Origin of the sequence: Amycolatopsis sp. NPDC058340 (assembly GCF_042723975.1) — a bacterium.
Classification (GTDB): domain Bacteria; phylum Actinomycetota; class Actinomycetes; order Mycobacteriales; family Pseudonocardiaceae; genus Amycolatopsis.
The window spans coordinates 176,374-289,092 of the sequence record NZ_JBHXIB010000005.1 but is presented as its reverse complement, the minus strand read 5'-3'; the positions used below and the strand labels follow the sequence as shown (position 1 = coordinate 289,092).

110 protein-coding genes, 2 tRNA genes and 1 riboswitch (2 of these 113 cut by a window edge) are annotated in these 112,719 nt (G+C 68.0%); of the genes, 46 read left to right on the top strand and 66 right to left on the bottom strand.

What is annotated here, in order from left to right:
• Positions 1-302 carry the beginning of a cystathionine beta-synthase gene (locus ACFWIW_RS09640; RefSeq protein ID WP_016337213.1) on the bottom strand. The gene continues 1,069 nt to the left of window position 1, outside the view, so only the first 302 of its 1,371 coding nucleotides appear in the window; its start codon is at positions 300-302; its stop codon lies off the left edge, out of view.
• A gap of 179 nt (positions 303-481) precedes the next feature.
• Here ACFWIW_RS09640 and ACFWIW_RS09635 point away from each other — a divergent pair, with 179 nt between their 5' ends.
• Positions 482-1,702, top strand: a complete 1,221-nt coding sequence (locus tag ACFWIW_RS09635; RefSeq protein ID WP_378368009.1) for an acetyl-CoA C-acetyltransferase — start codon at positions 482-484, stop codon at positions 1,700-1,702.
• 100 nt (positions 1,703-1,802) lie between these two features.
• Here the strand turns inward: ACFWIW_RS09635 and ACFWIW_RS09630 are convergent, their stop codons facing one another.
• The 5 genes from ACFWIW_RS09630 to ACFWIW_RS09610 form a co-directional block, all read right to left on the bottom strand.
• Positions 1,803-3,338, bottom strand: coding sequence for a DHA2 family efflux MFS transporter permease subunit (locus tag ACFWIW_RS09630; protein WP_378368008.1), 1,536 nt, complete (start codon positions 3,336-3,338; stop codon positions 1,803-1,805).
• A gap of 225 nt (positions 3,339-3,563) precedes the next feature.
• Complete coding sequence (locus ACFWIW_RS09625) at positions 3,564-4,832, bottom strand: YeeE/YedE family protein (protein WP_378368007.1); 1,269 nt, start codon at positions 4,830-4,832, stop codon at positions 3,564-3,566.
• A gap of 210 nt (positions 4,833-5,042) precedes the next feature.
• Positions 5,043-5,591 carry a hypothetical protein gene (locus tag ACFWIW_RS09620; protein WP_378368006.1) on the bottom strand — a complete coding sequence of 183 codons (549 nt, stop codon included), beginning with the start codon at positions 5,589-5,591 and terminating at the stop codon, positions 5,043-5,045.
• A 143-nt stretch (positions 5,592-5,734) separates the two neighbouring features.
• Positions 5,735-6,247: a hypothetical protein gene (locus tag ACFWIW_RS09615; protein ID WP_378368005.1), complete on the bottom strand. Its 513-nt coding sequence runs from the start codon at positions 6,245-6,247 to the stop codon at positions 5,735-5,737.
• A 73-nt stretch (positions 6,248-6,320) separates the two neighbouring features.
• Entirely contained in the window at positions 6,321-7,157 is an 837-nt protein-coding gene (locus ACFWIW_RS09610; protein WP_063277638.1) for a Bax inhibitor-1/YccA family protein, read from the bottom strand.
• Positions 7,158-7,472: 315 nt separating this feature from the next.
• On the opposite strand from ACFWIW_RS09610, the gene ACFWIW_RS09605 reads away from it, so the two are divergent.
• From ACFWIW_RS09605 to ACFWIW_RS09590, 4 genes are all read left to right on the top strand, one after another.
• Positions 7,473-8,942: a SpaA isopeptide-forming pilin-related protein gene (locus ACFWIW_RS09605; RefSeq protein WP_378368004.1), complete on the top strand. Its 1,470-nt coding sequence runs from the start codon at positions 7,473-7,475 to the stop codon at positions 8,940-8,942.
• A 12-nt stretch (positions 8,943-8,954) separates the two neighbouring features.
• Positions 8,955-9,638, top strand: coding sequence for a class F sortase (locus ACFWIW_RS09600; protein WP_378368003.1), 684 nt, complete (start codon positions 8,955-8,957; stop codon positions 9,636-9,638).
• Between the two features lie 100 nt (positions 9,639-9,738).
• Complete coding sequence (locus tag ACFWIW_RS09595) at positions 9,739-11,730, top strand: SDR family oxidoreductase (RefSeq protein ID WP_378368002.1); 1,992 nt, start codon at positions 9,739-9,741, stop codon at positions 11,728-11,730.
• 118 nt (positions 11,731-11,848) lie between these two features.
• Complete coding sequence (locus tag ACFWIW_RS09590) at positions 11,849-12,982, top strand: cell division protein DivIVA (RefSeq protein ID WP_378368001.1); 1,134 nt, start codon at positions 11,849-11,851, stop codon at positions 12,980-12,982.
• Between the two features lie 83 nt (positions 12,983-13,065).
• On the opposite strand, the gene ACFWIW_RS09585 is transcribed toward ACFWIW_RS09590, so the two are convergent.
• Both ACFWIW_RS09585 and ACFWIW_RS09580 read right to left on the bottom strand, forming a co-directional pair.
• Entirely contained in the window at positions 13,066-14,391 is a 1,326-nt protein-coding gene (locus ACFWIW_RS09585; RefSeq protein WP_378368000.1) for an amidase family protein, read from the bottom strand.
• 28 nt (positions 14,392-14,419) lie between these two features.
• Positions 14,420-15,514, bottom strand: coding sequence for an alkene reductase (locus ACFWIW_RS09580; protein ID WP_378367999.1), 1,095 nt, complete (start codon positions 15,512-15,514; stop codon positions 14,420-14,422).
• Positions 15,515-15,581: 67 nt separating this feature from the next.
• On the opposite strand from ACFWIW_RS09580, the gene ACFWIW_RS09575 reads away from it, so the two are divergent.
• Positions 15,582-15,995, top strand: a complete 414-nt coding sequence (locus ACFWIW_RS09575; RefSeq protein ID WP_378367998.1) for a MerR family transcriptional regulator — start codon at positions 15,582-15,584, stop codon at positions 15,993-15,995.
• A gap of 6 nt (positions 15,996-16,001) precedes the next feature.
• Here the strand turns inward: ACFWIW_RS09575 and ACFWIW_RS09570 are convergent, their stop codons facing one another.
• The 3 genes from ACFWIW_RS09570 to ACFWIW_RS09560 are packed head-to-tail and all read right to left on the bottom strand — an operon-like array spanning position 16,002 to position 17,448.
• On the bottom strand, positions 16,002-16,577 hold the full coding sequence (locus tag ACFWIW_RS09570) for a TIGR03086 family metal-binding protein (protein WP_378367997.1): 576 nt from the start codon (positions 16,575-16,577) through the stop codon (positions 16,002-16,004).
• Positions 16,574-17,068, bottom strand: coding sequence for an SRPBCC family protein (locus tag ACFWIW_RS09565; protein ID WP_378367996.1), 495 nt, complete (start codon positions 17,066-17,068; stop codon positions 16,574-16,576). Before ACFWIW_RS09565 ends, ACFWIW_RS09570 begins: the two co-directional genes overlap by 4 nt.
• A gap of 29 nt (positions 17,069-17,097) precedes the next feature.
• The gene (locus ACFWIW_RS09560; RefSeq protein ID WP_378367995.1) at positions 17,098-17,448 is read right to left on the bottom strand and encodes an ArsR/SmtB family transcription factor; all 351 of its coding nucleotides are present in this window, start codon (positions 17,446-17,448) and stop codon (positions 17,098-17,100) included.
• A gap of 271 nt (positions 17,449-17,719) precedes the next feature.
• Between ACFWIW_RS09560 and ACFWIW_RS09555 the strand changes: the two genes are divergently transcribed.
• The 4 genes from ACFWIW_RS09555 to ACFWIW_RS09540 all read left to right on the top strand — a co-directional run bounded on the left by ACFWIW_RS09555 (position 17,720) and on the right by ACFWIW_RS09540 (position 22,102).
• Positions 17,720-18,961 carry a glycoside hydrolase family 3 N-terminal domain-containing protein gene (locus ACFWIW_RS09555; RefSeq protein ID WP_378367994.1) on the top strand — a complete coding sequence of 414 codons (1,242 nt, stop codon included), beginning with the start codon at positions 17,720-17,722 and terminating at the stop codon, positions 18,959-18,961.
• Between the two features lie 147 nt (positions 18,962-19,108).
• Positions 19,109-20,047 (top strand): alpha/beta hydrolase family esterase, encoded by a 939-nt coding sequence (locus ACFWIW_RS09550; RefSeq protein WP_378367993.1) that lies wholly within the window; start codon positions 19,109-19,111, stop codon positions 20,045-20,047.
• Between the two features lie 107 nt (positions 20,048-20,154).
• Positions 20,155-20,859 carry a TetR/AcrR family transcriptional regulator gene (locus tag ACFWIW_RS09545; RefSeq protein WP_378367992.1) on the top strand — a complete coding sequence of 235 codons (705 nt, stop codon included), beginning with the start codon at positions 20,155-20,157 and terminating at the stop codon, positions 20,857-20,859.
• Between the two features lie 37 nt (positions 20,860-20,896).
• Entirely contained in the window at positions 20,897-22,102 is a 1,206-nt protein-coding gene (locus ACFWIW_RS09540; RefSeq protein WP_378367991.1) for a cytochrome P450, read from the top strand.
• On the opposite strand, the gene ACFWIW_RS09535 is transcribed toward ACFWIW_RS09540, so the two are convergent.
• Positions 22,099-22,740: a histidine phosphatase family protein gene (locus ACFWIW_RS09535; RefSeq protein WP_378367990.1), complete on the bottom strand. Its 642-nt coding sequence runs from the start codon at positions 22,738-22,740 to the stop codon at positions 22,099-22,101. The two genes, ACFWIW_RS09540 and ACFWIW_RS09535, sit on opposite strands and share 4 nt — an antisense overlap.
• Before the next feature lie 97 nt (positions 22,741-22,837).
• Positions 22,838-23,635: a TIGR03084 family metal-binding protein gene (locus tag ACFWIW_RS09530; protein ID WP_378367989.1), complete on the bottom strand. Its 798-nt coding sequence runs from the start codon at positions 23,633-23,635 to the stop codon at positions 22,838-22,840.
• A 130-nt stretch (positions 23,636-23,765) separates the two neighbouring features.
• Here ACFWIW_RS09530 and ACFWIW_RS09525 point away from each other — a divergent pair, with 130 nt between their 5' ends.
• Positions 23,766-24,212: a heavy metal-responsive transcriptional regulator gene (locus tag ACFWIW_RS09525; RefSeq protein WP_378367988.1), complete on the top strand. Its 447-nt coding sequence runs from the start codon at positions 23,766-23,768 to the stop codon at positions 24,210-24,212.
• A gap of 109 nt (positions 24,213-24,321) precedes the next feature.
• Here ACFWIW_RS09525 and ACFWIW_RS09520 read toward each other — a convergent pair whose 3' ends face one another.
• Complete coding sequence (locus ACFWIW_RS09520; protein ID WP_378367987.1) at positions 24,322-25,449, bottom strand: acyl-CoA dehydrogenase family protein; 1,128 nt, start codon at positions 25,447-25,449, stop codon at positions 24,322-24,324.
• Positions 25,450-25,526: 77 nt separating this feature from the next.
• On the bottom strand, positions 25,527-26,078 hold the full coding sequence (locus tag ACFWIW_RS09515) for a DUF4190 domain-containing protein (RefSeq protein WP_378368055.1): 552 nt from the start codon (positions 26,076-26,078) through the stop codon (positions 25,527-25,529).
• Between the two features lie 223 nt (positions 26,079-26,301).
• On the opposite strand from ACFWIW_RS09515, the gene ACFWIW_RS09510 reads away from it, so the two are divergent.
• Together ACFWIW_RS09510 and ACFWIW_RS09505 are read left to right on the top strand one after the other, a co-directional pair.
• On the top strand, positions 26,302-27,501 hold the full coding sequence (locus ACFWIW_RS09510; RefSeq protein WP_378367986.1) for a sensor histidine kinase: 1,200 nt from the start codon (positions 26,302-26,304) through the stop codon (positions 27,499-27,501).
• A gap of 30 nt (positions 27,502-27,531) precedes the next feature.
• Positions 27,532-28,179, top strand: coding sequence for a response regulator (locus ACFWIW_RS09505; protein WP_378368054.1), 648 nt, complete (start codon positions 27,532-27,534; stop codon positions 28,177-28,179).
• On the opposite strand, the gene ACFWIW_RS09500 is transcribed toward ACFWIW_RS09505, so the two are convergent.
• The 3 genes from ACFWIW_RS09500 to ACFWIW_RS09490 form a co-directional block, all read right to left on the bottom strand.
• Positions 28,152-29,024 (bottom strand): alpha/beta fold hydrolase, encoded by an 873-nt coding sequence (locus tag ACFWIW_RS09500; RefSeq protein ID WP_378367985.1) that lies wholly within the window; start codon positions 29,022-29,024, stop codon positions 28,152-28,154. The two genes, ACFWIW_RS09505 and ACFWIW_RS09500, sit on opposite strands and share 28 nt — an antisense overlap.
• 95 nt (positions 29,025-29,119) lie before the next feature.
• Complete coding sequence (locus tag ACFWIW_RS09495; RefSeq protein WP_378367984.1) at positions 29,120-31,312, bottom strand: hypothetical protein; 2,193 nt, start codon at positions 31,310-31,312, stop codon at positions 29,120-29,122.
• The gene (locus ACFWIW_RS09490) at positions 31,309-32,295 is read right to left on the bottom strand and encodes a purine phosphorylase (RefSeq protein ID WP_378367983.1); all 987 of its coding nucleotides are present in this window, start codon (positions 32,293-32,295) and stop codon (positions 31,309-31,311) included. Before ACFWIW_RS09490 ends, ACFWIW_RS09495 begins: the two co-directional genes overlap by 4 nt.
• Positions 32,296-32,492: 197 nt before the next feature.
• Between ACFWIW_RS09490 and ACFWIW_RS09485 the strand changes: the two genes are divergently transcribed.
• On the top strand, positions 32,493-33,194 hold the full coding sequence (locus ACFWIW_RS09485) for an NUDIX domain-containing protein (protein ID WP_378367982.1): 702 nt from the start codon (positions 32,493-32,495) through the stop codon (positions 33,192-33,194).
• Between the two features lie 228 nt (positions 33,195-33,422).
• On the opposite strand, the gene ACFWIW_RS09480 is transcribed toward ACFWIW_RS09485, so the two are convergent.
• The 7 genes from ACFWIW_RS09480 to nfi all read right to left on the bottom strand — a co-directional run bounded on the left by ACFWIW_RS09480 (position 33,423) and on the right by nfi (position 38,686).
• Positions 33,423-33,929 (bottom strand): winged helix-turn-helix domain-containing protein, encoded by a 507-nt coding sequence (locus ACFWIW_RS09480; protein WP_378367981.1) that lies wholly within the window; start codon positions 33,927-33,929, stop codon positions 33,423-33,425.
• A 1-nt stretch (position 33,930) separates the two neighbouring features.
• Positions 33,931-35,166, bottom strand: a complete 1,236-nt coding sequence (locus ACFWIW_RS09475; RefSeq protein ID WP_378367980.1) for a sulfite oxidase — start codon at positions 35,164-35,166, stop codon at positions 33,931-33,933.
• Between the two features lie 70 nt (positions 35,167-35,236).
• A tRNA-Leu gene (locus tag ACFWIW_RS09470) sits at positions 35,237-35,313 on the bottom strand.
• A 23-nt stretch (positions 35,314-35,336) separates the two neighbouring features.
• Positions 35,337-35,828, bottom strand: a complete 492-nt coding sequence (locus ACFWIW_RS09465; RefSeq protein WP_378367979.1) for an SLATT domain-containing protein — start codon at positions 35,826-35,828, stop codon at positions 35,337-35,339.
• Between the two features lie 75 nt (positions 35,829-35,903).
• Complete coding sequence (locus ACFWIW_RS09460) at positions 35,904-37,232, bottom strand: NAD(P)/FAD-dependent oxidoreductase (RefSeq protein ID WP_005155795.1); 1,329 nt, start codon at positions 37,230-37,232, stop codon at positions 35,904-35,906.
• Positions 37,233-37,316: 84 nt separating this feature from the next.
• Positions 37,317-38,009, bottom strand: coding sequence for a uracil-DNA glycosylase (locus ACFWIW_RS09455; RefSeq protein ID WP_378367978.1), 693 nt, complete (start codon positions 38,007-38,009; stop codon positions 37,317-37,319).
• Positions 38,006-38,686, bottom strand: a complete 681-nt coding sequence (gene nfi, locus ACFWIW_RS09450) for a deoxyribonuclease V (RefSeq protein WP_378367977.1) — start codon at positions 38,684-38,686, stop codon at positions 38,006-38,008. The genes ACFWIW_RS09455 and nfi overlap by 4 nt, the downstream gene beginning before the upstream one ends.
• A 28-nt stretch (positions 38,687-38,714) precedes the next feature.
• Between nfi and ACFWIW_RS09445 the strand changes: the two genes are divergently transcribed.
• Positions 38,715-40,211 (top strand): S10 family peptidase, encoded by a 1,497-nt coding sequence (locus tag ACFWIW_RS09445; protein ID WP_378367976.1) that lies wholly within the window; start codon positions 38,715-38,717, stop codon positions 40,209-40,211.
• Between the two features lie 62 nt (positions 40,212-40,273).
• Here the strand turns inward: ACFWIW_RS09445 and ACFWIW_RS09440 are convergent, their stop codons facing one another.
• From ACFWIW_RS09440 to ACFWIW_RS09385, 12 genes are all read right to left on the bottom strand, one after another.
• Positions 40,274-41,995 (bottom strand): S8 family serine peptidase, encoded by a 1,722-nt coding sequence (locus ACFWIW_RS09440; RefSeq protein WP_378367975.1) that lies wholly within the window; start codon positions 41,993-41,995, stop codon positions 40,274-40,276.
• A 76-nt stretch (positions 41,996-42,071) separates the two neighbouring features.
• Entirely contained in the window at positions 42,072-43,070 is a 999-nt protein-coding gene (locus ACFWIW_RS09435) for an ABC transporter ATP-binding protein (protein WP_037340729.1), read from the bottom strand.
• Positions 43,063-44,055, bottom strand: coding sequence for an ABC transporter ATP-binding protein (locus tag ACFWIW_RS09430; protein WP_378367974.1), 993 nt, complete (start codon positions 44,053-44,055; stop codon positions 43,063-43,065). Before ACFWIW_RS09430 ends, ACFWIW_RS09435 begins: the two co-directional genes overlap by 8 nt.
• 5 nt (positions 44,056-44,060) lie before the next feature.
• Complete coding sequence (locus ACFWIW_RS09425; RefSeq protein WP_240599704.1) at positions 44,061-45,014, bottom strand: ABC transporter permease; 954 nt, start codon at positions 45,012-45,014, stop codon at positions 44,061-44,063.
• On the bottom strand, positions 45,007-45,933 hold the full coding sequence (locus ACFWIW_RS09420) for an ABC transporter permease (protein WP_378367973.1): 927 nt from the start codon (positions 45,931-45,933) through the stop codon (positions 45,007-45,009). The genes ACFWIW_RS09425 and ACFWIW_RS09420 overlap by 8 nt, the downstream gene beginning before the upstream one ends.
• 87 nt (positions 45,934-46,020) lie before the next feature.
• Positions 46,021-47,637, bottom strand: a complete 1,617-nt coding sequence (locus ACFWIW_RS09415; RefSeq protein ID WP_378367972.1) for an ABC transporter substrate-binding protein — start codon at positions 47,635-47,637, stop codon at positions 46,021-46,023.
• 257 nt (positions 47,638-47,894) lie between these two features.
• Positions 47,895-48,848 (bottom strand): Ppx/GppA phosphatase family protein, encoded by a 954-nt coding sequence (locus ACFWIW_RS09410; protein WP_037342450.1) that lies wholly within the window; start codon positions 48,846-48,848, stop codon positions 47,895-47,897.
• 75 nt (positions 48,849-48,923) lie between these two features.
• Positions 48,924-50,090, bottom strand: a complete 1,167-nt coding sequence (locus tag ACFWIW_RS09405; protein ID WP_378367971.1) for a lytic transglycosylase domain-containing protein — start codon at positions 50,088-50,090, stop codon at positions 48,924-48,926.
• A gap of 176 nt (positions 50,091-50,266) precedes the next feature.
• The gene (locus ACFWIW_RS09400) at positions 50,267-50,782 is read right to left on the bottom strand and encodes a DUF501 domain-containing protein (protein WP_370641842.1); all 516 of its coding nucleotides are present in this window, start codon (positions 50,780-50,782) and stop codon (positions 50,267-50,269) included.
• Between the two features lie 88 nt (positions 50,783-50,870).
• On the bottom strand, positions 50,871-51,233 hold the full coding sequence (locus ACFWIW_RS09395; protein ID WP_123799156.1) for a septum formation initiator family protein: 363 nt from the start codon (positions 51,231-51,233) through the stop codon (positions 50,871-50,873).
• Positions 51,234-51,419: 186 nt separating this feature from the next.
• Positions 51,420-52,706, bottom strand: coding sequence for a phosphopyruvate hydratase (eno, locus tag ACFWIW_RS09390; protein WP_038508280.1), 1,287 nt, complete (start codon positions 52,704-52,706; stop codon positions 51,420-51,422).
• A 104-nt stretch (positions 52,707-52,810) separates the two neighbouring features.
• Complete coding sequence (locus tag ACFWIW_RS09385; RefSeq protein WP_378367970.1) at positions 52,811-53,299, bottom strand: VOC family protein; 489 nt, start codon at positions 53,297-53,299, stop codon at positions 52,811-52,813.
• Between the two features lie 71 nt (positions 53,300-53,370).
• On the opposite strand from ACFWIW_RS09385, the gene ACFWIW_RS09380 reads away from it, so the two are divergent.
• Entirely contained in the window at positions 53,371-53,784 is a 414-nt protein-coding gene (locus tag ACFWIW_RS09380; protein WP_378367969.1) for a tetratricopeptide repeat protein, read from the top strand.
• Between the two features lie 9 nt (positions 53,785-53,793).
• On the opposite strand, the gene ACFWIW_RS09375 is transcribed toward ACFWIW_RS09380, so the two are convergent.
• Entirely contained in the window at positions 53,794-54,363 is a 570-nt protein-coding gene (locus ACFWIW_RS09375) for a helix-turn-helix domain-containing protein (RefSeq protein WP_007028810.1), read from the bottom strand.
• A gap of 54 nt (positions 54,364-54,417) precedes the next feature.
• On the opposite strand from ACFWIW_RS09375, the gene ACFWIW_RS09370 reads away from it, so the two are divergent.
• Complete coding sequence (locus ACFWIW_RS09370) at positions 54,418-55,338, top strand: NAD(P)/FAD-dependent oxidoreductase (protein WP_378367968.1); 921 nt, start codon at positions 54,418-54,420, stop codon at positions 55,336-55,338.
• Here ACFWIW_RS09370 and ACFWIW_RS09365 read toward each other — a convergent pair.
• Entirely contained in the window at positions 55,311-56,015 is a 705-nt protein-coding gene (locus tag ACFWIW_RS09365) for a murein transglycosylase (protein ID WP_378367967.1), read from the bottom strand. The two genes, ACFWIW_RS09370 and ACFWIW_RS09365, sit on opposite strands and share 28 nt — an antisense overlap.
• Before the next feature lie 274 nt (positions 56,016-56,289).
• Here ACFWIW_RS09365 and efeU point away from each other — a divergent pair, with 274 nt between their 5' ends.
• The 4 genes from efeU to ACFWIW_RS09345 are packed head-to-tail and all read left to right on the top strand — an operon-like array spanning position 56,290 to position 59,968.
• Complete coding sequence (efeU, locus tag ACFWIW_RS09360; protein WP_378367966.1) at positions 56,290-57,129, top strand: iron uptake transporter permease EfeU; 840 nt, start codon at positions 56,290-56,292, stop codon at positions 57,127-57,129.
• A gap of 4 nt (positions 57,130-57,133) precedes the next feature.
• Positions 57,134-58,261, top strand: a complete 1,128-nt coding sequence (gene efeO / locus ACFWIW_RS09355; protein WP_378367965.1) for an iron uptake system protein EfeO — start codon at positions 57,134-57,136, stop codon at positions 58,259-58,261.
• Positions 58,258-59,523, top strand: coding sequence for an iron uptake transporter deferrochelatase/peroxidase subunit (gene efeB / locus ACFWIW_RS09350; protein ID WP_378367964.1), 1,266 nt, complete (start codon positions 58,258-58,260; stop codon positions 59,521-59,523). The genes efeO and efeB overlap by 4 nt, the downstream gene beginning before the upstream one ends.
• Positions 59,524-59,557: 34 nt before the next feature.
• Complete coding sequence (locus ACFWIW_RS09345; RefSeq protein WP_016337281.1) at positions 59,558-59,968, top strand: PPOX class F420-dependent oxidoreductase; 411 nt, start codon at positions 59,558-59,560, stop codon at positions 59,966-59,968.
• A gap of 50 nt (positions 59,969-60,018) precedes the next feature.
• On the opposite strand, the gene ACFWIW_RS09340 is transcribed toward ACFWIW_RS09345, so the two are convergent.
• The 9 genes from ACFWIW_RS09340 to ACFWIW_RS09300 all read right to left on the bottom strand — a co-directional run bounded on the left by ACFWIW_RS09340 (position 60,019) and on the right by ACFWIW_RS09300 (position 70,899).
• On the bottom strand, positions 60,019-60,579 hold the full coding sequence (locus ACFWIW_RS09340; RefSeq protein ID WP_378368053.1) for a hypothetical protein: 561 nt from the start codon (positions 60,577-60,579) through the stop codon (positions 60,019-60,021).
• Positions 60,580-60,587: 8 nt separating this feature from the next.
• Positions 60,588-61,961, bottom strand: coding sequence for a hypothetical protein (locus ACFWIW_RS09335; protein WP_378367963.1), 1,374 nt, complete (start codon positions 61,959-61,961; stop codon positions 60,588-60,590).
• Positions 61,958-62,761 carry an ABC transporter ATP-binding protein gene (locus tag ACFWIW_RS09330; protein ID WP_378367962.1) on the bottom strand — a complete coding sequence of 268 codons (804 nt, stop codon included), beginning with the start codon at positions 62,759-62,761 and terminating at the stop codon, positions 61,958-61,960. Before ACFWIW_RS09330 ends, ACFWIW_RS09335 begins: the two co-directional genes overlap by 4 nt.
• A 17-nt stretch (positions 62,762-62,778) precedes the next feature.
• Positions 62,779-63,594, bottom strand: a complete 816-nt coding sequence (locus tag ACFWIW_RS09325) for a zf-HC2 domain-containing protein (RefSeq protein WP_378367961.1) — start codon at positions 63,592-63,594, stop codon at positions 62,779-62,781.
• Positions 63,591-64,133: an RNA polymerase sigma factor gene (locus tag ACFWIW_RS09320; protein WP_016337286.1), complete on the bottom strand. Its 543-nt coding sequence runs from the start codon at positions 64,131-64,133 to the stop codon at positions 63,591-63,593. The genes ACFWIW_RS09325 and ACFWIW_RS09320 overlap by 4 nt, the downstream gene beginning before the upstream one ends.
• Positions 64,134-64,207: 74 nt before the next feature.
• On the bottom strand, positions 64,208-65,131 hold the full coding sequence (locus tag ACFWIW_RS09315; RefSeq protein WP_378367960.1) for a MazG family protein: 924 nt from the start codon (positions 65,129-65,131) through the stop codon (positions 64,208-64,210).
• Entirely contained in the window at positions 65,128-66,132 is a 1,005-nt protein-coding gene (locus tag ACFWIW_RS09310) for a hypothetical protein (RefSeq protein WP_378367959.1), read from the bottom strand. The genes ACFWIW_RS09315 and ACFWIW_RS09310 overlap by 4 nt, the downstream gene beginning before the upstream one ends.
• 241 nt (positions 66,133-66,373) lie before the next feature.
• Positions 66,374-69,928 (bottom strand): transcription-repair coupling factor, encoded by a 3,555-nt coding sequence (gene mfd / locus ACFWIW_RS09305; protein ID WP_378368052.1) that lies wholly within the window; start codon positions 69,926-69,928, stop codon positions 66,374-66,376.
• Positions 69,929-69,984: 56 nt separating this feature from the next.
• On the bottom strand, positions 69,985-70,899 hold the full coding sequence (locus ACFWIW_RS09300; protein WP_378367958.1) for an LLM class flavin-dependent oxidoreductase: 915 nt from the start codon (positions 70,897-70,899) through the stop codon (positions 69,985-69,987).
• A gap of 86 nt (positions 70,900-70,985) precedes the next feature.
• Between ACFWIW_RS09300 and ACFWIW_RS09295 the strand changes: the two genes are divergently transcribed.
• Positions 70,986-71,750: a helix-turn-helix domain-containing protein gene (locus ACFWIW_RS09295; protein WP_378367957.1), complete on the top strand. Its 765-nt coding sequence runs from the start codon at positions 70,986-70,988 to the stop codon at positions 71,748-71,750.
• Here the strand turns inward: ACFWIW_RS09295 and ACFWIW_RS09290 are convergent.
• On the bottom strand, positions 71,740-72,246 hold the full coding sequence (locus tag ACFWIW_RS09290; RefSeq protein ID WP_378367956.1) for a DedA family protein: 507 nt from the start codon (positions 72,244-72,246) through the stop codon (positions 71,740-71,742). The genes ACFWIW_RS09295 and ACFWIW_RS09290 overlap by 11 nt on opposite strands.
• Positions 72,218-72,820, bottom strand: coding sequence for a class I SAM-dependent methyltransferase (locus ACFWIW_RS09285; RefSeq protein WP_378367955.1), 603 nt, complete (start codon positions 72,818-72,820; stop codon positions 72,218-72,220). Before ACFWIW_RS09285 ends, ACFWIW_RS09290 begins: the two co-directional genes overlap by 29 nt.
• Before the next feature lie 131 nt (positions 72,821-72,951).
• Between ACFWIW_RS09285 and ACFWIW_RS09280 the strand changes: the two genes are divergently transcribed.
• From ACFWIW_RS09280 to ACFWIW_RS09270, 3 genes are read left to right on the top strand one after another with little or no spacing between them, the layout of a single operon-like run.
• The gene (locus ACFWIW_RS09280; protein WP_378367954.1) at positions 72,952-74,118 is read left to right on the top strand and encodes a sensor histidine kinase; all 1,167 of its coding nucleotides are present in this window, start codon (positions 72,952-72,954) and stop codon (positions 74,116-74,118) included.
• Entirely contained in the window at positions 74,115-74,780 is a 666-nt protein-coding gene (locus ACFWIW_RS09275; RefSeq protein WP_378367953.1) for a response regulator, read from the top strand. Before ACFWIW_RS09280 ends, ACFWIW_RS09275 begins: the two co-directional genes overlap by 4 nt.
• Before the next feature lie 21 nt (positions 74,781-74,801).
• The gene (locus ACFWIW_RS09270; protein WP_378367952.1) at positions 74,802-75,986 is read left to right on the top strand and encodes a PQQ-dependent sugar dehydrogenase; all 1,185 of its coding nucleotides are present in this window, start codon (positions 74,802-74,804) and stop codon (positions 75,984-75,986) included.
• On the opposite strand, the gene ACFWIW_RS09265 is transcribed toward ACFWIW_RS09270, so the two are convergent.
• Entirely contained in the window at positions 75,983-76,708 is a 726-nt protein-coding gene (locus tag ACFWIW_RS09265; protein ID WP_378367951.1) for an SDR family NAD(P)-dependent oxidoreductase, read from the bottom strand. The two genes, ACFWIW_RS09270 and ACFWIW_RS09265, sit on opposite strands and share 4 nt — an antisense overlap.
• A 31-nt stretch (positions 76,709-76,739) precedes the next feature.
• Between ACFWIW_RS09265 and ACFWIW_RS09260 the strand changes: the two genes are divergently transcribed.
• Both ACFWIW_RS09260 and ACFWIW_RS09255 read left to right on the top strand, forming a co-directional pair.
• Positions 76,740-77,261, top strand: a complete 522-nt coding sequence (locus tag ACFWIW_RS09260; protein ID WP_240599682.1) for an isochorismatase family protein — start codon at positions 76,740-76,742, stop codon at positions 77,259-77,261.
• Positions 77,262-77,264: 3 nt separating this feature from the next.
• On the top strand, positions 77,265-77,657 hold the full coding sequence (locus tag ACFWIW_RS09255) for an NUDIX domain-containing protein (RefSeq protein WP_378367950.1): 393 nt from the start codon (positions 77,265-77,267) through the stop codon (positions 77,655-77,657).
• Between the two features lie 3 nt (positions 77,658-77,660).
• Here ACFWIW_RS09255 and ACFWIW_RS09250 read toward each other — a convergent pair whose 3' ends face one another.
• The 3 genes from ACFWIW_RS09250 to ACFWIW_RS09240 form a co-directional block, all read right to left on the bottom strand.
• A complete protein-coding gene (locus ACFWIW_RS09250; protein WP_378367949.1) occupies positions 77,661-78,296 on the bottom strand; it encodes a hypothetical protein in 636 nt (211 codons plus the stop codon).
• A gap of 69 nt (positions 78,297-78,365) precedes the next feature.
• Positions 78,366-78,959, bottom strand: coding sequence for a TetR/AcrR family transcriptional regulator (locus tag ACFWIW_RS09245; RefSeq protein WP_026466989.1), 594 nt, complete (start codon positions 78,957-78,959; stop codon positions 78,366-78,368).
• A 98-nt stretch (positions 78,960-79,057) separates the two neighbouring features.
• Positions 79,058-80,008 carry an acyl-CoA desaturase gene (locus tag ACFWIW_RS09240; RefSeq protein WP_240599679.1) on the bottom strand — a complete coding sequence of 317 codons (951 nt, stop codon included), beginning with the start codon at positions 80,006-80,008 and terminating at the stop codon, positions 79,058-79,060.
• A gap of 173 nt (positions 80,009-80,181) precedes the next feature.
• Between ACFWIW_RS09240 and ACFWIW_RS09235 the strand changes: the two genes are divergently transcribed.
• The 5 genes from ACFWIW_RS09235 to ACFWIW_RS09215 all read left to right on the top strand — a co-directional run bounded on the left by ACFWIW_RS09235 (position 80,182) and on the right by ACFWIW_RS09215 (position 85,559).
• Positions 80,182-80,253 (top strand) — tRNA-Gln (locus ACFWIW_RS09235).
• A 43-nt stretch (positions 80,254-80,296) separates the two neighbouring features.
• Positions 80,297-82,045: a diguanylate cyclase domain-containing protein gene (locus ACFWIW_RS09230; protein ID WP_378367948.1), complete on the top strand. Its 1,749-nt coding sequence runs from the start codon at positions 80,297-80,299 to the stop codon at positions 82,043-82,045.
• 44 nt (positions 82,046-82,089) lie between these two features.
• Positions 82,090-83,577 (top strand): bifunctional UDP-N-acetylglucosamine diphosphorylase/glucosamine-1-phosphate N-acetyltransferase GlmU, encoded by a 1,488-nt coding sequence (gene glmU / locus ACFWIW_RS09225; RefSeq protein WP_378367947.1) that lies wholly within the window; start codon positions 82,090-82,092, stop codon positions 83,575-83,577.
• Positions 83,574-84,554: a ribose-phosphate diphosphokinase gene (locus tag ACFWIW_RS09220; RefSeq protein ID WP_005155717.1), complete on the top strand. Its 981-nt coding sequence runs from the start codon at positions 83,574-83,576 to the stop codon at positions 84,552-84,554. Before glmU ends, ACFWIW_RS09220 begins: the two co-directional genes overlap by 4 nt.
• 129 nt (positions 84,555-84,683) lie before the next feature.
• Positions 84,684-85,559 (top strand): TIGR03621 family F420-dependent LLM class oxidoreductase, encoded by an 876-nt coding sequence (locus tag ACFWIW_RS09215; protein ID WP_378367946.1) that lies wholly within the window; start codon positions 84,684-84,686, stop codon positions 85,557-85,559.
• Here the strand turns inward: ACFWIW_RS09215 and ACFWIW_RS09210 are convergent.
• Together ACFWIW_RS09210 and ACFWIW_RS09205 are read right to left on the bottom strand one after the other, a co-directional pair.
• A complete protein-coding gene (locus ACFWIW_RS09210) occupies positions 85,553-86,170 on the bottom strand; it encodes an NAD(P)-dependent oxidoreductase (protein WP_378367945.1) in 618 nt (205 codons plus the stop codon). The two genes, ACFWIW_RS09215 and ACFWIW_RS09210, sit on opposite strands and share 7 nt — an antisense overlap.
• A 95-nt stretch (positions 86,171-86,265) precedes the next feature.
• A complete protein-coding gene (locus ACFWIW_RS09205) occupies positions 86,266-87,387 on the bottom strand; it encodes a hypothetical protein (RefSeq protein WP_378367944.1) in 1,122 nt (373 codons plus the stop codon).
• Positions 87,388-87,725: 338 nt separating this feature from the next.
• On the opposite strand from ACFWIW_RS09205, the gene ACFWIW_RS09200 reads away from it, so the two are divergent.
• The 4 genes from ACFWIW_RS09200 to ACFWIW_RS09185 all read left to right on the top strand — a co-directional run bounded on the left by ACFWIW_RS09200 (position 87,726) and on the right by ACFWIW_RS09185 (position 89,786).
• Positions 87,726-88,331: a 50S ribosomal protein L25/general stress protein Ctc gene (locus ACFWIW_RS09200; RefSeq protein ID WP_378367943.1), complete on the top strand. Its 606-nt coding sequence runs from the start codon at positions 87,726-87,728 to the stop codon at positions 88,329-88,331.
• A 10-nt stretch (positions 88,332-88,341) separates the two neighbouring features.
• Entirely contained in the window at positions 88,342-88,938 is a 597-nt protein-coding gene (gene pth / locus ACFWIW_RS09195; RefSeq protein ID WP_378367942.1) for an aminoacyl-tRNA hydrolase, read from the top strand.
• Between the two features lie 159 nt (positions 88,939-89,097).
• Positions 89,098-89,457, top strand: coding sequence for a DivIVA domain-containing protein (locus ACFWIW_RS09190; protein WP_378367941.1), 360 nt, complete (start codon positions 89,098-89,100; stop codon positions 89,455-89,457).
• On the top strand, positions 89,457-89,786 hold the full coding sequence (locus ACFWIW_RS09185; protein ID WP_378367940.1) for a DivIVA domain-containing protein: 330 nt from the start codon (positions 89,457-89,459) through the stop codon (positions 89,784-89,786). The genes ACFWIW_RS09190 and ACFWIW_RS09185 overlap by 1 nt, the downstream gene beginning before the upstream one ends.
• 59 nt (positions 89,787-89,845) lie before the next feature.
• Here the strand turns inward: ACFWIW_RS09185 and ACFWIW_RS09180 are convergent, their stop codons facing one another.
• The 5 genes from ACFWIW_RS09180 to rsmA form a co-directional block, all read right to left on the bottom strand.
• Positions 89,846-91,537 (bottom strand): fatty acyl-AMP ligase, encoded by a 1,692-nt coding sequence (locus ACFWIW_RS09180; protein ID WP_378367939.1) that lies wholly within the window; start codon positions 91,535-91,537, stop codon positions 89,846-89,848.
• 51 nt (positions 91,538-91,588) lie between these two features.
• Positions 91,589-93,361 carry an ATP-binding cassette domain-containing protein gene (locus ACFWIW_RS09175; RefSeq protein ID WP_378367938.1) on the bottom strand — a complete coding sequence of 591 codons (1,773 nt, stop codon included), beginning with the start codon at positions 93,359-93,361 and terminating at the stop codon, positions 91,589-91,591.
• A gap of 67 nt (positions 93,362-93,428) precedes the next feature.
• Positions 93,429-94,394 (bottom strand): 4-(cytidine 5'-diphospho)-2-C-methyl-D-erythritol kinase, encoded by a 966-nt coding sequence (locus ACFWIW_RS09170; RefSeq protein WP_007028772.1) that lies wholly within the window; start codon positions 94,392-94,394, stop codon positions 93,429-93,431.
• Positions 94,395-94,516: 122 nt separating this feature from the next.
• Positions 94,517-95,527, bottom strand: a complete 1,011-nt coding sequence (locus tag ACFWIW_RS09165; RefSeq protein WP_378367937.1) for a methionine ABC transporter ATP-binding protein — start codon at positions 95,525-95,527, stop codon at positions 94,517-94,519.
• A gap of 213 nt (positions 95,528-95,740) precedes the next feature.
• Positions 95,741-95,831, bottom strand: a riboswitch (SAM riboswitch).
• Positions 95,832-96,078: 247 nt separating this feature from the next.
• Positions 96,079-96,915, bottom strand: a complete 837-nt coding sequence (gene rsmA / locus ACFWIW_RS09160; RefSeq protein WP_378367936.1) for a 16S rRNA (adenine(1518)-N(6)/adenine(1519)-N(6))-dimethyltransferase RsmA — start codon at positions 96,913-96,915, stop codon at positions 96,079-96,081.
• Positions 96,916-96,955: 40 nt separating this feature from the next.
• On the opposite strand from rsmA, the gene ACFWIW_RS09155 reads away from it, so the two are divergent.
• Positions 96,956-97,537 carry a GNAT family N-acetyltransferase gene (locus ACFWIW_RS09155; RefSeq protein WP_378367935.1) on the top strand — a complete coding sequence of 194 codons (582 nt, stop codon included), beginning with the start codon at positions 96,956-96,958 and terminating at the stop codon, positions 97,535-97,537.
• Between the two features lie 147 nt (positions 97,538-97,684).
• Positions 97,685-98,707 (top strand): DUF222 domain-containing protein, encoded by a 1,023-nt coding sequence (locus ACFWIW_RS09150; protein ID WP_378367934.1) that lies wholly within the window; start codon positions 97,685-97,687, stop codon positions 98,705-98,707.
• Between the two features lie 59 nt (positions 98,708-98,766).
• On the opposite strand, the gene ACFWIW_RS09145 is transcribed toward ACFWIW_RS09150, so the two are convergent.
• The 3 genes from ACFWIW_RS09145 to metG form a co-directional block, all read right to left on the bottom strand.
• The gene (locus tag ACFWIW_RS09145) at positions 98,767-100,146 is read right to left on the bottom strand and encodes a transglycosylase family protein (RefSeq protein WP_378368051.1); all 1,380 of its coding nucleotides are present in this window, start codon (positions 100,144-100,146) and stop codon (positions 98,767-98,769) included.
• Between the two features lie 413 nt (positions 100,147-100,559).
• On the bottom strand, positions 100,560-101,396 hold the full coding sequence (locus ACFWIW_RS09140) for a TatD family hydrolase (protein ID WP_378367933.1): 837 nt from the start codon (positions 101,394-101,396) through the stop codon (positions 100,560-100,562).
• 7 nt (positions 101,397-101,403) lie between these two features.
• Positions 101,404-103,197 (bottom strand): methionine--tRNA ligase, encoded by a 1,794-nt coding sequence (metG, locus tag ACFWIW_RS09135; RefSeq protein WP_378367932.1) that lies wholly within the window; start codon positions 103,195-103,197, stop codon positions 101,404-101,406.
• Between the two features lie 62 nt (positions 103,198-103,259).
• Between metG and ACFWIW_RS09130 the strand changes: the two genes are divergently transcribed.
• From ACFWIW_RS09130 to ACFWIW_RS09110, 5 genes are all read left to right on the top strand, one after another.
• Positions 103,260-103,856, top strand: coding sequence for a PadR family transcriptional regulator (locus tag ACFWIW_RS09130; protein WP_378367931.1), 597 nt, complete (start codon positions 103,260-103,262; stop codon positions 103,854-103,856).
• An 87-nt stretch (positions 103,857-103,943) separates the two neighbouring features.
• A complete protein-coding gene (locus tag ACFWIW_RS09125; protein ID WP_378367930.1) occupies positions 103,944-104,954 on the top strand; it encodes an ATP-binding cassette domain-containing protein in 1,011 nt (336 codons plus the stop codon).
• Positions 104,944-105,708: an ABC transporter permease gene (locus tag ACFWIW_RS09120; protein ID WP_378367929.1), complete on the top strand. Its 765-nt coding sequence runs from the start codon at positions 104,944-104,946 to the stop codon at positions 105,706-105,708. The genes ACFWIW_RS09125 and ACFWIW_RS09120 overlap by 11 nt, the downstream gene beginning before the upstream one ends.
• Positions 105,709-105,800: 92 nt before the next feature.
• The gene (locus tag ACFWIW_RS09115; RefSeq protein ID WP_378368050.1) at positions 105,801-106,415 is read left to right on the top strand and encodes a glycoside hydrolase family 25 protein; all 615 of its coding nucleotides are present in this window, start codon (positions 105,801-105,803) and stop codon (positions 106,413-106,415) included.
• A gap of 109 nt (positions 106,416-106,524) precedes the next feature.
• Complete coding sequence (locus tag ACFWIW_RS09110; protein ID WP_378367928.1) at positions 106,525-107,802, top strand: aminodeoxychorismate synthase component I; 1,278 nt, start codon at positions 106,525-106,527, stop codon at positions 107,800-107,802.
• On the opposite strand, the gene ACFWIW_RS09105 is transcribed toward ACFWIW_RS09110, so the two are convergent.
• Complete coding sequence (locus tag ACFWIW_RS09105; RefSeq protein ID WP_378367927.1) at positions 107,803-108,762, bottom strand: zinc-binding alcohol dehydrogenase family protein; 960 nt, start codon at positions 108,760-108,762, stop codon at positions 107,803-107,805.
• A gap of 177 nt (positions 108,763-108,939) precedes the next feature.
• Between ACFWIW_RS09105 and ACFWIW_RS09100 the strand changes: the two genes are divergently transcribed.
• Positions 108,940-109,416 (top strand): QsdR family transcriptional regulator, encoded by a 477-nt coding sequence (locus ACFWIW_RS09100; RefSeq protein ID WP_378368049.1) that lies wholly within the window; start codon positions 108,940-108,942, stop codon positions 109,414-109,416.
• Here the strand turns inward: ACFWIW_RS09100 and rsmI are convergent.
• Complete coding sequence (rsmI, locus tag ACFWIW_RS09095) at positions 109,413-110,249, bottom strand: 16S rRNA (cytidine(1402)-2'-O)-methyltransferase (protein ID WP_378367926.1); 837 nt, start codon at positions 110,247-110,249, stop codon at positions 109,413-109,415. The two genes, ACFWIW_RS09100 and rsmI, sit on opposite strands and share 4 nt — an antisense overlap.
• A gap of 68 nt (positions 110,250-110,317) precedes the next feature.
• Here rsmI and ACFWIW_RS09090 point away from each other — a divergent pair, with 68 nt between their 5' ends.
• Positions 110,318-111,889 carry a dolichyl-phosphate-mannose--protein mannosyltransferase gene (locus ACFWIW_RS09090; RefSeq protein ID WP_378367925.1) on the top strand — a complete coding sequence of 524 codons (1,572 nt, stop codon included), beginning with the start codon at positions 110,318-110,320 and terminating at the stop codon, positions 111,887-111,889.
• A gap of 84 nt (positions 111,890-111,973) precedes the next feature.
• Positions 111,974-112,719 carry the 5' portion of a hypothetical protein gene (locus tag ACFWIW_RS09085; RefSeq protein WP_378367924.1) on the top strand. 298 nt of this gene lie beyond the right edge of the window, so only the first 746 of its 1,044 coding nucleotides appear in the window; its start codon is at positions 111,974-111,976; its stop codon lies off the right edge, out of view.

The following is a 112,719-nucleotide window of genomic DNA, read 5'->3' as shown; positions in this document are numbered from 1 at the left end:
TCTTCGCTGACCTTGTCCGGGCAGACGAACACGCACTTGTATCCCTTGCGCTGCGCCACCATGGCCAGCCCGACCCCGGTGTTGCCGGACGTCGGCTCGACGATGGTGCCGCCGGGCTTCAGCTCGCCGGAACGCTCCGCGGCTTCGATCATCCGCAGCGCGATGCGGTCTTTGACGCTGCCGCCGGGGTTGACGTACTCGACCTTGGCCAGGATGAGCGGTTGCAGCCCCTCGGCCAGTGCGTTCAGCTTGACCAGAGGGGTGTTGCCCACGAGGTCCACGATGTGCTCGACGTATTCCACTCCCACAGCCTAAACGCCGCAGGTCGCGATGTGTCCACTCAACCGGGCGCACCGAGAACCGCAATCGGAAAGAGTGGCGTGGGTCGCGTTCGCCTTTGACCCGCACCTCCCTCCGGTGGAGGATGCGAGGTGAGCAACCGCTTAGCGCGTCTGGATCGAGAACAAGGGAGTGTCGTTCCATGCCCGAAGCCGTCATCGTCTCCACCGCCCGATCCCCGATCGGCCGCGCCGGCAAGGGATCGCTGGTGAGCATCCGCCCGGACGACCTCACCGTGCAGATGGTCCGCGCCGCGCTCGACAAGGTCCCCGAGCTCGACCCGACGCAGATCGAAGACCTCATGCTGGGCTGTGGTCTCCCCGGCGGCGAGCAGGGCTTCAACATGGGCCGCGCCGTCGCCGTCGAACTCGGTTACGACCACCTGCCCGGCTGCACGATCACGCGGTACTGCTCGTCGAGCCTCCAGACCACCCGCATGGCGCTGCACGCGATCAAGGCGGGCGAAGGCGACGTGTTCATCTCCGCCGGCGTCGAGACGGTTTCCCGCTTCGCCAACGGCAGCTCGGACTCCTGGCCGAACACGCACAACCCGCTGTTCGCCGACGCCGAGGCCCGCACCGCACAGGTGGCGGCCGAGGGCGCCGACAGGTGGACGGACCCGCGCGAGAACGGCGCCCTGCCGGACGTCTACATCGCGATGGGCCAGACCGCCGAAAACCTGGCGCGGCTGAAGAACGTTTCGCGCGAGGAGATGGACGAGTTCGGCGTCCGTTCGCAGAACCTCGCCGAGAAGGCCATCGCGGACGGCTTCTGGGCCAAGGACATCACGCCGGTCACCCTGCCGGACGGCACCGTGGTCTCGAAGGACGACGGCCCGCGCGCCGGCGTCACCCTCGAAGGCGTCTCCGGCCTCAAGCCGGTGTTCCGCCCCGACGGCCGGATCACCGCGGGCAACTGCTGCCCGCTCAACGACGGCGCGGCCGCGGTGATCATCATGTCCGACACCAAGGCGAAGGAACTCGGCCTCACCCCGCTCGCCCGCGTCGTCTCGACCGGCGTCTCCGGGCTGTCGCCGGAGATCATGGGCTACGGCCCGGTCGAGGCGTCGAAGCGGGCGCTCGCACGCGCCGGGATGTCGATCGGCGACATCGACCTCGTCGAGATCAACGAGGCGTTCGCCGCACAGGTCATCCCGTCGTACAAGGACCTCGGGATCGACCTCGACAAGCTGAACGTCAACGGCGGCGCGATCGCCGTCGGCCACCCGTTCGGCATGACCGGCGCGCGGATCACCTCGACGCTGATCAACTCGCTGCGGCACCACGACAAGCAGTTCGGCCTCGAGACGATGTGCGTCGGTGGCGGCCAGGGCATGGCGATGGTGCTGGAGCGCCTCTCCTGACCCACTGACCTGCGGAAAGAGAGCAAGGGACCTTTGCTACCACTCGCTTAGTGTGGCTAAGTAAGCGGTAGCGAAGGTCCCTTGCTCTCTTTTTGGCGCCCTAGTGGGTCATGATCGGCGGCGCCGCGGCGACCTCACCGCCGGCCGCGCCCTCCGGCACGGCGGGCTTGGTCTTCGGCAGGAACGCCGCCGGGATCAGGCACAGCGCGAGCAGGATCATCGACCACAGGAACGTCGTCGAGAACGCGTCCGCGGTCAGCCCCGAAGCCACGTCGTGCGTCGCCGGGTTCATCACCGCGGCGGTCGCGGCCAGCTGCCCCTGCGCGGTCGGCACGCCGAACTTCCCGGCCAGCAAGGCCGCCAGGATGATCGACAGCACCGCCGAACCGATCGCCCCCGCGGTCTGCTGCAGGATGTTCGTCGCCGTCGACGCCTTCGCCATGTCCTCCGACTTCAGCGTCTGCAACGCGGCCGAGGTGATCGGCATCATCGTCGCGCCCATGCCGAGCCCCATCACGAACAGCGCCGAAAGCAACAGCCAGTACGGCGTCGCCGCGGTGATCTGAGTGAAGGCGATCAACCCGGCGAGCATCAGCACGAGACCGGGCAGCACGATCTTCCGCGCGCCGATCTTGTCCGCGAAACGGCCCGCGATCGGCATGGTCAGCATCGCGCCGACTCCCTGCGGGGCGAGCAGCAGGCCGGCGTTCATCGCCGATTCACCGCGCGCCAGCACGAAATACGTCGGCAGGAGCAGCATCGCGCCGAAGAACGCGACGCAGAAGAAGGTCATCGTCACCATGGCGACGGAGAACGACCTGTTCTTGAACAGCTTCAGGTCGAGCAGCGGGTTCGTGACCCGGTTCGCCCGGAACACGAACGCCACCAGCAACACGATCCCGGCCAGCGCGGGCAGCCAGACGTCGACCGCGCCGACACCACCCGCCGACGGGATGTTCGAGACACCGAAGATCAGCGCCGCCAGCCCCGGCGACACCATCAGCATGCCGACGAAGTCGAACCGCTCGCTGGGCTCCGGCCGGTCCTTCGGCAGCACACGCCAGGCCAGCGCCATGGTGATCAGGCCGATCGGCACGTTGATGTAGAAGATCCAGCGCCAGCTCACCGCGTCGACCAGCCAGCCGCCGAGGATCGGGCCGCCGATCGGGCCGAGCAGCATCGGCACGCCGAGCACGCCCATCACCCGCCCGATCCGGTGCGGACCGGCGGCCCTGGTCAGGATCGTCATGCCGGCGGGCATCAGCATGCCGCCGCCGAAGCCCTGCAGAACCCGGAAGATGATCAGCGATTCGACGTCCCAGGCCATCCCGGCGAGCATCGATCCGATCAGGAACAGCCCGATCGCGGTCAGGTAGAGCCGCTTGGTGCCGAACCGGTCCGAAGCCCAGCCGGTGATCGGGATGACCGTCGCCAGGGCGAGCATGTAGCCGGTCGCGATCCACTGGATGGTGTCGAACGAGGTCTGGAACTCGATGGTCAGTTTCTGGAGCGCGACGTTGACGACCGTCGTGTCGAGGATCGCCATGATCGCGCCGAGGATGACGACGCCGGCGACCTTGAGCACGCCGGCGTCGAGTTTGTCGCCGCCCGGTGCGGCCGGGCTTTGCGTTGACATGAAAAGTCCGTCCCCTGTTACTGAGTGGACGCGACAACCCCCGTGGTCGCGACTACGAATTCGATGCCCGGCGCGGCGCCGGGCCTTCCCCAACCGAGCTTGTGCATTAGGGCGCAAGCTCAGGTACGTAGCCGAGGGTAGCCGAACACGGGTTTTACCTGCCAACTTTTTCCCCGTATACGGGCCGAAAGGGCAGACCCGCGTACGAGATGTCACGAAGAGTGATCAGCAGACGCTGTCGGTCGGAGCCGGATTGCCGAGACCGAACAGCGGCCGCAGCTTGAGCCCGATCCAGGTGCCACCGAGCGCGAAGACGCCCCACAGCCAGCCGTGGAGGCTGCCGACCGAGATACCGCCGAGGTAGGCGCCGATGTTGCAGCCGCCCGCCATCCGCGCGCCGACACCCATCAGGATCCCGCCGAGCACCGCGGCCACGGCGGTCCGCCACGGGATCGAGCTGTGGATCTTCCACGCGCCGGCCGCCGCGGCCGCGACCCCCGCGCCGATCATGATGCCGATGTCGGTGAGGCTGTTCTTGTCTGTCCAGATCGGCCCGGCCAGCGAAGCCGCGTTCGCCTTGATCCGCCAGAACTCCCAGGTTTCGGGGTGCAGGCCGAACACCTGCAGGATCTTGGCGCCCCACAGGCTGAACGCGCTCGTGACCCCCCAGATCCCGCCCGAGACCAGGAAGACCGCGCCCGCCAGCACGCCGAGGACGACGGCGCCGACGAGGATCGGCCAGGAGCCGCGGTAGATCCGGGCGAAACCGCGCGCGGTCGGGACGACGTCGACCGGCGGCGGGTTGCGGCGCTTCTGCACGAACCGGGTCCCCACCACGATCGCCGCGAGGACGGCGACGGTGATCACCCACGAACCGAACCAGCCGACGTGGTCGGCGAGCAGGACACCCTTGAACTCGGGCCAGCCCGACAGCAGCGGATACGCCCACGTGTAGAGGACCGAACCGGTGATGAACCCGCCGAGCGTGAGCACGATCGTCGATTGCCCGGAACCGACGGCGAACAACGTTCCCGACGCGCACGCGCCGCCCAGCTGCATGCCGATCGCGAAGATCGTCGCGCCGACGAACAGCGCCAGCCCCAGCCCGCCCGCGGTCGGCTTCGGCGTGCTGCCGAAGAGCCCGGAGCCGGTGCCCACGATCAGCGCGATCAACGTCGCGGCCGTGCCGAGCAGCAGCGTGTGCGCCCGCAGGCCTTGGCCGTTCCCGACCGCGATCAGCTGACGCCAGGCCGAGGTGAAGCCGAAGCGGGAGTGGAACAGCGCGAGGCCGAGCAGCAGGCCGAGGATGAGCAGGACACCGAACTTCGCCCCGTGCGCGGCCCAGACATACCAGGTCAGCCCGACCGCGAGAGCGCCCGCGACCGCCAGCGGCACGACCTTGACCGGCTCCTCCGGTTGCGGGACCGGGGCGGCGCAGGAGGTCGGGAAGTCGAGGAGTTTCTTCTCACCGGCTTGGGTTTCCGTCGTCGCCACCAGGACTCCAGATCGATCGGCGGGGTGGGGGACGAGCAACGTTAGGACCGCTGACCGTCCGATCGCAGCCCGTCCCACACTGTGCGACGAACGGCGGCTCCCACGCGGCCGGATGGCGGGTGGTAGCAAAGGTCCCTTGCTCCCCCGGCACGCGTGAAGGCCCCCTTCCCTCGACTGAGCCGTGGGAAGGGGGCCTTCACGTGCTTAGTGCTACTCCGCCGTCTTGATGCAGATCGTGGTCGGCGGCGTCGAATACGTCGCCACTCGCCTGGCTTCGGTGCCCTCGCAGGACGCCTCGTCCGAGACGTTGGCGATCTTCACCATTTCCGCGTCCTTGGCGGGGTCGGTGCAGGACACCTTCTGGTAGCCGGCGGTCTTCGAGGTGTAGCCCTTGAGGCAGTCGCCCTGTTTGACGTTGGGCATGAGGCACAGCGTGTACGAGATCCGGCCGGACATCGAGATGCTGTCGTAGCCGCCCTCCGGGCAGGACTCCCCGCCACCCACGCGGGCGGCGATCTTGACGTTCGCCTCCTGCGCGCCGCAGTCGGCCTTCTTCGGCTCGTCGGCCGTCCGGGAGAACTCGGTCACGCTCAGGCATTCACCGGCCTGGGCGCTGCCCGTCCCGGTGAAGTAGTTGAAGAGGAACAGGCCGCCGCCGATCACGACGACGAGCACCGGGATGGCGAATCTCAGCCAGCGGAGCTTGGACTTCTTGGGCGCTGACGGCTGACCGAAAGCGTCGGGCTGTCCCACCGGCATTTGGCCCCCAGGGGCCGGCTGGGAAGTGGTCACCGAGAACCTCACAGGTGTGAAGAGGAATAAGAACCTCGGTATCAAACACGTATCGTGATCAACCACACGCACCGGGCCCCCGAACGAGTGAAACGCCCTGGTCGAACCGGCTATTTGAGGCTCTTCACACAGACCGTCGAGGGCGGTGTCGAATAGCTCTTGAGGTGGGTCGCTTCCGTGTCGTCACAGGTCACGACACCGTCGGCCACTTTCAGGACCTCGGCGTCCTTCGCCGGGTCGGAGCAGGGCACCTTCTGATAGGCCACGCTGTCGGCGAGGAAGTTCTCGAGGCAGTCGCCCTGCTTCGCGTTGATCATCATGCAGAGCCGGTACGAGGCGAACGTCTTGTCGACGGTGAGCTGGTCGTACTCGCCCGCCGGGCACGCGCCACCGGCGTCGGTCTTCGCCCCGGCCTTCGCGTTGGCCTCGACGGAACCGCAGTCCGCCTTGGCCGGATCCTCGTCGACGTCGCCGAAGGTCGTGACCGCGTAGCAGTCGCCCACCCGGACGTCGTCCGTGTTGGAGAGATAACCGATGATCCACGAAGACGCGCTGAGCACCACGATCGCGACCGGCAGCAGGATGCCCAGCCAGAACCACTTGGAACGCCTGTGTTCGGTCATGCCAGCAGGGTATTCGCCACCACGGAAAAGGGCGCCCCGATCGCTCGGAGCGCCCTTTCGCGGAGAATCGGCGTCAGTCGTTTTGGAAGTACGACAGCAGCCGCAGGATCTCGAGGTACAGCCAGACCAGCGTGGTCATGAGACCGAAGGCGGCGAACCACGCCCACTTCGACGGCATGCCTTCGCGGATCATCCGGTCGGCCTGGTCGAAGTCGAGCAGGAAGCTGAACGCCGCGACACCGATCACCACGAGGCTGAAGATGATCGCGATCGGCCCGCCGTCACGAAGCGGGTTGAAGCCGAAGAAGCTGGTGATGAGGTTGACCAGCATCAGGATCGCGACACCGACGACGGCGCCGATGATCCACTTCGTCAGCTTCGGGGTGACCTTGACCGCACCGGTCTTGTAGACGACCAGCATCGCGACGAAGACACCCGCGGTACCGATGATCGCCTGCAGCGCGATACCGGGGTACAGCGCCTCGAAAAGGCCGCTGATCGCTCCGAGGAAGACGCCCTCGGCCGCCGAGTACGCCAGCGTGAGCGGGCCGCTCGGCTTCTGCTTGAAGATGATCACGAGCGAGATCACGAGGCCGACGATCATGCCGCCGACGAGGGCGCCGATCACGCCGCCGCTGATACCGGTGATCCGGCCCGCGGCGTCCACGGGCAGCTGGCTGATCGCCCAGATCGCGGTGAGCACACCGGTCACCAGCGCGGTGCCGAGGCTCAGCGCCGTCTTGATGACGACGTCGTCGACGGTCATCGGACGGTCGTCGGCGCCGGCGGAGGTCTGCGGAGGGCCGTAGCCGGGCACGCCGCCCTGGGGTTGGTTGAAGCCTACGTTGGGTCCGTACTGCGCCGCGCCACGCGGCAGGTTCCGGAACGCCGGGTTGCTACTGGATCGCACCTGATCCTCCTGGATCTACTGGCACCTGCATCGGGTTCAACGACCGCGTGGGCCGCCCGGTTCCCGTCGAAGTAAAGACGACTTTACTCACAATCGGCGCGACGCCCATCCCCCACACCGTATGCGGCGGAGATCACCGACCGTTCACCGATACCCCACCTGATGCCCTATTGCCAAAACCGCTGCTCACCCGCCACCCTCCACGTTGCGTGTTCGGATAATCACCGAAGGCGTGTCGGGGAACCTATCGATCGTGTGACCTGCGTCGACGTAAGGGCGTCGATGGCAGCGCACGGCCAAAGGAGTCAACACACCATGGGGTGGACCACACGCCCGAGCGTGCGTTCGCGCGCCTTGACCAGCCTGATCGCGACGTGCCTGCTCGGCGCCTTGTCCGCCACCGTCGCGGCGACACCGGCCTCGGCCGCCAAGGAGGAAGGCGTCGGCTACCAGGTCACGCCCGGCCAGACGGTCGGCAGCAAGCCCAGAGAACGCGACTGGCTGGGCTCCTACGTCGTCAACGGCAAGCACGTGTTCTGCGTCTCGTTCCAGCTGAAGGCGCCGGACACCAACGAGAAGTACCAGCCCGGCGACGAACTCCTCGACAAGTGGGGCGCGAAGCTCCCCGAGGACACCGCGGCCAACATCTCCTACCTTCTGCTTCGCTACGGCGGCACCAAGGACAACGCCGAGGCCGCGGCGCTCGCGCACCTGCTGCACTCGTGGACGTCGAAACCGCGCTCCGACGCCGATCTCGACCCGAAGCTCGGCCCGGACAAGATCGGTTACGACATCAAGGGACACCTTGAGAAGCTGAAGGCACAGAAGCCCGACGCCGCGACGGCCGTCGAGAAGCTGACCAAGGACGCCGAAGCCAACCGCGGCCCGTGGACCACCGCGATCGCGCCGCCGAAGGAAGACCAGCACATCGGCACCGCGGGCGAGTGGACGATCAGCGTCAAGAACGCCAAGGGCAAGGGCGTCTCCGGTGTTCCCGTGCAGCTCACGCCGTCGAACGCCACGATCGACAGCGGTGAGACCACCAAGCCCGCGTCGACCTCGAACGCCAAGGCCGAGAAGGCCACCACGGTGAAGACCGGCGAGGACGGCACCGTCACGGTCAAGGTGACGCCGACCGGCGACCAGCCGAAGCTGGCCAGCTCGCTCTCCGCCCCCGCGGACCGGCCGTACGTGCAGTTCCCGGTCGAGACCGGCGTGCAGAAGGTCGTGTCGACCGGCGGTGAGAAGGAACTGAAGGCCCAGGGTGTCGCGGTCGTTTCGAAGCCGGGCAAGGTCCAGGTGACCAAGGTCGACGCGAAGACCGGCAAGGGCATCGCGGGCGCCGCGCTGCGGATCACCGCCAAGGACAAGTCCACCGCCGCCGTCGGCCACGACGGCAAGCCGCTCAACGGCGCCGACGGCAAACCCGCCGTCGTCACCACCGAAGGCGAGAACGGCACGGTCACGGTGGAGAACCTGCGGACCCCGCAGGAGATCTGCGTGGTCGAGGTCAGCGCGCCGCCGGGCTACACCAACGCGTTCGACCCGAAGAATCCGCCGTCCGCCTGTGGCGAGCTCAAGCCGGGTGAGACGCTGGCCCTCAAGGTCGCCAACACGCCCAACGAGGTACCGCGCACCATCCCCGCCGGCGACCGGCCGGTGGCGATGATGCAGGGCACCGTCGAGAACTCGGCGTCGACCGCCGGCATCCTCGGCGTCGGCGCGCTTGCGCTGCTCGGTTCGGTGATGGTGGGCGTGGCCGCGCGGCGGTCTTCGCGACGCTAAGAGGATTCAGGAATGTCAGTACGACGCGGGTTCGCGCTGGGAGCGGTCACGGTCCTGTGCGCGGACCTCGTCGCGGCCCTGCTCATCTGGCCGCCGACGACCGTGGTGACGGGGACGGCCCAGCCCGTCTCCGTCTCCGTCGCGGGTGGCGCCCCCGCCGCGCCCGCGCAGCAAGAGGTCCCGCCTCAGCCGGACATCGTCCCCACGACTCCCACGTCCGCTCCGCCGCCTTCACAGCAGCCCGAAGCCCCGAAACCGCAGGGTCCGGGGACGATCCGGCTGCCCGCGGGCGGCGCGGCGAAACTCGTGCGCAAGGAACTCGGGCCGGGTGCGGAGCTTCCGGTGCCGGAGAACCTCGGCGAGGTGACCTGGTGGGGCGCCGAGCTGAGTTCGGCCACTGGGGCGAGCGTGTTCGCCGGGCACGTGAACTGGAAGGGCGCGACGGGCCCGTTCGCGGAACTGTGGACCGAGCGGATCGGCGGCGCCGTCACCGTGGTCGACAAGGCCGGGAAGTCCTGGCGGTACAAGGTCTCCCAGCTGATCACGCTGAAGAAGAACGAGCTGCCGCAGCGGGCGGACGAGCTGTTCGGCCAGTCCGGTCCACATCGGATAGTCCTCGTCACCTGCGGCGGCCGCTGGGTCGGCGGGGAGACCGGCTACGCCGAGAACCGGGTCGTCGTCGCCGACCCCGCCTAGTTACCCGTGAGTAACTTCACCGGTGTCCTGGTGGTCCTCGCCGTCCCGATGCAGCAGAATGCCGGGGGGACGCGGGCGAGCACGGTGAAGGGTGAGGCAGATGGCGACTTTTCTGGTGACCGGGGCGACCGGACTGATCGGGCGCCAGTTCACCCGGCTACTGCTCACCCGGGACGACGTCGACAAGGTGGCGCTCGTCGTCCGCGCGTCGTCACGGGACAAACTCGCGAAACTCGTGAACGCCTGGCCGCATCCCGAACGCGTCACCCTCGTCACCGGTGACCTCGGCGAGCCGTTGCTGGGCGTCGGCGAAGAGGATCGAGAGACGCTTCGCGGCGTCGATCACGTCGTCCACCTCGCCGCCCTGTACGACCTCACCGCCGACGACGAAGCCAGCATCAAGGCCAACGTCGAAGGCACCGCGCAGGTGATCGCGCTCGCCGCCGACCTCAACGCCGGCTGCCTGCACCACGTGTCCTCGGTCGCCGTCGCCGGTGACCACGAGGGCATGTTCACCGAGGAGATGTTCGACGTCGGGCAGCGGCTCATCACGCCGTACCACCGCACGAAGTTCGAGGCGGAGCGGCTCGTGCGTGAACAGCAGGACGTGCCGTGGCGGGTGTACCGGCCCTCGGTCGTCGTCGGGAACTCCGAGACCGGCGAGATGGACAAGATCGACGGCCCGTACTACCTGTTCCCCGCGATCAGCAGGCTGGCCGGGCTGCCCGACGTGCCGATCGTCGGCCCCGACCTCGGCGACACCAACGTCGTGCCGGTCGACTACGTCGCCGAGTCGTTGAACGCCCTGATCACCACGAAGGGCCTCGACGGCCGCGCGTTCCACCTCGTCAACCCGGAACCGCAGCCGGTCGTCTCGGTCTACAACGCCTTCGCCAAGGCCGCGGGCGCGCCGACCATCTCCGTACAGCTCAACGAACGCGTGTCCAAGGGCATCGTCAACCTGGTGAAGCTGAGCGAGCACATCCCCGGCTTCACGATCGCGCGCGACGCCGTGCTGGAGCGGCTCGGTATCCCGCCGGTGCTGCTGGAGACGATGGCCTTCCCGTCGGTGTTCTCGTCGGCGTCGACGCGCAAGGCACTCATCGGTTCGGGTGTCGAGGTGCCCCGGATCGAGGAGTACGCGCCCACCCTGTGGCGCTACTGGCGGGAGCACCTCGACCCGTTCCGCGCACGCAAGCACGGCCCGCGCGGCGAACTGGACGGCCGTCGCGTGATCATCACCGGCGCTTCTTCGGGTATCGGCCGCGCGACCGCGATCAAGGTCGCGGCCGCGGGCGGGGTGCCGCTGCTCGTCGCACGGCGCCGTCACGAACTCGAAGAAGTGCGGGACGAGATCATCGCCGCCGGCGGCACGGCGTCGGTGTACCCGGCCGACCTGACCGACGAGGAATCGGTGCACAAGGCCGTCGACGCGATGCTCGCCGAGCACGGCCGCATCGACATGCTCGTGAACAACGCCGGCCGCTCGATCCGGCGGTCGATCAAACTGTCGTACGACAGGTTCCACGACTACGAACGCGCGATGGCGATCAACTACTTCGGCGCGGTGCGGCTGATCCTCGCGGTGCTGCCGCATATGTCCGAGCGGAAATTCGGGCATATCGTCAACGTCTCGTCGATCGGTGTGCAGGGTATCGCGCCGCGCTTTTCGGCATACGCGGCGTCGAAGGCCGCTTTGGACTATTTCTCCCGGATCGCCGCGACCGAGACACACGGCGACGGAATCACCTTCACGACCATCCACATGCCACTCGTCCGCACGCCGATGATCCGGCCGACGAAGATCTATGACGCGTTCCCGACCAAATCCCCGGACCAGGCCGCGGACATGGTGATGAAGGCGCTGCGGGAACGTCCCAAGCACATCGGCACGCCCGCCGGGCAGGCGATCGGGCTCGCGTACACGCTCACGCCGGGGCTCACGGATGCCGTGGCCTACCAAGGATTCCGCGTGTTCCCGGATTCCGCGGCCGCGGGCGGCGAAGGCGGACTCAAGATCGGGAAGGGCGAGCAGCATCTGTCCCGCGCGGCGATGGCGCTCGCCCGGCTCAGCCGCGGCTTCCATTGGTGACACTGCGCACACGGGTGGCGGCCGTTCAGGTGAGGGATCGCAGCTGAGAGACGACACACGTCGGTGAATCACCAAGCCTGACAACGGCGACCCCGCGTACGCAGGTACCGTCGTGGCCATGGTTCCCGAGCGAGACAACGGCCTGTTGCCCCTGCGGCGCGAGTACACCCAGGCCTGGCACGGCTTCGACCGGAACGAAGTGCGCCAGTATCTGGATCATCTCGAAGCCCAGCTGCATCGCGTGATCACCGACCGCGACGCCGCGATCGCGCAGGCGACCTCGGCCACGCGCGAACTCGAAACCGTCCGCCACGAGGTGGCGAAGCTGAACGCCAGGATCGAGGAGCTGAAGAAACCGCCGGAGCGGCTCGAAGACCTCGACGAGCGGATGCAGCGCACCGTCACGCTCGCGCAGGCACGCGCGGACGAGATCACGAAGCGTGCCGAAGTCGCCGCCGAGAAGCACTGGGCTTCTTCGAGCGAAGCCTCGAAGAAGCTCCGCGAGCGCTACACGCGGCTCGTCGCCGAACTGGACAAGCAGGCGGACGCGCTGCACTCCGAGCACGAGTCCGCCCTCGCCGAGACGCGCGCCGAGGTCCAGCGGCTGACGGTGGAGGCCGCCCAGCGCCGGGAACTGCTGGACAACGAGGCCGAGCGCAAGCGCCGGAAGATCGAGCGCGAGTTCGATCAGACGATCGCGGCGCAGAAAGCGGCGCACGAGAAGCACATCGCCGACCAGCAGACGGCCAGCAAGAACCAGGCCGAACGCCGGATCGCGGAGGCCACCGCGGAGGCGAAGCGCCGCATCGACGAGGCGACGACCGAGGCGAAGCGCCGGCTCGACGAGGCCACGACGACAGCCGCCCAGCGCACGACGGCCGCCCAGCGGAAGGTCGAACGGCTGGCGGAGATCCGCGAGCAGGCCCGAAAGAGCCTCATGCAGGCCGACGAGGTCCTGAAGGGCAGCGAGGCGATGCTCGCGGCACTGCCCGAGGAGTCGGTGATCCCGCACGCTTCGAAGCTCGTCGGCGGCGACAGCAAGGCCGAGGAGACGAAGCCGGCGGGTAAGCCGGCCGAGCCGCCCGCGTCGAAGGCCACCGCTCCGGCCGCCGCCAAACCCGCACCCGCACCCGCTCCCGCCAAGCCCGCTTCTTCGGCGCCTGCCGCCGCTGCGCCGAAGAACGGACAGACCGAGCAGAACGGCCCGAAGGCGAACGGGCAGAAGCCGTCGCCGGCCAAAACCGGCTCCTGACCAGCGCGAAGTAGCAAGGGACCTTTGCTACCACTCCCTTTGAAGGGTGGTAGCAAAGGTCCCTTGCTCACTTTCGGACGCGGTCAGGAGGCGGTGGTGCGTGGCCAGGGATTGGCCGCTTCGAGCTGGGCGGCGAGGCCCAGCAGGAGCGCTTCCCCACCGGGCGCGGCGACGAGCTGGACACAGGCCGGGATGCCCGAAGGATGCACGCCGATCGGCACCGACATCGCCGGATAGCCCGCGAGATTCCACAGCCCGGCGAACCCCGCCACGCGCAGGGACGGCAGGACGTTGGCGATCCAGCGGCTGTCATGCCACGTGCGCGCCTTGAGCGGGAGGGTCGCGATCATGGGGGTGACCAGGACATCGTGGTCGGCGAAGAACTCTTCGGCACGTTCCAGCCAGCGCTCCCGGGTGGTCTCCCGGACGCGCTTGGCCATCAGCCGTCCGAGCCGGACATGGGTACGGGTGCGAGGCTGGAGTGCGCCGAGATCGAACTCGGCCGCTTGCTCGGCCGGACCCGCGACCCAGCGCGCGAGGAGGCCACCGATCGCACCGGCGTTGTACCGCGGTGTTCCGGGCGCGACGGTGTGCCCAGCCTCGCGGAACAGCTCTCCGGCCCGTGTGACGGCCCGGCTGAACGCGCGCGGCAGCGGCGCCCTCGTCAACGGGACCTGGGTCGACAGAGCGATGCGGGACCGCTTCGGGTCGGTGAGTTCGGCCAAGCCGGGCTGTTCGGCGAGCACCGACATCAGCACGGCGGCGTCCGCAACCGTGGTCGTCATCGGACCGTGCGTGGACAGGCCGAACCAGCCGTTCTCCCCCGGGACCCGGACCACGCCCTTACCCGGTTTGAGACCGACGATCCCGCACATCGCGGACGGCAGCCGGATCGAGCCCAACCCGTCGGTGCCGTGCGCGATGGGCACGAGCCCGGCCGCGACGGCCGCGGCGCTCCCGCCCGACGAACCGCCGGCGGCGTACGACGGGTTGCGCGGATTACGCGCCATCCCGTCCGGATCGTCGCTCGACGGCCAGACGCACAACTCCGGCACCCGGGTCAGGCCGACGATCACCGCACCGGCGGCGCGCAACCGCCGCGCTATCTCACCGTCCTCTGTGGACGGCGTCGACGAACCCGCGCGTGACCCCCACGAGGCGTATTCGCCCTCGATCGGCGCGACGTCCTTGACCGCGACCGGTACCCCGGCCAAGGGCAGGTCCGCCAGGTCCGTGCGTCCCGCGACGGCCGCGGCCTCAGCGAGCGCCTCCTCGGCCCTCACTCGGCGAAACGCGCCGACCACCCCGTCCGCCGCCTCGATCCGGGCCAACGCCTCACGCGTCACCTCGACCGGGTCGAGCTCCTTGGCGCGCACAGCCGCCGCGATTTCCACTGCCGTCTTGACCATCCCCGCACTGTAGAACGGGCGGCCAAGATCAGCTGCGCGCCGAACAGGCGAACTTCGCCGAGTCCGGTTCGAACGCCGGGAAATCGGTGTAGCCGTCGAGCCGGGCGCCGTAGTAGACGTCGTGATCCGCCTCGGCGAGCGGTGCGTGGAGAGCGAATCGGGCAGGCAGATCCGGATTCGCGATGAACAACCTGCCGAAGGCGACCACGTCCGCCAGGCCGGATCCGATCAAGGACTCGCCCTCGACGCGGCTGGTCGGCTTCTCCGACCGCAGATTCGCGACGAGCGTTCCTGGCCACAATGGCCGCAAGTGCGACAGCACCTCGACGTCAGGGGTATCGATGACGTGCAGGTATGCGAGCTCGTATCGACGGAGTTCCGCGAGCAGTCGTGAGTACACCTCCTTCCAATCGTCTTCCACGATGTCGTTCTCCGGGTTGCCCGGCGAAATTCGCAGAGCGACCCTGGCCGCACCGATCTGCTCGGTCACGGCCGCCACCACCTCGAGCGAGAAGGTGAGCCGGGCGGCGACCGAGCCGCCGTAACGGTCCTCCCGGCGGTTGGTGTTGCCGGCGAGGAACTCCTGGATGAGGTAGCCGTTGGCGCCATGGAGTTCCACGCCGTCGAATCCCGACTCGACGGCCCTGCGTGCCGCCTCGGCGAAGTCCTGGACGACCTCGCCGATCTCCTCCTCGCCGAGCGCCCGGGGTTCGGCGGTGTCCGTCCAGCCGCCGGCCGAGAAGATCCGCCCGGCCTGCCGGACCGCCGACGGCGCCACCGGTGTCCGGCCCGTCACGCCGGGGTGGCTGACCCGTCCCGCGTGCCAGAGCTGCGCGTAGATCCGGCCGCCTTCCTCGTGCACGGCCGCCGTCACCTCACGCCATGCCTCGGCCTGCCGCTCTGTCGCCAGGCCTGGGATTCCAGGGCCGCTCTTGCCGGTCTTGTCCACCCAGATGCCTTCACTCACGATCAAGCCTGCGCTCGCACGTTGCGCGTAATACTCGGCCGTCCGCGGATGTGGCACGCCGGTGAGATCGTCGGCGCGCCCCCTGGTCATCGGAGCCATCGCAATGCGGTTCGGCAGCTGGATCGCGGTACCGCGGAACGCTTCTAGCAACCTCATGAACGCGAAGCTAAACCCTGACACCGGCGTCACGGTCAACCTCGGTTTCCGCGGCTAATGTGGACTCATGCGGATCGGCGAACTGGCGAAGCGAACCGGGGTGAGCGTCCGCTCGTTGCGGTACTACGAAACGGAAGGCCTGTTGCGTCCCGACCGATGCGGCAACGGCTACCGGACGTTCACCGAAGACGACATCGCGAGGGTGCTGCAGATCCAGCTCTTCTATTCAGCCGGGTTGTGCAGCGGCAAGATCGCGGAACTCCTTCCCTGTGTTTCCGGGGACCACACGCATTTGGTGCCCTCGCCGGAGATGACCGGCGAACTGGAGATCGCCAAGACCCGCATCCAGAACCAGATTTCCTTGCTCACCTCCTCTCTGTCGGTTCTGGAACGTGTCCTGGCCGCGGCCAAAGGGACCGACACCGCCGCGGTACCGGTTCCCGCCCGGCCCGTCCGGCGACATCGCGGGATCCATGTCTGAGCCGTATCAGGCGTTCGGGTCTCGGCCCATCAGTCCGAGCAGCCTGTCCTGCAAGGGCGCGTCTTCGGGCACCTTCACTTCGGAACCGAAGACGACGATGCCGGGCCCGAAGGCTCCCGGGATCCTCATCTGGTCGGGGATCGCCTGCGCCGCCGGCCACATCCGCGCGACCTCCTCCGGATCGATCGTGTCGTCCTGACCGGTGGCCCTGGCCAGGTCCCAGCCGTGGATCACCATGTCGGCACTGACGACTTGATCGATGTGCTGTTCGGCGGTCATCTTCCCTGTCGGCGTCTCGTGCTCCGTTGCTGCGAGCACTGGGTCGCCGAGGACCGCCTCGACATCGGCGCGAGCCGACCGGAAGGCACCCAACGGGTCTTCCATGAGCGACGGCGCCGGCCCGAGGTCACGTCCGAACGGGCTCAGCATCGCGGCATGCATGTCGACGATGTGCCCGACGACATCCCTGGCGTTCCAGTCTTCACACGGAGACTTGCACTCCCACTGGCTTGCTTCGACAGCGGCGACCTTGCGCTCGAAAGCGTCGGCCCGGACGCGATATCGGTCGGCGATGGCACTCATCGGGTTCCCGCCCTCACCGGGACGGCCACGACCTCGGCCAGCTTGTCGAAGCCTTCACCGACGCCCCGTTCCATCCCGGACTCGAGCACGGCGTCCCGGATCCGCTTCGAGCCGTACCGCACCACCTGGGTCAGCATGGTGACCCCGTCGTGTTCGACCAGAGTCAGAGTCGCCAAGGCCTGACCTTCCGACGCCTCGCAGTCCTCGTTCGTCTCGAGGGAGACGAGCCGTCCCGGACGGTCGATCTCCTGGTACACGCCCTGCAGCAGCATCTCCCTTTCGCCGCCGTGGCGCAGCCGGTAGCGCCATCTGCCACCGACCCGCAGATCGATCTCGCATTCGACGACCTCACAGTCGTGCGGACCGAACCAGCGGCGTACCAGCTCCGGTTTGGTCCACGCGTCGAACACCAACGCCCTCGGTGCGTCGAAGGACCTTGTCATGACGATCTCGAGATCGCCGGATTTCGTCACGCTGAGAGTTCGTCCCATCGTGCTGTTCCTTTCCGCTCGTGCGGTGGTCAATCGGTCTCGTCCCGGCGTTCGGGGTGCTGGATCTCCCCTTCCAGGACGAGATCCAGCTTCGAGAAGGTCTCGTCCCAGTAGCGGCGGTAGCCACCGAGCCATTCGTTCGCGTTCTTCAGCGGCTGGGCCACCAGCCGGCAGGGGCGGCGCTGAGCGTCGCGCCCCCTCGCCACCAGCCCAGCCCGCTCCAGCACCTTCAGATGCTTGGAGATGGCGGGCTGGCTCATAGCGAACGGCTCGGCCAACTCCGTCACCGTGGCCTCACCACGCGCGAGCCGGGCCAGGATCGCCCGCCGGGTGGGGTCGGCGAGCGCCGCGAAGGTGACATCGAGCAGATCCTGTGCCACGGTCGCCCGCCTTTCCGTTTCATCTGTTCTCACGAGTTCGGCTTCTCACGATCGCTTCGGCGCCTGCGGCATCGTGGATAACCTTGCGGTTCCATAACCATGTGGTAATCTACGACGGAGCAGATCGATCTGTCAAGCCCGGACATCCGTTTGACGAGGGAGAACGCGGAAGAGGAAGGAGGTGGGGCCAGAGGTCCGGCAGGCGCGCTCATGCACCAAAGGGCACGCAAGCGCGTACGAAGGGGCAAGCCGGGTTACCGTCGACACCGGCATGGACGACGAACGAAACGAGCCGATGAACTCCGGTCGACCGAAGACGACGAAGCGATGGACGGCCGTCATCCTGGGAGCCGCGACCGTTCTGCTCACCAGCGTGCAGTGCGGTACGGCGAACGACGATGCCGGATCCGCACAGCCGGCGGGGACGGTACCTCCGCCGCGTAGCAGCGTCGCCTCGGTCCCACCCAGCTCCAGCAGGCCTGCCCCCTCGCCGTCACCGAGGGCGGAACAGGCGCCTGCACCAGGCTGCGACGCCGTCATCGCCGGGATGAACCCCCGGCAGCGGCTGGCCCAGCTGGTGGTGGTCGGCGTGAACGCCGGAGACCCGCAGGCGGCGGTGAAGCTGGTACGCGATCAGCAGGTCGGCGGGATCTTCCTCGGCGGCAACGAGACGGCCATCCTGCGGAACGGCGCGTTGGACGAGGTCCAGCGCGCGGCGAAGGTCCCGGTATCGGTGGCGATCGACGAGGAAGGCGGCCGTGTCCAGCGGATCGACGCCCTCGACGGCGACATGCCGAGCGCACGGAAGATGGCCTCGACCCTGACACCGGCACAGGTCCGGGCGAAGGCCGCCGAACGAGGGCGGCAGATGCTGGCCCGCGGCGTCACCGTCGACTACGCGCCCGACGCCGACATCACGGACCAGCCGGACCGCGACATCGTCGGCGACCGGTCGTTCGGCGCGAATCCCGAAGTCGCGCGGAAGTTCATCCTGGCGTTCGCGCAGGGTTTGCGGGACGCCGGAGTGCAGCCGGTACTGAAGCACTTCCCCGGGCACGGGCACGCCAGCGGGGACTCCCACAAGGGACTGGTGCGGACACCGCCGCTGGCCTCGTTGCGGAAGGTCGACCTCGTTCCGTACCGGGACATCGGCGAGTACGGCGAAATCGGCGTCATGGTCGGACATCTGGACGTGCCCGACCTGACTGGCGGCACTCCGTCGACCCTGTCGGCGCCGGCGTACCGGCTGCTGCGGAAGGACTACGCGTTCGACGGCCCGGTGATCACGGACGATCTCGGGGCGATGAAGGCGATCACGTCGCAGTATCCGCTGCAAACGGCTGTGCTCAAGGCACTGCAGGCCGGGGCGGATCAGGCGTTGTGGTCCTCTGGCGGCAACGTCGGCACGGTGCTGGCCACGCTGGAGCAGGCGCTGGCGTCCGGCGATCTCCCGGCGGCCCGGGTCGACGAGGCCTTGACCCGCGTGCTCACGGCGAAACGCGCCTGCGGCTGATCAGCCACGGCCCAGGTCGGCGATCAGACGGTCGCCCGGCAGGGTGAGGTGAAAAACGGTCCGAAAACTCAATGAACACAATGCTGACCAGGCCCGCGTCAGGAGTGACCCTGATCACCGCCCTGCCGCCCGATCAAGGAGGATCGCGTGCCTGGTCCCACGAAATACCTGCGCCGTCTCGCGCTGACGGCCGCCGCCGCTGCCGGACTGAGCCTGCTCACCGCCCCGATGGCGTCGGCCATGCCGTCGCCGATCGATCATCCGGTGCGGACGACCGGCTGCCAGCGTCCGTCCCCGGTCCCCGCCGGGGCGACGACGCTGCGGACCGTGACGTCCGGCGGTCTGGTCCGCGAGTACACGGTGCACGTGCCGGCGCAGTACCGGTCTTCCCGGCCGTACCCGCTGGTGTTGTCGTTCCATGGCCACAAACGGACGTCGAAGTATCAGGAGGAGCTGTCCGGGTTTTCCGCGTATGACGCGATTTCCGTCTACCCGCAAGGTCTTCCGGGTACGGACGGGGAGTCGGCATGGACCGGCGCGCCGTACTCGGCGGCCGCCGACGACGTGCTCTTCACCAGCGATCTGCTGAACACGCTCCAGCGTGAACTGTGCGTCGACTCCCGCCGGATCTACGCGACGGGCAAGTCGAACGGCGGCGGGTTCGTCGGCGTCCTCGCGTGCCGGATGCCGGGCCGGATCGCGGCGTTCGCCCCGGTCGCCGGCGCGTTCTACCCGCAGGGCGGCGAGTGCCACCCGTCGCGTCCCGCGCCGATTCTCGATTTCCATGGCACGGCCGACGCGACGATCCCCTACACCGGGAATCCCGCCAAGGGTCTGCCGACGCTGCCGGATTGGCTCGCGGCGTGGGCGGACCGGAACGGCTGCTTCCCACGTCCGATCCAGTACTCGCCGAAAGCCGATGTCACCGTCCAGCGATGGCTCGGCTGTTCGCTTCAGCACTACCGGGTCGAAGGCGCCGGGCACGTCTGGCCGAGCACCGCACCGAACAACGACTCCGCCACTCCGACCGTCATCGACGCGACCCCGGTCATCTGGAAGTTCCTGCTCGCCCACCGTCTGCGTTAAGAACTCGTCGATTTCCTTGCCGGACCAGCCCACCCGGCGCTACCGTCGAGATGACCGGATGACCAGATAACCAAATCTGGTCACGAAGTCAGACTCTGGGAGTGCACGTGGCAGAACGTCCGGACCGCACCGCCGGCCGCGCCGATCGCATCCTCGACGCGGCCGGCGTCCTGCTTTCGCGGCTGGGCTATCGCAAGGTGACCATCGAGGACATCGCGAGCCAGGCCGGCATCGGGAAAGGCACGATCTACCTGCACTGGCCCACCAAGGAAACCCTCTTCCACGCGCTGCTCCTGCGTGAATCCCTCCTTGCCGCCGAGAACCTTCTCGAGCGGCTGGAAGAAGACCCGGCGGAAGTCGTCCCGCACCGGTTCCAGCGGGCCGCTTTCCTGTTCACCCAGCGAAACCCGTTGCTCGGCGCACTCATCACCGGCAACACCGAATTGCTGGGCCGGTTGAAGAAACATCCTTTGCAGGATCAGGACGCGGTCGTGACCGAGCGGTACCTGAAGACGATGACCGACCGGGGCCTGCTGCGCGACGACATCCCGAACCTGCTTTTTTCCCTGCGTGCTTCGGCGCTGGGGTTCTATCTGATGGACAGCTTCACCAGCGACGGCGCCGACCTCACCATCGAAGAGAAGGCCGACGCTCTCGCGCACATCATCCGGACGGCGTTCGAGCCGCCGGAGCCACCGTCCACGGCGAATCTGGCCGCCACCGCGGCCGAAGTGATCCAGGCGTTCCAGGATCTGATCTCGTCCTATCGCGCCTGGATCTACCGGAAGGACGGCCCCGAGGAGCCCGCTTGATCCGCGCTCCTCCACCACGAGAAGAAGGGGGCAAGCCATGACCACGATCGCCGAAACCTGGGGTGTCCACGAAGCCCAGTTCTGGCTTCGGGACGAATTCCCGGCCGACCCGGTCCGTTTCGCCCCGGAGACGGGCATGTGGAATGTCTACGGCCACGCCGAGGCGTTGAAGACCCTGAGCGACCCCAAGGTGTTCTCTTCCGACACCACCCGGCTGATCCCCAAGGAGATCTCGCCGGACAAGGACCTGTTCGTCGAAGGCAACCTGCTCCAGATGGATCCTCCGGATCACAAGAAGCTGCGCACGCTGGTGAGCCACGCCTTCACGCCGAAGGTCGTCGCGGATCTCGAACCGCGGATCGCCGCGCTGACGAACGAGCTCCTCGACGCGGTCGACGGCGCGGACTCGATGGAACTGGTGACCGATCTGGCCTATCCGCTGCCGGTGATCGTCATCGCCGAACTGCTCGGCATCCCGGCGAGCGATCGCGACCTGTTCAAGAAATGGGTCGACACGTTGCTGCGGAACAGCCAGCAAAGGTCGTTGATCAAGCAGACCGAAGAGGACAAGAAGGCCGCCGAGGAAACGTCCGCTCAGGTGAAGAACCTGGTGAACTATCTTTCCGGGCACGTCGACGATCGACGGCGGAAACCGCGCGAGGACCTGCTGACCAAACTCGTCGAAGCCGAGGTCGACGGCACGAAACTCACGCAGAACGAAGTCGTCAACTTCGCGAACGTGCTGCTGCTCGCCGGGCACATCACGACCACGATGCTGCTCGGGAACACGGTGCTGTGCCTGGATTCCCACCCGGACGAGTACCGGCGGGTCCGTGAGGACCGCGCGTTGCTGCCCGCCACGATCGAGGAATCACTGCGGTTCCTCAGCCCGTTCGCACTGGTCGCCCGCGCCACGACGACCGACGTCGAACTGGGCGGCCAGACGATCAAGGCGGACAGCATGCTCGCTATCTGGGTCGCGGCGGCGAACCGGGATCCGCGCGCCTTCACGGATCCGGGTGTCTTCGATCCGGCGCGGGCGCACAATCCGCACCTGGCTTTCGGCCGCGGGATCCATTTCTGCATCGGTGCCCCGCTCGCCAGGCTCGAAGGCAAGACGGCGCTCAACATCTTGCTTGACCGTTTCCCGGATCTGCGCACCGATCCGGCCGTTCCGCCGTCGTTCATCCCCAGCCCGCATATGACGGGGGTGAACGAGCTCCGGCTGCTGCTGAAGCCCTAGCGGTCCGCGAACCGGGAGGCGAGCGGGACCACCATGCGCGGGATCCGCTTCCCGGGCGTGTACCTCAGTTCGGTGATGTTGCCGTTCGGCACGAGGTAGGTGTCGGCGAAGGTGCGGAATCGGCGCATGGCCGCACTGTCCGGAGTGGTGGTCCCGGTCAGCAATGACCACATGACCGCGCGGATGAAGAGCCCGTGCGTGAAAACGGCGATCGGCCCGGGTTCCCGTTCTCCAAGCCGCGCCAGGAATTCCTGGGTCCGGCCGAAGAGAGCGGCGAAGGATTCCGCGCCGTTCACCGCGTGGTGCGGATCGGCACGGGACCAGTAGGCCTCCGTGTACGGCTTACGGGTGGCAGTGGTGGTGACCTGTCCATGGAGTTCGCCGAGAAAGGTGAACTCCTGGACAGGCCACTCCTCACGCTCCGCGCCGGGGAACCGCTCGATCGTCGGCTCGGCGGTCTGCCGAGCCCGCAAGAACGGCGACGTCACGATCAAACGAGGCGGTTCGGCCAGCGATTCCGCGATTTCGACGGCCTGCCGCCGGCCGAGTTCGGTCAACGCTGAGGCCCCCGGCTCACCACCGGGAAGCCCCGCGTTGGATTCGCTTTCGCCATGTCTGATCAGCCACACCCGTGCCACGATCGCCTCCTAGACCCCGTGTGCCATCGACGATCGCACCGAGCGGAGTTGACCGCGTCTTCCAGGATGCCCAATCACCGCCGAAGTGGCGGAATTTTCAACGATCGAACTGTCCCGGCGAGCGTCCCTCGCCCGCGGGGCCGCGGTACGCCTGCGCGATGTCGAGCCACTGGTCCGCCAGCGCGCCCTCGGCGCGGACGTCGAGGTCGTCGCGGTGACGGCGCCGGGTGACCAGCAGACAGAAGTCCTCCGCGCTGCCGGTGACACGCTGCCGGGAGTCCTCGGGCCCGAACGTCCACAACTGCCCGGACGGCGCGGTGATCTCGAACCGGAACTCCTGTTCCGGCGGGGTCAGGCCCCGTGCCTCGTAGCCGAAGTCCCGCACCCGGACGGCGAAGCCGACGAGGTACGCGAGCCGGTCCGTCCGTTCCGGCCGCACTCCCAGCGCGTCCGCGATGTCCTGGCCGTGGGCGAACAGTTCCATCATCCCGGCGCAGGCGAGGATGGCCGGCGGCAGCGGGGTGACCAGCCACGGGACGACCTGGTCCGCCGGTACCGCGGCGAGCGCCTTGATCCCGGCGTCGCGTTCGGCACGCCAGCGGCTGAGCAGGACCTCGTTGGGGTCGCCGAGGTAGTCGTCGAGGGCCGCGTTGACCGCGGCGTCGAAACCGCGCGCCATCGAGCGCTTCATGACTTCGGCGAACGTCTGCGGCTCACCCGCGGACAACCCGGCGATCTTGAAAATGAAGGAGAGATGCGCGATCTGGTGTTTGACCGACCAGCCCGCCGCGGGTGTCGGCAGCTCCCATCCCGCGTCGTCCAGGCCGGCCACCAGGGCATCGACCTGTTCGCCCTCCGTGGTGAGGTCCCTGATCACGTACCGGAAGTCAGTCACCGTGCCGTCCTCTCGCCGTTTCCACCCTCTCGAATGATGCGGACGCGCCGGGCCGTCGTCTTCTCTTCGTGAGCCCCGGTCGAATTTCGAACTTGATTCTGGAGCCGGGTCCAAGTTCTACCCTCACACCATGCGAACCGAAGCGACGAAGGCGCTGGCGGCGTTGACCATGTCCCAGGTGACCTCTCGCGCCGGAGTACGGCCGGACACCGTGCGCTACTACGAGCGCATCGGCCTTCTGCCAACGCCCGCGCGGACTTCCGGGGCACACCGGCGCTACGACGAGGACGTCATCGACAGGCTGCGGTTCATCCGCGGCACCCAGCGGCTCGGGCTGTCGCTGACGGAGATCGGTGACCTGCTGAGCGTGCGCGACACCGGGGTGTGCCCGTGCGAACCCGCCGAAACCATGCTGGAACGCCATCTCGCCGAGATCGAAGCGGAAATGGCGCGCCTCGGCGAGCTGCGCGCCGAACTCACTTCCATGCTGTCCGGGATGTCCGGCGCCGAATGCGCCGATCCGCTTCCCGGTGCCTGGTGCCCGCCCGCCCGCGGACCCGAGGGAGGAGGTGGATGACCATGCGGAACGACGACTGGTGCGATTGCGACTGCTGCGGCAGCGGCTGCTGCTGACCCGCTCCGGCGGGACCGGCCGGGCTTGACGTCACCCGGCCGGCCATCCGAGGTCAGTCCCGCGGCAGGAGCACCGTCTTCCCGATCCGGTCCTTGGTGACTTCGGCCGAATAGGCCATCAGCCCGCCCGCCTGCGCGTCCCGGAACAGCCGCTGGATCGGCGAGGTGCGCAGGAAACCCGAACCGCCGCCCGCCTTCAGCGCCACCTGCGCGACGTCGCGGGCGATGTCGTTCGCGAGCACCTTCGCCGTCATGGTCGCGGGCAGGAACTCCGGCGAATTCTGATCCGCCAGCCACGCCATGTTCCGGGCGTACATGAGCGACGCTTCGAGACGGGCGTGGACGTCCGCGACTTCGAACTGCAGCCATTGCATTCCGGCCAGCGGCTCCCCGGTCGCCGGGATGACGCGGCTCCGGGCGTGCGAGATCAGCGCTTGTTCCGCCGCGTCGGCGATCCCCAGCGACAAGAAGGCGAGACCCGCCGCGATGTGGTTCGGCCGCTGCACGGTCGTGGGCGGGCACCGGCGATCCTCCCGGAGGAGGGTGCCTTCGAACGAGACGAGCTGGCTTCGGCTGGCCCGCAGTCCCATCGTGTCCCAGATGGGGACGAAGGTCATCGTGTCGTCCGGCGCAACGCCGAAGAACGTGGGCACGCCGCCGACGAGCGCGTTGACCAGGAAGTGGTCGGCGACCTCGCAACCCGAAACGAATCGTTTGGCCCCGGTGAGCCGGTACCCGCCGTCGACGGGTTCGGCGACCTGTTGCGGCATCAGGAACATGTTGCCGCTGCTCGGTTCGGACAGCGCGTTGGCGAAGCGCTTGCCGCCGATGAGCTCTTCGGCGTAGAAGCGACCCACGTCCGGGGCGGACAACTGGGCCAGCCCGACAGCAGCGCCGATGTGCATCACCCAGACACACGCTGTCGATGAACAGGCCGCGCTGAGGATCCGGACGATCTCGCCGTAGGTCCGATAGCTGAGATCCTCGCCGCCGAACTCCGCGGGCAAGGTCGCCCCGTCGAGTCCGGTCGCGTGCAAGGCACGAAGGTTGGCGATGGGCAGCTCGGCCGTCTCGTCGAACTCGGCGGCGCTCGCGGCGAAGTCTTCCGCCAGTTCGGTGACGGTTTCGATCCAGTGACGTTCGTGGGCGGGTGGGGCGAACGGATGGACGGGCTCGGTCATGCCCGCATCATGCCGGAATCGCGAAGGCCTCCCCGCCACCCCGAGAATGGCGAAGGAGGCCTTTCACGGTCCGGCCGTCACACTCCGGTGCAGGCGGCCATCGCGAATTCGCCGGAAGCGGTCTTGGTCGAAACCACCGCGCCGTCGACGGTGATCTTGCAGGTCACGGATCCACCGGTCTCGCCGGTGGTGACCGTGAGCGTCCCACCCTTGTAGACGCCCTTGTTCTCGACTTCCTTGTTCCACGGCAGCGCCGGGACCGTCTCCGTGACGGGGTTGAGGACCTCGCCGTAGATGACCTCGACGTTCGTGGCGTCGCCGGTGACCTCGTAGGACACCTTCGCGGTGCGGTTGATCTCGTTGTTGACCTCGTCGACGGCCGCGTTGAACACGAAGATCCAGACCACGCAGACCACCAGGCCGAGCGCGGACAAGGCGATACCGGTGATGGAGAGCCCCTTGTTGGAGGCCTTCCCGTTCTTGACGCGGACCAGGCCGATGATCGAGAAGATCAGGCCGAGGATCACCAGCGGCCAGGCGATGACGCCGACGAACGGGATCGGGGAGAAGACCAGCCCCACCAGGCCGAGGACGAAGCCCGTGACGCCGATGCCGTTGCGGGGCGGCATCGGGCTGGCGGGGGCTTGCGGGGCCGGCGTGTAGGGGGTTTGCTGGGTCACGGGGGTTTTCCTTTCCAAAGGGATGAACGAGGCGGCATACAACCAGCGATCGCGAGGCCCCCGCGTCGTCCTCGGCGCGCCAACCCGTTACGACGAAAGTCGTAATTCACGCGTCGTGATCGACCGGTTCCGCTGATGCGGCCGGCCAAGCGGGTTTGCGTACGCTCAGCGCATGGCAAGGCGTGTGCTCGGTGTGGTGCTCACCGTGGTGGCGGTCGCGGCGTGCGTGATCAGCAGCATTTTCGTCTTCAGCGCCCAGGGTTACCTTCCGGCGACGCAATCGTTCGACCCGACTTGGTGGTCCACGCTCGGTTTCTTCACCGGGATCGCGGCCGCGGTCATGCTCTGCTGGCGGCACAAATGGCCGGAACTCGTCCTCGGCATCGCCTTGGTGCCGCCGCTGTGTTTCCGGTCCGACGCGCTGGCCGCGCTGGTCGCCCTCGCCGCCTTGGCCGCGCGCCGTCGCGACCGCGTCCTGTGGATCGGCTCCGTCCTGGTCTACGTCGCCACCGCGTGGGCGTTGTTCGGAGACGCCAACCGCCATCCCGACGTGACCGTCGCGGGGCAGATCGTCGGCAAGCAGTTCTCCGCCGTACAGCTGATGGGGACGTTGACGGTCGCCGTCGTGATGACGGCAGTGCCGCTCACCGTCGGCGTCGTCCGCGGGATGCAGGACACGCTCGCGATCCGTGAGGCCAAGGAAGAGGAACTCCGCGCCGAAATGACCCGCCGCGCGGAACGCACCCGGATCGCGCGCGAGATGCACGACGTCCTCGGGCACCGGCTCTCGCTGTTGTCGCTGCAGGCCGGTGCGCTCGAGGTCAGCAAAGGACCCGCGACGACGGAGGCGGCGAAGACCGTCCGCACGACCGCGCGCCAGTCGCTCGAAGATCTGAGACAGGTCATCGGGGTCCTCCGCGATGGCCAGGGTTTCAGCGAAAACAGCGAGAACGGAGTCCATCCGGAGCCGCCACAGCCGACGCTGGCGGACATCCCCGAACTGGTCGCCAACGCCCGCCGGGCCGGTTTGGGGGTCAACGTGACGATCCTGCTCGACGACGCGGGCGGCGCGCCGGCGCTGCTCGGCACGACCGCCTATCGGATCGTCCAGGAGTCGATGACCAACATCCTGAAACACGCGCCGGGCGCGACGGCCGAGGTCTCGGTTCGCGGCGGGCCGGGGAACGGGCTCACCGTCGAGGTCGTCAATCCCCTGGCCGCGACCGCCGCGGTGGGAAGGCCGCCGGGCGCGGGCGCCGGGCTGACGGGCATCGGCGAACGTGTCACGCTGATCGGCGGGAACGTCAGCGCCGGCCCCACCGAAGAGCGCACATTCGCCGTCCGGGCTTGGCTACCGTGGGGACACCACTAACCTGTCCGGGTGAACCAGCGCCCACTGCGAGTGCTGCTCGTCGACGACGACCCGCTCGTGCGAACCGGTTTGTCGATGATCCTGTCCAGCACGGGCGACATCGAGGTCGTCGCGGAAGCGGGTGACGGGGACGAAGCGGTGCCGAAGGTGACCATGCACGCACCCGACGTCGTGCTGATGGACATCAGGATGCGCCGGATGAACGGCCTCACCGCGACCGCCGCGGTCACCGCGCTGCCCAACCCGCCGAAGGTTCTCGTGCTCACCACCTATGACCTCGACGAGTACGTCTTCGACGCGCTCGGCGCGGGTGCCAGCGGTTTCCTGCTGAAGGAGGGCTCGCCGCAGGAGATCATCGACGCGGTGCGCGTGGTCGCGGCGGGCGAGGCCATGCTGTCGCCGCGGACGACGCGGACACTCATCGGGCATTTCGTCGCGACCAGGACGAGCCCGCGCCGTCATCGGGCGCGAGCCGGGCTCGGCACCCTGACCGAACGCGAACGGCAGATCGTCACCGCCGTCGCGCAGGGCGGGACCAACGCCGAAATCGGCGCGGAACTGCACCTGAGCGAGGCGACGGTGAAGACTCACATCACCCGGATCTTCGCGAAACTCGACGCGACCAACCGGGTCCAGCTGACGATCTTCGCCTACGAAGCCGGGCTCGTCGCTCCCTGACTTCCCGTCGCGAGCAGCCCGGCGAGGAGGGCGGCGGCCTCCTGCGGGTGAACGAGGAAACGGACGTGACTGCTCTTCAGTGACCGCACGTCGGTCGGGTTGCCCGGGGTGAGCGCGTCCGCCTCCTTGATGAAACGGTCCTGCAGCGCGAGCGGCATCGACCGGTCCTCGGTGAGCCTGATGTAGGTGCGCGGGATCCGGCCCCAAGTGGCGGCGTCGGCGAGTTCGGTCCCGGCGTCGAGGCTCTCGTCCGGCTCGAGAGTGTTGAGGTAGGCGAAGAATTCCTGCTCGGTGCCGTCCTCGATCATCGCGGTCTTCAGCGCGGCCAGCAGCGCGGGATCGGCGGTGCGCCAGTTCATCCGGAGCGCGCCGAGCTCGGCCGGGTTCGCGACGACGACCCCGCCGACGTCGTTGAGCGCGCTGCTCGCGTACTCCGGCCCCTGCATGTACTCGCCCACCGTCGCGTCGACGCAGCACCATGCGGAGATGTAGACGATCCGGTCGATCAGTTCCGGGACGGCGTTCGCGACACCGGTGAGCGCGAGCCCGCCGCGGCTGTGCCCGACCAGGATGACCGGACCGTGCTCGGCGACCTTGCGCACGACGTCCACCACCTGCTCGACGGCCTCGGCCAAGGTGGCCCCGGCCTGGTTCGACGGCGCCGAGGCCAGCGCTTCGAGGTCTTGCGGTGCCTGGTAGGCGGCGTGGAAACCGGCGGCGAAGCCGTGTCCGGGAAGGTCGACGGCCAGCGAGCGGTGGCCGAGCAGGGCGAGCTCGCGTTGCAGCGGGCCCCAGGTGAACGAGGCGCTGCTGGAACCGTGGACCAGGACGTAAGTGGGAGTCACTGCTTCATTCTGGCAGTGCCGCTTGGCCGGACCGGCATGCCTTGTGTTCGAACGGGTGTCGCGAGCGGCCCCCTCGCCCGCTCGCGACACCCTGCTCAGGATTCCTCGGCTTCCGGCCGTGAATCCGGCTCGGGATCAAGGAAGGAAAAGTCTCCCTTCTCGAGAAAGTCGATCTGGCGGGCTCCCGTGCGCCAATCCTGTGACCTGCGACGACGACGTTCCTGTTCACGAACGATCCAATCGCGGCCCTCCGCCGCCACCGCTTCCAGGACATGCAACGCACCCGCTATGCCGGACGCCGTGAGGGACGTCTGGAGAATCGACGATTCGTCTTCCATGGTCACGTCGGTCAGGCCACCCGCGCCCTCCACCAGAACAGTGATGTCCTCGCTGCTGAGCAGGGACAGCCGGAACTCACGGCTCCGCACGCTGACAGCGCCGAGGTGGGCCGGATCGTCGCCTCGAACGACGTACCGCTGGTTGTCAGCGAAACGGATACCGACCTCGACGACATGCGCCGACGCCAACGCGTCGTAGCGGAACGACTTCCGCTGTTCGTTGTGCACGTCGCCGGTGAGGAAGTTCAGCTGGACCTCGATCTCACGCACCCCGCTCTTCGTCAGCAGGAAGACCAGCACCACGTACTTGGAGTACCGGAGCGGACCACGGGGAACGCGTGCCCGCTGCGCGTCGGGCGTGCCTTCCGTCAGGACGACGTGGGCGACGAGATCGCGGTTCACCAAGGAGGCCCGCCTGAGCGCCTCGGTCTTGAGGTGGTTCTTGTCGAGGTCGAGCCAGCGCGCCATCTCCGCATCGCTCGGCCTATCAGCGAGAACTTGCCTCCACTCCGAGTACGCCTGCTGCTCGGCATCGTAGGTCGCTCGCGCCGCGACGCTCTCCAGAATCCCGTCCTTTTGCGTCGCCAAGACATGGACGGCTCCCTTGACGGCCAGAAAGACCCCGATCCCGAGGAAGAACGCGACGCCCACGAAACCGCCCCCTGCGAAAAGCAGGAACAACGATCCTGCGACGCAACCGCCCACGCTCGCCTTGAGCAGGGCAGGCACACGCCCCGTCGGTCGCATCGAAGCCTGGTAGGCGAACAAGGTTCCAGCACGCCACTGCTCCGAGACCTGGCGCGCGTGCCAGCGCATGAGCCACCGGACGCTGTCCGGCTCCACCTGGGCGTTTCCGTACAGTGCGACGAAACGTGTCTTGAGATACTGCCGGATACCGAAGGTGTCGGTATCCCAATTCCCCTGGATATGGGGCCTCGCCTCGGCAAAACTCTGGTCGACCAATTGGTGAATCCGCTCCACGAAGCGAGTCGAGACCCAATGCCCAGGCGAAACCGGCCGCACGAGCTGGGGCGGGATCCCGTGTTCGCGGTTCTTGCTCGCCAGCCGCCTTTTCGCGACTTCCAGTTCCAGTCCCCAGCGGAAAGCTCCGAAACCTCCTGCGCCCACCAAGAGCACGCCGAGCAAGCCGAGAGCGACACTCCCGTCCCCGAAGCTTCCGGCTGCGGAGAACAAACCGAGAAGAAGAGCGAAGATACCCGAAATGAGTTTGACCCAAGCACCGGCGCCCGCCTGGGGCGGCACGCTCGTCCGCATGCGTGGCGGAGCGGGGTCGGGCTCGAAGAACTTCCAAGCACGGCCGGCCCTGTTCTGCGCCAACCTGTCCTCCGCGACCGTCTTCGCGTAGACGACATCGAGGCTGTCTTGGACGGCACCACTGAGGATCATGTTCAGATGGCGGGTTATCTCCCGCTGACGCTGTGGAGGCAGGCCACCGAAGTCCTTCAACGCGCTCTTCATCGCCTGCGGGTCGAACGTACTCCCGATCTGCTGCCCCCACACGCAGCTGACGAGATCCGACACGACATCGAGCGCGCTACGCCATTCCCCTGTCCCGAATCCGGCGGCCAAGGCGAGCGCGTCCAAGAAGGCGTCATGTACCTCGTCGTTCATCTCGCTGAGCGAACGCCCGCTGAACACGGCCAGCGCGTAGTAATACGCGAATTCGGCGGAGGCGATCTGACCTTGCTTCATCACGTCGCGGAAGATCTCCTGCGCCATGCGGGCATTGCCACCTTCGAGGTGGTTCTTCGCCACCTTGAGTTTTCGTTCCGGCGGGTCTTCCGCACTGACGTGATAGGTGTTCTCATACCGATGGAAGGTCGTCGCCCCATAGTTCACGCCGATCTGTTGACCGACCGTTGAGTTGCCGGACGCGACGAATTCGTAGGGCGCCTCGTTCGACCCGTACTGCCAATGCGGCGGCGTCATCGCGACCTCCCGGAATCGCCCATACCGATGGTGGTGTCACCGTGATTCGTTCCGATCTGCTGCCCCACTCTCGCGTTGTCACGCGCGACGAATTTGGAGGACGACGGAGCCGCCGCCCGCCTCGGCGAATTCCACCCACCCTGGCCGTCTTCATGCTCATCAGCGAGTTCGGCGGCCACGGCGATGGCGAACTCCGCCGCGTTGGCCGCCGCGATGTCCTGCCAGCCTTCCGCGTCCGTCCGATCCTTGGCTCCACCCGCGAGATCACTGATACCGCGAATCGTGACAGCGGGTACGCGTTCGTTGAGGTGGCCGGCGGAGGCGAACCCGGCGCTCTCCATCTCGACCGCGATCGCGTCGTTGTAGTTGCGCCGGAGTTGCTGCGCCAGGTCCGAGGTTCGCGAGTTGAGCACGACGTCGCCGGCCGCGATCGGCTCGAACCAGACCTTCGGCACCGACGAGGACTTGTCTCGCCTTTCCTCCGATCGGGTCCATTGTTCTTCCCTGGCAAGGGAACGGGCGATCTGATCCACGCCGTGCGGAATCTCCCAGGCACGTGGGCGCGCGAGAAACTCCGCGTCTTCGCTACGTCCTCCTTGGTAGGCATAGACCTTTGTGGCGACGACGACATCACCCAGCCGCAGCCAGTCACGCAGTCCACCCGCGACACCCGAAAAGATCACGGTCGACGGTTCGAACTCCGCGATCGCCCTTTCGGTCAGTGCGGCTGCCGACAAGTTGCCCATACCGACCACGGCCGTGGCGACCTTGCAGCCGGGATGGCCGGGCACTTCTCCGATTTCGAACAGGGTTCCGGCGGAGTGCCGGTGACGTACCAATCCTTTCAACCGGGCACGTACCGCGGCGTACTCGGACTCCAACGCGGTCAGTATGACGATCATGCGACCACGTCGATTCTTTTCACCACAATGTTTTCCTCTCACAGACCGCGCCGGCGATACCGGCGCGATGTAGCCGAGCATGGCGAAGATGCGGTCGCCCGCCAGGACGACGGGGCCGGCCGACCGTGTTGTGGGAGTGCTTGGTGCAGCATGCACCGTAGCGGAGCAGCACCATTCTCGTCAATTAGACGATTACTCTGCGCGAGGCTAGACTGTCCCAGGTGGACACAAAACCTCGCCCACGCTCGTCGCCGAAACCTCGACAGAAGGCGGCCAGGATGCCTGATGACGACTGGACGATCCCCGAGATCACAGTGGCGGTCGACCTCGCGATCCTCACGGTGAAAGCGGGCTCCCTGCAGATCATGCTGGTGAAGCGGGGCATCCCGCCGTTCGAGGACGAGCTCGCCCTACCCGGCGGCTTCCTGGAATCCACCGCCGAGGATCTGGATTCCGCGGCCGCCCGTGAACTCACGGAAGAGACCGGCCTGCGCGCGGAAGATCTACATCTGGAGCAGCTGAAAACCTACGGAGGCCTCGGCCGTGATCCACGCGGCCGAGTGGTGAGCGTGTGCTACTTGGCCTTCACTCCGAACCTTCCGGCCCCTTCGGCCGGCGGCGACGCGCGCGAGGCGATCCTGACTCCCGTCGACGAGGTCCTGCGACCACAGGCGACGATGGCCTTTGACCACAAAGAGATCATCGCCGATGCCGTGGAACGCGCCCGAAACAAGCTCGAATACACAACCCTGGGCGCCACCTTCTGCGCTCCGGAGTTCACGATCACCGACCTGAGGCAGGTTTACGAGATCGTCTGGGGCGAGAAGCTCGACCCCCGCAACTTCCATCGCAAGATAACCAGCGTGCCGGGCTTCCTGACCCCGACCGGCGGACGGGTGACCAGACAGGCGGGTCGCCCAGCGGCCCTCTACCGCCGCGGACCGGCCACGATCCTCCATCCCGCGATGCTGCGAACCTGAACCCCTTTATCGTCAACTTGACGTTAACCACCGGCCGGCGATACCTTCAGAAAGGTAATCGTCAACATGACGAGAAGGGGGCAGGATGGAGATCCGGTCAACACTCAGAGTTGCCGCGCGAGTGGTCGGCTTGACCTTCGCGAGCGGTCTCGCCTGCGGCCTGATCATGTCCGGCTGCACCCAAGGCCAGGCCCGCGGCTCGTCCGCACCAGCGGACCACGGCCATTCTCAATCCGCGATGAGCACCTGGCCCGCCCCGTCGAACCGGTAACCGACCCCGCGCACCGTCGCGATCGGCGTCAGCACGGGTTCCAGTTTGCCGCGGATCTTGCGGACATGGACGTCCACGGTCCGCCCGTTGCCGCCGGACAGACCCCACACCCGCTCCATCAGGGTGATGCGGTCGAAGACCCGGTCCGGATTCCGGCTCAGGAACAGCAGGAGGTCGAATTCCAGCCTGGTGAACTCCAGTACCTCCCCGCGCAGCAGCACTCGCCGCGAATCCGGCTCGATGCGCAACGGCGGAGCGGGCTCACCGGATCGCCGTCGTCCGGCGAGTTCGACGACCTGACCGGTTTGGACGGTCCGTGCCGTCAACGTCACGCCGACAGTGTCCTCAAAGGACTCAAGCAGGCGCGCGGCGATCGTGGCGGCGTGTTCGGAGTCGGTGCTCACCCGCAACGCCAGGGTCAGCTCGACGGTCGGCTCGACACTCACCGCGACCGACTGCGTCATCTCACACCACCCGGACCGGATGACGGACGACTGCGTCGAACAGGTAGCCCTGGGTGTTGTGCGGGGTCGCCTCGGGCTGCGTGGCACCGGTGATGTCCGTGGCTCGCGCCCGCAGTGTATGGACACCGGGAACACCGGCGCGCCAAGGGATCTCCCAGCGCTGCCACCCTCGATCCGCGGCCGCGCCCACGAACTTCGCCTGCCGCCAGCCGCTTCCGGTATCGACGTCGACCCGCCGGATCCGGCCGTTGCCCGACCACGAACGGCCACGCAGCATCTGCCTGCCGCCCGCCGCGAACCCGGCGTTCCATGGCAGTTCGAACGCGCTCTTGACCACCTGCCGGGTCACGAGCGTGCCCTCCGCCGGATAGTCCGGCCCGAGCAGCCGGTAGTACTGCGTGTTCCACGGCGACACCAGCGGCGTTTCCGAGACTTCGATACGCCCCAGCCATTTGATCGACGAGATCCCGGCCCAGGAGGGCACGACGAGCCGCACCGGATGGCCGTGGTCCGGCGGCAATGGCTGCCCGTTCATCTCGTACGCCAGCAGAACGTCCTGCAGCGCCTTCGCGACCGGCAGCGGGCGGCGTACCTTCCCCAGGTTGACCCCACCGGTGACGTAATCGGCGTCCAGCCCCTCCGGCAGGACGTCCACCGCGTTCCGCGTCAGGCCCGCCTTGGCCAGCACCGTGGAAAGCCGGACACCACGCCAGCGCGCGACGCCGATCGCGCCGAGCTTCCAGGCCGTGCCCGACACCGTTTGGCCCTGCTGGCTGGTGAAGTAACTCCGCCCGTTGCCCGCGCATTCGATGGCGGAAGTGATCGTCTCGGAAGGCAGCCGGAGCAGATCTCGATAGCTGAATTCGACCGGCCCTCCGCTCAGCCCGGTCCCGAAGAGCTTCAGCCGCCAAGTGCCGACGTCGATCGCCGGAGTGGCGGTGTGGTTCCGCACGAAGAACCGTTCGACCGGGGTCAGATAGCCCTGACCGCTCATCGCCTCCCAGCGCGTCTCCGCATTGGTGCCGTAGACCTCGAAGATCTCCGGCGGCAAGGGCTTCACGATCGGTGTGGCCGCCGACGCCGTCCCGGACGGAAACGCACCGAACGCCGTCAGCGCGAGTGAGCCGCCGGCCGTGAGCCGGAGCATCCCGCGCCGCGACAGCGCCTTCCCCGCCCGCCATTGCTCGATCCGCGTGCGGTCGTAAATGGCTTCGTCGGTCAGGCCGGTTCCGGTCATGCGGATCATTGTCGGCAGCGGCCGACCGCGCGGACCAGCATGTCCACAGAGCGGAACACCGCGTGTCCGTTGGTGCCCCGGACGGGGATCGAACCCGCACTGTGTCGATTTTAAGTCGACTGCCTCTGCCAGTTGGGCTACCGGGGCACGATAAGCCTAGGCGATACCCCTCAGCTCGCTGCTTCAGTACGCCGATATTCGAGCCAACGGAGCCCGAGCTCATTCCACACGGCCTGGTACTCCTCGAACTTCTCGTTGATCAGCCGGGGATCGATCCGTTCGGGCGGGGTCGACGCGATGTAAAAGCTGAGCTCGTCACGGAGCCGGTAGAGCCGGAACTGGACCTCTTCCATGAGAACCCACAGGGAACGCCAGGCGAAGAAAGGTTCGAGCGCGCCGACCACCGTCGTCACGGCGACGAGGGCGAACGCGACACCGGTCCACCCGTTGAGGTTCTGCAACCCGAGGATGATCGTGGACGCCGCCGACAGCGCGAGCAGAAGAAGCCTGATCGACACCGCGCGCCAGCGGAAACGCCTCTTCCGGGATCGCGCGTGCGCGTTGTCGCGCTCGATCCTCTCCAAAACGTGCTTCGCCAGGTCTGCGGGAGTCAGACCGGTCGCGAGCGGGACAGCGGGTACGGACTTCCGGAATGCCTGCACCGGCACCTTAAACGCCGTGAGGGCCTCCTTCCCTACGTTCAAGGTAGGGAAGGAGGCCCTCACGGACTTACGAAATCAGGACTTCGACAGCCGGTCGAACTCCTCGCGCGGGTTGTTGATCTGGCCGAGCGAGATGACCTCACGCCGGAACAGGCCACCGAGCATCCAGTCGAACAGGATGCGGATCTTGCGGTTCCACGTCGGCATCGCCTTGAGGTGGTACGCGCGGTGGAAGAGCCAGGCCGGGAAGCCCTTGATCTTCAGGTTCAGCGCGTCGGCGACACCCTTGTGCAGGCCGAGGCTGGCCACCGCACCCAGGTTCTTGTGGTAGTAGTCCTTCGGCTTGCCGCCGCGGATCACCTTGATGATGTTCTTCGACAGCAGCCGCGCCTGACGGACGGCGTGCTGCGCGTTCGGCGGGCAGGTCGCGGTCGGGTCCTGCTCGGTGCGCGAGAGGTCCGGCACGGCGGCGTTGTCACCGGCGGTCCAGACGTCGGGGTGCCCGACGACCTGCATCGCGGCGGTGGCCTCGACCCGGCCGCGCTTGTCGAGCGGCAGGTCCGAGCTGGCGAGCACCGGGTTCGCCTTCACACCGGCGGTCCAGATGATCGTGTCGGTGTCGAATTCGGTGCCGTCCGAGAGCACGACGTGGCCGTTCTCGAAAGACTTCGCCGCTGTCGACAAATAGACTTCGATGCCGCGCTTTTCGAGCTGCTCGACGGTGTACACACCGAGCGTCTCGCGCACCTCGGGAAGGATCCGCCCGGCGGCCTCGACGAGCACCCAGCGGATGTCCTCGACCTTGAGGTTCGGGTAGTAGTTCTCCACCGCGAACCGGGTCATGTCCTCGAGTTCGGCGAGCGCTTCGATACCGGCGAACCCGCCGCCGACGACGGTGAACGTCAGCAGGCGCTTGCGTTGCTCGGGATCGAGCGTGCTGGCGGCCTCGTCGAGCTTCGTCATGACGTGGTTGCGCAGGTAGATCGCCTCGCCGATGGTCTTGAAGGCGATACCCTCTTCGACCAGGCCCGGGATCGGCAGGATGCGCGCGACGGCGCCGAGCGCGACCACGAGGACGTCGTAGTTCAGCTGCTCGACGTGCCCGTCGGCGGCCTCGACCGTCACGGCTTTGCGCTCGTGCTCGATCTTCGTCACGCGCGCGGTGAGCACGTGGCAGCGCTTGAGCACGCGCCTCAGCGGCACGACCACGTGCCGCGGTTCGATCGCACCGGCCGCCGCCTCGGGCAGGAAGGGGGCATAGGTCATGTGCGGCTGCGGATCAACGACCGTCACGGACGCTTCGTTGGCCCGGAGCATCTTCTGGAGCCCGTACGCCGTGTAGAGCCCGACGTACCCACCACCAAGGACGAGGATCCGTGTCGGTTCCGACTTAACACCAGCCATATTCCTATAGTCGCACCCATCTGCTGAGATCGCTCGCAGACCCCATCCGGCTGTGACCAGCGTCGCCACGGTTTCCGCACCGATTCAGTTCAAGCCCGCCGCCGAGGTCGCGGCGGCCAGGACGTCGCACACCATGTCAAGCGTCAGGCGCCCGGTCTGGACATTGCGCTGCGACACGTGATAACAGCCGAAAAGGCGCAGGTCGCCGAGTTCCACTTCGACTCCGTGACCGAATTTCGGGCGTGGCGCGGGCACCGGCCAGCCCGCCTCCGCGAGCACCGGCAGCAGCGCCTGCCAGCCGAACGCGCCGAGCACCACCACGGCCTTCAGCGTCGGCTTGAGCAACGTGAGCTCGGCCGCGAGCCACGATCGGCAGGTTTCCCGTTCCTCAGGTGTGGGCTTGTTGGCGGGTGGCGCGCATCTCACCGGGGAGACCATCCGGGTCCCTCGCAGCTCGAGCCCGTCACCTATATGGGTCGACGTCGGCTGCGAGGCGACTCCGACCCGGTGAAGCGCCTTGAAGAGGACGTCGCCGGACGGGTCACCGGTGAACAGCCGTCCGGTCCGGTTCGCACCATGTGCCGAAGGAGCGAGGCCGACGATCGCCAGCGACGCGTCCGGTGGGCCGAAGCCGGGCACCGGCCGGGCCCAGTAGGTCTCGCCGGCGAAGGCCGCGCGCTTGACCACGGCGATCTCTTCGCGCCAGGCGACGAGCCGCGGGCAGGCACGGCAGTCCACGACCTCGGCGTCGAGTTCGGCGAGCGAACGGAACCTCATAACGCTTCTTTCAGTGTGTCACGGGCGAGGCGGTCGGCGTGCCGGGTCGTCTCCGGCTGACGGAACGACGGGGCCAGCCGCAGCACCTGGCGGCACGCGTTGTCCAGCGAGATCTTGTGGCCGACGGAGACGTAAACAGGCTTCACGCCGTCCTGGGTGCGCAGGACCGCGCCGACGACCTCGCCCTCGTCCAGCAGGGGCGCCCGCGAGCCACGCGCGCCGCCGGGCTCGTCGTGTTCGCCGACGAACCGGGTCTTGCCGACCCCGATGGACGGCAGGCCGGTCACGACGCCGACGTGGCAGGCGAGCCCAAACCGGCGCGGATGCGCCAGGCCGTGCCCGTCGCAGACCAGCAGATCCGGCACGTGCTCGAGCGCGCGGAGGGCGTCGAGCAGCGGGGGAAGCTCACGAAACGCGAACAGGCCCGGTTCGTACGGGAACGAAACCCGGGAAACGACCGATCGCTTCTCCACGACGCGGAATCCGGAGGTCTCGAGGGTGACCGCGGCCGCGGCGATGAGGCCGCTGTCCTCGTCGTACGCGACGTCCAGCCCGGTGACCGTGACGATCTCTTGTGGACAGCGATCTTCGAGATCGACCAGGCCACGCAGGGTTTCCTGGATCTCGATCGCCTGCCGGGGCGTGCCCGGGCGATCATGCGCCGTGACGATGTCCACTCCTACAGACTGCCAGTAAGTTGGAGGCATGCCGGACACCAATCCCGATGCGAAGGCCACCGACGAGAAGGACACCCCGTCGGTGGAAACCAAGGTCGAGCCGACCGACGACCTGGTCACCACGAAGCACACGCTGACGCTCAAGCGCAAGAAGCTCGCCTATACCGCCCAAACCGGGCGGATCGTGCTGCGAAAGGAGGTCGTCACCGACGGCAAGTCCGAAGGCCACAAGGCCAAGGCCGAGGTGTTCCTGACCTCCTACACGCTCGACGACGCGGAGCCCGGCTCGCGCCCCGTCACGTTCGCGTTCAACGGCGGGCCCGGCTCGGCGAGTGTCTGGCTGCACATGGGCCTGCTCGGCCCGCGCCGCGTGCTTTCGGGCGATGTCGACGACCCGGTCGCGCCGCCCTACGGGCTGACCGACAACCAGGAAACCCTGCTGGCGCACAGCGACCTGGTGTTCATCGACCCGGTGTCGACCGGCTATTCGCGCGCCGTGGACGGTGAGGCGGCCAAGGAGTACCACGGGTACACCGCCGACATCGAGTCCATCGGCGAGGTCATCCGGCTGTGGGTCTCGCGCAAACAGCGCTGGCTGTCGCCGAAGTTCCTGGCAGGCGAGTCGTACGGCACGCTCCGCGCGGCCGGGCTGGCGTCGCATCTGCAGGAACGCCACGGGATGTACTTCAACGGGCTCCTGCTGATCTCGTCCGTGCTTGATCTGGGCACGCTGCGGTTCACCGAGGGCAACGACCTGCCGTACTCGCTCTACGTGCCGACGTACGCGGCGATCGCGCACTACCACGGTCTCCACGGCGACCGGCCGCTCGACGACGTCCTCGCCGACGCCGAGGACTTCGCGGCCAAGGAACTCCCCTGGGCGCTCGCACGCGGCGCTCGTCTGTCCACACAGGACCGTGCGGAAGCGGTGGCGACCCTCGCATCGCTGACCGGACTGAGCGAGTCCTATGTGGACCGGGTCAACCTGCGGATCGAGCACGTCCGGTACTTCACCGAACTGTTGCGGGACAAGGGTCTGGTCGTCGGGCGGATGGACGGCCGGTTCACCACCTGGGAGCCGGACGGCGGCCGCGAGCATATGAGCGACGACCCGTCGATCTCGCGGATCATCGGCGCCTACACGGGCGGGCTCAACCACTATGTGCGGGCCGAGCTCGGCTACGAGAACGACCTGCCGTACGAGATCCTGTCGACGGACGTCTTCAAGGCCTGGTCGTACTCGGACTTCGAGGGGCGCTCGGTGTCCTCTGTGGACTCGCTCGCGTCGGCCATGCGGGCGAACCCGCATCTTCGGGTGCATGTCGCCTTCGGTCACTACGATGGCGCGACGCCGTACTTCGCTTCGGAGCACGTGTTGGCGCGCCTTCAGATCCCCGAGGAGCTGCGGGAGAACATCGACACGGCGTACTACCCGGCCGGGCACATGATGTACGTGCACGAGGAGTCGCGGGTGCGGCAGGCGAAGGACCTGGCGAAGTTCATCAAGGCCGCTTCCGGAAAGTAGCCGGATACTCGTGAGTGGTAAGGACGGTTAGAACCGTCCTTACCACTCACGAGACACAGCGATCAGCCGCGCAGGTACTGGGACCCGCGCGTCACGGCCGACCAGGCGTCCACGGCACCGTGGCCGTAGAAGCCGTTGAACGAAGCGTCACCGGTGCAGGTCGCGGTGAACGACGCGTCCCGGCCTTCCTTCAGGTAGTCGACGGTCCGCGGCGTCGGGCAGGCGATGTCCGAAGCGGTGCCTTCGAGCACCCGCTGCACGGCGTCCGGGTTCATCCCGAAGTCACGCGAACCCTTGCCGTACTGCGAAACGATCAGCGCGGCGACACCGGTCGCGTGCGGCGACGCCATCGACGTCCCCTGCAGCCACTGGTAGTAGCCGACGCGGCCGTCGGCGGCGGTCGCCTTCTGGATACCGGCGGCGACACCGTCGGGCGTGAGGTTCCCGTCCGCGTCGATCATGCCCTCCGCGACACCGACGTTGCGCGGGTACGCCGAGAGGATCATGTTCTCGTTCGTGCGGTGCCACGGGGTGCCGAAGTAGTCACGGAAGTATCCGCCGGGCGCGGACACCGAGATCTGCTCGACGCCGTAGTTCGAGTAGTCCGCCTTCGCCTGCGACGGGCCGAAGGACGAGACACCGATCGTGTGCGGGCCCTCGACGGGCAGCGAGAGGCAGCTCGCGTTGTCGATCTGCCGCGGGTGCGTGCTGTTCGAAGGGTAGTTGGGGCTCGACGCGTCGGGCTGCGGGGCGCCGAGGTCGCTGTGCTGGTTGCCCAGCGAGACGACCTGGGTGACGCCCTTGCGGTGCGCGTAGTTCAGTGCGCGGGTCGTCGCCTCGATGATGGTGCGCTGCTCGGCCTGCTGCTCAGCCGAATCCGCGGGGTTCGCGGTGCAGTTGTACAGCCAGGGATCCGTGAAGAAGCTCATGTTCACGACGTCCACCCCGGCGTCGCCGGCGTAGGTGATCGCGTCCACGGTCGGCTGCAGGAAGAACGAGCCCGAGTCCTGCCCGGCGCGGAGGTTCACCAGCGTCACGTTCGGGGCGACCCCCGAGACACCGAAACCGTTCGCGGCCGCGCCGATGGTGCCGGCGACGTGCGTGCCGTGCCCGTTGTCGTCGTGGTCCACCGGGTCGACACAGCCGCGGAACTCGCACGGCCCGTCAACGACGGCGCCGTTCACGTCGGTGACGATGTCCTTCGTGAAGTTCCGCGACGCCGCGCGATCGAAGTTCGGCGCGATGTCCGGGTGACTGCCGTCGACGCCGGTGTCGATGACGCCGACCTTCACCCGCTTGTCACCCGGCTGCTTGGTACGCGAAAGGTCCGACCGGACGGATTTGAGGCCCCAGAGCTGATCGTCGAGCGGGTCCATGCCGACGGCGTTCGCCTGCACCGGCTTCTTGGCCGACGCGCCGCCGCGGCCCTCCTTCTCGACGGCACCCGGCTTGTCCTTCACCTTGCCCTGCTTCGGCGCGGTGCCGATCGCCTTCGCTTTGGCGGCACCGAAAACCGCGCGGTCCGCGGCGACCCGTTCCGCGAAACCGTTGGCGGGCGCGGTCGCGGTGATCAGGCCGACCGCGGCGTTGCTCGTCACCACGGTGCCCCCGGCGGCGCGGATCGCCCTTTCCACCGAGGCCACGCTTTGGCCTTCACGGGCCAGGACGGAGAATTCGGTCGCCGCACCGGAAAGCTGTGGCTGCGCGGAAGCCGTCGGCGCGGCCACGATTGCACCGAACAGCGGTACCGCGAGCGCGATCACGAGAGATCTTGGCTTTTTCACTTCCTGCCTCCTGAAGAAAACTATTCGTGCAAACTACGTCAGCCATCGCCGCGTATCAACGAAGTCCCTACGAAAGTCAGGGGACGACGGTTTTCTCTTCCGCGAAATGACAGGCGGACAAATGCCCGCCCGACCGGGTGATCAATTCGGGTTCCTGATCCGCGCAAATGTCCTGCGCCTTCCAGCATCGCGTGCGAAACCGGCAGCCGGACGGCGGATCCAGCGGGCTCGGCACGTCGCCTTCCAGGCGGATCACCTGCCGCTGCCCGCGCAACGCCGGATCCGCGACCGGCACCGCGGACAGCAACGCCTGGGTATAGGGATGCGACGGATGTTCGTAGATCTCCTCTTCCGTCCCCATTTCCACGATCTTGCCGAGATACATCACCGCCACTCGCGTGGAAAGGTGACGGACAACGGACAGATCGTGTGCGATGAACACATAGGAAAGGCCGAATTCCTTCTGCAGTTCACCGAGCAGGTTCATCACCTGCGCCTGGATCGAAACGTCCAGCGCGGACACCGGTTCGTCGCAGATGATGACCTTCGGCCGCAACGCCAGCGCCCGCGCGATCCCGATGCGCTGACGCTGCCCGCCGGAGAACTGGTGCGGATAGCGGTTGATGTGCTCGGGGTTCAATCCGACGACGTCGAGCAGCTCCCGCACCTTCGCCGCCCGCGAGCCCTTCGGCGCCACTTCGGTGTGGATTTCGAAGGGTTCGCCGATGATGTCGCCGACCGTCATCCTCGGGTTCAGCGAGGTGTACGGATCCTGCAGCACGATCTGGATCTCACGCCGCAGCCTCCTCAGCTCGGCTCCCCGCAACGCGAAGATGTCGCGGCCTTCGAAGGTCGCGAGCCCGCCCGTGGGTTCCTCCAGCCGCATCAGCACCTGGGCCAGCGTGGACTTGCCACAGCCGGACTCCCCCACGACGCCCAGCGTTTCCCCTGGCATCAGGTCGAAGGAGACCCCGTCGACGGCCTTCACGTGCCCGATGGTGCGTTTGAAGAGGATCCCGGCCCGCACCGGGAAGTACTTCACCAGGTTCTCGACCCGCAGAATGGGCTCAGACACGGCCGCTCACCACCTCGTCGGCGAAGTGGCAGGCACTGACCCGGCCGAAACCGAGACTGTGCAGGGCGGGCCGTTCGGTCTCGCACCGGCTTTCCGCCCGCGGGCACCGCGGATGGAACGGGCAGCCGGGCGGGACGTTCAGCAGGCTCGGCGGCAGGCCCTTGATGGTCTCCAGCGTCTGTCCTTTGAGGTCGAGCCGCGGCAGCGAGGCCATCAGCGCCTCGGTGTAGGGATGCCCCGGCGAACGGAAGAGCTCGGCGACGTCGGCCTGTTCGACGATCCGGCCCGCGTACATCACGGCGATCCGGTCGGCGACCTCGGCGACCACCGCCAGGTCGTGCGTGATCAGGATCAGCCCCATCCGCCGTTCGGCCTGGATCTCCGCCAGCAGGTCCATGATCTGGGCCTGCACGGTGACGTCGAGCGCGGTCGTCGGCTCGTCCGCGATCAGCAGATCCGGGTCGAGCGCGAGCGACATGGCGATCATCGCGCGCTGCCGCATCCCGCCCGAGAACTGGTGCGGGTACTCGCGGACCCGGCGGGCGGCCGCCGGGATACGCACGATGTCGAGCAGTTCGATCGCCCGTTTCCGGGCGTCCTTTTTGGACATTCCGAGCCGGACCCGCAGCTGCTCCTCGATCTGGAAGCCCACGGTGAACACGGGATTCAAGGCCGACAGCGCGTCTTGGAAGATCATGGCGATCTCCCCGCCCCGCACCTCACGCCGCCGCTCTTCGGTGGCGGTGAGCAGGTCCTCGCCGCGGTACCGGACCGCGCCGCCGGTGACGACGGCGGGCGGGCTGTCGAGGATGCCCATCACGGTCTGCGCCGTGACACTCTTGCCGGAACCGGATTCTCCCAGCACGGCAAGGGTTTCCCCGGCGTGCACGGAGTAGTCGACCCCGTTGAGCACGGTCGCGACACCGTCGGACGTGCGGAATTCGACGTGGAGGTCTTCCACCTCCAGCAGCAATTCTTCGGTCACACCGATCACCGGGCCTTCGGGTCGAGCGCGTCGCGGATGCCGTCACCGAGCATGACGAACGCGAGCACGGTGATGGTCACGAACCCGGCGGGGAACAACAGCATGTGCGGATTCACCCGGAAGTAGTCCCGCGCGTCGCTGATCATCACGCCCCACGAGACGACCGGCGGCCGCACACCGACACCGAGATACGCCAGCGTCGCTTCCGCGCCGATGAACGCGCCGAGCGCGATGGTCCCGTAGACCAGCACCGGCGCGACCGTGTTGGGCAGCAGATGCCGGAACACGATACGCGGCGTGCTCGCGCCGAGACCGCGCGCGGCCTTGACGTAGTCGAGCTGTTTGGCCACCAGCGTCGCCGACCGCATGATGCGCATCGCGACCGGCCAGCTCAGCGCGGCGATCGAGACGACCACCTGCACGATGATGGTGACCACACCGGGATTCGAGCCGGGCGCGTTGAACGTGGTCAGGATGACGATCGCGCCGAGCACGAACGGCAGTGCCGCGAAGATGTCGCCCACCCGCGAGAACAGGCTGTCGACGAGACGGCCGTAGTACCCGGCGATGATCCCGACCACCGAACCGATCAGGATCGTCAGGATCGTCGCGAAGACCCCGACCAGCAGCGACGCCCGCGCGCCGTGGATGGTCCGCGCGTAGACGTCGTAGCCCTGGTTGTCGTAACCGAACCAGGCGTCCGCGGACGGTCCTTCGTTGGCGTGGAGCAGATCGCTGAACCCGGCGGGCCGGGAGCTGAACAGGTCGGGCGCGATCGCGATGAGCACGACGAGCGCGATGATGACGGCGGAGATGATGAACGACGGCCGCTTGCGCAGCATCCGCCACGCGTCGCCGCCGAGACTGCGCGGTTTGTGCGCCACCGCGGAATCGTCGGCGACACCGGCGCTCGCGACGTCCACAGAGGACACCCCGCCGGCCACATTGGGGTCAGTCATAACGGATCCTCGGGTCGAGAACGGCGTAGAGCAGGTCGACGATGAGACTCACCAGCAGGTAGACCATCACCAGCAGGACGACGACGCCGGTGACGGTGGCGCCCTCCCGGTTCTGGATACCGCGGAAGATGAGCCCGCCGATGCCGTTGATGTTGAACACGCCTTCGGTGACGATGGCCCCGCCCATGAGCGCGCCGATGTCGGTGCCGATGAAGGTCAGCACCGGGATCACCGAGTTCCGGAGCAGGTGCACACCGACGACCCGGCTGCGCGGCTGTCCTTTCGCGACGGCCGTGCGGACGTAGTCGGCGTGCCGGTTCTCCGCGATGCTCGTTCTGGTCAGCCGGGCTATGTAGGCCATGGAAAGGCTGCCGAGCGCGATTCCGGGCACGATCAGTTCGCCGATCGTGGCGTCCTCGGACACGCTCGCGTCGATGATGCCCAGTTCCGAACCGAGGACGATCTGCAGCACGATCGCGGTGACGAACACCGGGATCGAGATCAGGAACGTGGTGGACATCAGCACGAGGTTGTCGAGGAAACCCTTGCCGCGCAGGCCGGTCAGGATGCCCGCGGACAGGCCGATGATCGCTTCGATGGCCACCGCGATGAGGGCGAGCCGGACGGTCACCGGGTAGGCGTTCCCGATCAGTTCGCCGACCGAGACACCGTTGAAGGTCTCGCCCCAGTCGCCGGTGAACAGGTTGCCGAGGTATTTGAAGTACTGGACGAAGATCGAATCGTCGAGATTGAACTTCGCCGTCATCATCTCGATGTAGGCGGGCGGGCAGGCGACCTGACCGCATTTGCCGGCGAACGGGTCACCGGGCACCGCCCACACGAGGGCGTAGATGAGGAAAGTCGTTCCGAAGAAGACCGGGATGAGTTGAAGTAGGCGTCGGAGGACGTACTGGGGCATGGGCGTGCCGTCCTGGGGATCGCGTGGTGGGAGCCGTGGGTCCGGCCGGCCGGGAGCGATGCGCTCCCGGCCGGCACGACCACGCGATTACTTCGCCGCGACCTCGATGGACGAGTAGTCCGCGAGACGGCCGAAGTCGAGCTTCGCGACCTTGAGCCGGTTCGACTTGCCGCCGACGCCCTTCTCTTCCCACACGGGGATCTGCGGCAGATCCTTCGCGATCAGGTCCTCGGCCTGCTGGTACAGCTTGATCGCGGCCGCCTTGTCGGCGGTCTGGTCCGCCTGGGTCAGCAGCGCGTCGACGGCCGGGTTGTTGTAGGTGGAGTCGTTCGACGAACCGGTGCTCTTGTAGCGCGGGTTCAGGTAGTTCTCGATCGACGGGTAGTCGGCGGACCAGTCGGACCGGCCCATGCCGGTCAGCTGACGGTTGTTGACGATGCTGCGCCACTGCCCGAAGTCGGTCGCCGGCACGAAGTCGCATTCGACGCCGAGCGCGTTCTTGATGCTGTTGCACGCCGCGACCAGCGGCTCCTTGCGGCCACCGTCGGCGTTGGAAGCGATGGTGAGCTTGCCGGTGTAGCCGGACTTCGCGAAGAACTCCTTGGCCTTCACCGGATCGAACTTGCAGAACTCGCAGACACCGGGCCGGTAGCCCTCGATACCGCGCGACACGTAGCCGTCGGCGGGCGCGTAGGTGTCGTTCATGACGGTCTTGACGATCTGCTCGCGGTCGATGGCCAGCGAGATCGCCTTGCGCAGGTCGAGGTTGTTGTAACCCGGGACGTAGTACGGGAGGGCGAGCGCGCTGATACCGAGCAGCTTCCCTTCGACCAGACGCTCACCGAGGTCGGTCTTGTACTTGCCACCGGCCTTCGCCGCCGGCGGGAGCGCCTCCATGAAGTCGAGGCGGTTGCTCAGCAGATCCTGGTACGCGGTCTCCTGGCTGGTGTAGATGCGGACTTCCAGGTCCTTGAACTTGACCTTGTCCTCGCCCTGGTACTCGTCGAACCTCGTGAGCTTCATGTTCTGGTTCGGCGTGCGCGAAACGAACTTCAGCGGCCCGTTCCCGATCGGGGCCTTGGCGAAGCCCTCCGGGTCGGCGAAGAACTTGTCCGGCAGCGGCGCGAAGGCGAGGTAACCGATCTTGGTGGCGAAAACGGAGAACGGTCCCTTGAGGGTGACCTGGAATTCGTAGTCGTTCACGACCTTGAGCCCGGACATCGTCTGGACGGCGGGTTCCTTGGCGCTGATCTCGTCGTAGCCCTGGATCTGCTCGAAGAACGACGCGTTCTGCATGCCGTTCTTGCCGTTCGCGCTGTAGTTCCAGGCGTCGACGAAGTTCTTGGCCTTGACCTCGGTCCCGTCGTGGAACTTCCAGCCCTTTTTGATCTTGATGTCGAAGACCTTCGAATCGGTCGTGTTGATCGATTCGGCCATCAGGTTGTACGGCTCGGCGGTGTCGGATTTGTAGCCGACCAGCGCCGAGAAGACCGGCTTGAGCGCCTTGGAGCCACCGAGCTCGTTGGTGTTGGCGGGAATCAGCGAGTTCTCCGGCTCGGTGCCGTAGACCGAAACCGACGCGTTGGCGTCGGTGGCGCCGGATCCCTTGTTCTCACCGGACCCACCACCCCCACAGGCCGTCAGCAGCAGGGCCGCCGTGGCCACCACCGCCGTCGCTCCCCAGAACCCGCGTGAAGCCCGCATGTCCCCTCCAACTCTCGTCGTCGGATCGTCCGGCGGGCGCTGGTCGCGCCCTACCGCCCAGAAGGTGAGACGACGCTATGGGACAGGTGAAGCCGATCACAGTGCGTTGGTGTTGCAAATGTGTGACGGTCTCCCGGACCACCCGGTTAGAGCACAACGTTGGTAGGAACCAGGCTGGGCCGAATGGCTCAATCCGGACTGGAGGTCACCACTTGATCACCTAAAGAAATGGCTTCACGTAAGAGAAAACCCGACTGTCAGGCCAACGACAACGCGATCCCGTCGAGGATGTCGTGCTCGGAGATCACGAGCTCGTCGGGACCACCGCGCGTGGCGAACTGCTCCGCCAGCACCTGCACGATCACCGAGCCGCCGCCGATCACGTCGACCCGGCCCGGGTGGATCACCGGGTTCGCGGCGCGGGTGGCGTGGTCGGCCGTGAGGAGCGACTGCGCGACCCGGTCGATGTCGGCGTGGGAGAGCTTCGAAAGATGCGTGCGCTCGGAGTCGTACTCCGACAGGCCCTGTGCCACGGCCGTCAGGGTCGTGACCGTCCCGGCGACGCCGATCCACGTCTTGGCGGTGGACACGTCGACGACGTCGAAAGCCTCGGTGAGCACCTTCGCGGCCAGCTCGCGGGCTTCGGCGATCTCGGCCGCGGTCGGCGGGTCGGATTTCAACGCGCGTTCGGTGATCCGCACGCAGCCGATGTCGACCGATTTGGCCGCGATGACCTCGGCCTGGCGGCCGTCCCAGGTACCGACCACGAGCTCGGTCGAGCCGCCGCCGACGTCGACCACCACGAAGGGGCCGTCGTCGGGATCCTGCTCGCCGACGGCGCCGGTGAAGGACAGGCGGGCCTCTTCGTCGCCGCTGATGACCTCGGCCTCGGTGCCGAGCACCTCGCGCGTCATCGCGAAGAACTCGTCGCGGTTGCTCGCGTCACGGGTCGCGGACGTCGCGACCATGCGGACCTTCTCGACGCCCTTGCGGCGCGCGGCGATCGTGTAGTCGGCCAGCGCCTTGCGGGTGCGCTCGAGCGCCTCCGGCGCCAGCTTGCCGGTGGCGTCCACACCCTGGCCGAGGCGGACGATCCGCATCTCGCGGTGCAGGTCGCGCAGGTCGACCGTCCCGTCGTGGCGGGGCGTCAGCTCGGCGACGAGCAGGCGGATGGAGTTGGTCCCACAGTCGATCGCGGCAACACGAGGCATGCCCCGGAGATTACAGCGGAGCGGAGCTTCTCCGTCGAGGGTGGTGGCGGGGGCATGGATGGACAGTCAATGCGATCAAGGCGTCTTGGAACCGCTCGTCGACGACACCGTCGTCGTCGTTGTGGTCGTCGTCGGCGACGTGCAGGTCGGCGCGGGAGTCGGCGTCGTGGTCGTCGGACTCGTGCTTGTGTTCGAGGTCGACGACGACTGCGTCTCCGTCTCGGTGACCGTCGGGCACGGCGGCAGCTTCGGGGTTGTCGTCGGCGTTTTGGACGACGACGAACCCGAATTGCTCGGCGGCAGCGAACTCGACGGCGGCGGCGTCACCGAACCGGGCGGCGTCGACGGCGTCGGAGGCGGCGGCACCGACACGGGCGGCGGAGCGGCACCGGCGTTCGGGGCGCCGATCGGCACCTTGCTGTCCGGCGTCGGCAGCACGCCCGTGCGGTAGGCCTCGGCCCAGATCAGCACGGTGTTCACGTACGTGTCCGAGTTGTTGTAGCGGAACACGGCGGCGCGCAGCTGATCCGGCTTCGACAGATCGAGGCCGCCGGAGCACAGGTACCGGCCCGTGCCCAGCGCCGCGTCGAAGATGTTGTTCGGATTGGCTTCGCCGTCGCCGTTGCCGTCGGAGGCGTAGCCCTTCCACGTGGACGGGATGAACTGCGTCGGGCCGACGGCGCGGTCCCACACCGTGTCACCGTCGAATTTGCCGCCGTCGGTGTCCGGGATGGCCGCGAACGGCCCGGCGCCGTTGAGCTGCGGGCCGAGGATCGGCTCCAGGGTGTTGCCCTTCGCGTCGACGAAACCGCCGCGCGCGTGGTTGGACTCGATGCGGCCGATACTCGCGATCAACGCCCAGTCGATATGACAACCGGGCTGTTCGGCGATGAGGATGTCGGCGGCGTTGCGGTACGCGGCGAGCGCCGTGACCGGGATGCCGAGCGGTCCGTTGGGGAGTTCGTCCGCGGGGAGCGGGAGCGGGGTCGGCGCGTTCGGCAGGCTGCCGTCGACGCCGATCTGCTGGACGAGCGGGTTCTTCGGGTCGTAGCCGCCGACGAGGGCGACGTTGTCGGTATGGACCGTGCTCGCCGTCGCGGCCCAGCTGCCGGTACCGACGACCGCGGCACCGGCCGGGACGATGGCGAGGACACCTCCGGTCACCGCGGCGATCGTGCGGTGCCGGAGACAGAGTCTCCGGACATGACCGGAGACCGCGCCTGGCACCTGCCTCACGCGCATACCCCTGAACCCCTCCCGACGGATCACGACGCGGCGATCCGGTACACCCGCCCCGGCAACTGGTACACAGCCTGCCGCATGCGGTGACCGGTTTCACCCCATTGAGGACGACCAGTTGGCCGACATCGGGTGAATTAACCCGCCTGGAGGAACTATCTGTACACCAGCGGCCGGTGTTACCCCTGGCAGTCGCCCGATGGCCATCCGTTCGCCTTGAGCAACTCGAGGGTTTCGTCACCGAACGGGTTCACACCGGGACCGACCGCGAGCGTGTGCGCGAGATGGACGTGCAGGCATTTGACGCGGCCGGGCATCCCGCCCGCGCTGACCTCGTGACCGAGCGAGTCGATGGCGTCGCGTTCGGCGAGGTAGCTCTCGTGGGTCCGCTGGTAGGCGGCCGCCAGCTCGGGGTCCTCCGCGAGCCGGTCGGTCATCTCCTTCATCAGCCCGGACGCTTCGAGCGTGCCGACCATCGAAGTCAGCTTCGGGCAGGTCAAGTAGTAGAGCGTGGGGAACGGCGTGCCGTCGTCGAGACGCGGGCTGGTCTGCACGACCGACGGGTGGCCGCTCGGGCAGCGCGCGGCGACGGCGCGCAGCGCACGGGGGGCCCGGCCGAGCTGTTCCGCGATGATCTCGCGGTCGGCGTCGGTCACAGGCTCGAAGGAAGACTTTTCCGTGCTGTTCACACCCATAAGGCTAACGCGCGGCTGAAGGACGCTTTCCCCGCATAGGACGTGGTGAAAGCTCCCTTCACCGCGTCTCACGCGGTGAAGGTCCCCTTCAGCCGCCCGCGACCTGATCCCACAGCTTCTCGTACCAGGAGCCCGCGGGCACCGGCTGCTGACCTTGCGGCTGTCCCTGCTCGGGCGCCTTGTCCTCGGGGAGCTGCACGATGTACGGCGTCTCGCCGGGCTTCACGAAACCGAACCGCTTGCGGGCCTCGGCCTCGATCTGCGCCGGATCGCTCAGCTCGGCCTTGCGGCCTTCCAGCTGGGTGACGCTGCGCTGCAGCTCGGACTGCAGCTGCTGCTGTTCGTTCACCTCGGACTTCTGGCTGAGGTACGTCCGCAGCGGAACGGCGATGGTGAACGCGAGCGCGCACACCACGATCGCCACCACCGCGGCCCGGCGGGTGGTGGACATACCGAGCACCTTCGCGGCGCCCGATGCCCGTTTCGCCGCCAGGCTGCGGCGCAGCCGGGTTCGGGCGCGGACCTCCGTCGTCGTCGTGCGACGGGCACGCTCCGGACGGCGGCCCCTGCTGGAGCCGCCACCGCTCGCGCGCCCGCTACGACGGGTCCGCGCCCTCCCCCGGTCCGCCATCGTTCGTTATCCCTCGGCGCTGAACCGCGGGAACGCGAGGTCGCCGGCGTAGCGCGCCGCGTCGGCGAGGGTCTCCTCGATGCGGAGCAGCTGGTTGTACTTGGCGATCCGCTCGCCGCGCGCCGGGGCGCCGGTCTTGATCTGGCCGACACCGGTCGCGACGGCGAGGTCGGCGATGAAGGTGTCCTCGGTCTCGCCGGACCGGTGGCTCATCATCGACTTGTAGCCGTAGGAGGTGGCCAGCGAGATCGCGTCGAGGGTCTCCGACAGGGTGCCGATCTGGTTGACCTTCACCAGCAGCGCGTTGGCGGCGCGGCGGGTGATGCCCTCTTCGAGGCGGTCCGGGTTGGTGACGAACAGGTCGTCGCCGACCAGCTGCACCTTCTCGCCGATCTCGGTGGTCAGCTGGACCCAGCCGTCCCAGTCGTCCTCGCTCAGCGGGTCCTCGATGGACACGAGCGGGTAGTCGCGGACGAGCTCGCCGTAGTAGGCGGACATCTGCTCGGCGCTCTTCTTCGCGCCTTCGAAGGTGTACGCGCCGTCGGAGAAGAACTCGGTCGCGGCGACGTCGAGCGCGAGCGCGACGTCACGGCCCGGGGCGTACCCGGCCTTCTCGATCGCCTGAAGGATCAGGTCGAGCGCTTCGCGGTTGTTCTTCAGGCTGGGCGCGAAGCCGCCTTCGTCGCCGAGGCCGGTCGCCAGGCCGCGGCCCTTCAGGACCGACTTCAGCGAGTGGTAGACCTCGGTGCCCCAGCGCAGGGCCTCGCGGAACGACTCGGCGCCGATCGGCGCGATCATGAATTCCTGGATGTCGACATCGGTGTCGGCGTGCGCGCCACCGTTGAGGATGTTCAGCATCGGCACCGGCAGCACATGCGCGTTCGGCCCGCCGAGGTAGCGGAACAGCTCCAGCTCGGCCGACTCCGCGGCGGCCTTCGCGACGGCGAGCGAAACGCCGAGGATGGCGTTCGCGCCGAGGCGGGACTTCGCCGGCGTGCCGTCGAGGTCGACCAGCTTCTGGTCGACGATGCGCTGGTCGACGGCGTCGGTGCCGACCAGGTCCGGGCCGATCTCGTCCAGGACGGCCGCGACCGCGCGCTCGACACCCTTGCCGTTGTACCGGCCGGTGTCGCCGTCACGCAGCTCGACGGCTTCGTGTTCGCCGGTGGACGCACCCGAGGGGACCGCGGCCCGCGCCAGCGTGCCGTCGTCGAGAGCCACCTCCACTTCGACCGTCGGGTTGCCTCGCGAGTCCAGAATCTCGCGAGCGCCTACCTGCTCGATGAGCGCCACGCCATGCTCCTCATGTGGGTTGTGCCTGCGGTGACCGGGCCCAGCCTAGCCGTCACCGCAGTTCACCCGTTGGAGGCACGCGCCACATCGGTGCCGATCCGGACCTACTCCTCGGCCGCTTCGTCCGCCCGGACTTCCTTCCAGCCCGACGGAAGCTCGACGGTGTCGGAGAACTGCTGCCAGAAGGTCCAGCTGTTGCCGCCGATGTCGGAGACGGTGAACACGCGGGCCCCGTACGGCTGGTCCTGGGGCGCGTCGATGTCGGCGTCGTCGCCCAGCGCGGCGCGGACCCGCTCGTACTGCGCGTCGGCGTCGGCGACGTAAACGATGTTCAGCTGCCCGACCGGGCCGTCGACACCCTTGGCCTGCCAGTACTCGGGGCCGACCCCGGCCAGCTGGATCTTGGCCGGACCGGCGCACAGCGTGGCCTGGAACACCTCTCCGGAGGCGTCGGCGAAGCGCACTTCTTCGGTGAACCCGAATACTCTGACCAGCCACGCGACCGCCTCGGTGGCGTCGGCGTAGTAGAGGTACGGCACGAGCCCGAGGTATCCGGGCTCGTTTTCGGGCCTATCCGCTTCGGTACTGCTCATGGCAGGACAGTCCACCATGACCGTTTCAGCAGTCGAGATCGGCCCTGCCCAGGCGTATCGTGGAGCGGACCATGATGGATGCCGAACCCGCCCCAGAACCCGGTGAGGACTCGTCCGGCGAGTCTCGGTTCCGCGCCTTCCGGCAGGCGGAGGCGCTGGTCGAAAGCCGCAGGCCGCTCGACGCCCTCAAGGCACTGGAGCCCTTGCTCGAGCACGAAACCGACAAACCGAGCGTTCAGTTGCTGGCGGGCCGCGCGTACTTCCACTCCGCACAGTTGCGACGGGCGGAGCGTGCCTTCACCCGGGTGCTGGAGCTGGATCCCACCGATCATTACGCGCGGTTCGTACTCGGACGGACCCTCCAGCGCCTCGGCCGGTTGACCGAGGCGCTCGCGCAGATGCGGATAGCGTCGGCGATGCACCCGATCCCGGAGTACCTGGAAGCGATCAGCGAGGTCAACGCGAGGATCGCGTTGCGCGACTGACCGGGCGCCTCATTTCGACCTGGCCCGCAGATGCGCCCGTTCGCCCTGTTTGCCGAACAGCACCAGCAGCTCCACCGGCCCCGGCCCCGCGCTGCCGAACCAATGCGGCACCCGCGTGTCGAACTCGGCGGCCTCGCCGGGGCCCATCGTGAAGTCGCGATCGCCGAGCAACGCCCGCAACCGTCCGCTGAGGACGTACATCCATTCGTAGCCCTCGTGGGTGCGCTGCACCGGCTCGATGTCCTCGACCGGGATCAGCAGTTTGAACGCCTGCGGCTGCCCCGGCTGCGCGGTCAGCGCCCACGCGGTGAACCGGCCGAACTTCTGCGCCTTCATCCGGACCCGCGGATCGGCGGGTTCGGGTTCGCCGACCAGTTCGTCGAGCGGGACCTGATGGGCCGCCGACAGCGTGAGCAACAGCTCCAGCGTTGCCTTCCGCGTGCCCGATTCGAGTCGCGAGAGCGTGCTGGCGGAGATCCCCGTCGCCTCCGAGAGCGCGGAGAGGGTGGTGCCGCGTTCCTTGCGCAGGGCCTTGAGCTTCGGGCCGACCTCGGCGAGCCGCCGTTCGATGTCCTCCATGCCCCCAGTTTGCCAAATCGGCAATGAACTTTGCCAACTTTCGAAGAGATCCGGATGCTCGGGACCATGAACGAAGAATTCGACGTGGTGATCATCGGTGGTGGCGTCGCGGGGCTCAGCGCGGCTTTGGTGCTGGGCAGGGCGCGGCGCAAGGTGGTCGTGATCGACGGTGGCACCCCGCGCAACACGCCCGCCGCGCACGCCCACGGTTTCCTGACCAGGGACGGCATCCCGCCCAAAGAACTACTGGAGATAGGCCGGGACGAAGTCCGCGCGTACGGCGTCGAGATCGTCGACGACGTCGTCCACCGGCTGCGGCACGACAAGGCGGTGGAGCTGGCGAGCGGGCGGGTGGTCAGCGGCCGCCGGATCGTGGTGACCACCGGGCTGGCCGACGAACTGCCGGACATCCCCGGTGTCGCGGAGCGCTTCGGCGCCGACGTGCTGCACTGCCCGTACTGCCACGGCTGGGAGGTGCGCGATCAGCGGTTCGGCGTGCTCGCCACGTCCGACAAGTCGGTCCACCAGGCACTGATCGTCTGGCAGTGGAGCAAGGACCTGACCTTCTTCACGCATACACAGCAGCTCTCGGCCGAAGACCGGGCGAAGCTGACCGGGCTGGGCATCCGGATCGTCGACGGGAAGGTGGCCGAGCTCGCCGTCGAGAACGACCGGCTGACCGGCGTCCGGCTCGTCGACGGCGAATTCGTCGAACGCGACGTCGTGTTCGTCGGCCCGAAGTTCGTCCCGCACGACCGGCTGCTCGCCCAGGTCGGCTGCGCCCGCACCGAAAGCGGCTCGATCGCGGTGGACGCGCAGGGCCGCACGAACGTGGACGGCGTCTGGGCGGCGGGGAACGTCGTCGATCCGATGGCGCAGCTCGTCGTCGCGGCGGGCGACGCCTACCGGATGGCGGCCGCGCTCAACTTCGATCTGGTGCTCGAAGATCAGGGCGCGACGCTGGCGTCCGCGTAGGTGTCGGCCGCGCTGAACACTTCCTGGACGTAGGGCACCGCGGGATTGAAGACCCGCATGGACTTCCACCAGCCGTCCGGGGTGGCGACGTCGTCGCCGGCGGCGCACAGGTAGCGGGCGGTGGCGAAGGCGGCGTCGTCGAGGTCCTTCGGATCCGGCTGTTTGCCGTCGCTCCTGGCCCGGGCGGAGTGCTTGGCCCAGATCTCGGGCGGGAGCGTGATCGGGCCGGGCCTGCCCTGCGCCGTCTCGACGTGGGAGATGCCGGCGAGGGTCGCCCACGAGAGATGACAGCCCGGTTTCTGCCGCCGGAGCCACATCTCGGCCCGGCCGTAGGCGGACAGATCGGTGACGGAGAGCCGGGTCTTCGCGGCCACCCGTTTCGCCCAAGTCTCCAATTCGGCCGCGTCGGAAACGGTGGGCCGGTCGGGCGGCGCGGCGAGCCCGGCACGCGGCGTCGCCACCCCCGGCTGCGGCTTCTGGTCGGGAACCGCGAGCGCGGGCTGGGGCTGGGGCGGCGGAGGCGGCTCTTCCCCGGACGGCCGGTTCACCCCGACCGTCATGATCAGCACCACGCCCGTGAGCACGAGCCCGCCCGCGAAGGCGAGCCTGGGGACGTACGGCGGCAGAGGGCGCGCTGGATGCTCCGGGGCGTCGGTGCTCTGGGCGGTTTCGGCCACCCGGACAGGTTACTTCGCCACACTTCCGGGCGATGACCCATTCGGCTTACGAAGCCAACTGAGGGTAAAGCGAATCGGTGGCCGGTCTTCGGCGGCCGATTCGTTATGTGAACCACCGATGTCACGCTGACCTGGGAAATCTTCAAATCATCCCGCCCGATCAAGGTCTCTTCAAGCGTTTCGTCCAGTTCAGGAGCGTGTCACTCCCCCTGGACTTTCAGGGAAGCCTTACCTAAAACCAGGAGGTTCAGCCGACACGACCAGGGAGAACGACGTGTGGTTCGCGAGCGCGCTCATCGGCCTACGCGAAGGCCTCGAAGCGGCCCTCGTCGTCAGCATCCTCGTCGCGTTCCTGGTCAAGACCGAACGACGGCACGCGCTGCGCTGGGTGTGGCTCGGGGTCGGCGTCGCGGTCGCGCTGTCGGTCGGGGTCGGCGCGATCCTCACCTATTCCACCGCCCAGCTGACCTTCGAACAGCAGGAGCTGCTCGGCGGCACGCTGTCGATCGTCGCGGTCGGTTTCGTGACGGCGATGATCTTCTGGATGCGCAAGGCGTCGAGGACGATCGCCGCGGAACTGCGCGGGAAGCTCGACGAAGCGCTCGACGTCGGCCCGGTCGCGGTCCTCGTCCTGTCCTTCTTCGCCGTCGGGCGCGAAGGGCTGGAGACGGCGGTGTTCTTCTATTCCACCGTGCAGACCGCGCAGGGCGGCACGACGGAACCGTTGATCGGCTTCAGCGCGGGCATCCTCGTCGCGGTCGTCCTGGCATACCTGATCTACCGCGGCGCGGTCCGGTTCGACCTCGGCAAGTTCTTCACGATCACCGGTGTCCTGCTGGTGTTCGTCGCGGCGGGCGTCCTCGGTTACGGCCTGCACGACCTGCAGGAAGCCGCCTTCCTGCCCGGGTTGACCACGCTCGCGTTCGACGCGTCGGCCGTCCTTCCGGAGGACAGCTGGTACGGCGCGCTGCTCAAGGGGATCTTCAACTACTCGCAGCAGACGACGGTCGTGCAGGCCGTCGCGTGGATCGCGTACGTGGCGATCGTGCTGCCGCTGTTCCTCAGGCCCAAGAAGAAGGCCACGGCATCCGCCGCGGCCGCGATCAAGGAGTGACCTCGTGTCTCGTCGATTCCCGCTCGCCGCGCTCGCCGGCGTCGGCGCCCTGGTGCTCACCGCCTGCGGTGGCGAGGAAACACCCACCGCGGCAGGCGGCCCGATCAAGGTCGAAGCCTCCGACACGGCCTGCGCCGTCTCGGTGACCACCGCGAACGCGGGCAACGTGACCTTCGAGATCACCAACAAGGGCAGCAAGGTCACCGAGTTCTACCTCTACGCCGAGGGCGACCGGATCATGGGCGAGGTCGAGAACATCGCGCCGGGGCTGAACCGGAGGCTCATCGTCGAGGTCGCCGAAGCGGGCAACTACCAGACCGCGTGCAAGCCCGGTATGACCGGCACGGGCATCCGCGGCGACTTCACCGTCACCGGCGGCGGCGCGAAGCAGTCCGACCCGAATTCGCAGAAGGCGCAGGCGGTCAAGAGCTACGCGGAGTACGTCGCGAACAACACCAAGGCGCTCGACGAGGAGACCACCAAGTTCGTCGCGCTGGTGAAGGCGGGCAAGGTCGACGAGGCGAAGGCCGCGTACGCCCGCACGCGCGTCTACTTCGAGCGGGTCGAGCCGGTGGCCGAGAAGTTCGGCGACCTCGATCCGAAGATCGACGCGCGCGAGGCCGATCTCGAACCCGGCCAGAAGTTCACCGGGTTCCACCGGCTGGAGAAGGACCTCTGGGTGACCGGCCTGCAGGCCGACTCGCCGCAGATCGCCGATCAGCTGGTCGCCGACGTCAAGGAACTGGTGACCAAGTCGGCGTCGATCGAGCTGAACGCGCTCGACCTCGCCAACGGCGCCAAGGAGCTGCTCGACGAGATCGCCACGGGCAAGATCACCGGCGAGGAGGAGGCGTTCTCGCACACCGACCTCTCGGACTTCCAGGGCAACCTCGACGGTTCGAAGGCCGCGATCGCCTCGCTGCGCCCGCTGCTGCAGGCGAAGGACCCGGCACTGGTGTCCACTTTGGACAAGGAGTTCGGCAACGTGCAGGCACTGCTGGACAAGCAGCGGGAAGGCGACGGCTTCAAGCTGTACACCACGCTGAGCCAGGACCAGGTCAAGGAATTCGCGTCGGCGGTGGACGCGCTGAGCGAACCGTTGAGCAAGGTCGCCGAGGTCGCGGCGCAATGACCAGGGCGGAGCGCACCCCGGTCACCCGCCGGAAGCTGTTCGGCATGGCGGGCGCGGGCGCCGCGCTGGCCGGGGCCGGGGCCGCGGCGGGCTTCGGCGCGAACCGGCTCCTCGGCGGCGACAGCCCGGCGCAAGCGGCGCAGAGTGTCGTCGAGTTCCACGGCGAACATCAGGCCGGGATCGTGACCCCCGTGCAGGAGAACCTGCATTTCGTCGCGCTCGACGTGACGACGAAGGATCGGGAAAAGCTGGTCAAACTGCTGCGCACGTGGACGGACGCGGCGCGGCGAATGACCGCGGGCCAGGAGGTCGGCACGGGAGGCGCCGTCGGTGGCGCCCCCGCCGCCCCGCCGAGCGACACCGGCGAGGCACTCGATCTGGCGGCGTCCTCGCTGACGCTGACGATCGGTTTCGGCCCTTCGCTGTTCGACGACCGGTTCGGGCTCGCCGCGAAACGGCCCGCGGCGCTGATCGATCTCCCCCTGTTCCCGCAGGACAAACTCGATCCCGCGCGCAGCGGCGGCGACGTCTGTATCCAGGCTTGCGCGGACGACCCGCAGGTGGCGGTGCACGCCATCCGGAACCTGGTGCGGCTGGGCTTCGGCGTCACCGCGGTGCGCTGGTCGCAACTCGGGTTCGGCCGCAGCTCGTCGACGTCGCGGGCGCAGTCGACGCCGCGGAACCTGTTCGGGTTCAAGGACGGGACGCGCAACATCAAGGCCGAGGAGACCGACGTCCTGCGCGATCAGGTGTGGGCGGCGGCCGAAGACGGGCAGCCGTGGATGGCGGGCGGGTCGTACCTGGTGGCCAGGCGGATCCGCATGCACATCGAGACCTGGGACCGGGAATCACTGAAGGGCCAGGAAGGGATCGTCGGCAGGTCGAAGGGCGCGGGCGCGCCGCTGGGCCAGGCCGCCGAATTCGACACCCCCGATTTCCAGGTCGGCGGCGCCGGCGGCGAGAAGCTGATCCCTGAGGACTCCCACGTCCGGCTGGCCTCGCACGAGAACCTGAACGGCGCGCGGATCCTGCGTCGCGGCTACAACTTCGTCGACGGTTCCGACGGTGTCGGTCATCTCGAAGCAGGACTGTTCTTCCTCGCCTTCAACCGGGACACGCGCAAGCAGTTCGTGCCGATGCAGCAGGCGCTGTCGTCGAAGGACGCGATGATGGAGTACCTGCAGCACACCGGATCCGCCCATTTCGCCGTGCCGCCGGGTGTGCACGAAGGCGGATTCTGGGGCGAGGGCCTGTTCTCTTGACCTCCAGTTAAGTGGAGGTCGCACACTGGGCGGCATGTTCAGTGAAGCGGAACTCGACTACCTCGCCACCCAAGGGCTCGGACGGCTCGCGACGGCGCAGCCGGACGGCACGCTGCAGGTCAGCCCCGTCGGCTACGCCTACAACACCGAGACCAAGACGATCGACATCACCGGCTACGAACTGGCGAAGAGCAAGAAGTTCCGGAACGTGGCCGCGAACGGGCAGGCCGCGTTCGTGGTGGACGACATGCCTTCACAGGACCCGCCGAGGATCCGCTGCCTCGAGATCCGCGGCCGGGCCGAGGCGCTGACCGGCGCACGCACGGCGGACGGGCATTTCGACGGCGCGGTGATCCGGATCCATCCCTCGCGGATCATCAGCCTCGGTGTCGACGACCCGGACCACGACCCGCTCGATCTCGTTCCGCACAACCGGGACGTCTGAACCCTCGGATGCCGGGAAAGGGCCATCGAGAACGGCCCTTTCCCGGCACATCAGCGACGGTTGCCGAAGACCGCGTAGCTCCCGAGCCCGGCCACGGCGAGCACCACCGCGGTCCACGTCGCGGTCGCCGCCCCGGCGGGCTGGAAGAGCCAGGTGATCACCAGCTGCGCGCCCTCCGTGCTCGACGTGGTGGCCCAGACCACGTACGACACGATGAACACCAGCAGCGGCAACGTCCACCCGAACGCGCCGCCGAACAGCACCGCGGCGATCCCGGCGAGACCGAGCAGCCCGCCCGCGTTCCGCACGATGATCTCCACCGGGACCCGCTCCGCCTCCCACAGCCGCGGCAGCGTCGCCGCGGCGACGCCGAGGCCGCCGATCAGCAGGAGATGCATTACGCGGCGAGGCGCCCAGCGGATCGCGGCGGTCCGGTCGAGGTCGGTGTCCTGCCCGCTGAGACCGATGGCGGTCACCGCGATCGCCACCAACAGCGCCAGGGAAACCGGGATCATCGACCAGCGGTCCCGTGCCAGGAACCAGATCACCGCCATGCTCACCGCCAACCCCGCGAAGGACGCGGGCATGGCGCGGGAGCGGGCGTACAGCACCGCCCATCTCATCGCGCACCTCCGAGCAGGATGTCGAGCTGGTTGCCCTGGCAGGTCAGCCCCGCCTGTCGCTGCGCGATGATCCGCTCTCGCTGCACATCGGGCGGAAGGGCACGGAAGGTCTCCCATTTCCGGGCGACCTCGTTCTTCGTGTCGTCGCTCAGCCAGGAGGCCCCGGTCACCTTCCACTCGCCGAGGAACCAGCTCGCCGAGACCGACCGCGCGGTGAGTTCGTCCAAAAAGGACTTGTTCAAACCATTGAGGCTGTAACAGGACGGTGTCCCGGAGCCGGCGACCAGTGTCCGCGTCATGTCGTCCGAATTCAGGACCGAACGGATGGACCAATCCACCAGGTCCACGTAGACGGTGTCGGCGGCACGCGGCGGCACCTCGTCGTAGTCCAGCCGCCGGTCCAGTACCGCGACCTTGACCGGCGCGTCCGGCAAGGTTCCCAGCAGCCGCAACGCTTCCTTGCCCGGCCCGGCGAGTCGGGGCAGTTCGGCTTCGAGAACGCGGGGGACGCAGACCGGGCCGTCGCAGACCATTTCCGTCGCGGCAGAGTCGGCGACCTCGGCTTCGGCCGTGCTGCCGGGAAGGACGGGCAACGCGATCACGACCGCCGCCAAGGCGGGGATGACGGCAAGCCCCTTCGCCCGCTTGGAGCGGGCCGCCAGCAGAAGAAATCCGGTCGCGGCCAGTCCGGCGAGCCAGACCCCCTGCCCGATATCCATCCAGCCCGCGGTGGTGCTGAACGGATCCCGGACGGCGTCCATTGCGGGAGAGAGCAACGAGACCCGGAACGGCACGATCCCGGCCAGCACGCTCCCCTCCGCCCCGGCGAACTGGAACAGGAGAACGACCACGAAGGCGGCGACGGCCACCGCGGGCGCGGTCAGCGGATGCGGCAGCAACCGGCCGATCCCGAGCCCGATCCAGGCGCCCGCGAGCATCCCGAGCGCTCCGACCACGACGATCGGCAGCCAGCCGAAAGTGAAGAACCCGCCGTTGAAGGCGGCTTGGACGGCACCGACGGCGAAGATCAGCAGATAGCCCAGCACCAGCAGGCCACCCAGCGCGCCGGCGAGTTTCGCGGCCCGCTGCCAGCCGGGCCGCGGCATGGTGGTCATGAGCTCGACCGTGCCGGACCGGTTGTCGCGCATACCTTGGATTACGCCGGCGCCGATCGCGATCGGCCACAGGAACACCAGCAGGAACCGGCTCCACTCCGCGGCGTGCGTCCAGTGTTCGTCCCAGGCGAGCGGCGGTTTCGTCCACGGGCCGCTGAACGAAAAGAGGAAGCCGAACGCGACGACGAGGATCGCGAGCGTGGCCCAAGGGGCGATGGAACGGCGGACTTCGGTCCGCAGGACACGTGTGTTCACCAGTTCCCCTTCCCCGGCTCGTGCCCCAGCAGCGCCGAGTAGCCGCGCTCGATCGGGCTGTCGCCGACGTGCTCCTCGCTCCCGGCCGCGGCCAGTTCGTCCGGAGTGCCCTGGAAGACGAGCTTCCCGTTTTCGAACAGGACGACGTCGGTGCAGGCCGTCGCGACGTCCTCGACCAGATGCGTCGAGACGACGACGCAGGCGTCGCGGCCGATTTCCTGAAGAAGCTCCCGGAACCGCACTCGCTGTGCCGGGTCGAGTCCGGCGGTCGGCTCGTCCAGCAGGAGGATGTCGGGGTCGTTCACGATCGCCTGCGCGATCCCCACCCGCCGCACCATGCCGCCGGACAGCGTCTTCATCCGGTCGTCGGCGCGATCGGCGAGGCCGACGCGTTCGATCGACCGCTGCACCGCCGCCGGGATGTCCGGTTTGGCCATCTCCTTGAGCCAGGCGATGTATTCGACGAACTCGCGGACAGTGAATCGTTTGTAGAAACCGAAATTCTGCGGCAGATAGCCGATACGGCGGCGCAGGCGGCGCTGATCGGTGAACCCCCCGACGGATTCACCGAGCAGCGCCAGCCCTCCCTCCGCCGGCCGGAGCACCGTCGCCAGTGCCCGGATCAGCGTGGTCTTCCCGGCCCCGTTCGGGCCGAGCAGACCGTGCACCCCCGTGCCCAGGTCCAGGTCGAGCCCGTTCACGGCGAACTTGCGTTTGCCGACCCGGACCTTCAGTCCCTCCGCCTTGATCTGCCACGCGTAGGTCGTCGGTGCGACCTCCGCGGCCCCGACAGCACGCATCGTGTTCTCCCCTTCGTTCATCGTTCGGATCCGGTGAGCAGGCCGAAGACGCTCCGCCGGAGCACCACCACGACCGCGGTCACCGCGAAGATCGCGCCCCACACCGGGAGCAGCCGGGGTTCGAGCGCGGTGGCACGCCCTTGCGAAGCCACCGCGGGCGCCAGGATCACCGCCACCCAGACCCCGGCGAGGACATAGGCCGCCCGCACCACCCCGATCAGCCCGCCGAGCGCGAGCGTCCCGGTGGTGAAGGCCAGGCTCGGCAGGAGACCGAGCCCGAATCCGGCGCCGCCGAGCCAGCTCGAAAGGCCCTGGATCGGCAAGACGACGGCGAGGACCGCCGTCGTCCGGCGGAGCAGCAGGTAGAGCCCGGCCCTCGGCGTCGAAGTGACGAGTTCGTACGCGGGATCGAGCCCCTTCGCCCACGACACCGCCACCCCGAGCACCGGCAGAACAGGCGAGAACAGCTGGACGAACGAGTAACCCTCGCTCCCGGTGAACCCGACCGCGTCCAGCAGGAAGCCGATCGCCGGGATCAGGAGGATCATCACCAGCCACGGCAGCATCACCGGTGTCACCCAGGTGTGCAGCCGTCCGGCCCACCGCTTCCGCATCGGGCTCGGCCCCGCTTCGGCGAGTTTCGGTCCCAGCCCGGCCCAGACGTCGTCCACCAGCGCCGACACCGACGGCAGGCTGACCGCAGCCAGCCTCCCCCGGCATTCCGCGCACGATTCGAGATGGGCTTCGACCGCCCAGACCTCGTCACCGGCCAAGCCGTCGTCCCCGACGACGTAACCGGCGAGGAGCTGTTCGGACACGTGTTCCTTGTTCACGACAGCGCCTCCCGCATCGCGATCCGAGCCCGCCTGGCGCGGGTTTTGACGGTTCCTTCCGGCACGCCGAGCAGGACCGCGGTCTCACGGACGGTCAGCCCGTCGAGCACCATGGCCTGCAGGACCTGACGGAGTTCGGGAGCGAGCCGTCGCAGCGCGTCACCGACATGGTCACCGACCGCACCGGCCAGCGCCTCGTCCTCGGCCGCGGGTGAAACGGCCGTTTCCGCGACCGGCAGCGGCTGTGCGAACTTCGCCCGGCGGCGGAAGGCGTCGACCAGCCGCCTCGCGGCGATCGTCCACAACCAGCCGACGGCGCTTCCGCCGACGGCCGAACCGGCGAACGCGCCCGCCGCACGCCAGACCGCGAGGTAGGTCTCCTGCATCACCTCGGCGACGATCTGTTCGTCGGCGCAGCGACGGCGCAGGCGCACGGCCAGCCACGGCGACGTGCGGCGGTAGAGCTCCTCGAACGCCGCGCGGTCGCCCTTGGCGGTGCGGCGGACGAGCTGCTCTTCGTCCGGTTCCGTTCCCTTCACATCCGGCAAGACGCCGAGATCACCGAACCGGTTCTCACCCGATTGTGTTCCGTATCACAACGGGGTCGCGGCCTTCAGGAGGCCGGCCAGAACTTGCGCCAGCCGTCGGCCTCCAGCGTCGCCGGTTCCAGACCGGCGTCCCGTGCGGCCTGTTCGGCGTCCCGGATGTCGCTCGCGAACCGTTTCGCGACGGCGCGGAGCTCACCTTCGGGATCGATCCCCGCCCGGCGCGCGGTCGCGGCCACCCGGAACAGCTGGGCCGCCGCCTCGGCGCCGTCGGGGAACAGGTCGAGCGGGATCCCGGCCCGGCCGCTGCGCTGACCGAGCTTCCCGGCCAGGGCCACGGCCGGCTGACCGAGCGCGACGCCGTCCACAATGGACTGACGGCTCTTCTCGGCCTGTTTCAGTTCTTCCCATTTGAGGTTCTGGTCGCTGACGGTCTCGACCCGGGGAGCGTCGGCGAAGACATGCGGATGCCGTCCGACGAGTTTCGCGACCAGAGCGGACGCGACCTCGTCGATCCCGAACGGATCGGCCGCGTCCTCGACGGCGACGCGCGCGTGGAACAGCACCTGGAGCAGGACGTCGCCGAGTTCCTCGCGCAACGCCGTCCTGTCGCCCTCTTCGATCGCGTCGAGGAGCTCGTAGGTCTCTTCGACCAGGTACTGGCGGAGCGACTCGTGGGTCTGCACGGCGTCCCACGGACATCCGCCCGGCGAACGGAGGCGGTCCATCACCTCGGCGGCCTCGACCAGCGGCGGAACGGGCGCTTCGATCACCCGCGCGCCCGACCTGATCAGCGCCGCGGCCTTGGCTTCCCTTCGCGAACCCGCGATGAGCACGAGGTCGCGCTCCTGCGTGTCGCCGAACGCGGGCACCCCGAAAACACCGGGATCGACGTCGGAAGCCGCGTAAACGGCGGCGCTGCTTCGCAGGATCGGGAGTGCCGCGGCGGGCAGTGTCGCCCCGCGGGCGATCACGACGACGGCAGCGGTCACGGGTTTCGCGGCGCGGCACCGTGCACAGGCAGCACGATGCCCCTCTTCGAAGCTTCGTTGGGCGCGAGGTCCATGCCCACAACATCCCACACGCCGTAGCGCGGGTTCACCTTGAGGTCGACCTGGTCGAGGTACGGCTGGAGGAGCCGGATACCCACTCCTGCCAGCTGCTGAGCGCTCGGCTGCGCGGCCTGATCCGACGCGACGGGTTTGTCGGCGGTCCGCTCACGCACCACGACGACGACCCAAAGCGGCTGCTGCGGAGTCGGCTGGAAAGCGGCGACGGTGTTGGGTTCGAGACCGAACAGGACGGTGGCCGCGGTCGCGGGCGACTGCATCGCCGGCAGCTTCTGGCCGGTGCCCGCCTGCGTGTCGGCGGTCTGCTGGTCCTGCGCGATCAGCTCGGCGGCCGCGTTCGGCGACGCGGCGAACTTCTTGGCCTTCTCGATCGCCTGCTCGCGCAGCTTGTCCGCGTCGGAACCGGTGGCGTCGGTCGAGGAGACCGAGCTGAAATCGAACGTGACGGTGAGCTTGTCCAGGTACTTCATCGCGAGCTGGGTCTGCAGCGCCGCGTCGACCAGGGATTCACGGTGGTCCCGCACCCGCGCCACGAGCTGCTGGACGCTCAGCGCGGGGTCGTCCTGCGGGTTGGCCTCCATCGGCTTGGCCAGCGGGTCGTTCTGCAACGCGTTCACGACGAGGGACTCGTCGACCCGGACGCCTTCCCGCTGGGCGGCGCGCTCGGTGAGGTCGTGCAGGATCTCCTGGCGGACGATCTCGCGGCCGACCAGGTCGAGCTTGTGCTCACTGGCGAGCTGCTGCCCGTACGGATGCTCGCGGACGGCCTTGTCGATCAGCTGCTGCACGCGATCCACCGAAACGGTCTTGCCGTCGATGATCACCGCGGCACCGACCTGCCCGGGACCGGCGTTGCATCCGGCGAGAAGGAGAGAACCGGCAAGAACCCCGAGCAGCGCGCGACGGCGCCCCATGATCCGCATCACAGGGCCTACCCTCTCATACCGGCCCCGGCGAGAGAACCAGGTCATAAGTCGCGATTCGGCTTCTCGCGAGCCAAAGTCGGGACATCACGCCGGATCACGCGTGTCCAGAGCCGGATCACGCGTGATTGGAGCCGGATCACGCGTGTCCGGGGGCGGAAGACCCGCGATGCGCGAGTTCCGGCTCCAAGCACGCATGATCCGACTTCAAGCACGCGAGTTCCGGCTTCGAGCACACCGTTTACGCGACGGGCGCCGGCGACTTCATCAGATTCGTCAGCAGCTTCGCGCACCAGTCCAGCAGCTCCTCGTCGCGCAGCGCCGGGGCGCCCATGCGGCCACCCGCCGGGCCCTCGGTCGGCTTCGGCACGGAGACCGTGTTCGTCACCGCCTTGTAGAGAGCCTTGGGGTACAAGCGCTTCAGGCGCACCATCTGCGAATCCGCCAGCGGCAGCGGCGCGAACCGGATCGACGTGCCCTGCACGGCGACCTCGGTGACCCCCGCCGCGCGGCAGGTGTGCCGGAACGCGGCGACCGCGAGCAGCCTCCGCACCGGGGCGGGCGGCTGACCGTAGCGGTCGATCAGTTCCTCGCGGACGGCGTCGAGCCCGGCCTGGTCGGGAGCGGCCGCGATCTTGCGGTACGCCTCCAGCCGCAGCCGCTCGCCCGGCACGTAGTCGTGCGGGATATGCGCGTCCACCGGGAGGTCCACGCGGACTTCGGCGAGCTCCTCCTCTTCGGAGGTTTCCGCGCCCGCGTGACGGCGGAACGCGTCGACCGCTTCGCCGACGAGCCGCACGTACAGATCGAATCCGACGCCCGCGATATGCCCGGACTGCTCCGCGCCGAGGATGTTGCCCGCGCCGCGGATCTCCAGGTCCTTCATCGCGACGGCCATACCGGCGCCCAGTTCGGTGTTCTGCGCGATGGTCGCGAGCCGGTCGTGCGCCGTCTCGGTGAGCGGGGCCTCCGGCGGATACAGGAAGTACGCGTACCCGCGCTCGCGCCCACGCCCGACCCGGCCGCGCAGCTGGTGCAGCTGCGCGAGCCCCAGCAGGTCACCGCGTTCCACCAGCAGCGTGTTGGCGTTCGAGATGTCCAGCCCGGTCTCGACGATCGTGGTGCAGACGAGCACGTCGTACTCGTTCTCCCAGAAACCCTGGATGATCTTCTCGAGCTTTTCCTCGTTCATCTGCCCGTGCGCGGTGACGACGCGCGCCTCCGGCACCAGCTCGCGAATGCGCTTCGCGGCCTTCTCGATCGAGGAAACCCTGTTGTGCACGTAGAAGACCTGGCCGTCACGCAGCAGCTCGCGCCGGATCGCGGCGCCGACCTGCTTGTCGTCGTACGCGCCGACGTAGGTCAGGATCGGGTGCCGGTCCTCGGGCGGGGTCAGGATCGTGGACATCTCGCGGATTCCGGCGAGCGACATCTCCAGTGTCCGCGGGATCGGTGTCGCCGACATGGTCAGCACGTCGACGTGCGTCCGCAGCGCCTTGATGTGCTCCTTGTGCTCGACACCGAACCGCTGTTCCTCGTCGACGATCACCAGTCCGAGGTCCTTGTACCGGATCCCGGTCTGCAGCAGGCGATGCGTGCCGATCACGATGTCGACGTCGCCCGAAGCGAGCTGTTCGAGGATCGCGTCGGACTCGGCCTTGTTCGTGAACCTCGAGAGCCCCCTGATCTTCACCGGGAACGAACTCATCCGTTCGGTGAAGGTGTTGAGGTGCTGCTGCGCGAGCAGCGTCGTGGGCACCAGCACCGCGACCTGCTTGCCGTCCTGCACCGCCTTGAACGCCGCCCGCACCGCGATCTCGGTCTTGCCGTAGCCCACGTCGCCGCAGATGACGCGGTCCATCGGGACACCGCGTTCCATATCCGCCTTGACCTCGTCGATCGCGGCGAGCTGGTCGTTGGTCTCGGTGAACGGGAAGGCGTCTTCGAGTTCGCCCTGCCACGGCGTGTCCTGCGCGAACGCGTGCCCGGGCGCGGCCTGCCGCGCGGCGTAGAGCTGCACGAGTTCGGCGGCGATCTCCTTGACCGCCTTCTTCGCCTTGGCCTTGGTGTTCTTCCAGTCCGATCCGCCGAGCTTGTTCAGCGTGGGCAGCTCACCGCCGACGTAGCGGGAGACCTCGTCGAGCTGGTCGGTCGGGACGAACAGCCGGTCCCCCGGATGCCCGCGTTTGGAGGAGGCGTACTCCAGCAGCAGGTACTCGCGGGTCGCGCCGGCGACGGTGCGCTGCACCATCTCGACGAACCGGCCGATGCCGTGCTGGTCGTGCACGACGTAGTCGCCCGTCTTGAGGGCGAGCGGATCGACGGCGTTGCGGCGCCGCGACGGCATCTTGGTGCTGAAGTCCTTTGTGGACGTCCCGGCGCCCGAGCCGCGGCCGGTGAGGTCCGATTCGGACAGCACCACGAGCGCGCGCTCCGGCGAGACGAAACCGTCGGACAGACCGCCGCACGTCACGGTCACGACGCCCGGCGTCAGCGGACCGGTGATGCCTTCGGCGAGCGACGCGGGCACATCTCCCGCCGACAGCTGCTCGACGGCGCGGGCCGCGGTGCCGTGCCCGGCGACGACGAGCACGGCCGTCCCGCCCGCGGCCGTGTGGGCACGCAGATCGGTCGTCGCGCGCTCGACCTCGCCGCGGTAGTTCGGCGCGGCCTCGATCGACACGCGGTAGACGTCGGGATCGTCACTGGCCAGCTGCGTCAGCGTCCACCAAGGACGCTTCGTCTCCTGAGCGTGCTTCGCGATCTCCGCAAGGTCCCGGTACGCGGACGCGCCGAGGTCGATCGGCGCCTGACCGCCCGCGGCGGCCGTGGTCCAGGACGCTTCGAGGAACTCCTGCCCGGTGCGGACCAGGTCTGCCGCGCGGGCGCGGATCTTCTCCGGATCGGCGAGCAGTACGTGCGTGCCCTGGGGCATCGCGTCGGTCAGCAGCTCCAGCTCGCCCTCGCACAGCACGGGGATGAGCGCCTCCATGCCCTCGACGGGAACCCCGCCGGAGAGCTTGGTGAGCATCTCGGTGAGCTGCGCGTCCGCCTCGTACGTCGTCGCGAGCTCGGCGGCCTTCGCGCGGACCGGCTCGGTGAGCAGCAGCTCACGGCACGGCGGCGCGCTGACGTGCTGGATCTCCCCCGGCAGCGACCGCTGGTCGGACACCGCGAACGCGCGGATCTCGCTGACCTCGTCGCCCCAGAACTCGACCCGCACCGGATGCTGCGCGGTCGGCCCGAACAGGTCGAGGATGCCGCCGCGCACGGCGAACTCGCCGCGTTTCTCGACCATGTCCACCCGCGTGTACGCGAGCTCGACCAGCCGCTCCAGCAGCCCTTCGAAACTCTGCTCCTCGCCGACGACCAGGTCGACCGGCGCGAGCGAACCGAGCCCGGGCGCCATCGGCTGGATCAGGCTGCGGACGGTCGCGACGACGACGCGGAGACCGTCCGCGCCCGTCTTGAGCCGGTGCAGCACCTCCAGCCGCCGCCCGACGGTGTCCGCCCGCGGGGACAGCCGCTCGTGCGGCAGCGTCTCCCAAGACGGGAAGTCGACGACGGCGCCTTCGCCGAGGAACGACTTCAGGGATGCGGTCAGTTCCTCCGCCTCGCGGCCGGTGGCGGTCACCGCGAGCACGGGGCGGCCGGCGCCCTCGTCCGCGGCGAGGGCACCGGCGACCAGCTGGCGGGTGGCGATCGCGCCCTGGAGTTCGAGCACCGGGGCACCGGCCCGCTCGACGACCCCGCGAAGGGCCGGATCGGGAAGGATGGAATGAAGGAGTCCGGACAATGGAGCGTTTGTCACCGTCCCAGCCTACGTGGGGGCACCGACAGTCCGCCGCGCGATTACCTGGGCAGGGCGTCGAAGACCTTCGGGAGCTGCTCGTCGAACTCGGCGGGTTCCTGCGTCGCGATGCGGATCAGCACGTGTTCGGCGCCCGCTTCCCGATATTCGCGCAATCGGTCGGCGACCTGCTCCGGGCTGCCCGTCGCCATCATTTGGATCTTCTCGACGAAGTCCAGCGGGACGCCGTAGTTCCGCTGTGCGTAGTCCTCCAGCCGCTCGCGTGCCCTGATCGGGTCGTCCTCGATGAGCACCGTCGCGAACAACGCCGGTGTCACAGGACGTACGGCCGTTTCGCGGATCTTCGCGAGGCCGTCGGTGTAGTCGGCAACGTCGGGCGGGTACGGCAGCCAGCCGTCGTAGAGCCGTCCTGCCCGCTTCAACGCGCCCGGGGTGAAGGCTGCCAGCCATACCGGCGGGCCACCGGGACGGTGCGGTTCCGGATACTCCGGCAGGGTGTCGTAGTGCAGCACGTCGCCGTGGAACGGGCCGCTCTTCCCGCTCCAGACGTGCCGCCACAACGCGACGATGTCGTCGAGGCGGGCGCGGCGGCGTTCCCACGGGACGCGGGTGAAGGCGAACTCGGGTTCGCTGCGGCCGGCGAACCCGGCCCCGACGGCGAGGGTGACGCGGCCTCGGCTGAGCAGATCGAGCGAGAGGATCGCGTTCGTGGAAAGGAGCGGATCCCGTAACGCCGGCAGCAGCGCGGCGGTGCCGAGGGTGACCCGCTCGGTCCTGGCGGCGAACGCGCCGAGCAACGTCAAGGAATCGATGGGCGCCTTCGCGAGCGTGTCCCCGACCCAGACCGAATCGAAGCCGAGGCGTTCGGCTTCGACCGCGACGGCGACCATTTCCGGCGCGGTGCGCCCGGCGTCGAGGATGGACCGATAAGTGGGGACGACCAGACCGAATTTCATGCCGGAAGCATCTCCGCGGCGGGGAATCGTCTCAATTCCTTCGAGGGAATGGCGACGCCGACGGCGTCTCGGCCAAGATGGCGGCCATGGTTTCCGGATTCGGCCCCGCGCTCCGGGGCTGGCGCGAACGACGGCGGCTTTCCCAGCTGGAGCTGGCGATCCGGGCCGGTACCACCCAGCGGCACGTGAGTTTCCTGGAAGGCGGCCGGTCGATCCCCGGCCGCGGCCTGGTGCTGCGCGTGGCCGAATCGCTCGAACTGCCCCTGCGTGAACGCAACGGCCTGCTGCTCGCGGCCGGGTTCGCCCCCGGTTTCCCCGAAACCGAATTGGACGATCCGAGCCTGCGGCCGGTCCTCGACGGCATGCGGCGGCTGCTCGAAGGGCACCGCCCGTACCCCGCCATCGTGGTCGATCGCCACGGCGTGCTCGTCGCCCGCAACGACGCGCTCGACCTGCTGTTCGAGGACGTGGCACCGGAACTGCTGGAGGAGCCGGTCAACACCCTGCGGCTCGCGCTGCACCCGAAGGGGATGGCGCCGAGGGTGCGGAACCTCGCGGACTGGGCCCGGCACATCCTGGAACGGTTGACGCAGGAGATCGCCCACGCGCCCGACGAGCGGCTCACCGCGCTGCTCGCCGAACTCGAAGGTTACGTTCCGGCTCCCGGCCCGCCTGGACCCGATCACCTCGGTTTCGCGGTGCCGATGCGCTTGTCCACCTCGGCGGGCGAACTGCGGCTGATCACGGCCATCACGACGTTCGCGACCGCGGCCGATGTCACGGTTTCGGAATTGAAACTGGAGACGTTCCTCCCCGCCGACGCCGAGACGGCGGCGATCCTCACCCGTTGACCCAGGCGCCCGCGTGGCCCAGGGACAGCTCGGCGCACGCCCACACCACGGCCGCGCAGACGCTGCCGGGCAAGAACCGCCGGTACGGCATCTCCGCCGCGCCCGCGATACGCGGCACCACGGTCCGCACCCCGGCCAGGCAGCGGCCGGCGATCACGGCCGGGACGCCGTACCTGGCGACGGCCCGCTCAACACGGTCCCACCGAGCCAGGCCGAACCGCCGCCCGAAGCGCGTGGTCCGCAGCCGTGGGCCCAGCCTCCGCCCTTCCAGGAAGGCGATCTGGTCGCCCGCCACGGCGGCACCGATCGCGACCGTCAACGCCGGCGGCAGGTCGAGCGTGCCCCGCCCGGCCAGGAACCCCATCAGCAGCAGGCTGGACAACGTCGGCAGCACGATCCCCGGCAGCAGCGCGGTTTCCAGGAAGATCAGCGTGCCGCAGACGAGGTAGACGAGCACGGGCGGCGCCTCAAGAAGCGGCCGTAACAGGCTGTCCAAGACGCCTCTCCGTCTTCTGTGGCAGTGCCGCGCGGTGCACGAAGGCGGGCGGCAGGTTCGGCCAGACCAACGGGGTCCGGCCGGTCACCGCGAACCGGTCCCGCAGCGCCGCGGCGAACCGGCGGGCAGGCGTCGTCCAGGCCGCGTGCGCGTAGGCGAACGTCGTGAACCGTCCGTGCGGGGCGAGGATCTCCGTGACCTGGTCGAGGATCCGCAGCTGCCGCTCGCCGGGCATGACCGTCCACGGCAGCCCGGAAACCACGACGTCGGCCGCGTCGTCCACATACGAAAGCAGGTTCTCGGCGGAACCCTCGACGACCTCGACGTCCCCGTGCCGCGCTCGCAGTTCCCGCGCCAGCCGCGGATTGATCTCCACCGCGATCAGCCGTGCGCCCGGCGGCAGGCGGCGGATGACGGCGCCGGTGAACACCCCGGTCCCGGGGCCCAGCTCGACGACGAGCCTGGCGCTTTCCAAGCCGAGGCCCGCGGTCATGGCCTCCGCGAGTTTCGGCGAACTGGCCGCGATGGCTCCGGTCAGGACGGGATGGCGGAGGAATTCCCTGGTGATCGACATGTTCCCGACGCTAGGAACGGGCTTCGTGGCCCCGCGTCGGCTTCGTCGGCCGGCTCCGTCCTCCCGTGGGAGGACCCCGGGAGTACCCCAGGACGACGCGCTCGCGTGCCGGGCGGGGTTACGTTCGAACGGTGCACAGGCTGCTCGACCGGCTCCGCTCCCACCCGTGGGTGACCGACCTTCCCCTGTACGCGTGGTTCGTCTTCCTCGCGCCGACCGGATCGTCGTCCGTCCCCAAGGCCGTCCTGCTGGTGCCGTACCTCTTCCTCGTGCCGCTGCTCTGGCGGCGCCGCCACCCCGAGATCGTCGCGGTGCTGATCGTCGCCGGGGTGACCGCGCAGTACACGACGGAGCTCTGGGCCTACGACCGCGGCCGGGGCGAGCTGGCGATGGCCGTCGCGCTCTACACGCTGGTCCGCGCGGGAAACCGCCGGTTCGCCACGCTGATCGCCGCCGGGATCGTCGCACTGGACATCACGTGGGGCCTCGTCTGGGGAGTCACCACCGAACAGGGCGCCTGGCTCACCATCGTCGTGACCCTGCCGCTGCACGTCGCGGCTTGGGCGCTCGGCGAGTTCTTCCGTGCGCGGCAACGGCTTTCGGCGGAGGAAGCGACGAAGGCGGAGCTGGCCGCGTCCGAACAGGAGGCCCGCGCCCGGGCCGCCGTCGCCGAGGAACGCACGCGGATCGCCCGCGAACTGCACGACGTCCTCGCGCACAGTGTGAGCGTCATCGTGATCAACGCCGAGGGCGCGAAACTCATGCGTGACAAGGATCCCGAGGTCGTCGACCGGACACTCGACACGATCGGCAAGGCGGGCCGCGACGCGCTCGCCGAGCTGCGCCGTCTGCTGGAAGTCCTCCATGCCGGCGAAGCCGCCCGAAGCCCGCAGCCGACCGTCGCGGAGCTACGCGACCTGGTCGCGCAGGTCAGCGCGAGCGGGCGGGACGTGGATCTCCAGGTCACCGGCGACGCCGAGGGGTTGCCGCCGAGCGCCGCGCTGCAGACGTACCGCATCGTCCAGGAGTCGCTGACCAATATGATCAAACACGCGCCGGGAGACGCGAGCGGCCAGGTCGAGATCGATTTCGGCGAGGGCGGCCACCGCCGGAACGTCCGGATCGAGGTGACGAACACGGGCGGGAGCGAACCCGTCGCACCGCGCCTCCCGTCGTCCGGCCGCGGGATCGCCGGGATGACCCAGCGCGTCGAGATGTTCCACGGCACCCTCGACACCGGGCCGACCCGCGACGGCGGCTACCGGGTCGCCGCGAACCTGGTGGTGGAGGCGGGATGACAGCGGTGAAGGTGCTGATCTGCGACGACCAGGAGCTGGTCCGGGTCGGGATGGGGATGGGGATGATCGTCACCAGCCAGGACGACCTGACCGTCGCGGGCGAAGCCACCAACGGCGCCGAAGCGGTCGAAGCCGCCGAGAAGCTGCGGCCGGATCTGGTCCTGATGGACGTCCGGATGCCGGTGCTCGACGGCGTCGCGGCGACCGAGCGGATCTGCCGTTCACTTCCGGACACCAGGGTCCTGATGATCACCACGTTCGATCTCGACGAATACGCGTATGCCGCGCTGCGTGCCGGTGCCAGCGGCTTCCTCGTCAAGGACGCGCCCGCCGACGAGATCCTCGTGGCGATCCGAGGTGTCCTCCGCGGCGATTCGATGGTCTCCCCCTCGGTGACGAAACGCCTGCTCGACCGCTACTTGGCCGACGAACGGGACTCCGGTGAGAGCGCGCGGCTTGAGACGCTGACCGAACGCGAGAAGGACGTTCTCGCGCTCATCGCGCGCGGTCTGGCGAACTCCGAAATCGCCGCGAAGCTCTACATCGGGGAGACGACCGTGAAGACCCACGTCGGCCGGATCCTCGCGAAGCTCTCGCTGCGCGACCGTGTGCACGCGGTCGTGTTCGCCTACGAAAGCGGTTTGGTTCGCGCGGGCGGTTGAGCACGGTGGCATGCTGATGTCATGCGCACTTCCGCCGTCGTCGCGTTCACGTCCTTGTCCTTGCTGGTCACGGCCTGTTCCGGGGCGTCGAGCGAGACGGTGCAGAGCGCACCGCCGGTCACCTCGAAGCCCGCGGTGTCGAAGCTGAAGGTCGAGCAGGTGACGGCCGGGCTCGAGCACGGCTGGGACGTCGGCTTCCTGCCGGACGGGAAGATCCTCGTCACCCAGCGCCCCGGGAAACTCGCGCTGATCGAAGGCGGCACGAAGCGTGACGTCGCCGCGGATTTCTCCGACGTCCACGTACGCGGCGAAGGCGGCCTGATGGGGATGGTGATCAGCAAGGACTTCGCGACGTCGCGCGAGTTCATCACCTGCCAGACCCACAAGGAAGGCGACAAGGCCGTCGACATCCGGCTGGTCACCTGGCGGCTTTCGGACGACGGCGCGAGCGCCACGAAGGTCAAGGACCTGCTGACCGGGCTGCCGGTGAACCCCAGCGGCAGGCATTCCGGCTGCCGTCCCGCGTTCGGCGCGGACGGCGCGCTCCTCGTCGGCACCGGCGACACCGCCCGCCCGCAGCATCCGCAGGACAAGACGAGTCTCGGCGGGAAGGTGCTGCGCGTCGACGCGAAAACCGGGAACGCGTTGCCGGACAACCCGTTCATCAAGTCCGCGAACCCGAACGAGCAGCGCGTGTTCACCTACGGGCACCGCAACGTCCAGGGCGTCACGGTCCGCCCGGGCACCGGGCAGGTGTTCACCGCGGAGCACGGGCCGACCATCGACGACGAGGTCAACCTGGAGACCGCGGGCGGGAACTACGGCTGGGACCCGTCCAAGGGCGGCACCGAGACCAGCTACGACGAAAGCGTCCCGATGACGGACAAGCAGCGCTTCCCGGACGCCGTCAGTCCTTTGTGGACGACCGGTGAGATCACCGAGGCGATCTGCGGTGCCGAGTTCCTCACCGGATCGCAGTGGGGAGCGCTCGAAGGTTCGCTCGCCGTGACCGCGTTGAAGGGACAGAAACTGCTGCTGTTCCGCCTCGACGACGCGGGCGAGGTCACCGAAGTGACGCTGCCGCCCGAGTTCGACGACAAGTTCGGCAGGCTGCGCGCCGTCCGCAGCGGCCCGGACGGCGCCCTCTACATCACCACTTCGGAAGGCCAGGACGACAAACTGCTGAAGGTCACGCCCGGCGCCTAATGGCCGAGGTGCGCGCCGCCGTTCACGTGGACGATCTGCCCGGTGACGTGCCGCGCCTCCGGGCTCGCCAGGAAGGCGACCACTTCGGCGACGTCCGCGGGCTCGCCGGCGCGTTTGGTCAGCGTGTTGCCGATCAGCCACGCCCGGCGCTCGTCGGAGAGCTTGCCCTGGAAGAACTCCGTGTCGCCGACCAGTCCGGGTGCGACGATGTTCGCGGTGATCCCGCGCGGCCCGAATTCCCTTGCCACGTCGATGTTCCACGCCTCCAGCGCGGCCTTGGCGGCACCGTAGGAACCCGCGCCGGTGCGCGCGGCGATCGAGCCGATGGTGACGATCCGCGCCCCGTCGGCGAACCTTTCCCGCAGGGCGCGGGTGACCAGTACGGCGGTGAACACGTTCGCGTCGAGATTGGCCTGCCAGTTCGCGGCGAACGACTTCAGGTCTTCCGCGGATCCGGCCTGGAAATCGGTGTTCCCGCCCGCGTTGTTGACCAGGACGTCGACCCGGTCCGGCAATCCGGCCAGTGCCCGTTCCACCGCGTCCGGATCTGCCGCGTCGAACGGGACCGGGTTCGCGCCGAGCAACGTGGCGGCTTCGGTGAGGACCTGTTCACGACGGCCGGTGATCGTCACCCGGTCACCTCGCGCGGCGAACGCCGCCGCGACCGCGTAGCCGATTCCCGTTCCGCCGCCGGTGACCACTACTTCCCTGTTCTGCCCCATGTCTCCAGCATAGGGACACTAGGCTTCGGCCATGACGAAGATCGACCCGGCGACGACGGCGCTCGTCCTGATCGACCTCCAGACCCGGATCGTCGCACTGGAGACCGTCCCGATCGAAGGCACCGAAGTCGTATCGAACGCCGTCCTGCTGCGAGACGCCTTCAGCGCGGCCGGCTCGCCGATCGTCCACGTGCGGGCGCATCGGCCGGACGTCGACGAGCAGCCGCCCGGCAGTGAGCTGGTCGCCGAACTGACGCCTCGCGAGGGCGAGCACCTGATCACCAAGAACACGATCGGCGCGTTCTACCGCACCGGACTCGACGAACTCCTGCGCGGGCTGGGCGTCAAGACGCTGGTGCTCGCCGGGATCGCCACGGAGTACGGCGTCGAATCGACGCTGCGGGCCGCGATCGACCACGCCTACGAGACCATCGCCGTCTCGGACGCGATGGCGGGTATCGCCGCGATCTCCCACGAATCGGCGATCACGAAGGTGTTCCCGCGCCTGGGCGAAGTGCTCACGACCGCCGAGACCGCCGCGGCGCTGGGCTGACCCATGATCGACAAGATCGCTTGGCTGCACTTCCAGGACGGCCGTGTCCTCGGTGCCCGTTCGCGCGGCAAATCGGTGTTCTACCTGCCCGGCGGCAAACGCGAACCCGGTGAAACCGACGCCGAGACCCTGGTCCGCGAAGTCCGCGAGGAGTTGGACGTCGAGATCGATCCGGCGAGCATGGAGCCCGCCGGATCGTTCGAAGCCCAAGCCGACGGGCACGCGCCCGGACTCGTGGTCCGGACGACCTGCTACACCGCCGAATTCAGCGGAACGCCCACGGCCAGCAGCGAAATCGAGGAAATCGCGTGGCTGGGCCATGCGGACAGGGACCGGCTCTCCGCGGTGGGCAAGATCATCTTCGATCACCTGCGAGAGACCGGCCTCCTGCGCTGACCGCTACTTCAGTTCATCGAGGCACAGCACGCGTTCGCGCGGGATCAGCTCACCCACACCCGACGCCCAGGTGAGCTTCATGTCCGTCCCTGGCACGGAGGCGCACGTCGTGGTCCCGATGGAGACCTCGGGTTCCCTTTCAATGGCGAGTACCTTGAAATGCGCTTCCGCGCAGTCCATCTTTTCGAGCTTCTTCGCCGCGAAGAGGTCCCCGGCGAAGCAATCCCCGACGGCCGGCAACCGCGGGCCCGGGTCCTTGAGGTTCTCCAGGCAGAGCAGGATGCCGTTGGTAGCCGTCCGCCTGCCCTGGAAGTAGTACAGGTCGGCAGTGGGGTACTCGCCGCATTCGGACCCGCCCGAAAGCAGTATCCCGCCTTCCGACTTCCCGCCCTGCTTCCCGACGACCTTGAAGTTCGCTTCCGGCGACCCGCACTCGACGTTTCTGATACTTTCCGCGTTGTCGACGTTGCCCTTGAGGCAGGCGCCGACCTCGGTACGCGACGCCGTCAACGGATTCTCGACGAAGATCCCGAGCAGGACGATGGCGGCGAAGACACCCAGGATGATGACCGGCTTCAGCCACGGTCTCTTCTTCTGCGGCACCATCTGTTCGACAGCAAACGTGGGAAATTTCTCCACGGTGTTCCCCCAGCCGGATCTTCTCTTTGGGGGACCTAGCGCTCATCGCCCGGGAAACGTTACCGCCGCTCAGTGCAGCCGCAGTTTGGGCTTGTGCTCCAAATTGGACAGCCCGTTCCAGGCCAGGTTGACCAGATGCGCGGCGACCTCGTCGCGTTTCGGCTTCCGGGCGTCGAGCCACCACTGCCCGGTGAGCGCCACCATCCCGACGAGTGCCTGCGCGTACAGCGCGGCCAGCTTCTCGTCGTAACCCCTGGCGGCGAACTGCTGCGCGAGGATGTGCTCGACCTGGCTGGCGATGTCGTTCAGCACCGTCGAGAACGTGCCCGTCGAACTCGCGACCGGCGAATCCCGCACCAGGATGCGGAACCCGTCGTGCGAGTCTTCGACGTAGGAGAGCAACGCGATCGCCGCCTGCTCCAGCATCACCCTCGGATGTCCACCGTGGAGGGTGGAGACCATCCGGTCGAGCAGCAGCTGCGTCTCGCGGTCGACGACGACGGCGTAGATACCTTCCTTGCCGCCGAAGTGCTCGTACACCACCGGTTTGGAGACGTTCGCGCGATGCGCGATCTCCTCGATGGACGTTCCTTCGAAACCCTTCTCCGCGAACAGGGCCCTGGCGACGTTGAGCAGCTGCTGCCTGCGCTCACTCCCCGTCATCCGCACCCTGGCCACCGGAGCGACAGGACGCGCCCCGGTGACCGCTTCACGTTTGGTCCGCCTTCTCCCCGCCATCGCAGAAGACTAACGCGACCTCGCTATTTGCTTTCAGTGGCGATGCGCGCGAGACGCTGCGGGGTCGGCCAGCGCACGTCGTAGGCCCAGCCGAACTTCTCGAAGAGCCAAATGAGACGGGCGGAGATGTCGATCTGGCCGCGCTGCACCCCGTGCCGCGCCGAGGTCGGGTCGGCGTGGTGCAGGTTGTGCCACGACTCGCCGAAGGAGAAGATCGCCAGCGGCCAGAAGTTGGCCGATTTGTCGCGGGCCGCGAACGGGCGCTCGCCGATCATGTGGCAGACCGAGTTGACCGACCAGGTCACGTGGTGCAGCACGCAGACCCGCACCAGCCCGGCCCAGAAGAACGCGGTCACCGCGCCCCAGAACGACCAGGTGATCAGTCCGCCCAGGATCGCGGGCAGCACCAGGGTGAGCAGGCTCCACAGCCAGAACAGGTCGTCGACCTTCTTGATGGCGCGGTCCTTCAGCAGATCCGGCGCGAACCGCTCGGCGTTGCTCTGGTCGCGGTCGAACAGCCAGCCCATGTGCGCGTGCCAGAACCCCTTGGCGATGGCGAGCGGCGTGGTCCCGAACAGCCACGGCGAATGCGGGTCGCCGTCGCGGTCGGAGAAGGCGTGGTGGCGCCGGTGGTCGGCGACCCAGGTGATGACGGGGCCCTGGACGGCCATGCTGCCGGCGATCGCCATCGCGACGCGCAGCCACGGCTTGGCCTTGAACGAGCCGTGCGTGAAGTAGCGGTGATAGGAGACGGTGATACCGAGGCCGCTGATCGCGTAGAAGACCACGAACAGGCCGACGTCGACCCAGGTCAGTCCCCAGCCCCAGGCGAACGGGACGGCCGCGAGCAGCGCGGCGAGCGGGAAGATGACCCCGAGGTAGACCGAGAGCTGCACGGCGCTCGATCGGTGTCCGTCGATTACCGGTTTGGGGCCCTTCGCGGGCTTCTGGGAACGGTCGAGGGTAGCCGTCATGCAGTCACTTCTTTTCTACGCGCAACCCTGAGGGTTTCCCTAAGGGTGACCTTACCTACGATGCCGTAAGTTACGGTACAGGAGGTTTCGTCCCCTGTGGAGTGCCCGCGACGGTGAGGCCACCCCCGGGCGCACGTGGACGTCCCCGACATGGCTATCCTGACCAGGATCGATCCGCCGTAGTGTAATCGGCAGCACTTCAGATTTTGGTTCTGACAGTTCAGGTTCGAATCCTGGCGGCGGAGCAGACGAGCAGATGACCAGCGGCGTTTCCAACGGTGGGGGTGTGTGCGGCTGACCGAGGACGCGACGACCAGTGGCAGGCGGCCGGCGCTTGCGGAGATGTCCGACGCCTGGCTCTACGGTCGCGCGCGCGAACTCGGTGCGGCCATCCAGCGCGTCACCTTCGCCGAACAGCTGGACATCATCACCAGCCTCGACGAACTCCTCGACGAGACGCAGCGCCGCGGCGAACCCCTGCTGGTCGCCCAGCTGCTGCGCTACTCCGCGGCGGCCAGGCTGGTCACCCGCGGTCTCGCCGCCGAAGCCGAACCCAGGCTCGACGAGATGCTCGCGCACACCCGGCGGCACGGTCTCGCGCTGATGCGGGCCGACGCGCACGCCATGCGTGGCCGACGGCTGGTGATCGCCAAACAGGAGGACGCCGCCCTCACCGAGATCGCCAGGGCACTGGCGATCCTCGACGATTCCGCGGTTCCCGACCGCCAGATCGGCAGGCGCAACTGGGACCGGATGCTGTCCACGACCCTGGTCGACTGCTGGCTGGTGCTGAACCAGCTGGGCGTCTACGAGGCGGCCGAGGAGGCCATCGCCCGCGCCGCGCAGGCGATCCGCGACAGCGCGAGCCCGCACGAGATCGCACTCCAGCTGATCAACCGGGTCAAGATGCTGCTCGGCTGGGGCCTGCGCCTCGAACGCATCGAGCGGTACGACGAGGGAGCGGACAAGTTCCGCACCGCGGCGTCCATGGCCCAGGCCGCCGAAGGCCCGTTCACCGAGTCGCTGTTCCCGCGCAAGGCGGGGGTGCCCGCGATCGACCAGGTCGGCGTGCTCGCCGCCGCGGCCGCGCTGGCGTCGCCCGATTCGTCGCATATCGAGCGGTTGACCGCACTGCTGAACCCGGAACTGGTGTTCCCCCACGAACGCGAGATCATCGCCATCGCGCTGGCCCGCTGCCTGGACAACGACGGCCGTCGCGAGGACGCGCTGCAGGTGCTCAAAGAGGTCCGCGAGGACAACGAAGAGGGCTCGCTGCCGTCGATGCGGTTGAACCTCGCCCGCGAACTGGCCAGGCTCGACACCACGCCGGACTACGCGTCCGGAGCGAGCCAGTCGCTGATCGACTACGCGACCATCCTGGAAACGGAGATGTGGTCGCTGCGGGAATCGCAGATCGCCACGCTCAACGCGCGACGGGAGCACGAGCGGCTCTCCGCCGAGCACGGCGCCATCACCCAGCAGGCGCTGCAGGACCCGCTGACCGGCCTGCCGAACCGGCGGGCGCTCGACGAAAAGCTGCGTTCGCTGGCGTCGTCCGCCGACGCCCAGCCCCTCGCGGTGGCGCTGGTCGACCTCGACGGCTTCAAGGACGTCAACGACAAGCAGTCGCACGCCGAAGGCGACAACGTGCTCCGTGTCATCGCGAGCACGCTGCGCGACGCCCTGCGCGGCGACGACGTCGTCGCCCGCTACGGCGGAGACGAGTTCATCGTGCTTCTACCTGGGGCTCCGGCGTCCGCGGCGAAACAGGCGCTGGGTCGTTCTGTGAATGCCGTCGCATCTCTGCCGCACCATCTTTCGCACGGCGTCACCCTCTCCGTCGGCCTTGTCTCGCTCCGCCCGCAGGAACGGGCCGAGCAGGTCCTCGCGCGTGCCGATGCGGCCATGTACCAGGCGAAACGCGGCGGCGGGAACCAGGTTTCGTCGGTGAACTCGATGGCCATCGATCCGGTGACCGGATGGCCCGGCGAGGATGCTCCGACCGACCCCGCGTGGGACGCCGAGCAGCCCACGTAGGATCAATGCCCGACAACCACCGTTGGTGAAATGTTGGGAGTGCCGTGACCGGCCCGCTGAGCACGTTGATCCTCGCCGCGGGTGAGGGCACCCGCATGCGCTCGTCCACCCCGAAGGTGCTGCACCCGATCGCCGGCCGCCCGCTGGTCGAGCACGCGGTGCGGGCCGCCGCGGGACTGAACCCGGAGCACCTGGTCGTGGTCATCGGCCACGGCCGCGACTCGGTCGGCGCCCGGCTGGCGAAGGTCGGCGAAGCGCTCGGCCGCGAGGTCGTCACGGCCGTCCAGGAGGAGCAGAAGGGCACCGGGCACGCCGTCTCGTGCGCGCTCTCCGCACTGCCCGCCGGGCTGACCGGCACCGTCGTCGTCAGCTACGGCGACGTCCCGCTGCTCGACACCGAAACGCTCGCTTCCCTGGTCGCCGAGCACACGTCGACGGGCAACGCGGTCACCGTGCTGACCGCGGTCGTCGAGAACCCGACCGGCTACGGCCGGATCATCCGCGACGAAAACGGCGTCGTCACCTCGATCGTCGAGCAGAAGGACGCCACCCCCGAACAGCACCAAATCGCCGAAATCAATTCCGGCGTCTACGCCTTCGACGCTTCGGTCCTCGTCGACGGGCTCTCGCGGCTTTCGACGGACAACGCTCAGGGCGAGCTCTACCTCACCGACGTCCTCGGCATCGCCCGCGGCGACGGCAAGGGCGTCGGCGCGCTGGTCATCGACGACCCGTGGGTGACCGAAGGCGTCAACGACCGCGTCCAGCTGTCGGTACTCGGCGCCGAGCTGAACCGCCGGATCGTCCGCGGCTGGCAGCGGGCGGGTGTCACCGTCGTCGACCCGGCGAGCACCTGGATCGACGCGGGCGTGACCTTGTCGCGCGACGTCGTCATCGAACCCGGCGTCCAGCTGAAGGGCTCGACGTCGGTCGGCGAGGGCTCGCAGATCGGCCCGGACAGCACCTTGGAGAACGTCTCCGTCGGCGCGGGCGCGTCGGTGGTGCGGACGCACGGTTCCGATTCGGAACTGGGCGACGGGGTGAAGGTCGGCCCGTTCACCTACCTGCGTCCCGGCTCCAAACTGGGGACCAAGGGCAAACTCGGCGCTTTCGTCGAAACGAAGAACGCCGACATCGGCGCCGGCACGAAGGTGCCGCACCTGACCTACGTCGGCGACGCGACCATCGGCGAGAACAGCAACATCGGGTGTTCCAGCGTCTTCGTCAACTACGACGGCGTGAACAAGCACCACACCACGATCGGCTCCCATGTGCGGCTCGGCGCGGACAACACGTTCGTCGCCCCGGTGACCATCGGCGACGGCGCCTACAGTGGGGCAGGCACCGTGATCAGGCAAGACGTGCCCCCGGGCGCGCTCGCCGTGTCCACCGGGCCGCAGCGCAACATCGAAGACTGGGTGTCCCGGCGCAGGCCGGGCACACCCGCGGCGGAAGCAGCTTCCGCCGCGAAGCAGGACACCACCGTTGTGTCCGATTCGAATAAGGGAAACGACGGGGAGTCGCCAGCATGAGCTCGAAGTCCGGAACACCGAAGAAGAACCTGATGCTGTTCTCCGGGCGCGCGCACCCGGAGCTCGCGGAAGAGGTGGCCAAGCACCTCAACGTGTCGGTCGTCCCGCAGACCGCGCACAACTTCGCCAACGGGGAGATCTTCGTCCGGTTCAACGAATCGGTGCGCGGGACCGACGCGTTCGTGATCCAGAGCCACCCGGCGCCCATCAACGAATGGGTGATGGAGCAGCTGATCATGGTGGACGCCCTCAAGCGCGCGAGCGCCAAGCGGATCACCGTGATCATGCCGTTCTACCCGTACGCGCGGCAGGACAAGAAGCACAAGGGCCGCGAGCCGATCTCCGCGCGCCTGATCGCGGACCTGTTCAAGACCGCCGGTGCCGACCGGATCATGACGGTCGACCTGCACACCGCGCAGATCCAGGGCTTCTTCGACGGTCCCGTCGACCACCTGCTCGCGCAGAACGTGCTGGCCGCGCACATCAACAAGACCTACCAGGACGAGAACATCACGGTCGTCTCGCCGGACTCGGGCCGGGTGCGGCTCGCCGAGAAGTGGGCGGCGCAGCTGGGTGACCGGCCGATCGCCTTCATCCACAAGACCCGCGACCCGGACAAGCCGAACCAGGCCGTCGCGAACCGCGTCGTCGGCAAGGTCCGCGGTCAGCTGTGCGTGCTGATCGACGACATGATCGACACCGGCGGCACGATCGTGAAGGCCACCGAGGCCCTGCTCGACGAAGGCGCGTCCGACGTCGTCATCGCCTCGACCCACGGCATCCTGTCCGACCCCGCCACCGAGCGGCTGTCGAACTGCAAGGCGCGCGAGGTGATCGTCACCAACACGCTGCCGATCCCGGAGGAGAAGCGGTTCCCCGGGCTGACCGTGCTGTCCATCGCGCCGCTGCTGGCGCAGGCGATCCAGCAGGTCTTCGAGGACGGGTCGGTCACGTCCCTCTTCGACGGCAACGCCTGACCCTCTGGGAAGCAGGGGACCTTTGCTACCACTCTCTTTTGGAGAGTGAGAGCAAAGGTCCCCTGCTTCGTTTTCGGCTCCTCGCGAAACGGCGCGCGCCCGGCCGCCGCGCGTGGCTAGGTTTCCGATATGGGGAAATTCAAATTCGGCGTGAACCTGTGGGGCGCCGAGAACCGCGAAAACTGGGTCGCGAAGTGCCGCCGCGCCGAGGCCCTCGGATACGACGTCATCTCTGTGCCGGATCATCTCGGCTCAGGACGCAACGCGCCTTTCCCGGCGCTGACCATGGCCGCCGCGGTGACTCAACGGCCCCGCGTCGGCACTCTCGTCTCCAACGTGCCCTTCTACAACTTCGCGCTCTTCGCGCGCGACGTCGTCACGACGGTGAAGATGACCGGCGATCGGCTGGACCTCGGTCTCGGCTCCGGCCACATGAAATCGGAATTCGACGATGCCGGCCTGCCGTGGATCCCGGCCAAGGAACGAATCGAATACCTCACCAAGGGCCTCGACCACCTGCGAGAACAGTTCGTCGCCGAGGGGATCACGCCCCCGCCGCTGCTCCTCGCGGGCAACAGCGACGGCGTGCTCTCCCTCGCCGCCCGAGAAGCCGACATCGCCGGTTTCTCGGGTCTTCGTCAAGCACCGGGAAAGGCACCGGGCACCTTCCAGCTCGACGACGCCGAACGCATGGACGAGCGCGTCGCCTTCTTCCAGTCGCGAACGAACGGCCGGAACCCCGAACTGAACGTGCTCGTCCAGCGGGTCGTCGTCGCGGACGACCAGCGGGCGGCCGCAGCGGCCTGGCGTGAAGAGGTCAAAGACGAGGACGGCCTCGACGTCGACGCCCTGCTCGAGACACCTCAGTTGCTTTTCGGAACCGTCGCGGAGATCGTCCGGCAGCTCCAGGAGCGTCGCGAACGGTACGGCTTCTCCTACATCACGGTGTTCGAGCCGATGATGGAAACGTTCGCGCCGGTCGTGAAGGAACTGTCCGGTCAGTAAGCGACGCAGAAGCGCTGACGGCGGCGCTCCGGCTTGTCGATCTCGTCGACGAACGCGATCGCGTAGTCGGCGCCGCTGATCTTCGATCCACCGTTCTCGTCGGTCAGGAGCACGTCACCGCCGAGCCGGAACTCGCCGGTCCGCTCCCCCTCGGCCCACGCGCCGAACTCGGCGGCCGGGCTGAGGTAGAACCAGTCGATGTCCTCGGGAAGTTTCCGGAACGCTTCCAGCACCTCGGCGTGCGCCCCCGCCTCGCCCTTGTACTCGTCCGGGAACTCGGGGGTGTCGATCAAACGCGGCCCGCCTTCGGCCACGTTCAGGCTGCCTGCCCCGCCGACGACTCCGATCCGCGCGCCGTTGTCCTTCGCGACCTGGGCGATCGAGGGCACCGCTTCGAGCAGGCCGCTCTGCCCGTGAACCGCGATTACCAGGACGTCCGCGCCCTTGGCGACGTCGGCCAGGAAGGCCTCGTCGTAGAGCGAGCCCGCCCTGGTCCCCTCGCCTTCCGCGTTCCTCGACACCGCCAGCACCTCGTGGCCGCGTCCGCGCGCCTCCTCGGCGATCTTCCCGCCCGCGTACCCGGTTCCTCCGAACACAACCAACTTCGCCATCGCGTTTCTCCCTTTCATCGGCTACCACGCCGATGCTAAGAACGCGAGATCGACTACTTCAACGTATGCAACGCACCCCGGGGTGAGTGTGCAGGTCAGCCACCCAGCGCGGCGAACTCGGACTTGAGCTTCTCGCGGACGGCGTTGACGTCGACCGCCGCCCGGACCTCGCCGCGTGCCGACGGCTTCGCCTGCACCTGGTAGCTGGCGTTCCGATTCGGCAGCTTGAACTTGACCTCGCAGGACATGCTCGTCGTGGCGCCGGGTGCCGCGTCGGCGGCCGCCGTGCAGCTCTGCGCGCCGAGGGACTGCGCCGTGAAATCGACGGTCAGCGTGAGATGCACGGGCGTCCCGCTCACGCCGCCGATGACGGTGTTGGCGACGTCGATGGTCGCCCGGCAGGTTCCGACGAAGTCCGTGCAATCCAGCTTGTCGTTGACGACGCTGACACTGACTTGGGCGAGCGCGTCGAACGGCTGCCCGATTCCCCCGATCGCGCCGTCCAGATCGGTTTGGAGCTTCTTGAGCGCGTCCCCGGTGAGCGGTTCGACCCGCATCTCGGCACCGAGCGTCTTACCGCCCGCCGCGGCGACGAGGGAAGGCGCGAAACTGACGACGCGATGCGGCGCGGCGGTGGTCACGCGCAAGGCCCCGAGCCCGCTGCCGACCTCGTAGACCTCGGTCCCGTCGGGCAACTTCGACCGGACCGGATCGGTGAGCGGGTTCATCGCGGACACCGCGGTCCTCAGTGTCGACGCGGCCTTGCGCGGGCTGAGCACCTCGACGGCGTTCACCGGCAGGTCCGAGCCGTCGGTGCGAACCCAGCTGGTGCCGTACGACTCGCTGTTGCCGAGCCCGTGCGCCTTCCAGTACTCAGGCGTCGCCGAGAGGTACAGCTGCTTGTCCGCGGCCACGACTTGGATGGCCTGGCCGTCGACCGGCAACGCGCCCTGCGCGCTGCCGTTGCGGGTGATCCGGAACTGCAGTTCGGCGGGGTTACCGGCCGCGTCCTTGATTGTCGACTTGTAGACAACGGCGGGAGCCTGCTCAAGCGCCTTCAGCGCGCTCTCGACAGCGCCGCGCTGCTCCGTGCGCCGGTCCACCCGCTGCTGCTCGGCGGGCGAGATCCCCGCCGCACCGTCGATCGCGACGTCGCAACCGGCCACGAGGCAGCACAACGCGGCGATCGCGCCGATCCTCGACCGTCGTGCCGCCATTCCGCCCCCTTGTCTCGAGTGCGAGGAGATCACACCTTAGAAAAGGGGTCGCGCACCACCGCATCCGCGGGTTCCCGAAGCAGCTGTCACCGACTTGTCATCTGAACGAGCCACCCGGCGGGACCCCGGCACGACCGCTTGGTCTACACTTTCCCGGTCTCGGCGAGGCGGGTTCCGTGAGCACCTGGTGCCCGACGTGATCGACGCGGCGGCTTGAGTGGCCACACGCGGTCGAGCACGCCTGTGGAATTCGCCGCCGAACACCGGAACCGCCCGAACCATCCCCACCTCAGCATGCTTTCGCTGAACATGTTGGTGAATTGAAGGAGTGCTACACCGTGTCCGAGGTAACCCTGTCCGTCGAGCCCCGCACCGAATTCGGCAAGGGTGCCGCGCGTCGCACGCGTCGTGCCGGCAAGATCCCCGCGGTGCTGTACGGGCACGGCTCGGACCCGCGCCACTACGCCCTGCCCGCCCTCGAGTTCGCCCGTGTCGTGCGTGAGAACGGCAGCAACGCCGTCATCACCCTCGAGCTCGAAGGCAAGAGCGAGCTGGCGCTGACGAAGACCATCGTCGTCCACCCGCTGAAGAACTACATCGAGCACGTCGACCTGCTGGTCGTCCGCCGCGGCGAGAAGGTCACCGTCGACGTCCCGGTCGTCGTCACCGGCACCGCGGGCCCGGGCACCCTGGTCACCACCGACCTCGACACCCTCCAGATCGAGGTCGAGGCGCTGCACATCCCCGAGCAGGTCGAGCTCTCGGTCGAGGGCGTCGAAGCCGGCACCCAGATCCTCGCCTCGCAGGTCACCCTGCCGAAGGGCGCCACCCTGGTCACCGACCCCGAGGCGCTGGTCGTCGCCGTGAACGAGGCGCCGTCCGAGTCCTCGCTCGAGGGCGAAGAGGCCGAGGCTGCGGAGACCCCCGCCGAGGACGCCGAATAAAGTCACCGGTGTGACCGAAGCAGTACTTCCCGGGGCCGGCGAGCAGATCCTGCTCGCCGGCCTCGGCAATCCCGGCCCCCAGTACGCGGGCAACAGGCACAACGTCGGCTTCATGGTGCTCGACGAACTGGCCGGCCGCGTCGGCGGCAAGTTCAAAGCCCACAAAAGCGGCGCCGAAATCCTCGAAGGCAGGCTGGCGGGCCGGCGCGTGGTCCTGGCCAAGCCGCGTTCGTACATGAACCTCTCTGGCGGCCCGGTCGTGGGCGTGGCCCGGTTCTACAAGATCCCCCCGGCCGGTGTCGTGGTCGTCCACGACGAGCTGGACGTCGACTTCGGCGCGCTCAAGATGAAGCTGGGCGGCGGCGACAACGGCCACAACGGTCTCCGCTCGATCACCAAGTCCCTGGGCACGAAGGACTATTACCGCGTCCGTTTCGGCGTCGGCAGGCCTCCAGGGCGGCAGGATCCCGCCGATTTCGTGCTGAAAGACTTCTCGACGGTCGAACGCAAAGAGCTCGCTTTCGAGATCGATCGTTGCGCCGACGCCGTTGAAGCGCTTATCAGCACCGGGCTCGCGGCGGCCCAGAACACCTTCCACGCTGGGTGAATCCGCTCACATGGCGGTGCGTTACACCTCGTCACTCGAAGGCGTTTCACCACGCCCCTGATCGAGTCGTGGAATAGCGCGAGCTCTTCCCGGGAACTCTCAAACCCGTTAGGACGGAATGCGGAGATCGCATTCCCCACCGAAACCGGAGAGAGTTTCATGTCGTTTACGGCCGAAGACATCGCCGGCGTCACTTTCCCGAACGCCCCGATCGGGCGGCGCGGGTACGCCAAACACGAGGTCGACGCGTTCCTGGAACGGATCGCCGACACGATCTCGGATCGGGACGACCTGACGGCCGCCGAGGTCCACCACGTCATGTTCTCGCGTCCGTTGATCGGGAAGCGCGGCTACGACGAACGCGAAGTCGACGATTTCCTCGACAAGGTCGAGGAGCAACTCGCCCAGCGGACCGGCCAGCACGCGCTCCGTGTACCTGGTGCCCGCGAAGAGGACGAGGCCACCGCCGAACGCTCCGTTCCGGACCGCGGTCCCGTCGAGTCCCTGCGGGAGCGCTAGTGCCCGTCACCGCGTTCGAGGCCAGAACCCGGCAGTTCGACAGGGCGCCGATCGGCGCCCGCGGCTACCACGAATCCGCGGTCGACGCCTTCCTGGAACGGGTCGCGGCGACTCTCGACGGCGACGACGACCTGTCGGTTTCGGATGTCCACAACGTGGCGTTCGCCAAAGCGCCACTCTCGAAACGAGGCTACGACCCGGCGGCCGTCGACGCGTTCCTGCGAGACGTCGAGGGCACGCTGGCCGGGTTGTCCCAGTCCTCCGGCTACTACATAGCGCCTGCCCTGGAACACACCCATAACCGCAAGCCACTGTGGCGACGCCGCTGACCAACGGGAGGTGCCGCGAACGGGCCGGGCCGCGATATCCGCGGCCCGGCCCTTTCGTGTCAGCTGGTCGCCGCGTTCTTGGCGATCTTGTCCGCGAACTGGACGGCGGTCGCGGCCCGCTTCACTTTGCCCGAAGGCGTCTTCGGCAGGCTCCCCGCGGGGAGCACCACGACCGCGAACGGCCGCATGTCGACGGCGCCGCGCACCTTGGCCGCGACCTCCTTCGCCAGCGCCTTCTCCGTCTCCGGGTCCCCGGCGAGTTTCGATTCGACGACGACGGCGAACCGCTCCCGTCGGCTGCCGGCGTCGAGCCGCACGGCAACGGCGTTCCCCGCACGCACCCCTTCGACCGAGGTCGCCGCCCGTTCGATGTCGGTCGGGTACAGGTTCCGGCCGCCCATGATGATGACGTCCTTGCGGCGGCCGCAGATCACGATCATGCCGTCGACCAGGTAGCCGAGGTCGCCGGTGAGCAGCCAGCCGTCGTCGTCCTGTGTCGCGAGCGGACCTTCCATGGTCAGGTACCCCGGCGTCACGGCCTCGCCACGCAGGCGGATCTCCCCGACCTCGCGTTCCCCGAGCACGGTTCCCTTGTCGTCGACGATCTCGGCCTCGAGCCCGTCGAGCGGCGGCCCGAGCACCGCGAAGGACCGGACCTCGTCCGTCCCGCGGCGCGGGTCGCCCTCGGGGACCGGCACCGCGCGGTTGTCCGCCTCGAGCGCGTCGGCTTCGACGACGTCCAGCGTCAAGCCGGTGAACAACGGCGCGAACGAAACCGCGAGAGTCGCCTCCGCCATGCCGTACGCCGGGAAGACGCATTCGGCGGGCATCTTGAACCGCTTCCCGGCATCGACGAACGTCTGTACGGCCGTTTCGTCGATCGGCTCGGCGCCGTTCAACGCGATCCGAAGCTTCGAGAGGTCGTACGCGTCGTCGTCCTCGACACGGGCCATCCGCCTGCCCACGATCGCGTAGGCGAAGTTCGGCGCTGCCGTGGTCGTGCCGTTGTACTTGCTGATCAGCTGTGGCCAGATCAACGGTCCCGACAGGAACTCGAGCGGCGTGATCTTGACGAGTTCGACGCCGAACGTCATCGGGACCGTCAGGAAGCCGACCATCCCCATGTCGTGGAACGTGGGCAGCCACGAGACCATCACGTCGACGTCGAAGTCGAACTCGGCCCGATCGACCATCGCCTTGACGTTCGAATACAGGTTTCCATAGGTGATCTGAACGGCTTTCGGGTCGGCCGTCGACCCGCTGGTCAGTTGCAGGAGCGCCGTGTCCGATTCGGCCGTCGGCACGGGCTCCGCCAGCGGCTCCGCCTCGAGCAGCTCGGTGATGACCTGGAAGGCGATGCCGTGCTCGGTGAGTACCGGCGCCAGCTGGTCGAACGGCTCGCCGAGCAGCACCAGGCCGGAACCGATCATCCGCAGCACGCGAACGGTGTCCTCGGCCCATTCCGCGAGATCCGTTCGCTGCGTCGGCTGGTGCAGCATCGTCACGCTGCCGCCGGCGAGCCAAACCGCCTGAACCGTCGGCGCGATCAGTGACGGCGCCGCCGCCAGGACCGCGACCGCTTTGCCGGGCTCGAGCCCGGCCGCCACTAGACCCCCGGCGACCCGCTTGGCCTGCTCGTGAATCTCGGCCCACGTCCGCCGAACCGGCTCCTTGGGCTCCCCGGTGACCATTCCCCGCTGCTGACCTCGCCCCGCCGCGGTGGCGACGAGCGTGTCCACGAACCGACTCATGCGCGTCACACTACTGTCCGCGCTGGAAGGCCCGCGCGCCGTCGAGTCAACTCATTCGATCGCTTCGGAGGTCTCGAGCCACTGAGCCTCGACCTCCTCTTTCTCCGTTTCGACGGCTTTCAGTTCGGTGTTCAGCTCGATGAGCTTCGTCGGATCGGTCGCCGCGGCGAGCAGCGCCGCATGCAGCTTCTCTTCCTTCGCGTGCAGCTGGTCGAGCTTGCGTTCGAGACGGGACAGCTCCTTTTGCGCCGCGCGTTGCTCCGCGGCGTTCTTCTTGGGGGCGGAGGCCTGCGCGTTGCCCGCCTTCCGGTCACTGCCGGCCTTCTCGAGGCTCTTGGCGCGCCGGTCCAGGTACTCCTCGATCCCGCCCGGCAAGTGAGTCACCTGCCCATCCCCGAACAGGGCCACGATCGTGTCGCAGACGCGTTCCACCAGGTACCGGTCGTGCGAGACGACGACGAGGCTGCCCGGCCAGGAATCCAGCAGGTCTTCGAGCTGCTGCAGGGTGTCGATGTCGAGATCGTTCGTCGGCTCGTCGAGCAACAGCACGTTGGGCTCGGCCATCAGGAGCCGGCACAGCTGCAGACGGCGCCGTTCGCCACCGGAAAGGTCTTCGACCGGCGTCCACTGCCTCGCCGCGGGGAACCCCAGCTTTTCGGCGAGCTGCGAAGCGGTGAGCTCCTGCTTGCCGAACACGACCCGCCCGGACACCTCTTCGATCGCCTGCAGCACGCGCAGGTCACCCGGCAGGTCGTCGAGCTCCTGCCGCAGGTGCGCGAGGCTGACCGTCTTGCCCTGGACCCGACAGCCCGTCTCGGGCTCCTTGTCGCCACCGAGCAGCTTGAGGAGCGTCGTTTTGCCCGACCCGTTGACGCCGACCAGACCGACCCGATCGCCGGGCCCGATCCGCCAAGTGACGTGATCGAGCAGGGTGCGGTCGCCGACGGTCAACGTGGCGTCCTCGATCTCCAGCACGGTCTTCCCCAGCCGCCGGCGCGCGAACGCCTGCAGCTCGACCGAATCGCGCGGCTCCGGCACATCGGAGATCAACGCCTCCGCCGCCTCCACGCGGTAGCGGGGCTTCGAGGTCCTGGCCTGCGGGCCTCGGCGCAGCCACGCGAGCTCCTTACGCGCCAGGTTCTGCCGCTTTTCCTCGGCCGTCGCAGCCAGCCTCGCCCGTTCGGCCCGCGCGAAGATCCAGTCCGCGTACCCACCTTCGTACTGCTCGACGCGACCGTTGGTGACCTCCCAGGTCAGGCTCGCGACCGTGTCGAGGAACCACCGGTCGTGGGTGACGACCACGACCGCGATCTTGCGGTTCAGCAGGTGATCCGCGAGCCAGCGCACGCCTTCGACATCCAGGTGGTTGGTCGGCTCGTCGAGGACCACGAGGTCCAGCTCACCGGTGAGAGCGGCCGCCAGCGCCACCCGCCGGCGCTCGCCACCCGACAGGTTCGCCGTTTCCTTCTCGACACCGAGAGCGGTGATCCCCAGGCCGTCCATAATGGACCGGACTCGCGCGTCAGCGGCCCACTCGTGCTCCGCGCCGTAGCGCTCCAGCACGACGTCTCCGACCGTGCTGCCGGCGGGGAGTTCGGTCCGCTGGGTGACCACGGCCATCCGCAAGCCGCGGACCTGACTGACCCGTCCCGCATCCGGCTCACTGATCCCCGCGAGCACCTCCAGCAGCGTCGTCTTCCCACCCCCGTTGAGACCGACGACACCGATACGCTGCCCCTCCGCCACACCGAGCGAAACACCGTCGAGCAGCGGGCGCACCCCGAAGGACTTGCTCACCGACTCCAGGTTGACCAAGTTGGCCATGCCTCAGCCGATCCTTTCCAAAAAGCTTGCACCACAACGAATTAGTCGATGTCCATTTCGGACACCCTCACGCGTGCACCCGCGGCGGTGACGGCCGCGGCGCGTCGTCGCCGCCGACCAGCCGGGCTCCGGGCACCGGCCCGTGCGCGACGCGCACCGTGCGGCAGACACCCGCGCCGGACAGCTCCGCGGCGACCTCGACGGCCGACTGGGCATCCGCGCACAGAAAGGCACAGGTCGGTCCGGATCCGGAGACGGTACCGGCGAGCGCACCCGCGTTGACCCCCGCCCGCAATGTGCGACGCAGCCCCGGCCGCAACGAAACGGCGGCCGCCTGCAGATCGTTGCCGAGAAGCAGCGCCAGCTGCCTCGGGTCGCCGGACGCCAGCGCCTCCACCACCGGAGTGTGCGAACCGATCCGCGGCGGGCTGCCCTCTTCACGCAACTTGTCCAGCTCGCCGAACACCCTCGGAGTCGAAAGACCACGCTGGTCGAAGGCCAGGACCCAATGGAAGGTGTGCCGCGACAAGACCGGCACCAGCTGCTCGCCTCGGCCGGTACCCAACGCCGTCCCGCCGTAGAGCGCGAACGGCACGTCACTGCCGAGCTTCGCGGCGATACCCGCCAGTTCGTCTCGGGAGATGTCGAGCTTCCACAGCGACGCGAGTCCCACCAGGGTCGCTGCCGCGTCGGCGCTGCCGCCGGCCATCCCACCCGCCACCGGGATGCCTTTGCGCAGTACCACCCTGACCTTGGACTCGCCGTCCGCCTTGCCGACGTGGGCCGCCAGCGCCTGCGCCGCCTTCCAGGCGAGGTTGTTGGCCCCTGTCGGTACGGAGCCTTCGCCTTCGCCGTAGACCTCGACGCCGGGGTCCTCGGTGACCGCGACGGTCACCTCGTCGGTCAAGGAAAGCGCCTGGAACACGGTCACCAGTTCGTGGTAGCCGTCCGGGCGTACGTCACCGACCGACAGGTGCAGGTTGACCTTGGCGGGAACCCTGACGGTTACTGGGGGCGGTACGACGGCGAGCACCCGTCAAGCCTACGTGGCCGCTCCGCTTGCGCTGTCACCAGGAGAAAAGAGAACAGGACGAGTCGGACACGAACGGGCCGCCCCGGACTGATTTCGTCCGGAGCGGCCCGTTCGTGAAGGAATCAGGCAGCGACGCCCTGCGGCCCGCGGACCGGGTGGGTCACGTGGCCGCCCCGTTCGGCGATCCAGGCGAGCGCGGCGTCCGCACGCTCACCGCGCACGCCGAGGCGGAACCGGCCGACCGGCGTGTCGCCGATCCGGGTCAGACCGCCCCCGATGGTGGCGAGTTCCACGTCGAAGCGACCGGCGGCTTCAGGGAGCAGCGCACCGACCGAAGCGAAGCCGACGAGCACGACGTCCACCGCGCGGTCGTACTTCGAGGCCTGCGCCCGCCCGGTCTCGATCGCGGGAAGCAGCGCCTGCGCGGTCCGGCTGTTCGGGTCGGAGACCAGGTCGAGCACGGTTCCGCGTTCGATGATCGCGCCTGCCTCCAGAACCGCGACGTCGTCGCAGACACGGCGAACCACGCCGGCGTCGGGAGTGGTGAGCAGCACGGTGACGCCGAGCTCGGCACGTGCCCGGTCGAGCACGGTCAGGACCGCGCCGGACTCCTCGGCCCGCACACCCGCGGTCGGGTCGTCGGCCAAGAGCACGGACGGCGCGGCGGCCAGCGCCTTGGCGATGGCAACCCGGCGGAGCTGCCCTTCGGTCAGGTCGCCCGGCCGCTGCGCCGCCCGGGGGGTGAGCCCGACCAGGTCGAGCAGATTGCCGACCCGGTTGCGACGCTGCGGCCCGTCGAGACCGAGCTGTTCGAGCGGCGAAGCGATGTTGCCGGCGATGGTGCGCTCGGCGAGCAATTCCGGTTTGGTGCTCACGACACCGACCTGCCGCCGGATTTCGCGCAGACGGCGTCCGTCGAGGGTCCCCGTGTTGAGGCCGTCGAGGCGGACGACGCCGCGGTCGGGGCGCTCCTGAAGACCGATGCAACGGGCGAGGGTCGACTTGCCGGAGCCGGCCGGGCCGACGACCCCGAACAACGAGCCCGCTTGGATGTCCACGCTCACATCGCGCAGTGCGACGACGGGATTTCCGTTGAGGGGAAAGGATTTGGACAGGTTTTCGACAGTGATCACGAGAGGCTCCATGCGAATGGGGCGCCGCATCTTTCGAGCGCGCCGACCGTCACCGAGTGACCGTCCGCAAACGGACGGGTTTCAGAGGTAAGGGAGAAGGACTCAGGCAGTAACGGTGGAGCGTCGACACGCACTTACCGTGCGGCGACCTTCATCGACGACACGTCGCCTGGTCAGCAGGAGCGGGTGGGTGACCCTGTTCATTAGGCACAGCCTCCATCGGTCCTGGCTGTAGCACCTGCCCTGTGGAGGGTGGTTGCTGCGACTTCGGCGAGCCAGGTCTCTCAGTCGCTCGGGATGGCTCACTGAGTAAAACCGATCCCACTGGATGAAAGCAAGCGCGTAGGCGCAGATCACACGTCTGGTCGCGTCCATTATACAGGATCTGCTGTCCATATATTGGAACAATGACAGGTGGCTCCGACGTGCGGCAGCCGCGCCACCTGCTAAGACAACGCCGGCTCAGACAGATCGAGGAGAAGACTTACGCACTCGTGCTGACCTGGCCCGGCCGACGTCCGCGCGGCGCCGGTCACACCTGGGGCAAGTGGTCAACCTGCGGCCGCCGCGATCCGCGCGAACTGGTGAACATCCAACTGCTCACCGCGGGTCTTGGGATCGATACCCGCCTTCTCGAGCAGCTCCCCCGCGCGTTCGGCGGAACCGGCCCACGACGCCAGCGCGGCACGCAAAGTCTTCCGCCGCTGGGAGAAGGCGGCGTCGACCACCGCGAACAATCGTTCCCGGTCCACGGACGACACCACGTCACCCCGTTCGAAAGCGACCAGCGCGGAATCCACGTTCGGAACGGGCCAGAACACCGCGCGAGGCACCGCGGCGACCTTGCGCGCTTTTCCGTACCACGCGAGCTTGACGCTCGGCACGCCGTAAGTCCGGCTCCCGGGCCCGGCCGCCATCCGGTCCGCGACCTCGGTCTGGACCATAACGAGACCGCTGGTCAGCGACGGCAGCTCGGCAAGCAGGTGAAGCACGACCGGAACCGCGACGTTGTACGGCAGGTTCGCGACGAGCGCCGTCGGACGCGCGGGCAGGTCGTCCGTCGTGATCCGCAAGGCGTCCGCGCCGACGACCGTAAGGCGTTCGGCCCCGCCCCGTTCGGCCGCGGTGTCCGGCAGTCGCCCCGCCAGCACGGGATCGATTTCGACCGCGACGACCTCGGCGCCGGTCGCGAGCAGGCCGAGGGTCAACGAGCCGAGGCCCGGCCCGACCTCCAGCACGACGTCGCCTTCGCCGACCCTCGAAAGGTCGACGATGCGCCGCACCGTGTTGGGATCGTGCACGAAATTCTGGCCGAGCTTCTTGGTCGGACGTACGTCCAGCTCGGCCGCCAGCGCCCTGATCTCCGCAGGACCGAGCAGTTCAGTCACCCGACGATCGTAACCAGCCCGGGTAGGCCACGATTGGCCGGTGGACGACGTCGTACTCGAAGGCGAGAAAGTCCGGCTGCGCGACTGGAGGCCGAGCGATCTCCACCCGCTTCGCGACCTACTCGATCCGACGCGGCCTTGGCACGAGACGAACGGGCCCTACTTCGGCACCCCGACCGCGGCAGCCGCCGATTCGACGGCACGCGAACTCGCCACCTCCAAGGCCGAGCCCTCCGATCCCCGCACCAGCCTCGCCGTATGCGATCTGAGGGACGGCAGGTTGATCGGCAGGGTCAGCTGGTACTGGGAAAGCAGGCAGACCGACTGGCGGCGAATGGGGTTGGTGATCTACGACGAGCGGTACTGGGGCGGCGGGTACGGCACTGAGGCCCTCCGCCTGTGGACGACCTACTTGTTCGCTCGCACCGACACACTCCGTCTGGACTTCGCCACGTTTTCGGGAAACCCAGGGATGATCGCCGTCGGACAGCGGCTGGGATTCGTCGAGGAAGGCCGGTTCCGACGCGCTCGACGCTGGCCCGGGGGCGTGCACGATGCCGTCGTCTACGGGGTGCTCCGCGAGGAGTGGGACCGGATGAACCACTTGAGCACGGAGCCGTGATCCCGCCCCCGCCATCCGAATGGCGTTTTCGAACTGACACGTATCCCACTCCCGTGTGATCGGCGCAGGTCAGCGCAGCCGGAGCGTGATGATCATCCACCCGATCGATACCGTGCATTCGTTCGAATCTGCCTCGACAATCGAAGGATGACCAGCACAAATATCCCCAAGGCCTTCCCGCTCAACCTGCCGGAAGGTGACGCCGAACTGCTCCTCCACGAGTTGCAGACTCGGCTACGCGAAGGGCGACGTCTGTTCGCCGAAGTCGGCCAGATCCTGGCCGAGATCGAGTCACGTGGTGTCCAGGACCTCTACGGATACAACTCGATCGCCGTCTTCTACGAGCATGTGGCTCGAGTGCCTCGAGCAGAGGCTCAGAAAGTGACAGCCAGAGCACTCGCGCTCAATTCGAGACGGGCGCGCGACGGCACGTCGATCGACCCCGTCGCGCCGTTGACCGGAATCTCGGCCGGCACCGGCGCGTTGGCCGAGGCCGGTATCGATCGGATCGTCACTGTCATGAAGAAGCTGCCAGACCACCTCGACGCGGACGAACGGCTGGAGGCCGAAAGGGGCCTGGTCGAGCTCGCGGGTGTCGCAAGACCTCGCGACGTCACGATGGCGGGCACCGACCTGCTCGCGCGACACGACCCGGATGGAAACCCCAAAGAGGACCCCGCGCCGAAACGTCAGCGAAGCGAATTCTGGTTGCGCCAGAAACGGACCGGCCGTTGGGACATGCGCGGAAATCTCGATCCCGAGACAGGCGCCCGCCTGAACGCGCTCCTGGTGCCGCGCGCGTATCCGGCTCCCGGCGAGGAAGCCGACGACCGTGCTCCGGCGGAGAGACGCGGCGACGCGTTCGCGGAGATCGTCGATCTCGCGGAGGCCGGTCCGGACATCCCCGCACCCCGCCAGACCTCGGAGCGGGTCGCTGAGGAGCCTCAGCCCGCGCAGCGCGCGGAGGAACCCGCCAGCCGCCCCAAGGCCACCCAGGCGCCGCCACAGGGCCACCAAAGCCCTGACCGCGGCAGCGAAGGCGGTCCAGGGGGCGCCGCGACCGAACGCTCCCGGAATGTCGCCCACATGCGGCCCCCTCGATGGTGGGCACGACTGTCGAGACCGAGACCCGGGAATTTGACACAGCCTCAGAAGCCTCTAACGGCCTGAAGGCCACCTTGCGGGCAAAACCCACATGGTGACCTTCAGGAAAGGAGGATGGATCGGCCTCAGGCCTTCTTGCCACAGTGCGGCCAGGCGCTGTAACCGCCACGGTCCTCGCGAACCTTCTCGGCGACAGCGATCTGCTGGGCCTTGCTGGCCTGGTGCGGGTACGCGGCGTACTGGTCGCCGCCGTAGGCGTCCCAGGTGCTCTTGTTGAACTGCAGGCCACCGTAGTAGCCGTTGCCGGTGTTGGCGGACCAGTTCCCGGTCGACTCGCACTGCGCGATGCGGTCCCAGGCGCCGGCGTCTCCGATGACCGGATCCGCGGGCTTCTTGGTACCGACCTTGACGATCTTGGGCTTGGCCTCGGTGATGACCTCTTCCGAGACCTTCTCGCGGCCGACCTCTTTGCCATTGCGCTTGGTGACCTTGTAGGTCACGGTCTTCTGGCCCGGGGTGCCTGGGTCCTCGACCTTGGTCTTGCCCTTTTCGAGGTTCGGGTCGTCGACCTTCTGCTCGGGCGGCGCGATTTCCTCGTTCTGCTTGACCATGGTGACGCCGGTCCGGCTGATGTGGACCTCGGCGCCGTCGACCAGCTTGACGTCGAGACCGCCGACGGCCTCGTCGTCCGGGCCGAGGGTCATCCGGAGCTCACCGAGGAATTCCTTGGTGGTCACCGAGTTGGTCTGCACCTTGCGGGGTTCGTTCGCGCCGTCGTAGACCGTGACGTTCTTGAGGGTTTTGACCTCGACGGTGGCGCCTTCGAGCGGCAGCTCACCGTTCTGCGGAAGCGAGGTCCAGGTGCCGGCCTTGGCGAGATCGGCGCGACCGAGCTGGTTCAGCGCGTCGCCGAGGTTGGTCGCGCGGACCCAGGACTCCTGCTGCGGTGCGCCGTCGACGATCAGGTTGAGCTTGCGGCCGCGCTCCAGCTTGATGACGCCGCCGTCGCCCACCTCGGCCTGAGGCGAGGGCGAGAGCGAGTCGTGCGCGCCGACCGAGAGGCCGGCGTCTTCGAGGACTTCACCGACGGTGTCACCGAAGCTGTGGACGGTCTGCTGCTTGCCGTCGACGTCGAGCGTGACGCTCTTGTTCATCGCCATCGCGGCCGCGCCGCCACCACCGAGGGTGAGCAGCACCGCCATGACGGTCCCCTTGAGGAACCGCTTCTTCCAGACGCGGGTCGAGTTCGCGATGACCTCGTCCTTGGTCGCGGCCTTCATCGGCGCGCCCGCGGTGCGGTCCTCGGCCAGCTCGTCCGGAATGACGATCGGCGGGAGCATGGTGGTCTCGGCGCTGATGAGGCGGATCAGCTCGTCGACGTCGACGTCGATCTCGGCCATCAGGGCGTCGGCGTCGGGGCCGAGCGCGGCCAGGACGTCCTGGTGCGTGATGCGCGGATCGTCGGAGTAGTCGAGCTCGCCGTAGTGGGTGTCGCGGTCGAGCACGGCGACCGAGCCGGCGGAAGCGAAGGTGTTCGTCTCTGCGCCGAGGCGCGAGCCATCCTGCCTACTGCTACCAGTCACTGGGTCGTTCCCTTTCCCAAGACGTCGAGGAGCTCGACTACCGCTCCACTACGTCCTTCGTCTCGATGCGCTCTTCGGCACACCTCTAGAAGTCCGACACCCGCAGCCAGCGCCATCGTCACGGTTCCAGGCCGTACCTCTCCTGGTTCCGCTTCCCCGACGTGCACTGACGTGACTGTGGGCGTAACAGCCGGAAACCGCATGAGCGGGTACCGACCGGCACGATCACGGGACAGTAACGAACCTCGCCGGGTTGCGCAAACACCGCCCGGAGTGTCGTGACGTTGGTCACTCATCAGAGTGGACCATTGCTGATCACTAATGTCGCAATCCGTTCAACCGGCCGTGACTGTCGGCAAACGGAAGACCCGCTCAGCGGTCTTTCGCACCGATTCGGCCACCTCGTGCACAGCCTCGCCCCGGAGAGAGGCGAGGTGCCGAACCGTGTACGCGGCGCAGTAGGGCTCGTTCGGCCGCCCACGGAACGGATGCGGGGTCAGGAACGGAGCGTCCGTTTCGACGAGGTACTGGTCCGCCGGAACGATCCGCGCCGCCTCGTGGAGCCCTTTGGCGTTGCGGAAGCTGACCGTCCCGGCGAAGGACAGCACGTATCCCGCGTCCACACAGCGGCGAGCGACCAGCTCGTCCCCCGAGAAACAGTGGAAGACGACCTGCTCGGGCGCTCCCTCTTCCTCGAGGATCCGGAGGACGTCGTCGTGAGCGTCTCGATCATGGATCATCAGCGGCTTGCCGATGCGTTTGGCGAGATCGATGTGCCACCGGAAGGCGTCCTGTTGGGCGTCGTGGGGCGAGTAGTCCCAGTAGTAGTCGAGGCCGGTCTCGCCGACCGCGACCACTCTGGACTCTTTCGCGAGACTCTCCACTTCGGACTTCTCGGCTTCGCCGAATTCCTTGGTGCGCGTGGGATGGATCGCGACGGCGGCCCAAACCCGCGTGTCCCAAGTGGACGCTCGCGCCGCCCAGCGAGCGGCCGCGAGATCGTCCGCGACGGTGATCACCCGGGACACGCCGGCGCGTTCGGCGCGGTCGACCATGGCTGTCACATCAGCCGCGGTGACCGCGCCGCACGCGTCGAGGTGGGTGTGCGCGTCGACCACCGACACCGGCAACCTGTCCGGGATCGGCGGTAGTTCCTTCTTCTCCGCACCCATCAGCTGCTCACTTCGAGATCGGCGCCCATTCGGGGCCGGTCTCGCCGAGCTCCGGGTCGAGCTTGGCGAACAGCGGGGTCGGCTTCTCCAGAGGCCTGCCGACCTCGATCGGCACGGACTTCCAGCGCGCCTGCTCGGCCTTGTAGTCCCCGGTGAGGATGGGGTTGATCCGGCCCGGGATGTCGAGGTCTTCGACTTCCTGAAGCTCGGGCTGGGCGGCCCAGACGCCGGTACCGCCGAGGGCCTCGTGCACCTTCTGTGCCGAGTGAGGCAGGAAGGGGGTCAGCAGCGTGTTGGCGTCGGAAACGACCTGCAGGGCGGTGTGCAGAACGCTGTCGCGCCGCGCGGGGTCGTCCTTGAGCTTCCACGGCTCCTGGTCCGAGAGGTACCGGTTGGCAGCGGTGACGACCCGCATGGCCTCGCTCGCCGCCGCCTTGAACCGCGACCGCTGCAGGTGGGCACCGGCGGTGTCGAACGCCTTGCGGGACAGCTCCTTGAGCTCCTCGTCGGCGGCCATGGGAGCGTCGGGACGCGGGATGGCTCCGACGTTCTTGTGCGCCATCGAGATGGACCGGTTGACCAGGTTGCCCCACTCGTTGGCCAGCTCGAAGTTGGTCCGGCGGACGAATTCGTCCCAGGTGAAGTCGGTGTCCTGGGTCTCGGGGCCGGCGACGGAGATGAAGTACCGCAGCGTGTCCGGGCCGAAGTCACGCAGGAAGTCGTGGACGTAGATGACCGTGCCGCGCGAAGTCGAGAACTTCGAGCCACTCATCGTGAGGAACTCGCTGGAAACGATCTCGTCGGGCAGGTGCAGCTTGCCGTACTTGCCGGCCACGCCGCCACGATCACCCTCGCCGTTGTGGCCGAAGAGCAGAGCGGGCCAGATCTGGGCGTGGAAGGTGATGTTGTCCTTGCCCATGAAGTAGTAGGAGCGGGCGTCCGGGTTGTTCCACCACTCCTGCCAGGCGTCCGGGTTCCCGGTGCGGCGCGCCCACTCGACGCTCGCCGAGAAGTAGCCGATGACCGCGTCGAACCAGACGTAGAAGCGCTTGAGCGGCTGGTCGCGCCAGCCGTCCAGCGGGATCTTCACGCCCCAGTCGAGGTCGCGGGTGATCGGCCGCGGCCGCATGTCGTCGATCAGGTTCTTCGTGAAGTTGAGGACGTTCGGGCGCCAGTCGGTCTTGCTGGACAGCCACTTGCCCAGGGTATCGACGAACGCGGTCAAGTCGAGGAAGTAGTGCTCGGTCTCGACGAATTTCGGTGTTTCACCGTTGATCCGGGATTTCGGGTTGATCAGTTCGGCCGCGTCGAGCTGGTTGCCGCAGTTGTCGCACTGGTCACCGCGCGCGCCGTCGTAGCCGCAGATCGGGCAGGTGCCCTCGATGTACCGGTCGGGCAGGGTGCGGCCGGTCGAGGGACTGATCGCGCCCCGGGTCGTCTTGGGGACGACGTAGCCGTTGCGGTGCAGCGCGAGGAAGATCTGCTGCGTGACCTCGGCGTGGTTACCGGTGGTGGTGCGGGTGAACAGGTCGTAGGTGAGGCCGAGCCCTTGCAGGTCCTGGCCGATCTGGCGGGTGTACTTGTCGGCCGTCTGCTGGGAGGTCATGCCTTCCTTGTCGGCCTGGACGGTGATCGGGGTGCCGTGTTCGTCGGTACCGGACACCATGAGCACCCGGTTGCCGGCCATTCGCTGGTAGCGGGAGAAGACGTCGGACGGGACGCCGAATCCGGACACGTGGCCGATGTGGCGGGGGCCGTTGGCGTAGGGCCAGGCCACCGCAGTCAACACTGGGGTGCTCATGCTTGTTTAGCCTACGGACGTCGTCTAAGGCATTGTTGTCCGGGAGAGGATCGGAGGCCTCGGTGTCCGCCACGCGTCTGCTGGTGCTGGGTGTCGTGCGCATGTACGGCAAGGCGCACGGCTACCAGGTCCGGCGCGAGCTTCTCTCGTGGGCGGCCGACAAGTGGGGCAATGTCCAGCCGGGTTCGATCTATCACGCGCTGAAGAAGATGACGTCCGAAGGCCTTCTGGAACAGGTCGAGGACGTCGAACCGGGCGGCGGGCCCGACAGGATCGCGTACAGGCTGACCGAGGACGGCGAGACCGAGTTCCTGGTGCAACTCGGCAGGGCGCTGTCGAGCGACGACGCCACGGGGTACTCCCTGTCCGCGGCCGTCACGTTCATGCCGACGCTGCCGCGCGCGCAGGTGCTGGCTTTGCTGAAACAGCAGCTGGCAAATATGGAAGCGCACGCCCGATCGACCCATTACGCCCGCGAACACGCCGTCGATCTGGGGAAACCTCCCCACGTGAGCGAGCTGTACCGCCTGTGGAGCGTGCACGCGGACGCGAACGTGACGTGGATGAGGGATCTGATCGGCCGTCTTGAAGCAGGCGAGTACGTGATGGCGGGCGAAGGCGCGGACGACGAAGCCGTGTTCGGCGCGCCGCCCAAGTAATCAAATTTGACTACGGAACGACTCCTAGGGCACAGTGCGTCCAGCCACTAGTCAAACTTGACTAGCTGCGCACCGAAAGGAGTAACCATGATCAAGGCACGCGGCCTTGAGCGGCGGTTCCGCCGCAAGGGCCGCAATGGGGGCGAGGTCCACGCCGTCAAGGGCGTCGATCTCGATGTGTCGGCCGGGGAACTGGTCGGCTTCCTCGGACCGAACGGCGCGGGGAAGACCACGACCCTGCGCATGCTGACCACGCTGCTCAAGCCCACCGCCGGCGAGGCGACGGTCGGCGGCTGCGACCTCCTCGCCGACCCGCTGGGGGTGCGACGGCGAATCGGGTACGTCGCTCAAGGCGGCGGCACCGCGCCGGCGAGCAAGGTCGTCGAGGAGATCGAGTTCCAGGGCAGGCTGTACCGGATGAGCAAGGAGGACGCGCTCGCTCGTGGAGCCGTCCTCGCCGAGCAATTGGACCTGGCCGGGCTCGACCAGCGGACGACGGCGACGCTGTCGGGCGGGCAACGCCGCAGGCTCGACATCGCGCTGGGGCTGATCCATTCGCCCGGGCTCGTCTTCCTCGACGAGCCGTCGACGGGGCTCGACCCGCAGAGCCGGGCGAACCTGTGGGACCACATCCGCAGGCTGCGGGACGAGCAGGGAGTCACGGTCTTCCTGACCACGCACTACCTCGACGAGGCCGACGCGCTGTCCGACCGGCTGATCGTCATCGATGACGGGAAGATCGTCGCCGAAGGCACACCGGACTCGTTGAAAGCGAGGGTTTCCGGCGACGGTGTCGTCATCGGGGTCTCACCGGAGTCGGCGGCGGAGACCGCGGAGGTCGCGGGCCGCCTCGAAGGTGCACACGAACTGACGGTCACCGACGGCACCGTGCGTTTCCGGGTGCCGCGCGGGGACACCGCGATGCCCGAATTGCTGCGGGCGCTCGACGCGCGCGGCATCGCGATGACCTCCATGCAGGTGCACCGGCCGACGCTCGACGACGTGTTCCTGACCCTGACGGGCCGGAGCCTGCGCGACGCCGAAGAGGGCGCGCCGACCGACGCCTCGGCGGAGAAGGAGGCCACGCATGTTGCATGACACCTGGTTGATCTTCCGCCGTGACATGCTCGCGGCGTTGCGCAACCCGACGTGGCTCGCGATCGGCATCATGCAGCCGCTCCTCTACTTGTTCTTCTTCGGGCCGCTTCTGGTGAAGGCGCTCAACGCGCAAGGGCTGTCCGATGTGGACGGATGGATGATCTTCACCCCGGCGATCATCGCGCAGCTCGCGTTGTTCGGCAGCTCGTTCGTCGGGTTCGGGCTCCTCGCGGAATTCCGCTCGGGCGTGGTCGAACGCATGCGGGTCACCCCGGTGAGCCGAGTGGCATTACTGCTGGGCAAGGTGCTCGCCAACGCGTTGCAGACCGTCGTCCAGGCCTTGATCATCATCGCGCTGGCATATCTCGTCTTCGATCTGAACGCTCCGTTCAGCGGTGTCGTGCTCAGTCTGGTGATCGTCTTCCTTCTGTCGGTCACGCTGGCGTCGTGCTCGTACGCGCTGGCGCTGACCCTCAAGAGCGAAGACGCCTTCCCTGCTTTGCTCAACGCGGTTCTCATGCCGCTGCTGCTGCTTTCCGGAATCCTGATCCCGATCACCGCGGGCTCGGCGCCGGATTGGCTGTACACGATTTCCCGCATCAATCCGTTCCGGCATGTGGTGGATGTCGAGCGGAACAGTTTCCGCGGCGACTTCTCGATGGACGCGCTGTTCACCGGGAGCGTCGTGGTGCTGGTCATGGCCGTTCTGGCCATCTGGTGGGGCTCGCGGACGTTCCAACGCGAGAACGCCTGAGACACGCTGTACCGAAAGGTCACCTTGCGGCCGCTCCGCGGACGTATGGTGACCTTTCGGTCGTACTGGGGCGAAATTCGAGGCAGGTGGGTTTGCTGGATCCGGAAGGCGAGCACGGCGTCACCCTGTCCCACCGTGAGACGGTGACGGACTGGGCGGCGGTTCGTGGCGCCGATATCCGGTTCGCGTCGGTAACCGTCACCGAAAACACCAACTGGCGGGACGCCGCGGCGGAACGCAATCTGACCGGCGCGCAGCACGCCGGTATCCACACCGGCGCGCGGCACTACGCACGTCCTGGTGCCGTCCATGACCAAGCCGACCATTTCGTGCGGACGGCGAGCGCGCTCGGCGCCTTCGCGCCCGGTTCGCTCGCACCCGCGCTCGAAGTGGAGGCGCCGAGCGTCGACGACCGGTTCATCAAGGCGTGGATCAAACACGTCAGGAATGCGGCGCGCGTCGAACGCGTCCTCGTGTACGCGAGCCTCGACTGCTGGACGAACCGGTTGCGGCCGGACAAGTGGGCGGACAGCGAAGTGGTGTTGTGGCTGGTCAGGCACAACGAGATCCCGGGAAGACCGGGATGGTTCCACTCGCGGCTGGGATTGCATCAGCACGGTTTCGGCGACGGCCTGCCCGGTGTGGACGGACCGATCGCGCAGGACGCCGTGGTCTATCCCTTCAAACTGACCGACGTGCTCTTGTAGTTCCCGCTGCGTGACGGCGGATGTGCATGACGTCACCGCGTGGTCGCGGATCTCACTTTCCGCTGGGCGCGGGTTGCTTTTCCGGCCACCCGGACGGCGACAATGTCGCGTGCGGTTGATGTGCCGGAAGCTGCGGACCGACGTCGGGCCCGAACGGGCACTGGCGGTTCTCGGCGCACGCGCCGAGAAGCTCGGGCTCGCACCGCCCGCCGCGCTTTGCGGAGAGTGGTTCTCTTCCCGCGCGGTCATCGCGCTGAACGCTTCCCTGACTCCGGTCCGTGACGTGGCCGAAGCGTTCTCGATCCCCACTCGGATGCCTGACGTTCGTGACGCGGTGCCCGGCGCGGTCGGGGGCGGCTGGTTCGGCTACCTGGGGTACGACCTGACCGATCCGTCGGGCCGTTCCGGGGAGCTTCCGCCTGCCGCGTGGGGCTGGGTCGACCGGGTTCTCCGGCTGGACGCGAACGGGTCGTGGTGGTTCGAAGCCCTGGTTCCCGACGGTGCTCCGGATCCGGTCGACGAGGTGTCCACGGTGGAATCCGCGCTCGCCGAGCTTCCCGAGGCGACGACCTGGAGTTCCGGTCCGTTGTCACGCCCGCTTCCTTCGGAGCACTACGACGCCGTCAAGGCGTGTGTGCACGCGATCGAGGCCGGCGAGCTTTTCCAGGCGAACATCTGCGCCCGCTTCGGCGGAAGGTTCACGGGCGATCCGATCGCGTTGTTCGCCGAAGGCGTGCGTCGTCTGGGAGCCCGCCGGGCGGCGTTCCTCGCCGGAGACTGGGGCTCGGTCGTCTCGTTCTCTCCCGAGCTTTTCCTTGCCAGGCATGGGCGACGCGTCCGGTCGACGCCGATCAAGGGCACCCTGCCGCGACGGAACCCCGCTGACGAACACCTCGCGCGACGGCTTCGTGAATCCACCAAGGACGTCGCCGAGAACGTGATGATCACCGATCTCGTCCGCAACGATCTCGGCCGGGTGTGCGCCACCGGCAGTGTGCGCGTCCCCGAGCTGCTCGCGGTCCGGCCCGCGCCGGGGGTCTGGCATCTGGAGTCCACTGTGGAGGGATCGCTCGCCGACGGGATCGACGACGCGGCGCTGCTGGCGGCCACGTTCCCACCGGGTTCGGTGACGGGCGCGCCGAAGATCCGGGCGCTGGACCTGATCGCCGAACTGGAGCCCACCGCGCGCGGCGTCTACACCGGCGCGATCGGGCTCGCTTCGCCGATCGCCGGCCTGGAACTGAACGTCGCGATCAGAACCTTCGAAATCCACGAAGGCACGATCGCGCTCGGAGTCGGCGGCGGGATCACCGCCGACTCCGACAGCGACGCGGAATGGCAGGAGTGCCTGCACAAGTCCGCTCCGCTGGAGCGCCTGCTCGGCTAGCTACTTGGTGGGGTCCAGCAGGAGCTTGCCCATCGTGCCGCGCGAGCGCAGGGCCTCGTGGGCGGCGCGCGCGTCGGACAGCGCGTACTCGCCTCCGGCGACAGCGCGGATCCGGCCGGCGAGGGCCAGCTCGAAAAGCTCGTCGAGCGCGCGGCCGAAGACATCGCCAGGGAGTTTGAAAGCGTGCGGCAGCCACATCCCGGCCACGGTGGTGCTGTGCCCGAGGAGGTTGCGGGCTTCGATCGGCTTCGGGTTCTCGCGGCTGGCCATGCCGTAGAACGCGAGACGGCCGAACGGTGCGAGGGCCGCGATGCTCTGGTCCGTGACCGTGCCACCGGTCATGTCGAGCACGATGTCGACGCGTTTGCCGCCGTTCGCCTCGCGGAGCGCGTCGGTCATGTTCTCGGCTCGCGAATCGATGGCGACGTCGGCGCCCAGTTCGAGGGCGAGGGCGCGCTTTTCGTCGCTGCTGGCGGTCGCGATGACCCGGCTCGCTCCCCAGGCTTTCGCCAGTTGCACGGCGATGGAGCCGACCCCGCCCGCGGCCGCGTGCACGACGACGGTTTCGCCGGGTTCGAGGTGAGCGCTCTTGCGCAGCAGAAGCGAGGCCGTGGTCCCCTGGACGATGAAGGAGAGCGCGGTCAGGTCGTCGACGCCGTCGGGAACCTCGTAGCTGGTGACGTCGTCGGCGACCGCGCGCTCGGCATAGCCGCCACCGCCGTTGAGCAGCGCGACGACCCGTTTGCCGTCGGGGGTGCGGCCGACGATTTCGCCGCCGGGGACGAGCGGGAGCTTGCTCGGCGCGAGGTAAGAGTTCTCGGCCTGGTGTGTATCGGCGTAGTTGATGCCGACGCGGTCGACCTCGACCAGCCGCTGACCTGGGCCGGGGACGGGATCGGGAAGGTCGACGAGGTTGAGCACCTCGGGTCCGCCGAACTCGGTCACCTGTACTGCGCGCATCCGCTTCCTCCTCGTCGAGATGAGACATTCTTGCATATGTCTCATGCCTGAGACATCGCGTGATATGTTTCACTCATCGAAACCGCACTCGAACGCCAGCTGACTTCGCCGCGCCCGGACGCCCTGCGCGCGTTCACGATCGCGCGCGCCCGCTTTCTGGAGGGGCGCCGGGTGGACATGGGCGACCTGGCGAGTGAACTGGGGATAAGCCGGGCGACCCTGCACCGATGGGTCGGCGGCCGGGATCAGCTGCTCGGCGAAATCCTGTGGTCGATGACCGTGGAGGTCTTCGAAGCGCGGTCTTCCGGCAAGCTCGGGCGCGGCGCGGAAGGGATCGCGGAACTCGTCGGCACCTTCGTCCGGACTGTGAACGGCTCGAAACCGTTCCGGGAGTTCTTGCGCAACGAGCCCGAGCGGGCGCTGCGGATCCTGACGACGAAGGCCAGCGTGGTGCAGAGTCGCGCGATCGCGAAGATGCGCGAGTTCCTGGACGAAGAGGTCGAGGCCGGGCGGCTCACTCCGCCACTGCCGGTCGAAGACCTGGCTTATCTGCTGGTGCGGATCGGCGAGTCCTTCATCTACACCGATGTCATCACCGGCGACGAACCCGATGCCGGGAAGGCGCACGCCGCCGTGACGGCCTTGCTGTCCTAGCGCTTGCGGGAAGCGAGAACAGCGTCGTAGAGCTCCTTCTTCGACACCCCGGCCGCCTCGGCGACCTCGGCGGCGGCGGATTTGAGGCGTTCACCTGCCGAGACCCGCGAAGAGACCTCCGAGACCAGGTCCTCGACGCTCACCGAGCGCGGCGGCGCGCCCGCCAGAACTACGGTGATCTCGCCTTTGACTCCCTCGGCGGCCCAGGCGGCCAAATCCGGCAGATTGCCGCGTTTGACCTCTTCATAGGTTTTGGTCAGTTCACGGCAGACGGCGGCACAACGCTCGGGGCCCAGCACTTCGGCGGCGTCGGCGAGCGTGCTCGCGAGGCGATGCGGAGACTCGAAGAACACGGCCGTGCGGGGCTCGTCCTTCAGCGAACCGAGCCATTTCGCGCGTTCGCCGGGCTTACGCGGGGCGAAACCTTCGAAACAGAAACGGTCACAAGGCAGGCCGGACAGCGCCAGTGCCGTGGTCACCGCCGACGGGCCGGGCAGACAGGTCACCGGCACGTCCGCCTCGACGCAGGCCGCCACCAGGCGGAACCCGGGATCCGAAACACTCGGCATGCCGGCGTCGGTCACCAAGACCACCGTTTCGCCCGATTGGAGCGATTCGAGCAGTTTCGGCAGCCGGGCGGTCTCGACGTCCTCGTAGAAGCTGACGACACGTCCGACCGGCGAGACATCGAGGGCGGCGGCGAGGGAGCGGAGGCGCCGGGTGTCTTCGGCCGCGATCACGTCGGCCGTCGCGAGGGCTTCGGACAGGCGCGGCGAAGCGTCACGGACGTCTCCGAGCGGGGTGGCTGCCAGCACGAGGCGTCCTTCGGTCATTCCCGAAGGTTAACCGGTTGGCAGATCCGGACACCGAGTTCACTCTTCCGCCCGTAGGATCATGCCCCGTGACCGCACTGCTGACCCGCGACAACGAGAGCGTGCGGCCGGATCCGGTCGACGCGCTCAGGCCACCGAACGACCGGGAGGCCACCCTCCTCGGCCGCGGCATGCCGACGGACCGTCTGCGCGGCTGGATCGTCACGCTGGTGCTGACGCTCATCGGCGGCATCGTCCGGATCCAGAACCTGGGAACGCCCACGGACAAGGGCACCCCGGTCTTCGACGAGAAGCACTACGTCCCGCAGGCGTGGCAGATGCTGCGCAACGGCGGTTACGAGGACAACTACGGCTACGAGCTGATCGTCCACCCGCCGCTGGCGAAGCATCTCATCGCGATCGGCGAGTGGCTGTTCGGCTACAACGCCTGGGGCTGGCGGATCATGCCGGCGCTGGCGGGCACGCTGATCGTGCTCCTCACCATCCGGATCGCCCGGCGGCTCACGCGGTCGACGCTGCTCGGCGCGGTCGCCGGGATCCTGGTGATCAGCGACGGCGTCCTGCACCTGCAGTCACGTATGGGCATGCTCGACATCTTCATCGCGTTGTTCGTCCTCGCCGCGTTCGCCTGTCTGCTGTGCGACCGCGACCAGGTGCGGCAGCGGCTCGCCGTGGCCGTCCGCGAAGGCTGGATCGACGAATCCCGGTTCGGCCCGAAGCTGGGTTTCCGGTGGTGGAGGTTCGCCGGCGGCCTGATGATCGGGCTGACCTTCGGCGTCAAATGGTCGGCGCTCTACTACATCGCCGCGTTCGGGCTCCTCACCGTCTTCTTCGACGTCGCCGCGCGGCGGGCGGCCGGCGTGCAGCGGCCGTGGGTCGGCACGCTGCGCCGTGACGTGCTGCCCGCGCTGTGGGCGATCGTCGTCATCCCGATCCTGGTGTACCTCGCCTGCTACTGGGCCTGGTTCGCGAGCGAGACCGCGACCGACCGCAACTACGTGGCCATCAAGGACATCGACCCCGGTTTCTGGGCCTGGATGCCGCCCGCGTTGCGGTCGCTCGGCGACTATTCGATGAACGTGCTCGACTTCCACGCGAACCTGGTGACGCCCAAGGACAAACCGCATCCGTGGGAGTCGAAGCCGTGGACCTGGCCGATGGGGCTGCGGCCGATGCTCTACGCGTACGCGGGTGGCACGGACGCGACCGGCTGCGGCGAGTCGACGTGCGTGCGGGCGACGATGCTGATCGGGACGCCGGCGATGTGGTGGCTGGCGCTGCCGATGCTCGGCTGGAGCGTGTGGCGCTCGGTCTTCCGCGCGGACTGGCGCTACGCCGCTGTGCTCGTCGGCTACCTCGCCGGGTTCCTGCCGTGGTTCACCAACCTCGACCGCCAGATGTACTACTTCTACGCGACGCCGCTGGCGCCGTTCCTGGTACTCGGGTTGACGCTGGTCCTCGGGCAGATCCTCGGGAGCGCGAAACGCGGATTCGAGCGGCGGGGCACCGGCCTGCTCGTCGTCGCCCTCTACGTGGGGCTCGTCGTGGCCAACTTCGCCTGGTTGTGGCCGATCCTGAACGGCAACGCGATCACGAACGAGCACTGGAACGCCGAGTTGTGGCTTCCGTCCTGGAAGTGACCACGATCGGTTGACCCAAGACCCGGCGAGGCGCCCGGAAGCGGCTTAGACTCCCGTCCGAATTGAGGACTACTGGGGGTCGTCATGTCTCGTTGGCCGTATTTCCTGGCCGTCGCCCTGCTGATCACCGGCTGTTCCAGCGCCATCGACGGGAAGGCTTTCCGCGAGGGCTCTGCACCGGGCGCGAGCGAGGCGAAGTACCCGCGATACGAACCGCCCGCCGACGGGTCGGGTTTCAGTGATCAGGTGCTCGACCAGCCGCTGGCGCTGCCCGCGAAGCGAGGCGAAGAGGGCTGCGACTGGCTCGAGTCGATCAAGCCGGACCTGCAGCCGCTCGGTCTCACAAGCGCCAAGGGGGTGCTCAGCGGCTGCCAGTTCGAGTTCCCGAACAACAAGGGCGCGCAGGTGCACGCCTACAGCCCGTACAGCTGGATCACGCAGGATTCGGCGGTGATGGAGCCGGTGGAGATCGCCGGGATCAAGGGCCGGACCTACGCCTTCGACCCGGAACCGGTGACGTTCTGCTCGGTCAACATGGACGTCCGCGCCTATGCCTCGATCGCTGTCGACGCCTACGACGTCAACAGCGACGAAGCGGGCACTCGCGCCGAGCACTGCGAACTGGCGAAGAAGGTCGCCGAAGTGGTGCTGAAGAAATTCGTTCCGCTCGCCGGTGGCAAACCGGCGCCGAGCACCGTCCAGGAGCCCGCGGCCGAGGTGCTGAAGAACGCGGACATCTGCGAGGTCGTCAAGTTCACTCATACGAACTACGCCGGGGTCAACGCGGGCCGCGAAGGCGCACAGAAGGGCGAGGGGCCGCTCGGGCCGAC

What these genes read in the sequence shown, in the direction of transcription:
- ACFWIW_RS09540 (WP_378367991.1), top strand. Translation starts at nt 20,897, where the DNA reads ATGACCACGATCGCCGAAACCTGGGGTGTCCACGAAGCCCAGTTCTGG.
- ACFWIW_RS09100 (WP_378368049.1), top strand. Translation starts at nt 108,940, where the DNA reads ATGGGCGACCTGGCGAGTGAACTGGGGATAAGCCGGGCGACCCTGCAC.
- ACFWIW_RS09510 (WP_378367986.1), top strand. Translation starts at nt 26,302, where the DNA reads ATGGCAAGGCGTGTGCTCGGTGTGGTGCTCACCGTGGTGGCGGTCGCG.
- ACFWIW_RS09620 (WP_378368006.1), bottom strand. Translation starts at nt 5,591, where the DNA reads ATGCCGGTGGGACAGCCCGACGCTTTCGGTCAGCCGTCAGCGCCCAAG.
- ACFWIW_RS09175 (WP_378367938.1), bottom strand. Translation starts at nt 93,361, where the DNA reads ATGGCCAACTTGGTCAACCTGGAGTCGGTGAGCAAGTCCTTCGGGGTG.
- ACFWIW_RS09370 (WP_378367968.1), top strand. Translation starts at nt 54,418, where the DNA reads ATGCTCGGGACCATGAACGAAGAATTCGACGTGGTGATCATCGGTGGT.
- ACFWIW_RS09265 (WP_378367951.1), bottom strand. Translation starts at nt 76,708, where the DNA reads ATGGGGCAGAACAGGGAAGTAGTGGTCACCGGCGGCGGAACGGGAATC.
- ACFWIW_RS09520 (WP_378367987.1), bottom strand. Translation starts at nt 25,449, where the DNA reads ATGACCGAGCCCGTCCATCCGTTCGCCCCACCCGCCCACGAACGTCAC.
- ACFWIW_RS09415 (WP_378367972.1), bottom strand. Translation starts at nt 47,637, where the DNA reads ATGCGGGCTTCACGCGGGTTCTGGGGAGCGACGGCGGTGGTGGCCACG.
- ACFWIW_RS09615 (WP_378368005.1), bottom strand. Translation starts at nt 6,247, where the DNA reads ATGACCGAACACAGGCGTTCCAAGTGGTTCTGGCTGGGCATCCTGCTG.
- ACFWIW_RS09555 (WP_378367994.1), top strand. Translation starts at nt 17,720, where the DNA reads ATGGACGACGAACGAAACGAGCCGATGAACTCCGGTCGACCGAAGACG.
- ACFWIW_RS09270 (WP_378367952.1), top strand. Translation starts at nt 74,802, where the DNA reads ATGCGCACTTCCGCCGTCGTCGCGTTCACGTCCTTGTCCTTGCTGGTC.
- ACFWIW_RS09485 (WP_378367982.1), top strand. Translation starts at nt 32,493, where the DNA reads ATGCCTGATGACGACTGGACGATCCCCGAGATCACAGTGGCGGTCGAC.
- metG (WP_378367932.1), bottom strand. Translation starts at nt 103,197, where the DNA reads ATGAGCACCCCAGTGTTGACTGCGGTGGCCTGGCCCTACGCCAACGGC.
- ACFWIW_RS09190 (WP_378367941.1), top strand. Translation starts at nt 89,098, where the DNA reads ATGTCGTTTACGGCCGAAGACATCGCCGGCGTCACTTTCCCGAACGCC.
- ACFWIW_RS09580 (WP_378367999.1), bottom strand. Translation starts at nt 15,514, where the DNA reads ATGAGGTTGCTAGAAGCGTTCCGCGGTACCGCGATCCAGCTGCCGAAC.
- ACFWIW_RS09310 (WP_378367959.1), bottom strand. Translation starts at nt 66,132, where the DNA reads ATGCGGATCATGGGGCGCCGTCGCGCGCTGCTCGGGGTTCTTGCCGGT.
- ACFWIW_RS09590 (WP_378368001.1), top strand. Translation starts at nt 11,849, where the DNA reads ATGGTTCCCGAGCGAGACAACGGCCTGTTGCCCCTGCGGCGCGAGTAC.
- ACFWIW_RS09330 (WP_378367962.1), bottom strand. Translation starts at nt 62,761, where the DNA reads ATGCGTGCTGTCGGGGCCGCGGAGGTCGCACCGACGACCTACGCGTGG.
- ACFWIW_RS09475 (WP_378367980.1), bottom strand. Translation starts at nt 35,166, where the DNA reads ATGACCGGAACCGGCCTGACCGACGAAGCCATTTACGACCGCACGCGG.
- ACFWIW_RS09255 (WP_378367950.1), top strand. Translation starts at nt 77,265, where the DNA reads ATGATCGACAAGATCGCTTGGCTGCACTTCCAGGACGGCCGTGTCCTC.
- ACFWIW_RS09205 (WP_378367944.1), bottom strand. Translation starts at nt 87,387, where the DNA reads ATGGCGGCACGACGGTCGAGGATCGGCGCGATCGCCGCGTTGTGCTGC.
- ACFWIW_RS09425 (WP_240599704.1), bottom strand. Translation starts at nt 45,014, where the DNA reads ATGACTGACCCCAATGTGGCCGGCGGGGTGTCCTCTGTGGACGTCGCG.
- ACFWIW_RS09215 (WP_378367946.1), top strand. Translation starts at nt 84,684, where the DNA reads ATGGGGAAATTCAAATTCGGCGTGAACCTGTGGGGCGCCGAGAACCGC.
- rsmI (WP_378367926.1), bottom strand. Translation starts at nt 110,249, where the DNA reads ATGACCGAAGGACGCCTCGTGCTGGCAGCCACCCCGCTCGGAGACGTC.
- ACFWIW_RS09240 (WP_240599679.1), bottom strand. Translation starts at nt 80,008, where the DNA reads ATGACGGCTACCCTCGACCGTTCCCAGAAGCCCGCGAAGGGCCCCAAA.
- ACFWIW_RS09245 (WP_026466989.1), bottom strand. Translation starts at nt 78,959, where the DNA reads ATGACGGGGAGTGAGCGCAGGCAGCAGCTGCTCAACGTCGCCAGGGCC.
- ACFWIW_RS09445 (WP_378367976.1), top strand. Translation starts at nt 38,715, where the DNA reads ATGCCGGACACCAATCCCGATGCGAAGGCCACCGACGAGAAGGACACC.
- ACFWIW_RS09345 (WP_016337281.1), top strand. Translation starts at nt 59,558, where the DNA reads ATGTTCAGTGAAGCGGAACTCGACTACCTCGCCACCCAAGGGCTCGGA.
- ACFWIW_RS09515 (WP_378368055.1), bottom strand. Translation starts at nt 26,078, where the DNA reads ATGCCGCCCCGCAACGGCATCGGCGTCACGGGCTTCGTCCTCGGCCTG.
- ACFWIW_RS09495 (WP_378367984.1), bottom strand. Translation starts at nt 31,312, where the DNA reads ATGACGCCGCCGCATTGGCAGTACGGGTCGAACGAGGCGCCCTACGAA.
- ACFWIW_RS09105 (WP_378367927.1), bottom strand. Translation starts at nt 108,762, where the DNA reads ATGCGCGCAGTACAGGTGACCGAGTTCGGCGGACCCGAGGTGCTCAAC.
- ACFWIW_RS09585 (WP_378368000.1), bottom strand. Translation starts at nt 14,391, where the DNA reads ATGGTCAAGACGGCAGTGGAAATCGCGGCGGCTGTGCGCGCCAAGGAG.
- ACFWIW_RS09600 (WP_378368003.1), top strand. Translation starts at nt 8,955, where the DNA reads ATGTCAGTACGACGCGGGTTCGCGCTGGGAGCGGTCACGGTCCTGTGC.
- ACFWIW_RS09605 (WP_378368004.1), top strand. Translation starts at nt 7,473, where the DNA reads ATGGGGTGGACCACACGCCCGAGCGTGCGTTCGCGCGCCTTGACCAGC.
- ACFWIW_RS09260 (WP_240599682.1), top strand. Translation starts at nt 76,740, where the DNA reads ATGACGAAGATCGACCCGGCGACGACGGCGCTCGTCCTGATCGACCTC.
- ACFWIW_RS09395 (WP_123799156.1), bottom strand. Translation starts at nt 51,233, where the DNA reads ATGTCCACCACCCGCCGGGCCGCGGTGGTGGCGATCGTGGTGTGCGCG.
- ACFWIW_RS09525 (WP_378367988.1), top strand. Translation starts at nt 23,766, where the DNA reads ATGCGAACCGAAGCGACGAAGGCGCTGGCGGCGTTGACCATGTCCCAG.
- ACFWIW_RS09400 (WP_370641842.1), bottom strand. Translation starts at nt 50,782, where the DNA reads ATGGGTGTGAACAGCACGGAAAAGTCTTCCTTCGAGCCTGTGACCGAC.
- ACFWIW_RS09285 (WP_378367955.1), bottom strand. Translation starts at nt 72,820, where the DNA reads ATGTCGATCACCAGGGAATTCCTCCGCCATCCCGTCCTGACCGGAGCC.
- ACFWIW_RS09295 (WP_378367957.1), top strand. Translation starts at nt 70,986, where the DNA reads ATGGTTTCCGGATTCGGCCCCGCGCTCCGGGGCTGGCGCGAACGACGG.
- ACFWIW_RS09635 (WP_378368009.1), top strand. Translation starts at nt 482, where the DNA reads ATGCCCGAAGCCGTCATCGTCTCCACCGCCCGATCCCCGATCGGCCGC.
- ACFWIW_RS09380 (WP_378367969.1), top strand. Translation starts at nt 53,371, where the DNA reads ATGATGGATGCCGAACCCGCCCCAGAACCCGGTGAGGACTCGTCCGGC.
- ACFWIW_RS09595 (WP_378368002.1), top strand. Translation starts at nt 9,739, where the DNA reads ATGGCGACTTTTCTGGTGACCGGGGCGACCGGACTGATCGGGCGCCAG.
- ACFWIW_RS09140 (WP_378367933.1), bottom strand. Translation starts at nt 101,396, where the DNA reads ATGGGTGCGGAGAAGAAGGAACTACCGCCGATCCCGGACAGGTTGCCG.
- ACFWIW_RS09490 (WP_378367983.1), bottom strand. Translation starts at nt 32,295, where the DNA reads ATGCTCGGCTACATCGCGCCGGTATCGCCGGCGCGGTCTGTGAGAGGA.
- ACFWIW_RS09565 (WP_378367996.1), bottom strand. Translation starts at nt 17,068, where the DNA reads ATGGGACGAACTCTCAGCGTGACGAAATCCGGCGATCTCGAGATCGTC.
- ACFWIW_RS09275 (WP_378367953.1), top strand. Translation starts at nt 74,115, where the DNA reads ATGACAGCGGTGAAGGTGCTGATCTGCGACGACCAGGAGCTGGTCCGG.
- ACFWIW_RS09455 (WP_378367978.1), bottom strand. Translation starts at nt 38,009, where the DNA reads ATGAGGTTCCGTTCGCTCGCCGAACTCGACGCCGAGGTCGTGGACTGC.
- ACFWIW_RS09570 (WP_378367997.1), bottom strand. Translation starts at nt 16,577, where the DNA reads ATGAGTGCCATCGCCGACCGATATCGCGTCCGGGCCGACGCTTTCGAG.
- ACFWIW_RS09125 (WP_378367930.1), top strand. Translation starts at nt 103,944, where the DNA reads ATGATCAAGGCACGCGGCCTTGAGCGGCGGTTCCGCCGCAAGGGCCGC.
- ACFWIW_RS09405 (WP_378367971.1), bottom strand. Translation starts at nt 50,090, where the DNA reads ATGCGCGTGAGGCAGGTGCCAGGCGCGGTCTCCGGTCATGTCCGGAGA.
- ACFWIW_RS09180 (WP_378367939.1), bottom strand. Translation starts at nt 91,537, where the DNA reads ATGAGTCGGTTCGTGGACACGCTCGTCGCCACCGCGGCGGGGCGAGGT.
- ACFWIW_RS09300 (WP_378367958.1), bottom strand. Translation starts at nt 70,899, where the DNA reads ATGAAATTCGGTCTGGTCGTCCCCACTTATCGGTCCATCCTCGACGCC.
- ACFWIW_RS09120 (WP_378367929.1), top strand. Translation starts at nt 104,944, where the DNA reads ATGTTGCATGACACCTGGTTGATCTTCCGCCGTGACATGCTCGCGGCG.
- ACFWIW_RS09410 (WP_037342450.1), bottom strand. Translation starts at nt 48,848, where the DNA reads ATGCCTCGTGTTGCCGCGATCGACTGTGGGACCAACTCCATCCGCCTG.
- ACFWIW_RS09385 (WP_378367970.1), bottom strand. Translation starts at nt 53,299, where the DNA reads ATGAGCAGTACCGAAGCGGATAGGCCCGAAAACGAGCCCGGATACCTC.
- ACFWIW_RS09210 (WP_378367945.1), bottom strand. Translation starts at nt 86,170, where the DNA reads ATGGCGAAGTTGGTTGTGTTCGGAGGAACCGGGTACGCGGGCGGGAAG.
- ACFWIW_RS09220 (WP_005155717.1), top strand. Translation starts at nt 83,574, where the DNA reads ATGAGCTCGAAGTCCGGAACACCGAAGAAGAACCTGATGCTGTTCTCC.
- ACFWIW_RS09460 (WP_005155795.1), bottom strand. Translation starts at nt 37,232, where the DNA reads ATGGCTGGTGTTAAGTCGGAACCGACACGGATCCTCGTCCTTGGTGGT.
- ACFWIW_RS09420 (WP_378367973.1), bottom strand. Translation starts at nt 45,933, where the DNA reads ATGCCCCAGTACGTCCTCCGACGCCTACTTCAACTCATCCCGGTCTTC.
- ACFWIW_RS09480 (WP_378367981.1), bottom strand. Translation starts at nt 33,929, where the DNA reads ATGACGCAGTCGGTCGCGGTGAGTGTCGAGCCGACCGTCGAGCTGACC.
- ACFWIW_RS09575 (WP_378367998.1), top strand. Translation starts at nt 15,582, where the DNA reads ATGCGGATCGGCGAACTGGCGAAGCGAACCGGGGTGAGCGTCCGCTCG.
- ACFWIW_RS09150 (WP_378367934.1), top strand. Translation starts at nt 97,685, where the DNA reads ATGACCAGCACAAATATCCCCAAGGCCTTCCCGCTCAACCTGCCGGAA.
- ACFWIW_RS09630 (WP_378368008.1), bottom strand. Translation starts at nt 3,338, where the DNA reads ATGTCAACGCAAAGCCCGGCCGCACCGGGCGGCGACAAACTCGACGCC.
- efeB (WP_378367964.1), top strand. Translation starts at nt 58,258, where the DNA reads ATGACCAGGGCGGAGCGCACCCCGGTCACCCGCCGGAAGCTGTTCGGC.
- ACFWIW_RS09375 (WP_007028810.1), bottom strand. Translation starts at nt 54,363, where the DNA reads ATGGAGGACATCGAACGGCGGCTCGCCGAGGTCGGCCCGAAGCTCAAG.